83 protein-coding genes and 11 pseudogenes (1 of these 94 only partly in view) are annotated in these 91,826 nt (G+C 68.9%); 45 read left to right on the top strand and 49 right to left on the bottom strand.

The genetic code is table 11. From position 1 onward, the window contains the following. Nucleotides 1–147: 147 nt before the first annotated feature. The 3 genes from ACH4G3_RS18550 to ACH4G3_RS18540 all read right to left on the bottom strand — a co-directional run bounded on the left by ACH4G3_RS18550 (nt 148) and on the right by ACH4G3_RS18540 (nt 2,693). A complete protein-coding gene (locus ACH4G3_RS18550; protein WP_397625466.1) occupies nt 148–1,038 on the bottom strand; it encodes an MBL fold metallo-hydrolase in 891 nt (296 codons plus the stop codon). 201 nt (nt 1,039–1,239) lie between these two features. Next, the gene (locus tag ACH4G3_RS18545; RefSeq protein ID WP_397625465.1) at nt 1,240–2,028 is read right to left on the bottom strand and encodes an SDR family oxidoreductase; all 789 of its coding nucleotides are present in this window, start codon (nt 2,026–2,028) and stop codon (nt 1,240–1,242) included. An 89-nt stretch (nt 2,029–2,117) separates the two neighbouring features. Next, the gene (locus ACH4G3_RS18540; RefSeq protein WP_397625464.1) at nt 2,118–2,693 is read right to left on the bottom strand and encodes a TetR/AcrR family transcriptional regulator; all 576 of its coding nucleotides are present in this window, start codon (nt 2,691–2,693) and stop codon (nt 2,118–2,120) included. Nucleotides 2,694–2,742: 49 nt separating this feature from the next. Between ACH4G3_RS18540 and ACH4G3_RS18535 the strand changes: the two are divergent. The 6 genes and pseudogenes from ACH4G3_RS18535 to ACH4G3_RS18510 all read left to right on the top strand — a co-directional run. Beyond that, a pseudogene (locus ACH4G3_RS18535) lies at nt 2,743–2,829 on the top strand (IS5/IS1182 family transposase); the annotation flags it as partial. 434 nt (nt 2,830–3,263) lie between these two features. Continuing rightward, nucleotides 3,264–3,989 (top strand): GntR family transcriptional regulator, encoded by a 726-nt coding sequence (locus ACH4G3_RS18530; protein WP_397625463.1) that lies wholly within the window; start codon nt 3,264–3,266, stop codon nt 3,987–3,989. 122 nt (nt 3,990–4,111) lie between these two features. Beyond that, nucleotides 4,112–5,182, top strand: coding sequence for an Ldh family oxidoreductase (locus tag ACH4G3_RS18525; protein WP_397625462.1), 1,071 nt, complete (start codon nt 4,112–4,114; stop codon nt 5,180–5,182). Next, nucleotides 5,179–5,481, top strand: a complete 303-nt coding sequence (locus tag ACH4G3_RS18520) for a putative quinol monooxygenase (protein ID WP_141584090.1) — start codon at nt 5,179–5,181, stop codon at nt 5,479–5,481. Before ACH4G3_RS18525 ends, ACH4G3_RS18520 begins: the two co-directional genes overlap by 4 nt. A gap of 14 nt (nt 5,482–5,495) precedes the next feature. Continuing rightward, on the top strand, nt 5,496–5,930 hold the full coding sequence (locus tag ACH4G3_RS18515) for a cupin domain-containing protein (protein ID WP_397625461.1): 435 nt from the start codon (nt 5,496–5,498) through the stop codon (nt 5,928–5,930). Beyond that, nucleotides 5,927–7,312 (top strand): aldehyde dehydrogenase family protein, encoded by a 1,386-nt coding sequence (locus tag ACH4G3_RS18510; RefSeq protein ID WP_397625460.1) that lies wholly within the window; start codon nt 5,927–5,929, stop codon nt 7,310–7,312. The genes ACH4G3_RS18515 and ACH4G3_RS18510 overlap by 4 nt, the downstream gene beginning before the upstream one ends. A 265-nt stretch (nt 7,313–7,577) precedes the next feature. Here ACH4G3_RS18510 and ACH4G3_RS18505 read toward each other — a convergent pair whose 3' ends face one another. The 3 genes from ACH4G3_RS18505 to ACH4G3_RS18495 form a co-directional block, all read right to left on the bottom strand. Continuing rightward, complete coding sequence (locus ACH4G3_RS18505; RefSeq protein WP_397625459.1) at nt 7,578–8,084, bottom strand: DinB family protein; 507 nt, start codon at nt 8,082–8,084, stop codon at nt 7,578–7,580. 252 nt (nt 8,085–8,336) lie between these two features. Next, nucleotides 8,337–8,840, bottom strand: coding sequence for a hypothetical protein (locus ACH4G3_RS18500; RefSeq protein WP_397625458.1), 504 nt, complete (start codon nt 8,838–8,840; stop codon nt 8,337–8,339). 437 nt (nt 8,841–9,277) lie between these two features. After that, a complete protein-coding gene (locus tag ACH4G3_RS18495) occupies nt 9,278–9,667 on the bottom strand; it encodes a hypothetical protein (RefSeq protein ID WP_397625457.1) in 390 nt (129 codons plus the stop codon). 215 nt (nt 9,668–9,882) lie between these two features. On the opposite strand from ACH4G3_RS18495, the gene ACH4G3_RS18490 reads away from it, so the two are divergent. Both ACH4G3_RS18490 and ACH4G3_RS18485 read left to right on the top strand, forming a co-directional pair. Continuing rightward, the gene (locus ACH4G3_RS18490) at nt 9,883–10,020 is read left to right on the top strand and encodes a hypothetical protein (protein ID WP_397625456.1); all 138 of its coding nucleotides are present in this window, start codon (nt 9,883–9,885) and stop codon (nt 10,018–10,020) included. Further along, a complete protein-coding gene (locus tag ACH4G3_RS18485; protein ID WP_397625455.1) occupies nt 10,017–10,196 on the top strand; it encodes a hypothetical protein in 180 nt (59 codons plus the stop codon). The genes ACH4G3_RS18490 and ACH4G3_RS18485 overlap by 4 nt, the downstream gene beginning before the upstream one ends. 104 nt (nt 10,197–10,300) lie before the next feature. On the opposite strand, the gene ACH4G3_RS18480 is transcribed toward ACH4G3_RS18485, so the two are convergent. Next, complete coding sequence (locus ACH4G3_RS18480) at nt 10,301–10,858, bottom strand: TetR/AcrR family transcriptional regulator (RefSeq protein ID WP_397625454.1); 558 nt, start codon at nt 10,856–10,858, stop codon at nt 10,301–10,303. Nucleotides 10,859–10,946: 88 nt separating this feature from the next. On the opposite strand from ACH4G3_RS18480, the gene ACH4G3_RS18475 reads away from it, so the two are divergent. Then, nucleotides 10,947–12,104, top strand: a complete 1,158-nt coding sequence (locus ACH4G3_RS18475; protein ID WP_397625453.1) for an FAD-dependent monooxygenase — start codon at nt 10,947–10,949, stop codon at nt 12,102–12,104. Between the two features lie 149 nt (nt 12,105–12,253). After that, a complete protein-coding gene (locus ACH4G3_RS18470; RefSeq protein WP_397625452.1) occupies nt 12,254–12,493 on the top strand; it encodes a peptidase inhibitor family I36 protein in 240 nt (79 codons plus the stop codon). 177 nt (nt 12,494–12,670) lie between these two features. On the opposite strand, the pseudogene ACH4G3_RS18465 reads toward ACH4G3_RS18470, so the two are convergent. The 8 genes and pseudogenes from ACH4G3_RS18465 to ACH4G3_RS18430 all read right to left on the bottom strand — a co-directional run. Beyond that, nucleotides 12,671–13,525: pseudogene (locus ACH4G3_RS18465) on the bottom strand (DUF4118 domain-containing protein); the annotation flags it as partial. 22 nt (nt 13,526–13,547) lie between these two features. Next, the gene (locus ACH4G3_RS18460) at nt 13,548–14,231 is read right to left on the bottom strand and encodes a response regulator (RefSeq protein WP_397625451.1); all 684 of its coding nucleotides are present in this window, start codon (nt 14,229–14,231) and stop codon (nt 13,548–13,550) included. 96 nt (nt 14,232–14,327) lie between these two features. Beyond that, a complete protein-coding gene (locus tag ACH4G3_RS18455; RefSeq protein ID WP_397625450.1) occupies nt 14,328–14,960 on the bottom strand; it encodes a potassium-transporting ATPase subunit C in 633 nt (210 codons plus the stop codon). A 25-nt stretch (nt 14,961–14,985) separates the two neighbouring features. Continuing rightward, nucleotides 14,986–17,121, bottom strand: coding sequence for a potassium-transporting ATPase subunit KdpB (gene kdpB, locus ACH4G3_RS18450; RefSeq protein ID WP_397625449.1), 2,136 nt, complete (start codon nt 17,119–17,121; stop codon nt 14,986–14,988). Continuing rightward, nucleotides 17,118–18,782, bottom strand: coding sequence for a potassium-transporting ATPase subunit KdpA (kdpA, locus tag ACH4G3_RS18445; RefSeq protein ID WP_397625448.1), 1,665 nt, complete (start codon nt 18,780–18,782; stop codon nt 17,118–17,120). Before kdpA ends, kdpB begins: the two co-directional genes overlap by 4 nt. Before the next feature lie 6 nt (nt 18,783–18,788). After that, nucleotides 18,789–18,878, bottom strand: a complete 90-nt coding sequence (gene kdpF, locus ACH4G3_RS18440) for a K(+)-transporting ATPase subunit F (RefSeq protein ID WP_037672136.1) — start codon at nt 18,876–18,878, stop codon at nt 18,789–18,791. Between the two features lie 283 nt (nt 18,879–19,161). After that, nucleotides 19,162–19,585 (bottom strand): annotated as a pseudogene (locus ACH4G3_RS18435) (amino acid permease); the annotation flags it as partial. Between the two features lie 499 nt (nt 19,586–20,084). Continuing rightward, complete coding sequence (locus ACH4G3_RS18430; protein ID WP_397625522.1) at nt 20,085–22,043, bottom strand: APC family permease; 1,959 nt, start codon at nt 22,041–22,043, stop codon at nt 20,085–20,087. A 372-nt stretch (nt 22,044–22,415) separates the two neighbouring features. Between ACH4G3_RS18430 and ACH4G3_RS18425 the strand changes: the two genes are divergently transcribed. The 5 genes from ACH4G3_RS18425 to ACH4G3_RS18405 all read left to right on the top strand — a co-directional run bounded on the left by ACH4G3_RS18425 (nt 22,416) and on the right by ACH4G3_RS18405 (nt 26,986). Beyond that, nucleotides 22,416–22,898, top strand: coding sequence for a hypothetical protein (locus tag ACH4G3_RS18425; protein WP_397625447.1), 483 nt, complete (start codon nt 22,416–22,418; stop codon nt 22,896–22,898). A 264-nt stretch (nt 22,899–23,162) separates the two neighbouring features. Beyond that, nucleotides 23,163–24,068, top strand: coding sequence for an NADP-dependent oxidoreductase (locus ACH4G3_RS18420; RefSeq protein WP_397625446.1), 906 nt, complete (start codon nt 23,163–23,165; stop codon nt 24,066–24,068). Between the two features lie 73 nt (nt 24,069–24,141). Next, a complete protein-coding gene (locus ACH4G3_RS18415; RefSeq protein ID WP_397625445.1) occupies nt 24,142–25,203 on the top strand; it encodes an alkene reductase in 1,062 nt (353 codons plus the stop codon). An 11-nt stretch (nt 25,204–25,214) separates the two neighbouring features. After that, nucleotides 25,215–25,694 carry a MarR family winged helix-turn-helix transcriptional regulator gene (locus tag ACH4G3_RS18410; RefSeq protein WP_397625444.1) on the top strand — a complete coding sequence of 160 codons (480 nt, stop codon included), beginning with the start codon at nt 25,215–25,217 and terminating at the stop codon, nt 25,692–25,694. A gap of 383 nt (nt 25,695–26,077) precedes the next feature. After that, nucleotides 26,078–26,986: an SDR family oxidoreductase gene (locus tag ACH4G3_RS18405; protein ID WP_397625443.1), complete on the top strand. Its 909-nt coding sequence runs from the start codon at nt 26,078–26,080 to the stop codon at nt 26,984–26,986. Between the two features lie 99 nt (nt 26,987–27,085). On the opposite strand, the gene ACH4G3_RS18400 is transcribed toward ACH4G3_RS18405, so the two are convergent. Next, nucleotides 27,086–27,454: a hypothetical protein gene (locus ACH4G3_RS18400; RefSeq protein WP_397625521.1), complete on the bottom strand. Its 369-nt coding sequence runs from the start codon at nt 27,452–27,454 to the stop codon at nt 27,086–27,088. 340 nt (nt 27,455–27,794) lie between these two features. Between ACH4G3_RS18400 and ACH4G3_RS18395 the strand changes: the two are divergent. Continuing rightward, nucleotides 27,795–28,431: pseudogene (locus ACH4G3_RS18395) on the top strand (IS701 family transposase). 23 nt (nt 28,432–28,454) lie between these two features. Further along, nucleotides 28,455–28,925, top strand: coding sequence for a hypothetical protein (locus tag ACH4G3_RS18390; RefSeq protein WP_397625442.1), 471 nt, complete (start codon nt 28,455–28,457; stop codon nt 28,923–28,925). Nucleotides 28,926–29,142: 217 nt separating this feature from the next. Here ACH4G3_RS18390 and ACH4G3_RS18385 read toward each other — a convergent pair whose 3' ends face one another. Continuing rightward, a complete protein-coding gene (locus tag ACH4G3_RS18385) occupies nt 29,143–29,433 on the bottom strand; it encodes a peptidoglycan-binding protein (RefSeq protein WP_397625441.1) in 291 nt (96 codons plus the stop codon). Between the two features lie 407 nt (nt 29,434–29,840). Next, nucleotides 29,841–30,721: pseudogene (locus ACH4G3_RS18380) on the bottom strand (IS5 family transposase). A 708-nt stretch (nt 30,722–31,429) separates the two neighbouring features. Here ACH4G3_RS18380 and ACH4G3_RS18375 point away from each other — a divergent pair. The 4 genes from ACH4G3_RS18375 (at nt 31,430) to ACH4G3_RS18360 (ending at nt 34,477) form a co-directional block, all read left to right on the top strand. After that, the gene (locus tag ACH4G3_RS18375; protein ID WP_397625520.1) at nt 31,430–32,782 is read left to right on the top strand and encodes a S8 family serine peptidase; all 1,353 of its coding nucleotides are present in this window, start codon (nt 31,430–31,432) and stop codon (nt 32,780–32,782) included. Nucleotides 32,783–32,878: 96 nt separating this feature from the next. Next, nucleotides 32,879–33,115 carry a hypothetical protein gene (locus ACH4G3_RS18370; protein ID WP_397625440.1) on the top strand — a complete coding sequence of 79 codons (237 nt, stop codon included), beginning with the start codon at nt 32,879–32,881 and terminating at the stop codon, nt 33,113–33,115. 316 nt (nt 33,116–33,431) lie between these two features. Beyond that, nucleotides 33,432–34,289, top strand: coding sequence for a hypothetical protein (locus ACH4G3_RS18365; protein ID WP_397625439.1), 858 nt, complete (start codon nt 33,432–33,434; stop codon nt 34,287–34,289). Continuing rightward, nucleotides 34,268–34,477 carry a hypothetical protein gene (locus ACH4G3_RS18360; protein ID WP_359204435.1) on the top strand — a complete coding sequence of 70 codons (210 nt, stop codon included), beginning with the start codon at nt 34,268–34,270 and terminating at the stop codon, nt 34,475–34,477. The genes ACH4G3_RS18365 and ACH4G3_RS18360 overlap by 22 nt, the downstream gene beginning before the upstream one ends. 1,235 nt (nt 34,478–35,712) lie before the next feature. Here ACH4G3_RS18360 and ACH4G3_RS18355 read toward each other — a convergent pair. From ACH4G3_RS18355 to ACH4G3_RS18335, 5 genes are all read right to left on the bottom strand, one after another. Further along, complete coding sequence (locus tag ACH4G3_RS18355) at nt 35,713–35,940, bottom strand: DUF5131 family protein (protein WP_397625519.1); 228 nt, start codon at nt 35,938–35,940, stop codon at nt 35,713–35,715. 57 nt (nt 35,941–35,997) lie between these two features. Continuing rightward, nucleotides 35,998–36,705 carry a response regulator transcription factor gene (locus ACH4G3_RS18350; RefSeq protein WP_397625438.1) on the bottom strand — a complete coding sequence of 236 codons (708 nt, stop codon included), beginning with the start codon at nt 36,703–36,705 and terminating at the stop codon, nt 35,998–36,000. A 21-nt stretch (nt 36,706–36,726) separates the two neighbouring features. After that, on the bottom strand, nt 36,727–38,796 hold the full coding sequence (locus tag ACH4G3_RS18345; RefSeq protein ID WP_397625437.1) for a sensor histidine kinase: 2,070 nt from the start codon (nt 38,794–38,796) through the stop codon (nt 36,727–36,729). A 166-nt stretch (nt 38,797–38,962) separates the two neighbouring features. Beyond that, nucleotides 38,963–39,679 carry a hypothetical protein gene (locus tag ACH4G3_RS18340; RefSeq protein WP_397625436.1) on the bottom strand — a complete coding sequence of 239 codons (717 nt, stop codon included), beginning with the start codon at nt 39,677–39,679 and terminating at the stop codon, nt 38,963–38,965. Nucleotides 39,680–40,937: 1,258 nt separating this feature from the next. Next, entirely contained in the window at nt 40,938–42,167 is a 1,230-nt protein-coding gene (locus tag ACH4G3_RS18335; protein ID WP_397625435.1) for a flavin-containing monooxygenase, read from the bottom strand. 202 nt (nt 42,168–42,369) lie between these two features. Here ACH4G3_RS18335 and ACH4G3_RS18330 point away from each other — a divergent pair, with 202 nt between their 5' ends. Together ACH4G3_RS18330 and ACH4G3_RS18325 are read left to right on the top strand one after the other, a co-directional pair. After that, complete coding sequence (locus tag ACH4G3_RS18330; RefSeq protein WP_397625434.1) at nt 42,370–42,999, top strand: ABC transporter ATP-binding protein; 630 nt, start codon at nt 42,370–42,372, stop codon at nt 42,997–42,999. Continuing rightward, a complete protein-coding gene (locus tag ACH4G3_RS18325) occupies nt 42,996–43,787 on the top strand; it encodes a hypothetical protein (RefSeq protein ID WP_397625433.1) in 792 nt (263 codons plus the stop codon). The genes ACH4G3_RS18330 and ACH4G3_RS18325 overlap by 4 nt, the downstream gene beginning before the upstream one ends. A 239-nt stretch (nt 43,788–44,026) precedes the next feature. Here the strand turns inward: ACH4G3_RS18325 and ACH4G3_RS18320 are convergent, their stop codons facing one another. Both ACH4G3_RS18320 and ACH4G3_RS18315 read right to left on the bottom strand, forming a co-directional pair. Then, a complete protein-coding gene (locus tag ACH4G3_RS18320) occupies nt 44,027–44,635 on the bottom strand; it encodes an alpha/beta hydrolase (protein ID WP_397625432.1) in 609 nt (202 codons plus the stop codon). 519 nt (nt 44,636–45,154) lie between these two features. Then, nucleotides 45,155–47,203 carry an alpha-L-fucosidase gene (locus ACH4G3_RS18315; RefSeq protein WP_397625431.1) on the bottom strand — a complete coding sequence of 683 codons (2,049 nt, stop codon included), beginning with the start codon at nt 47,201–47,203 and terminating at the stop codon, nt 45,155–45,157. A gap of 290 nt (nt 47,204–47,493) precedes the next feature. Here ACH4G3_RS18315 and ACH4G3_RS18310 point away from each other — a divergent pair. After that, nucleotides 47,494–47,775, top strand: a pseudogene (locus ACH4G3_RS18310) (helix-turn-helix domain-containing protein); the annotation flags it as partial. 104 nt (nt 47,776–47,879) lie between these two features. Here ACH4G3_RS18310 and ACH4G3_RS18305 read toward each other — a convergent pair. From ACH4G3_RS18305 to ACH4G3_RS18280, 6 genes are all read right to left on the bottom strand, one after another. Continuing rightward, on the bottom strand, nt 47,880–48,878 hold the full coding sequence (locus tag ACH4G3_RS18305; RefSeq protein ID WP_397625430.1) for a YdcF family protein: 999 nt from the start codon (nt 48,876–48,878) through the stop codon (nt 47,880–47,882). Nucleotides 48,879–49,298: 420 nt separating this feature from the next. Then, on the bottom strand, nt 49,299–50,207 hold the full coding sequence (locus tag ACH4G3_RS18300; protein WP_397625429.1) for a bacteriocin fulvocin C-related protein: 909 nt from the start codon (nt 50,205–50,207) through the stop codon (nt 49,299–49,301). A gap of 765 nt (nt 50,208–50,972) precedes the next feature. Next, nucleotides 50,973–51,527, bottom strand: a complete 555-nt coding sequence (locus ACH4G3_RS18295) for a hypothetical protein (protein ID WP_397625428.1) — start codon at nt 51,525–51,527, stop codon at nt 50,973–50,975. Nucleotides 51,528–51,991: 464 nt separating this feature from the next. After that, the gene (locus ACH4G3_RS18290) at nt 51,992–52,837 is read right to left on the bottom strand and encodes an oxidoreductase (protein ID WP_397625427.1); all 846 of its coding nucleotides are present in this window, start codon (nt 52,835–52,837) and stop codon (nt 51,992–51,994) included. 63 nt (nt 52,838–52,900) lie between these two features. Continuing rightward, nucleotides 52,901–54,247, bottom strand: coding sequence for an aldehyde dehydrogenase family protein (locus tag ACH4G3_RS18285; RefSeq protein ID WP_397625426.1), 1,347 nt, complete (start codon nt 54,245–54,247; stop codon nt 52,901–52,903). A 155-nt stretch (nt 54,248–54,402) separates the two neighbouring features. Next, nucleotides 54,403–55,443 (bottom strand): NAD(P)-dependent alcohol dehydrogenase, encoded by a 1,041-nt coding sequence (locus ACH4G3_RS18280; protein WP_397625425.1) that lies wholly within the window; start codon nt 55,441–55,443, stop codon nt 54,403–54,405. Between the two features lie 171 nt (nt 55,444–55,614). Between ACH4G3_RS18280 and ACH4G3_RS18275 the strand changes: the two genes are divergently transcribed. Continuing rightward, complete coding sequence (locus tag ACH4G3_RS18275) at nt 55,615–56,538, top strand: helix-turn-helix domain-containing protein (RefSeq protein WP_397625424.1); 924 nt, start codon at nt 55,615–55,617, stop codon at nt 56,536–56,538. Nucleotides 56,539–56,552: 14 nt separating this feature from the next. On the opposite strand, the gene ACH4G3_RS18270 is transcribed toward ACH4G3_RS18275, so the two are convergent. Beyond that, on the bottom strand, nt 56,553–56,813 hold the full coding sequence (locus tag ACH4G3_RS18270) for a hypothetical protein (protein ID WP_397625423.1): 261 nt from the start codon (nt 56,811–56,813) through the stop codon (nt 56,553–56,555). Nucleotides 56,814–57,097: 284 nt separating this feature from the next. On the opposite strand from ACH4G3_RS18270, the gene ACH4G3_RS18265 reads away from it, so the two are divergent. After that, the gene (locus ACH4G3_RS18265) at nt 57,098–57,931 is read left to right on the top strand and encodes an LLM class flavin-dependent oxidoreductase (protein WP_397625422.1); all 834 of its coding nucleotides are present in this window, start codon (nt 57,098–57,100) and stop codon (nt 57,929–57,931) included. Nucleotides 57,932–57,997: 66 nt separating this feature from the next. Here the strand turns inward: ACH4G3_RS18265 and ACH4G3_RS18260 are convergent, their stop codons facing one another. Together ACH4G3_RS18260 and ACH4G3_RS18255 are read right to left on the bottom strand one after the other, a co-directional pair. Next, nucleotides 57,998–58,654, bottom strand: coding sequence for a maleylpyruvate isomerase family mycothiol-dependent enzyme (locus tag ACH4G3_RS18260; protein ID WP_397625421.1), 657 nt, complete (start codon nt 58,652–58,654; stop codon nt 57,998–58,000). A 462-nt stretch (nt 58,655–59,116) separates the two neighbouring features. Beyond that, nucleotides 59,117–61,138 carry a cell wall-binding repeat-containing protein gene (locus ACH4G3_RS18255; RefSeq protein ID WP_397625420.1) on the bottom strand — a complete coding sequence of 674 codons (2,022 nt, stop codon included), beginning with the start codon at nt 61,136–61,138 and terminating at the stop codon, nt 59,117–59,119. 653 nt (nt 61,139–61,791) lie between these two features. Here ACH4G3_RS18255 and ACH4G3_RS18250 point away from each other — a divergent pair. Next, nucleotides 61,792–61,995 (top strand): helix-hairpin-helix domain-containing protein, encoded by a 204-nt coding sequence (locus ACH4G3_RS18250; RefSeq protein WP_397625419.1) that lies wholly within the window; start codon nt 61,792–61,794, stop codon nt 61,993–61,995. Nucleotides 61,996–62,597: 602 nt separating this feature from the next. Next, nucleotides 62,598–63,344 (top strand): phosphotransferase family protein, encoded by a 747-nt coding sequence (locus tag ACH4G3_RS18245; protein WP_397625418.1) that lies wholly within the window; start codon nt 62,598–62,600, stop codon nt 63,342–63,344. Nucleotides 63,345–63,427: 83 nt separating this feature from the next. Here the strand turns inward: ACH4G3_RS18245 and ACH4G3_RS18240 are convergent. From ACH4G3_RS18240 to ACH4G3_RS18225, 4 genes and pseudogenes are all read right to left on the bottom strand, one after another. Further along, a pseudogene (locus ACH4G3_RS18240) lies at nt 63,428–64,249 on the bottom strand (IS5 family transposase). A gap of 576 nt (nt 64,250–64,825) precedes the next feature. After that, nucleotides 64,826–65,581, bottom strand: a complete 756-nt coding sequence (locus ACH4G3_RS18235; RefSeq protein WP_397625518.1) for a class I SAM-dependent methyltransferase — start codon at nt 65,579–65,581, stop codon at nt 64,826–64,828. 48 nt (nt 65,582–65,629) lie between these two features. Beyond that, nucleotides 65,630–66,028 carry a hypothetical protein gene (locus ACH4G3_RS18230; RefSeq protein WP_397625417.1) on the bottom strand — a complete coding sequence of 133 codons (399 nt, stop codon included), beginning with the start codon at nt 66,026–66,028 and terminating at the stop codon, nt 65,630–65,632. Further along, the gene (locus tag ACH4G3_RS18225) at nt 66,025–66,867 is read right to left on the bottom strand and encodes an alpha/beta hydrolase (RefSeq protein WP_397625517.1); all 843 of its coding nucleotides are present in this window, start codon (nt 66,865–66,867) and stop codon (nt 66,025–66,027) included. The genes ACH4G3_RS18230 and ACH4G3_RS18225 overlap by 4 nt, the downstream gene beginning before the upstream one ends. 338 nt (nt 66,868–67,205) lie before the next feature. Here ACH4G3_RS18225 and ACH4G3_RS18220 point away from each other — a divergent pair, with 338 nt between their 5' ends. The 4 genes from ACH4G3_RS18220 to ACH4G3_RS18205 all read left to right on the top strand — a co-directional run bounded on the left by ACH4G3_RS18220 (nt 67,206) and on the right by ACH4G3_RS18205 (nt 72,117). After that, on the top strand, nt 67,206–68,456 hold the full coding sequence (locus tag ACH4G3_RS18220; RefSeq protein WP_397625416.1) for an MFS transporter: 1,251 nt from the start codon (nt 67,206–67,208) through the stop codon (nt 68,454–68,456). An 807-nt stretch (nt 68,457–69,263) separates the two neighbouring features. Beyond that, nucleotides 69,264–70,079: a DoxX family protein gene (locus ACH4G3_RS18215; RefSeq protein ID WP_397625415.1), complete on the top strand. Its 816-nt coding sequence runs from the start codon at nt 69,264–69,266 to the stop codon at nt 70,077–70,079. 32 nt (nt 70,080–70,111) lie between these two features. After that, nucleotides 70,112–71,083: a pirin family protein gene (locus ACH4G3_RS18210; protein ID WP_397625414.1), complete on the top strand. Its 972-nt coding sequence runs from the start codon at nt 70,112–70,114 to the stop codon at nt 71,081–71,083. 137 nt (nt 71,084–71,220) lie between these two features. Further along, entirely contained in the window at nt 71,221–72,117 is an 897-nt protein-coding gene (locus tag ACH4G3_RS18205) for an LLM class flavin-dependent oxidoreductase (protein ID WP_397625413.1), read from the top strand. A 216-nt stretch (nt 72,118–72,333) separates the two neighbouring features. Here the strand turns inward: ACH4G3_RS18205 and ACH4G3_RS18200 are convergent, their stop codons facing one another. From ACH4G3_RS18200 to ACH4G3_RS18185, 4 genes and pseudogenes are all read right to left on the bottom strand, one after another. Then, nucleotides 72,334–72,801 (bottom strand): hypothetical protein, encoded by a 468-nt coding sequence (locus tag ACH4G3_RS18200; protein ID WP_397625525.1) that lies wholly within the window; start codon nt 72,799–72,801, stop codon nt 72,334–72,336. Between the two features lie 82 nt (nt 72,802–72,883). Next, a pseudogene (locus tag ACH4G3_RS18195) lies at nt 72,884–73,129 on the bottom strand (DUF4158 domain-containing protein); the annotation flags it as partial. A gap of 159 nt (nt 73,130–73,288) precedes the next feature. After that, a complete protein-coding gene (locus ACH4G3_RS18190) occupies nt 73,289–74,239 on the bottom strand; it encodes an NmrA/HSCARG family protein (RefSeq protein ID WP_397625412.1) in 951 nt (316 codons plus the stop codon). Nucleotides 74,240–74,594: 355 nt separating this feature from the next. Then, entirely contained in the window at nt 74,595–75,062 is a 468-nt protein-coding gene (locus tag ACH4G3_RS18185) for a MarR family winged helix-turn-helix transcriptional regulator (RefSeq protein ID WP_397625411.1), read from the bottom strand. Nucleotides 75,063–75,170: 108 nt separating this feature from the next. Between ACH4G3_RS18185 and ACH4G3_RS18180 the strand changes: the two genes are divergently transcribed. The 5 genes and pseudogenes from ACH4G3_RS18180 to ACH4G3_RS18160 form a co-directional block, all read left to right on the top strand. Next, entirely contained in the window at nt 75,171–75,839 is a 669-nt protein-coding gene (locus ACH4G3_RS18180; protein WP_397625410.1) for a hydrolase, read from the top strand. Nucleotides 75,840–76,032: 193 nt separating this feature from the next. Next, a complete protein-coding gene (locus tag ACH4G3_RS18175; RefSeq protein WP_397625409.1) occupies nt 76,033–76,923 on the top strand; it encodes an HAD family hydrolase in 891 nt (296 codons plus the stop codon). Nucleotides 76,924–77,058: 135 nt separating this feature from the next. Beyond that, nucleotides 77,059–77,910: a class I SAM-dependent methyltransferase gene (locus ACH4G3_RS18170; RefSeq protein ID WP_397625408.1), complete on the top strand. Its 852-nt coding sequence runs from the start codon at nt 77,059–77,061 to the stop codon at nt 77,908–77,910. 436 nt (nt 77,911–78,346) lie between these two features. Beyond that, nucleotides 78,347–79,054, top strand: coding sequence for a PDZ domain-containing protein (locus ACH4G3_RS18165; protein WP_397625407.1), 708 nt, complete (start codon nt 78,347–78,349; stop codon nt 79,052–79,054). Nucleotides 79,055–79,493: 439 nt separating this feature from the next. Next, nucleotides 79,494–79,688 (top strand): annotated as a pseudogene (locus ACH4G3_RS18160) (IS630 family transposase); the annotation flags it as partial. Between the two features lie 73 nt (nt 79,689–79,761). Here the strand turns inward: ACH4G3_RS18160 and ACH4G3_RS18155 are convergent. Next, a complete protein-coding gene (locus ACH4G3_RS18155) occupies nt 79,762–80,571 on the bottom strand; it encodes a methyltransferase domain-containing protein (RefSeq protein WP_397625406.1) in 810 nt (269 codons plus the stop codon). Nucleotides 80,572–80,940: 369 nt separating this feature from the next. Beyond that, a complete protein-coding gene (locus ACH4G3_RS18150) occupies nt 80,941–81,843 on the bottom strand; it encodes a hypothetical protein (protein ID WP_397625405.1) in 903 nt (300 codons plus the stop codon). A 235-nt stretch (nt 81,844–82,078) separates the two neighbouring features. On the opposite strand from ACH4G3_RS18150, the gene ACH4G3_RS18145 reads away from it, so the two are divergent. From ACH4G3_RS18145 to ACH4G3_RS18135, 3 genes and pseudogenes are all read left to right on the top strand, one after another. Next, the gene (locus tag ACH4G3_RS18145; RefSeq protein WP_397625516.1) at nt 82,079–82,327 is read left to right on the top strand and encodes a DUF6207 family protein; all 249 of its coding nucleotides are present in this window, start codon (nt 82,079–82,081) and stop codon (nt 82,325–82,327) included. Between the two features lie 153 nt (nt 82,328–82,480). Beyond that, nucleotides 82,481–82,627: pseudogene (locus ACH4G3_RS18140) on the top strand (IS5/IS1182 family transposase); the annotation flags it as partial. 253 nt (nt 82,628–82,880) lie between these two features. After that, nucleotides 82,881–83,003, top strand: coding sequence for a hypothetical protein (locus ACH4G3_RS18135; RefSeq protein ID WP_397625404.1), 123 nt, complete (start codon nt 82,881–82,883; stop codon nt 83,001–83,003). A gap of 3 nt (nt 83,004–83,006) precedes the next feature. On the opposite strand, the gene ACH4G3_RS18130 is transcribed toward ACH4G3_RS18135, so the two are convergent. Further along, entirely contained in the window at nt 83,007–83,960 is a 954-nt protein-coding gene (locus tag ACH4G3_RS18130) for a transcriptional regulator (protein WP_397625524.1), read from the bottom strand. 690 nt (nt 83,961–84,650) lie between these two features. Continuing rightward, a pseudogene (locus ACH4G3_RS18125) lies at nt 84,651–84,806 on the bottom strand (helix-turn-helix domain-containing protein); the annotation flags it as partial. A gap of 268 nt (nt 84,807–85,074) precedes the next feature. Between ACH4G3_RS18125 and ACH4G3_RS18120 the strand changes: the two are divergent. From ACH4G3_RS18120 to ACH4G3_RS18105, 4 genes are all read left to right on the top strand, one after another. Then, nucleotides 85,075–85,614 carry a DUF4232 domain-containing protein gene (locus ACH4G3_RS18120; protein WP_397625403.1) on the top strand — a complete coding sequence of 180 codons (540 nt, stop codon included), beginning with the start codon at nt 85,075–85,077 and terminating at the stop codon, nt 85,612–85,614. A gap of 167 nt (nt 85,615–85,781) precedes the next feature. Further along, nucleotides 85,782–86,309 (top strand): sigma factor-like helix-turn-helix DNA-binding protein, encoded by a 528-nt coding sequence (locus ACH4G3_RS18115; protein ID WP_397625402.1) that lies wholly within the window; start codon nt 85,782–85,784, stop codon nt 86,307–86,309. 55 nt (nt 86,310–86,364) lie between these two features. Continuing rightward, nucleotides 86,365–86,679, top strand: a complete 315-nt coding sequence (locus tag ACH4G3_RS18110; protein ID WP_397625401.1) for a WhiB family transcriptional regulator — start codon at nt 86,365–86,367, stop codon at nt 86,677–86,679. A gap of 232 nt (nt 86,680–86,911) precedes the next feature. Then, complete coding sequence (locus ACH4G3_RS18105; RefSeq protein ID WP_397625400.1) at nt 86,912–89,164, top strand: FG-GAP repeat domain-containing protein; 2,253 nt, start codon at nt 86,912–86,914, stop codon at nt 89,162–89,164. Nucleotides 89,165–89,460: 296 nt separating this feature from the next. Here the strand turns inward: ACH4G3_RS18105 and ACH4G3_RS18100 are convergent, their stop codons facing one another. After that, nucleotides 89,461–89,670, bottom strand: coding sequence for a DUF2180 family protein (locus ACH4G3_RS18100; RefSeq protein WP_243382159.1), 210 nt, complete (start codon nt 89,668–89,670; stop codon nt 89,461–89,463). A gap of 719 nt (nt 89,671–90,389) precedes the next feature. Beyond that, entirely contained in the window at nt 90,390–90,719 is a 330-nt protein-coding gene (locus tag ACH4G3_RS18095) for a putative quinol monooxygenase (RefSeq protein ID WP_397625399.1), read from the bottom strand. Between the two features lie 272 nt (nt 90,720–90,991). Here ACH4G3_RS18095 and ACH4G3_RS18090 point away from each other — a divergent pair, with 272 nt between their 5' ends. Continuing rightward, nucleotides 90,992–91,420, top strand: coding sequence for an ester cyclase (locus ACH4G3_RS18090; RefSeq protein ID WP_397625398.1), 429 nt, complete (start codon nt 90,992–90,994; stop codon nt 91,418–91,420). 109 nt (nt 91,421–91,529) lie between these two features. Here ACH4G3_RS18090 and ACH4G3_RS18085 read toward each other — a convergent pair whose 3' ends face one another. Next, nucleotides 91,530–91,826, bottom strand: partial view of a VOC family protein gene (locus ACH4G3_RS18085; protein WP_397625397.1) — the 3' portion only. It continues 147 nt past the right edge of the window; only the last 297 of its 444 coding nucleotides appear in the window; its start codon lies beyond the right edge, outside the window; the stop codon is at nt 91,530–91,532.

Below are 91,826 nucleotides of genomic sequence, written 5' to 3'. Positions count from 1 at the left end.
CCGGGGGGGTACCCCCGGGGCCACTCCACCCCCCCCCCCACCCCCCGGCTCCACGCCCCCGCGGGCCCGCCCCACCCTTAAGCCTTATGTCGGGGGGGGGGCCGCCGCCGGGGCGGCCCCGACCCCTGGACATGCTGCAGACTGCGGCTACGAAGCCGAGCCGTTTCGCTGCGTCGCCGCGTGCGCCGAGACCAGCAGGCTCCAGTCGTTGGCGTGGTGCGGGTACTTCGCCTTCATCATGCCGAAGAGCTCACCGGTGTCCTTGGCGACCTCGGATGCGGCGCCGAAGTCGTGGATGAACGACCGGGTCTGACTGATCATGGCCGCGACGGCATGGTCGTCGCCGTCGGGACGACGGTGCCCGGCCACGACCATGCGCGGCGCGAGGTCCTCGATGACCTGGAGCGTGTCGAGCCAGTCCTTCCACTCGTCAGGGGTCGAGAGCGCGAGCATGGGGAAGACCTCGTTGTAGATCGCGTCCCCCGCAACGACGACGTCGATCGCCGGGACGTGGACGATGCTCGTGGGGTGGATGTCGGCCTGCTTGACCGGGATGACGTTGACCGGAGAGCCGTCGACATACAGGGTCGTGCCTTCCAGCGCTTCGGGCATCGGCCCGTGCGGCACCGCCTTGTCACCGAACATCAGGTTCCACTGCGCCTTCTGGGCATCCCAAGTGGTGCGCATCGACTCCAGGATGTGCGGCAGCGTGACCGCCTTCGCGCCGGGGAAACGCTCGAGGAGCGGGCCGATGCCGAGGTAGTGGTCGGCGTGGTCGTGGGTGAGGTAGATGGTGGTGAGGCGCTTGCCGGTCCGCTCGATGAGGTCACCCAGTTCCTGTACCTCTGCCTTGAGGTGCAGGGCGTCGATCAGGACGATCTCGGTGGGGCCGCTGATCAGTGTCGCGGTCGTCGGCGAGAACGTGCCGGGCGGGACCTCGGCGCTCTCCTGGGCGGGGATCGCCGGCCAGTGGCCGACGAATACGGTCGCCCTCAGGGGTACGTCATGCGAGGCGGACGAGTGCGGTGTGGAGTCCACGGTGAAACCTCCGGTTGCGGAGTGATTGATGGGAGGGGGAGGGAGGCCGCGCTGCGCCGGAACCTGCGGGTCAAAGGCTCGTGTGGATTACGGCGGTGGCGCCCCGGCGTCCTTGTGGGCTGTACGTCTGTCGGTCGGGCAGGCCCTTCGAAGAACTCGACAGGAGCCGCGCGGCCGCCCAACTCGCCGCCGGCAGTGCTGTCAGGCGGCCTTGAGGGTGCCGCCGTCGATGACGTGGTCGGCGCCATGGATGTTGGCGGCGCGGTCGGACAGCAAGAAGGCGACCAGGTCCGCCACCTCCGGAGGTTCGGTGAGGCGCCCCGAGGCGATGCCAGCCTGCCCGGGCAGACCTGCGAGCAGGTCGCCGTGGCCGACCCCGTATACGGCGGCGACCTTGCCGCCGTAACCGTCCGGGTCGGTCCACAGCCGAGTGGCTACGGTGCCCGGGGAGACGGTGTTCACGCGGACACCGCGCGGCGCCAGCTCCTCGCTGAGCCGCTTGCCGAACTGGGTCAGTGCCGCCTTGGCCTCCGCGTAGCCGACCGGTGTGCCGGTGTGCACGCGGGCGTTGATCGACGAGATGTTCACGATCGCGCCCTTGCGTTCCAGGATGCTCGGCAACGCCGCCTTGGTGGTCCACACCGCACTGAACAGGTTGAGATCGAATATCCGCTGCCACTGCTCGTCGTCGACATCGAGGACTCCGCCGACAGCCAGCCCGTCCGGGTCGCCCGCGCCGACGTTGTTGACGAGGAAGTCGATCCCGCCGACCGCGGCGCGCGCCTGATCGGCGATCGACGTCGCCCCCTCGCGGGTGCTGAGGTCGACGGACACGGCCGCGGCGGCGACCTTCTCCAACTCGGAGGTGATGGTTCGGGCGGCACCCACCACCCGGACGCCCTCCGCGGCCAGGGCCTGAACGATCGCGAGGCCGATGCCGCGACTCGCGCCGGTGACCAGAGCGGTCTTTCCGCTGATGCCGAGGTCCATGATCTCCCTTTCCTGGAGAACTGCAGATTCTTGAACTGAGGGTCAAAAATTAGGGCGCGAAAAGGGGCAGTCGCCCGAAGTGCCATGCTTCAGAGGCCCGCGAGGGCCGTGTCGATGATCCGATACAGCGCCGGCCGGTCGAACGTCTTGGCCATGACCCGCAGCCCGGCGAGGGTGTTCTGGAGGAACAGGGCCTGTGCTCTGGCGTCGACGTCCCGGCCGACGTCACCGTCCCGCTGCCCTTGCTCGATGCGGGCGGCGAGGGCCTCGATCACGCCCTCCTCCATGCGGTGCACCACGCGCGCGGCCTCCGGGTCGCGTCCGCCGAGCTCCCCGATCGTGTTCTGGGCCAGACACCCGCGCCGGACCGGCCCGTCCAGGTCCGCGTCCACCAGCAGCGCGAAGTAGGCACGGATGCGCTCTTTGGCCGTACCCGGCCGCGACAGGAACTCCTCGGCCCGCTCGGACTGCATCCGGCCGTAGAGGTCCAACGCCTTGCCGAACAGCTGACGCTTGGAACCGAAGGAGTGGTACAGACTGCCCTTGGCCACTCCGGTCGCCTCCGCGAGGTCGGCCGGGGAGGTGTCGGTGTAGCCCTTGGTCCAGAACGTCTCCATCGCCTGCGCGATGACCACATCCGGTTCGAAGCTCTTCGGTCTGCCCATGCCGCTACCGTAGCCAGTATTTGACCTAAGGGTCAAATACTCGGCCGCGGGCCTGCGACGGAGATCAGCGGTGGTGCTGGCTGCGATCGTATTCTTGGCCACGTCGGGCTGCACGTGGCAGCAGTTGCCGTCCGGCACCTGATCACCGAGCGGACCGGTATACCCCTGTGCGTCGGGACCGCAGGGGCACTCAGCACCGCATCGCCCCCAAGGGCATCAGTCCTCGGCCCGTCTTGGCCGCCACCGCTGGACCAACGAACGCACGCCATCGCAGCACGACTGCCAGCCACTACCTACACTGCCAGCCCCAGATGAGATGACGTCTTAGGAGTGGGATCAATCCTTGCCCGGCAGTACCCGAGGCTGCCGCGTGGTGCTGTCCCGCCTGATCAACGAGGCATCGACTGGCCCGCTGCCAGAGGGCATCGGTGGCGGAGAGCCGTCATCTTGCCGGTCGCGCAGCGAGGGCGGGGCGGCGCCCCGGGTCTCCCGGTGGAGCTCGCGGGTGGACGCGTCGCCAGTCATAGTCTGTATACAGAAGCGTGTGCGTAAGGATGGACAGGGAGTCTGATGGCCCGGGTGACTGGCAAGAGCGAGGCGGTCTACGAGCGGCTGAAGGGTGACATCGAGTCGCTGCGGTTGCGGCCGGGGGCCAAGCTGAGTGAGGTCCAGCTGGGCGAGGAGCTGGGGGCTTCACGGACGCCGGTCCGGGAGGCGATCCGGCGGCTGGCCCGGGAAGGGCTGGTCGACTTCGTGCCGGGGGAGGTGGCCCGGGTGGCCGCCATCTCCCTGGGCGGTGTGCGCGCCCTGTTCGAGTTCCGGGTGCTGCTGGAGCCCCGGGCGGCCGCCTCGGTCGCCACGGCGGGCTCGGCCGACGAGCGGGTGCTGGCGCCGTTCCGTGAACTGCTGGAGCGGCTGGAGGTGTTCGACGAGTCCTTCCGCGCGCTGGATTCCGCCGCGCAGGCGGGCTCGTACCAGGAGTTCTACGACATCACCGAGGCGTTCGACCAGGCGGTCATCGCGGCCTGCCGCAATCCCTACCTCGCCCGCACGATCCGCGACCTGCGCAGTCAGACCGTACGCCTGCGTCACCTCTCGCACAGCGGCCCGCGTCGCATGCTGACCTCGCTGGAGGAGCACCGCGCGATGCTGAAGGCGGTCACGCACGGGGACGCCCAGGCGGCGGAGGCGGCCTGCCGGCACCACCTCGTGCAGACCCTGCAGGCGCTCATCGACAGTCTGACCAGCCAGGATCTGGCACTCGGTACCGACGTGTCGCTGGACGTCGCAGGCTGAGACACCCCTACCCGTCCGACGAAGGCGCCTGGGCCCCAGCGCCTTCCAGCCTGTGGTTTCTCCCAGAGGGGTGCTGTATACAGGAGTGGATACAGCACGTCTCGATGCGAGAGGGCCGCCTCATGCCGCATACCGTCGGCGCCGCCGACCTGCTGGGTTTCGCCGCCGCCACTGCCGAGGCATGCGGCGTTCCGCCTGCGGACGCCCGTCTGCTCGCGGATACGCTGGTGACCGCGGAGCTGTGGGGACACGCGTCCCACGGCATGCTGCGCCTGCCCTGGTACCTCGACCGCCTCGCGAGCGGGGCCACCACGGCCGTCGCGGACCCGGAAGTCGTCAGCGACAACGGCGCCGTCGTCGTGATCGACGGCCGTGACGGTCTCGGTCAGGTGCTCACCGACCGCGCGGTGGCCCTGGGCGTGGAGCGTGCCCGTCGGCACGGCATCAGTGCGGTCGCCGTCCGCAACTCCGGTCACTTCGGGACCGCGGCGTACTTCACGCGCAGGGCCGCCGAGCAGGGCTGCGTGGCGCTGCTGGCGACCAACGCCAGCCCGGCCATGGCCCCTTGGGGCGGCAAGGAGAAGCGAGTCGGCACCAATCCGTGGTCGATCGCCGCCCCTGCCGGGCGTTGCGGCACGGTCGTGATGGATATCGCGAACACGGCCGTGGCGCGCGGCAAGATCTACCACGCCAAGGAGCGCGGTGAGCCGATTCCTGAGGGATGGGCGGCCGACGCCGCGGGCGTGCCGACGACCGATCCGCGGCGTGCGATCGAGGGCCTGATCCTGCCGATGGCCGGCCACAAGGGTTACGCCATCTCGTTCATGTTCGACGTGCTGGCGGGCGTGCTGACCGGCAGCGCCTTCGGCTCGGCGGTTGTCGGCCCCTACCGGTCCACCGGCCGCAGCGGCGTCGGCCATCTGCTGATGTGCGTCGACATTCGGTCGATGGCCGACCCAGCCGAGTTCGAGCAGCGGATGGAAGCCCTGATCGAGGAGACCAAGTCCACCCCGACCGCGCCCGGCACCGACGAGATCTTCGTCCCCGGTGAGCCGGAGATCCGCACCGCCGAGCGGCTGCGCACCGAGGGAATCGCGCTCGTCGACGACACCTGGGCCGCCCTCGCACGGATCGCCGACGCCACCGCCGTACCCCTGCCCCGTTCCCTCACTCCCCAGGAGCTGCCCGCATGATCGCCCTGACCGTGTCCCTCCAGGTCGTGCCAGGCTGTCGTGAGGACTTCCTCAAGGCCATCGAGGAGAACGCCGAGCGTTCCTTCACCGACGAGCCCGGCTGCCGCTACTTCGACGTCGTCTGCGACCTGGCCGACGACCACCACTTCGTCTTCCACGAGATCTACGACGACGAGGCCGCCGTAGAGGCCCACCGCGCAGCACCTCACTTCAAGGTCTGGCGCGAGGCCGCGGCGAAGTACGTCGTGCCCGGCAGCCAGGTCAACACGCTCTCCCGCCGCCTGTTCCACCACTCCTGAACGGAGCCGACTTCATGTGCACCAAGCCCGCTGAGCCGAACCTGCTCATCCACCCCGACAAGGTCGAACGCTTCGACCGCGGCGGCGGTGTGGCCACCCTCCCCTACGTCGGCAAGTGGAACTCGGAGAAGGCCGTCATCACGACCGGCCAGACCGTCTTCCAGCCCGGCACCGGCCTGCCCCTGCACAGCCACAACGTCGAGGAGTCCGTGCTGGTCCTCGAAGGCGAGGCGACCGCGGAGATCGACGGCGAGTTCTTCGACCTGGAGCCGGGCCAGGCCACCTGGGTGCCGGCCGGGACACCGCACCGCTTCTTCAACCGCGGCGAGGGTGTCATGCGGATCTACTGGGTCTACGGCGGCCGGGACGTCACCCGCACCATCACCGCCACCGGCGAGACCTTCGAGCATCTCTCGGAGCACGACAAGGGAGGGGCACCCACCGCATGAGCGGCATCCTGCAGACCGTCGACCCGTCGACCGGTGAGCCGACCGCCACGTACGAAGGCTGGGACGCGGACCGTATCGAGACCGCTGTGGCACGGGCCCACGCCGCCAGCCGTGCCTGGGCCCTGGTGCCGGTCGCCGAGCGGGCCGCGCGCGCCGAGCGCCTTGCTCAGACCCTGCGCGAACACAGGGACCCTCTCGCTTCCCTGGCCGTCGCCGAGATGGGAAAGCCGGTCGGCGAGGCCGAGGGCGAGGTCGAGAAGTCGGCCGTCACAGCCGAGTACTACGCCCGGCAGGGCCCCGGCATCCTCGCCGACGAGCGCGTCGAGATCGACGGGGCGCAGGCCTGGGTGGCCTACGAGCCCGCCGGACTCGTCCTGGCCGTGATGCCGTGGAACTTCCCCGTCTGGCAGGTCATGCGCTTCGCCATACCCTCCCTGGTGGCCGGCAACGGCATCCTGCTCAAGCACGCCTCCAACGTCACCGGCAGCGCGCTCGCCCTCCAGGACCTCTTCGTGGCAGCCGGTTTCCCCGAGCACCTGGTGACCACGCTGGTGGTCGCCGACACCGATGTGCCCGAGGTGACCGCGCGGCTCATCGAGGACGACCGCGTCGCGGCCGTCACCCTCACCGGAAGCAACCGGGCCGGCGCGGCCGTCGCTTCGGCGGCCGGGCGCGCGGCGAAGAAATCGGTACTGGAACTGGGCGGTTCGGACGCCTTCGTGGTCCTGGACGACGCCGACATCGAAGCGGCCGCGGCGGCCGCGGTGAAGGCGCGCTTCACCAACTCCGGGCAGAGCTGCGTATGCGCCAAGCGGTTCATCGTCGCCGCCTGTGTGGCGGATGCGTTCACCGCCGCGTTCGTGGCCGGTGTCGAAGCCCTGCGCGTCGGCGACCCGCGCGAACGTCAGACGCAGGTCGGCCCGCTCGCCCGCGACGACCTGCGGGCCGCGATCCAGCGGCAGGTCGAGGAATCCGTCGCTGCCGGAGCCCGCCTCCTGACCGGCGGGAAGCCCGTGCCCGGCGACGGCTTCTTCTACCAGCCCACCGTCCTGGGCGACACCGGCCCGGGGATGCCCGCCTTCGACGAGGAGACCTTCGGCCCGCTCGCCGCCATCGCCGTCGCCCGGGACGACGAGGACGCCGTACGGCTCGCGAACGCCACGCCGTACGGGCTCGGCCTGAGCATCTGGACGGCCGACCCGAGCCGTGGCGTCGCCCTCGCCCGCCGTATCACCAGCGGAGCGGCCTTCGTCAACGCGATCGTCGCCTCCGACCCCCGCCTGCCCTTCGGCGGCACCAAGCGCAGCGGCCACGGCCGCGAACTGGCCGCCGCCGGCATCCGCGAGTTCACCAACACCCGCACCTACTGGGTCACGGCCTGACCGGGTCACGGCCTGCCGGCGGCCCTGCTGTTCTTCGGCATCACGCGCGCAATATCGACCGCAACACCTAGCGCAACCCGGGACCTTGGCCGCTGGAGTCTCCTCGTCGGGGAGGCTCCAGCGATGGCCGACCGGCATCCCGTTGAGGTCGTCCCAAGTCACTGATCCGCGCGGTACGGCAGCGACTTCAGCACTGCGGCCTCGACTGAGGGTGGACGCCTTCCCTTGGCCCTGCTGATCACTCCGGGCCAACGGCCGCTACCTGCTAGTCGCCGGTCGTGCCGTCGAGCATCTCGCGCAGGATGTCCAGGTGGCCGTTGTGGCGGGCCGTCTCCTCGGTGAGGTGAAGGAGGATCCAGCGCAGGTCGACATGGAGACCGTCGCGGATGGCTCGCTGGGCCTGCTCGTCCAGGCCGTTCCCGGCGACCAGTTCGCGGTAGTGGGCGCTCTGTTCGGCGTATTCGTCGAGCAGCTGCGTGAGCGGGAAGTCGACGGCGATACGCATCTCACGGTCGGGGTCCTCCTCGGTCCAGGGGCCCCGGTCTTCCTCGCCGAGGAAGACCACCTGGAACCAGTAGTACTCGACCCATCGAAGGTGGTTGATCACTCCGCTCATGGTCATCAGCGGTGAGCCCGGCAGGAGCGCCTTGCGAGCGTTCTCCGCAGAGACGCCATCGCATTTGGCGCGGGCAGTGTCACGTGCGTAGTCGAGAAACGTGGTGAGCTGGGTACGCTCGTCCCACGCGGGCGGCGTGTCGTCGATTCTTGTCATCGCGTGAAGCGTCCCCGATCACCGCGGCCAATGTCGAGGCATTTTGACGCCGGGCCCAACCTGCTCCACCCAGCTCCTTTCCGACGGGTCGCGAGAGCGATTCGGCGCCGGTGGGCAGCGCGGCCTGATCCGCCGGACAGCACATCTAGCCTCTGAGCGATTCGACGAGCTGCCAGAGAGTGAGCCACAGCCCCAGCGCGAGGAGGCCCGTCAGCATGGGGGTCACGACGACCCCGATGACCACGTACAGGATCACTGGTTGAGGGCGTACAGAGCGTTGGGGTGGCGTGGGTCGTAACGCACTTCGATCCTGCGTGGGTCGCGACTGATGATCTTCCCGCTGCCGACGTAGATGCGTTCTCGGCCCTCCGCATCGGTGAACCGCCAGATCTCCTTATGGGCGCTGTTCCGGCCCGCGAAGGCCGCGGCGACCGTGATACCACGGCGCCGGGTGGACCAGTGGTCACGCGTGATGCCGACGGCTATCTGCAGATAGCGGACCGCGGCGAGCAGCAGCGGCACCCCGAAGATCGGCATGACCCACTGGCCGGGCTCTCCGGTCGCCGCGACGCAGACCACGAGGGCGGCCCAGAGGACCACCATGCACACGGCCGCCGTGACCGCTCGCGAGTGCCGTGTCAGGAACAGACGCCATGCCGGAGCCTCGGACGTCACCTCGCTCACCAGCTCCATGCCGTCGCGAGGGGCTCGTCTCTCGGGCAGCACCGAAGTCACGGCCCAGACGAAGGCTGTCACGGCGGCCGGTGAAGCCCGGGTCACCACGAAGACGGTGGGATCGAAGCCGGCGCTGGTCAGCTCGATCTCGAGCGTATCGCCTCTGGCCCCCGCCGCCCATACCTCCTGGATCGCCCGAACCGGAATGCGCCGGTGGGTGCCGTTCTGCTCCAGCAGGAGCGACTAGCCTTCGAAGTGGGCCGTGATGCCACGGCCTCGCAGGATCAGGGGGGAGGTCCCGCCGGTATGACCGCGCCTGGGGCCACAAGGTTGCCCTCGGAACAGCCGATGGTTTCGCTACGGTCATCCGCGACGGGTCGGAAGGGGGAAGGGGCCTTCGGGGCACGCGCGAGCCATCCTCTTCCCTGCGGCGGCCTTGGCGAGGCTAGGTTCTGCCCGGCCGCTCCTGATCCGCCGGACAGGCCGCCCCTGGCGTCAATCACTCGCCGATGAGGCAGTCAGTTGAAAGAGTCGGTCATGCAGTCCAGCCTGCAGTCGGCGGCCTCATAACGCTGGCGGAGGGCGGCGGCGGCCTCTTCGCGCTCCACGATGAGCCCGTAGTGCCGGCACGCCACCGTGGTCACGTCTCCGACCGTGACGATGGCCGGTTCGCCGTGTGCGGCCCGGCGGCGCGCTTCGGCAATGGCCATATCCGCGGAACGCAGCAGGTTTCTGGAACGGTCCCGGATCACGGCTGCCTGGGCCCGTTTCGCCGAGAGGGGGCGCAGGACACGTCCTCGCCAGATGAAGCCGGCGGCGACAAGTACGAGACCGAGCGCTACGAACAGGAGTCCGCCGGGGTCACGAGGCATCTCTCCAGTCTTCACCACTGGCGTGGTGATCGTCATGCCGTGCGGGGGCAGATTCTCGGAGCGACTTGGTGTCAGTTGAGTCTGTCCGACTCCCGACAGCTCCCATGCCGCGGGCGAGGGGGCTCGTGCGAGGGCTTCTACGGACCGATCTCGATGTGCTCCACGTCGGTGAACTCAACGCAGCGGCTGTCTTCACTGGTGCTGTGATTGGGAAGGTTTACCGGGGTGCCGATTCTGCTGAGCATCGAACCGTGCAGATCACCACGATCGATCCACAGCAACGGTCCTACGGCCAGGGCGCTTTGGTCACCGATGCCACGCGGCCGCTGTTCATCAGCGGCCAGATTCCGGAGGACAACGATTGTCCGTGCTGGAAGGAGCGGACATGACTGTACGTAATTTGGCGAAGGTCACCGTGTTCCTGTCCGACCGGCGCTATCGGGAGGCCAACGCACAGGTCCGTCACGAAGTCCTGGGGGACCATGGCCCCGCCCTGACGGTCATCATCACCGGCATCTACGACGAGGCTCGGTTGCTGGAGATCGAAGCAGTCGCGGCGGCCTGAACCTCGGGTTCCCGTGCGCCGGAGAAGCACCAGGTCGATCTGTACGCGGCGATCCGCCGTGCTGTCCGGGTCGTTCGGGCCCGCCCGGTGCCGGCAGGTGTGGGCTATCGGAGCGCCGCCGCCACCAGCCCGCGGATCTCCTGGTCCGACACGGTTCCGCCCCCCACCAGGCGGTCGAAAACCAATCCGTCCACACAGGTCAGCAGCGTGACAGTACGGTCCTCAGCGTCTGCGACGCCTTGCGCGGCCAGGAAGTCGCGCGCGGCTTGTCGTGCTGCGTTCTGGCGCGGCACGAGGATCTCCCGCAGCTCGGGGTGGTGCACACTCTCGATGGCGCACGCGTAGCGCGCGAGGGAGCGTCGTCGTCCCTCCCCCGTGAGCCGTTGCTCGACGAAGGCGGCGATTCCGGCCACCAGTTCCTCGGCAGTACGAGGCACCGGCGCCTGTTCCCCGATCGCCTGGAGTTCTGCCTGGTCAAGGGCGACCAGACGCCGGACCAGTGCAGTGAGCAGTGCCTGGCGGGTGCGGTAGTAGGCGGAGGTGGTGCCGGGTGGCAGGTCTGCTGCCCGGTCCACTGCGCGATGGGTCAGTCCCCGGATTCCGGCCTCGGCGAGTACGCCGATGGCCGCATCGGCGAGGACGGTGCGTCGATCTGTGGGCATCCCCCTTTTCTACACCTGTAGAGGAGCGGGGTACTCTCCTTCTACATCCGTAGAAGGATGGCGGCGGGGCGGACGCGGGAGGGCCGGTATGGGTGGCAGCGCGGTGGTGGTGGGCGGAGGCATCGGCGGGCTGGCCGCCGCGATCGGTCTGCGCCTGATCGGCTGGGAGGTGACGGTGGTCGAACGCGCCCCTGTTCTGGCTGACGTGGGTGCGGGCATCTCCCTGCACGCCAACGGCATCCGTGCTCTGGACGTCCTCGGCGTCGGCAAGGCGGTGCGCGCGGCGGCGCGGCCGCAGTACACCGGAGGCACCCGTGTCCCTGGTGGCGGCTGGCTGGCACGGATGGACGGGACCGCTCTTGAGCGCGCGCTGGGCACGCCGATCGTCGGTATCCCCCGGGCGGTGCTGCACCACCTGCTGCGCGCGGGGCTGCCGTCCGAGTGCCTGATGGTCGGGGCCGAGGTGACGTCCGTCGACCGCTCCGATCCCCACAAGGTCCGGCTCCTGCTTCGAGACGCCGCCCTCGAGGCGGATCTGGTCGTGGCCGCCGACGGAGTGGGCAGCCGGCTGCGCGCCCAGCTGTTCCCTCAGCACCCCGGCCCGGCCTACAGCGGGTCGACCGTGTTGCGCGCCATCACCGAGCGACCGGTCGAGTTGGACACCGACTTCGAGCTGACCTGGGGCAAGGGCGCCGAGTTCGGCCACATCGCGTTCGCCGACGGCCGGGCCGAGTGGCATGCAGTGCTCAACTCGCCGCCCGGGGTGCGGCACGCGGACGCCCTCGCCGTGATGCGCCGCGGCTTCGGCGAATGGCACGATCCGATCCCCGCGCTGCTGGACGCGACCGGCCCCGACGCCGTCCTGCACCACGACATCCACGAACTGGTGACGCCCTTGCCCGCCTTCACCGCAGGCCGCGTCGCGCTGCTCGGTGACGCGGCCCACGCCATGACCCCGAACCTGGGCCAGGGCGCCTGCCAGGCACTGGAGGACGCCGCCGTGCTGGCCGCCGCACTCGCCACCGAGCCCACCGTCGAATCAGCGCTGGCCCGTTACGACACCGAGCGCCGCCCGCGCAGCCAGTCCGTCGCACGCGCCGCCCGCCAGGCCGGCCGGATGGGCCAACGACTGACGCACCCCCTGGCCGTCGCCCTGCGCAACACCGCTCTCCGGCTGGCCCCCTCCCGCGCGACCGTCCACACCATCCTGCGGCACGCCGACTGGACACCGCCGGGCCTGGGCTGACGACACCGGACCCGCTCCAGGGCCGGTCAAGGGCGCTCTTCGAGCGTCGCTTCGCGCCGGCCTGCATTGCCGCTTTTCGACCCGCGCACGGACGCCGCAGCGATGAGGGTTCGCCTCCAGCTCGCCTGACTCCATCAGTTCCAGCAACGATGCCTGCCGCGGCGGTCGCCGCCCTGGCCCTCGCCCCCATGGCCGTTCCCGCCTCCGCTTCCAGCACTCCCGGCGCGGCGAAGGCAGCCATCGACTGCCCCTCCGGCTACGTGTGCATCTACCCAGAGATCAACTACGGCGGCCAGCCCTGGGTACGGCGTGCCGTGGACGGCAGCGTGAAGGACCTCCCCTCCGCGATCGGTGATCGCGGCAGCTCCATCCGCACCGCCCCCGTCTAGGAGAAGCGCAACCACAGCGGCCGGCACGTGTGCATCACCGTACATCCCGAGCTGGTGGCCGAGTTCAAGTCGGCGTCGACGTCGCCCGCGACGCCAGCGGCCGATGGCGCCACCCCGCACCGACCTCTCCCCCACCGACGCCACCGATACGGCGACCCCGACGAAGTCGGCGATGGTGACGATGTTCTTCGGGTCGGCGATCGTCAGGGTGTGGAGGGGCGGCGTGAAGTACCAGTTGAGCAGCAGGGAGCCCACCAACGTGGAGGCCAGCGCCGGGAAGAGCCCGCCGAGCAGGGCCGCCGCCACCGTCAGTGTCAGCAAGAGCAGCATGTCGTTGGCGAGGCCGATGTCCGGGGCGGCAGTGGTGAGGAGCCTGGTGAGGAGTGCGGGGCCCAGCACGCCGACGAGCCAGCCCCAGATGACCCGGGAGCGTCCCAGGCGTGCGCCGCGTGGCAGGGGCAGTCCGCGTCCCTTGCCTGACTCGTCGTGGGTGATGAGGTGGACGTCGAGGTCGGGGCCGGAGTCCCGGGGCACCGTCGCTCCGACGCCGGGTCCGAACGCGTACTGCCATCCCTTGCGCCGGGAGACACCGAGGACGATCTGGGTGGCGTTCGCCCCGCGTGCGAAGTCCAGCAGGGCCGCCGGTATGTCCTCCCCGACGACCTTCGGGGAGGCGGTGCTGGATGTTGACGGTCGATATCACGTCGATGCCGGCCGCCAGTAGTTCCTCGACGTCCTGCCAGCGCTTGGTGTTGCGGGAGCCGGGGACGTTCGTGTGGGCCAGTTCGTCCACCAGGGCGACGGCGGGGGCGCGCCGCAGGACGGCGTCCACGTCCATCTCCGTGAAGGTGCCGCTCCGGTAGTCGATCTCCTTGCGCCGGATCTGTTCCAGGCCGGGCAGCATCACCTCGGTGCGTGGCCGGTGGTGGTGTTCCACGAATGCGACCACGCAGTCGGTGCCCCGCTCGATGCGACGGTGTGCCTCGGAGAGCATGGCGTGGGGCCGACGCCGGGTGCGGCGCCGAGGTAGATCCGGAGCTTGCCGCGTGCCGTGTCATCCCTCGAAGCGGTAGCCCATGCCGGCCTCGGTGATCAGATAGCGGGGGTGGGAGGGGTCCGTCTCCAGTTTGCGGCGCAGCTGGGCCATGTACACCCGCAGGTAGTTGGTCTTGCTGCGCTGCGAGACACCCCAGATCTCCTGGAGGAGGTGCTTCTGCGTGATCAGCCGGCCCGGACTGGTTACCAGGATCTCCAGCAGGTGCCACTCGGTGGGGGTGAGCCGTACGTCGTGCCCGTCCCTGACGACCTTCTTGGCGATCAGGTCGATGCTGAAGTCCGTCGTCTCGATGAGCATCGTCCCGGGCGCGTGGGGGGTGTCGTCGGTGCGGCGGACCGCGGCGCGCAGCCGGGCCATCAACTCGTCGATGCTGAACGGCTTGGTGATGTAGTCGTCGGCGCCGGTGTCGAGCGCGGCCACCTTCTCGTCCGACGCGTGCCGGGCGGACAGGACCAGGATCGGGACCCGGCTCCAGCCCCGCAGCGCCTTGATGACGTCGACGCCGTCCATGTCGGGCAGCCCGAGGTCGAGCAGTACGGCGTCGGGCTGACGCGCGGCGGCCAGACGGAGGGCCGTGGCGCCGTCGGGGGCGGCGTCCACACCGTAGTGACGTGCCTGCAAGTTGATGACGAGGGCCCGTACGAGCTGCGGGTCGTCCTCCACCACGAGCACCCGGGTCATGGGTGTACGCCTCTCCTGTTGTACGGACTTCACGGTGGCGGCAGCCGACGGAGGAGGAAGGTCCTCGTCTCCGTCGGCTCCCGCTCCTTCAGCTCGTCAGCCGTTGGCCACGAGGTCCTTGAGCGCGATGTTGAGTTCGAGCACGTTGACCCGGGGCTCGCCGATGAAGCCGAGGGTGCGGCCCTCGGTGTGGTCGTCGACGAGCTTTCGGACCTGGGCGACGGTCAGGCCGTTGCGTTCGGCGACGCGGTGGACCTGGAGGTCGGCGTAGGCCGGGGAGATGTCCGGGTCGAGGCCGGAGCCGGAGGACGTCACGGCGTCGGCCGGGACCTGGGACGGCTTGACCTTGTGGTCGGCGGTGGAGTTGTCCTCGACCACCTTCGCCCTGGCCTCCTCCACCGACTTGACGAGCTTGTCGTTGTCGGCGGACAGGTTCGTGGCGCCCGAGAGGATCAGCTTGTACTGGGTGTTGATCGAATTCTCGCCGAGCCCGTTCGCCGGGCGCGGCTGGAAGTAGTCCAGGCTGTAGCCCTGTTGCCCGATCAGGGACGAGCCGACGACCTTGCCGTCCGCCCGGATCTCGGAGCCGTTCGCCTTGCCGGGGAACAGCCCCTGGGCGATGCCGGTGACGACCAGCGGGTAGATGACGCCGGTGACCAGGGTCAGTACGAGGAGGGCACGCAGGCCGGCCCCCAGCAACCGGGCGGTGTTCACAACGGAGTTGTTCATGGTCTTTCACCACGCTTTCGAGGAGTCACAGCCCGGGGATCAGAGAGATGAGCAGGTCGATGAGCTTGATGCCGATGAACGGGGCGATCAGGCCGCCCAGACCGTAGACGGTGAGGTTCCGTCGCAGCAGGCGGTCCGCGCTGACCGGCCGGTACCGCACGCCCTTCAGGGACAGTGGCACCAGCGCGATGATGATCAGCGCGTTGAAGATCACGGCCGACAGGATCGCGGAGTCCGGCGAGGACAGGCCCATGATGTTGAGCTTGTTCAGGCCCGGGTAGACGGCCGCGAACAGCGCCGGGATGATCGCGAAGTACTTGGCGACGTCGTTGGCTATGGAGAATGTCGTCAACGCTCCTCGGGTGATGAGGAGTTGCTTGCCGATCTCGACGATCTCGATGAGCTTGGTCGGGTTCGAGTCGAGGTCGACCATGTTGCCGGCCTCCTTCGCGGCCGACGTGCCCGTGTTCATCGCCACGCCGACGTCGGCCTGCGCGAGAGCCGGGGCGTCGTTGGTGCCGTCGCCGGTCATCGCGACGAGCTTGCCGCCAGCCTGCTCGCGCTTGATGAGGGCCATCTTGTCCTCGGGGGTGGCCTCGGCGAGGAAGTCGTCGACGCCTGCCTCCTCGGCGATCGCCTTCGCGGTCAGCGGGTTGTCGCCCGTGATCATGACGGTCTTGATGCCCATGCGGCGCAGCTCCTCGAAGCGCTCGCGCATGCCGTCCTTGACGACGTCCTTGAGGTGGATGACGCCCAGGACGCGGGCGCCCCGCTCGTCGTCCACCGCGACCAGCAGCGGGGTCCCGCCCGCCTCGGAGATGCTCTGGGCGATCCGGTCGGCGTCTTCCGTGACCGTGCCGCCTTGCTCCTCGACCCAGGCGATGACCGAGGCCGTGGCGCCCTTTCGGATCTTGCGGATCTTGCCGTCGTCGACGTCGACGCCCGACATCCGGGTCTGGGCGGTGAACTCGATCCACTCGGCGCTGACGACCTCGCCCTGGTGGCGCTCGCGCAGCCCGTACTTCTCCTTTGCCAGGACGACGATGGAACGGCCCTCGGGCGTCTCGTCGGCCAGTGACGAAAGCTGGGCCGCATCCGCGACATCCGCCTCCGCCGTGCCGCCCACCGGGACGAACTCGGCGGCCTGCCGGTTGCCGAGGGTGATGGTGCCGGTCTTGTCGAGGAGCAGGGTGGAGACGTCGCCGGCGGCCTCGACCGCCCGGCCCGACATGGCCAGCACGTTGCGCTGCACCAGCCGATCCATGCCGGCGATGCCGATCGCGGACAGCAGTGCCCCGATAGTGGTCGGTATCAGACAGACCAGCAGAGCGATCAGCACGACCATCGTCAGGTGGGTGCCCGCGTAGTCGGCGAATGGCGGCAGCGTGGCCACCGCGAGCAGGAAGACAATGGTGAGCGACGCCAGCAGGATGTTCAGTGCGATCTCGTTGGGCGTCTTCTGCCGTGCGGCGCCCTCGACGAGGTTGATCATCCGGTCGATGAAGGTCTCGCCCGGCTTCGTCGTGATCTTGATGACGATCCGGTCGGACAGCACGTTCGTACCGCCGGTGACGGCCGAGCGGTCGCCGCCCGACTCACGGATGACCGGGGCCGATTCACCCGTGATCGCCGACTCGTCGACCGATGCGACGCCCTCGACGACGTCCCCGTCGCCCGGGATGATGTCGTCGGCCTCGCACACCACCAGGTCGCCGACGCGCAGCTCAGTACCCGGCACCCGCTCTTCGGTGTCCCCCACGAGACGGCGGGCGACGGTGTCGGTCTTGGCTTTGCGCAGGGTGTCGGCCTGCGCCTTGCCGCGGCCCTCGGCGACCGCCTCCGCCAGGTTGGCGAAGACCACGGTCAGCCACAGCCAGACGCTGATCGTCCAGCCGAACCAGTCGCCCGGGTCCTTGAAGGAGAAGACGGTGGTCAGCACGGACCCGATCCACACCACGAACATCACGGGCGACTTGACCATCACTCGCGGGTCGAGCTTGCGGAAGGCGTCCGGCAGCGACTTCACCAGCTGACTTGGGTCGAACAGGCCGGCGCCGACCCGGTCCTCCTTGTGCCCGGTGGGTACATCGCTGTGCGGCATCCGGGTGGGAGCGGTGGCGGTGGACATGGAGTCCTCTTGCTTCTCTGTACGGGTGGTCATGACGCCAGCCCCTCGGCGAGCGGGCCCAGCGCAAGGGCGGGGAAGTACGTGAGACCGGTGATGATCAGGATCGCGCCCACCAGCAGGCTGGTGAACAGCGGCTTCTCGGTGCGCAGGGTGCCCGCGGTCACGGGCACAGGCTTCTGCCCGGCGAGGGAGCCGGCCAGCGCCAGCACGAACACCATCGGCAGGAAGCGGCCCAGCAGCATCGCGACTCCGGTCATGGTGTTGAACCAGTCCGTGTTCGCGTTCAGTCCGGCGAAGGCCGAGCCGTTGTTGTTCGACGCGGACGTGAAGGCGTAGAGCACCTCGGAGAAGCCGTGCGCGCCGGAATTCAGCATCGAGTGCGGCGGGGTCGGCAGGGCCATGGAGACGGCGGTGAGGACGAGCACCAGCGCCGGCGTGATGAGGATGTAGCAGGCGGCGAGCTTGATCTCGCGGGTGCCGATCTTCTTGCCGAGGTACTCGGGTGTGCGGCCGACCATCAGGCCGGCGATGAACACCGCGATGACCGCCATGATCAGCATGCCGTACAGACCGGAGCCCACACCGCCGGGCGCGATCTCGCCCAGCATCATGCCGAGCATGGTGATGCCGCCGCCGAGGCCGGTGAAGGAGGAGTGGAAGGAGTCCACCGCGCCGGTGGAGGTAAGCGTGGTCGACACCGCGAAGATCGAGGACGCGCCGACGCCGAAGCGGACCTCCTTGCCCTCGTACGCCCCGCCCGCGGCCTGGAGCGCCGGGCCGTGGTGGGCGAACTCGGTCCACATCATCAGGGCCACGAAGCCCAGCCAGATGGTGAACATCGTGGCGAGGATCGCGTATCCCTGCCTGACCGAGCCGACCATGACCCCGAAGGTGCGGGTCAGCGCGAACGGGATCACCAGGATCAGGAAGATCTCGAAGAGGTTGGTGAAGGGCGTCGGGTTCTCGAAGGGGTGGGCGGAGTTGGCGTTGAAGTATCCGCCGCCGTTCGTGCCCACCTCCTTGATGGCCTCCTGCGAGGCGACCGCCCCGCCGTTCCACTGCTGCGAGCCCCCCATGAACTGTCCGACCTCGTGGATGCCGGAGAAGTTCTGGATCACGCCGCACGCCACCAGCACGATCGCGGCGACAGCCGCCGCCGGCACCAGGATCCGCAGGGTGCCGCGCACCAGGTCGGACCAGAAGTTGCCGAGCTCACCGGTGCGCGAGCGTGCGAAGCCACGCACCAGCGCCACAGCGACCGCCATGCCGACGGCCGCGGAGACGAAATTCTGCACGGCGAGACCAGCGGTCTGCACGACGTGGCCCATGGACTGCTCGCCGTAGTACGACTGCCAGTTGGTGTTGGTCACGAACGACACAGCCGTGTTGAACGACTGCGCCGGGTCGACCGAGGAGAACCCCAGCGAGCCGGGCAGGACGCCCTGGAGCCGCATCAGCAGATAGAGGAAGAGGACGCCGACTGCCGAGAAGGCGAGCACGCCGCGCAGGTACGCAGGCCAGGTCATTTCGGTGTCCGGGTTGGCACCGATGCCCTTGTAGACCCACTTCTCGACGCGCCAGTGCTTGTCGGAGGAGTAGACCCCGGCCATGTAGTTGCCAAGGGGGATGTAGGCGAGAGCCAGCGCGGCTATGAGCGCGAGCAGCTGGAGCACGCCGGCAAGTACGGGACCCATCGAGGCTCAGAACCTCTCCGGGAAGATCAGGGCGAGGACGAGATAGCCCAGCAGGGAGACGGCCACGACCAGGCCGACGACGTTCTCGGCGGTCACAGCTTCGTCACCCCCTTGGCGACGAGAGCCACCAGCGCGAACGCCGCTAGCACGGTGACGACGAAGGCCAGATCGGCCATCGCGGACTCCTGGAGTGAGGTTCGGTGAAACGGACGATCAGAGCAAAGCGCCTCTGCGGCCGGATCGGACCCGCCGTTGACGCCTCTCTTACGGCAGGACCCACGGTCTTGACGGAACTCTGACGCCGCCTGGCTCACAGGAGCCGGAAGCGGAGCCGGCAGATCACCGCGTCCGTCTCCCGCCGTACGGCGTGGGCGACGACGTAGAGAGCCGGGCAAGCGGAGGTCAGCGCCGCCACTCCGGCCGTGACCGCCACGGCGACGTTCAGGACGTGGTCCAGGACCAGCGAGGCCGCGGCACCAGACTCGTCCTCGCACCCAGGTGGGTCGTCGCGACCGCGTATGAGCCGCCGTCGTCCGGGAAGGCCGCGATCATCTGCCGGTACGACGCCACGAGCACCGCCGGCAGAGCGGCGATGGCCAGCGTCACCGGCAGCGTGAAGCCCAGGCCGTGGGCGCCCGCCGCGGCCAGGACGAGGACGATCGGCTCGGGCCCGTAGGCCACCGACGCCATTGCGTCCAGCGACAGCGCGGCGAGCCCGGAAGGTGGTCAGCCAGGCGTTCACCGGTATCAGGGGGCTCCTCGCCGGCGGGGACGGCATTCGGCTCGGTCGTCAGGACGGACAGGGATGCGAGCTCCTTCTTCCTCGGCCGCGCGCGAGGGCTGACGTGTGCGCGGTCGCATCGCATCCAGGTTCGGTCCGTTTCCCGCCATGTCCGAGGGGCCCTTGCAGCATCTTCGCTCCCAACCGGCCGCCTCTGACGCCCTCTTGACGGGTGGGTGACCTGGACGACTGCCGAGTGCCGCCGCCTCGGCGACGCGCTCCGCGGTCAAGGGGCAAGGAACCGTGGCGTATTCGCTCCTGGGAGCGTCACCGCGTCGATCGCGTCCCCGGCCGGGGCGGGCGGGGACGGTTCCGGCGAGGTCCGTGCCACCAGGCAGTCGACGACTGACCTGCCTGGTCCAACGTGGATGAGGGACCTGGCGGTTCCCAGGGCGGCCGTGAGCGGGAACAGGCCGTACTGGATGCGCCGGAGACCGCGGGCCGGGTCGTCGGAGTGCGACATCGCGTCTGTTCCCTTGTGGCCGACGGTCCGCCGCGTTTCCCAGGCGGAGGTGACAGGCTCAGCCGCCGACGTGGATACCGGGGCGGCGGTCGGGGTCGGGTTCGTTGCTGCGGATGATCTCGCGAGTGACCGGGGCGGTGTCACCGCGGCCGAGGAGGAAGTAGCGGATCATGTGTACCAGGGGGCTGCCTTCGGCCCAGGCGAAGTAGCAGTGCGGCCGCACGCCGGTGGCGTCGCGCAGGGCGAGAAGGATGGCGGCGATGGCGTTGGGGGCGGCCGGCGCCTCGGCGCGCAGGATGCGGTAGCCGTCGACTTCGACGCCGTGGACGGTGAGGGTTTCGCTGAAGTCGGACGGGTCGACCACGTCGATCTCCAGGAAGAGCACGTCAGCGGGGCCCGGTACCGGATTGGTGCCGCGTTGTTCGCGTTCCTTCGCGCTGTACTCGGCGAGGTCGCCGGCCTGGCGGCGGTTGGCGATGATGTTGATGGACTCGTCGTGGGCGAGGGTGTCGGCGATGAACCGGCGGGCGGCCTCGTCGAAGATGATGCGGTCCGCGCGCAGTTCGGTGGTGCGCGAGACGCGGGAGACCAGCGACACGATGATGATGCCCATGATGAAGAAGCCGGAGATGGCGATGCCGTCGGGCTTGTCGACGATGTTGGCCACGAGGGCGTAGAGCAGGACGGCGGTGAGCAGCGCGAAGCCGACGGTACTCGCGCGCCGGCGCTTGCGTGCGACGGAGACGGTCACGGCGAAGGCGCCGGAGACCATCATGGCCAGGATCCCGGTGGCGTAGGCACCGGCCTGGGCGTCGACGTCAGCGTCGAAGGCAATGGTGATCAGGATGCACAGGGCGGTGTAGACGATGACGACGGGACGCACCGCGCGTCCCCACTCGGGGGCCATGCCGTAGTCGGGCAGGTAGCGGGGAACGATATTGATCAACCCTGCCATGGCGGAAGCACCGGCGAACCACAGGATGAGGATGGTGCTGATGTCGTAGGCGGTGCCGAACGCCTCACTGACATGCTCGTGGGCGAGCCAGGCCAGCGCCCGGCCGTTGGCGGCACCGCCGGGCTCGAACTCCTTCTCCGGGATGAGGACCGTGGTCACGAAGCTGGCGGCCAGCAGGTAGACGCTCATGATCACAGCGGCCGTCGTCAGAAGGCGGCGGGCGTTGCGGATCCTGGCGCGCAGCCGCTGCTCGGCGTCGGCACCCTCGGCGGCCACAAGCGGCATCATGCTCACACCGGTCTCAAAGCCCGACAGGCCCAGCACCAGCAGCGGGAAGGCCAGCAGCGCCGGCCCGACGAGGTCGCCGAAGCCGCCTCCGCCGTCGACGAGCGCGTCGGTCCAGGCCGACAGCGCGCCGTCCGTCGTGAAGACATGGACCAGGCCGACGGCGATGACGACCGCGTTGAGAGCCAGGAAGACGGCGACCAGCGGGATGGCAACACTGACCGCCTCACTGAACCCGAGCAGGAAAACACCTCCCAGGATCAGCAGCAGGCTTACGGTCAGGGCGACCTCGTGGCCGTGGAGGACGGCAGGGAAGAAGGGGTTCTCCACCACGTGGACGGAGGCGTCCGCCGTGGACAGCGTGATGGTGATGATCCACGAGGTGGCCACGAACCCGAGCAGGACCAGAACGAACAGCTTGCCCCACCAGAACGGCAGCAGATCCTCCAGCATGGCGACCGATCCGGCGCCGTGCGGGCTCTCCTTGGCCACCTTCCGGTACATCGGCAGCATCCCCAGCAACGTCAACGCCACGATCAGCAGCGTCGCCAGAGGAGACACGGCCCCGGCGGCCAGCGCGGCGATCGCCGGCACGTAGGCCAGACTGGAGAAGTAGTCGACCCCGGTCAGGCACATCACCTTCCACCAGGCATGCGGCTCGGCATGGCTCTCCCCGGCCGCCGGCCCGACCGGCTGGACCCGGTGACGCAGCAGCCACCGCGCCGCCTTGCCCGTCGGCGGTGTCCGCAGAGCTGGACTGTCCACCGACTCCGGCATTATCGGCCGGTTGCCACCACTCATGTCCCCCATGCCCCTTCCTTGTCTGACCACCGAATCGGTCGCAGCAGCCACCGCACTGACGGCACCGCAACGATCACCGAGTATGCGGCCTCCCGACCCCGCCACCCAGTGCCGGGGCACGTATGAGCCAGCCGACGGCCGAACTGTACGTGCGGACAGCGGTGCTGACCGAATTTCCATGGGACGGGAAGGCACCCATTTGGCGGAGCGGGGGCCTTGTTCGATGTACGGGCCGGTCGGTGGTCAGGAGCATCATGCGACCCGTGATCCGGTGAGCACCGGGGGACGAGCGGCCCTGGGTGTTGCGCCAGACATTGCGGCAGATGTTGCGCGGCCCCTCACAGTGTCTTGGCGTCTGCCACCGGGAAGATCAGCCCAGCCCGGCGCCTGGCCTTCACCCGGTTCGTCCGTCGGGTCCTGCTCCGCTTCCGCACTCTCGGGCTCACCGCGCCGGGACAGATCCTGCAAGGCTTGCCAGCAGACTTTGCGATCCTGCCGCAGGACATGCCGGACGAGTCGGAGGACACCGAGGCCGGGCGGGACCTGCCTGACGAGGTGATGCGCGAATTGTGCGCCCACCTCGACGAGTTGGAGGCTCAGAGCAACACCGAGGTCCGCGTGGCGACGGAGCTGCTGATCGACACCGGTCGTCGCCCTGACGAGATCAACACCCTTCCGATCTGGCGGGAGTCCGGAGTCGGCGCCCCCGCCGATTGTGAGGAACTCCCGCGGACGATCTCGCGCCTGGAACAGCAAACAGTCGATCTGCCGCGTCTTTGGAGGAGCGCGAGGCCGAACTGGAGGCTGCCCGGGCGGCCGACCGCGAGCTGATCCGGGCCTTGGACCAGAAGGGAGCCGCGTACCGCAAGGTCTGGCCGGCCCGGTCGTCCAGCTTGCGGTCGAGTAGCCCTTGGCCGCGCAAGGCGCGCTCTGGCGGGGCGCCCCCGCTTCGACCGCCGTCGCGAGGCGACCGGCGCGGCCGCGACCGATCTTGCGCGGCCCGAGCCGCAGCAAATACTTGGCTAGCCACGTTTTTGCTGTACGGTGTTTATGTGTCCAGCCACCTAAATGGGTGGCGACACGAGAGGAGTCGTCATGAAAGCCATCCTGTTCGACCGTTTCGGAGGCACGGAAGTGCTGCACGAGGCGGACATCGAGATCCCGCAGCCTGGCCCCGGCCAGGTCCGCGTCCGCGTCAAGGCGGCCGGGCTGAACGCGCTGGACGGCAAGATCCGCTCCGGGGCACTGGAGGCCGTGTTCCCCACGCCGCTCCCCTCCGTCCCCGGTCACGAGCTCGCCGGCGTGGTGGACGCCCTGGGCGAGGGCGTGCGGGACGTGCAGGTGGGTGACGAGGTGCTGGGCTGGTCGGACACCGGCTCGTACGCGGAGTACGCGCTGGCCACCACCGTGGCCCCCAAGCCCGCCGGCCTCGACTGGCAGCACGCGGCCGCGCTGCCGGTGGCGGGCGAGACTGCCGAGCGGGTCCTGAACCTGCTCGGCGTCGCCGCCGGGGAGACCGTGCTGATGCACGGCGCGGCCGGAGCGGTCGGAACCCTGGCGGTCCAGCTCGCCACCGCCCGCGGAGCGCGGGTCATCGGCACCGCCGGCCCCGCCAACCAGGACTACCTCACCGCGCTCGGCGCCACCGCGACCCTCTACGGCGAGGGCCTGGTCGAGCGGGTCCGCGCGCTCGCCCCCGACGGCGTGGACGCGGTGTTCGACCTGGCCGGGAAGGGAGCCCTCGAGGACTCCATCACCCTGCGCGGCGGCACCGAGCGCATCGTCACCATCGCCGACTTCCGCGCGCACCAGCTCGGCATCACCTTCGCCAACGGCCCCCAGGAACGCTCGGCCACCCGCCTGGCCGCCCTGGCCCAGAACGCCGCGACCGGCAAGGTCGTCACCACCGTCACCGCCTACCCGCTCGACCAGGCCGCCACGGCCCAGCAGGTCAGCGACGCCGGGCATGTCCGGGGCAAGCTCGTCCTCACCCTCGACTGATCACGCCCGCCTTTCCCGCCACCAGCCCCCTATCCGGTCATCACCTGCTCGTCACCGCACCGAAGGACTCTTCATGCTGCACTCCCTCTGGACACCGACCACCGTCGGTGCCATCCCCCTCCCGCACCGCCTGGTCATGGCCCCCATGACCCGTGACCGTTCCACCCCGCAAGGCGTACCGACCGAGCTGAACGCCGAGTACTACGCCCAGCGGGCCTCGCACGCGCTGATCATCACCGAGGGAACCCAGCCCTCCGCCGACGGCCAGGGCTACCTCCTCACTCCCGGCATCCACAACGACGAGCAGATCGCCGGGTGGCGCAAGGTCACCGACGCCGTGCACGCGGCCGACGGACGGATCGTCATCCAGCTGATGCACACCGGACGCATCGCCCACCCCGACAACACCCCCCACGGGCGCCCGCCGGTCGCCCCCTCGGCTATCCGGCCGCAGGGCACGATGTTCACCGCGTCCGGGCCCCAGGAGATGCCGACCCCCCGTGCTCTGTCGACGCAGGAGGTCGCGGCGACCGTCGACGACTTCCGCCGCGCCGCAGCGGCCGCCGTCGCAGCCGGCGCCGACGGCGTGGAGATCCACGGCGCAAACGGCTACCTGGTGCACCAGTTCCTGTCCGACAACACCAACCAGCGCACCGACCGCTACGGCGGCTCCCTCGACAACCGCATCCGCTTCGCCGTCGAGGTCGCCGCTGCCGTGGCCGACGAGATCGGCGCCGACCGCACCGGCCTGCGCATCTCCCCCGGCAACCCCTACAACGACATCACCGAGTCCGACACCGCCGAGCTGTACCCGGCGCTCCTGCGCGCCCTGAGCCCCCTCGGCCTCGCCTACCTCCACATCCTCCACGCGGGCGACGACGCGCTGCTCGGCACCCTGCGCGCGCTGTGGCCGACCACGCTGATCCTCAACCGGGCCGGCACCGATATGCCCACCCGTGCCAAGGACGTCGACAACGGCACGGCCGACCTCGTCTCCGTCGGCGCCCTCGCGCTCGCCAACCCGGACCTGGTCGAGCGGCTACGCTCTGACGCGCCGCTGAACACCCCCGACCCGGCGACCTTCTACGGCGGCGGAGTGGCCGGCTACACGGACTACCCCACCCACACCGTCTGAGGAACCGAACCATGCCCGCCCCCACACCCCGCATCCCCACCACGGCCAGCGAGGGGCCGATGAGCTACGCGATCTTCCAGCTCGCCCGCGCTCACCGCGCCCGCGCCGCCGCCATGCTCCGCGAGATGGACCTGCATCCCGGCCAGGAACTGCTGCTCATGCAACTCCTGGACCGGGACGGCCAGACCCAGTCCGAACTGCTCGACAGCGTCGGCCTGGACCACTCCACCGTCTCCAAGTCCCTGCGCCGCATGCAGGACGCCGGCCTGCTCGTCCGCGAGCCGGCCGCACACGACCGGCGGGTCATGGTCGTCCACCTCACCGACAAGGGCCGTGCCATGCGCGAGCCCCTGGCAGCCATGTGGCGGGCCCTGGAGGAGACCTCCGCACGGAACCTGTCGGCGCAGCAGGCAGAGTCCTTCGTCCGCACCGCCTACGCCATCGCCGACGCGATCAACAGCCGCGCTCTTCCGCCGGCAGAGTCCGAGTAATTCACCTCGGCGTGCACCCCGGTTCCCGCCTGGAGTGCGAATCGTTTCCGGCGTTCCTGCGAAGTGGACAGAGCCAGGGAGAGCGGGGATGAGCGGGGCCTCAGCGTCAGGGGCGAGCGCGAGCCGTCCCGGTGCAGGCAGCAACACCTCTCCCACGGGGATGTCGAACCCTTCCCGTCGTCGGCCGGTCGCACATCGAGGACGGCCGCATCACCCGCGTCCGGGTCACCGTCGACCTCCACAAGCTCCTGCAGGCCGGCGGTGGACCGCGCCGCGGATCCGCCCATCACAGGCCCCGCCCCTCGAGCAACCCGGGCCGACGGCGCCCACGTCGGCGGCCACCCAATCCCCCCACTCCTGACCTGATGGAAAGTGAGACCCCCATGACCACCGCCCTCCCCGTCCTCGTCGTCGGCGCGACCGGCTCCCTCGGTGGCAAGGTCGTCGACGAACTGCTGGGGCGCGGCAAGAACGTCCGCGCCCTGGTCCGGCCGGCCACCGACGCGAGCAGGCTCGAAAACCGGGGCGTCGAGATCGCCCGCGGCGACATGCTCGACCTCGACTCGCTCGTCGCCGCCATGAACGGCGCCGACGCCGTCATCACCACCGCCGCCGGCTACACCCGCGGCGGCAAGAACGCGCACGACATCGACACCGTCGGCAACGCCAACCTCGCCGAAGCCGCCAACCGCACCGGCATCCGGCGGTTCGTCCTGACCAGCATCCTCACCAGCGACCAGACACCCCAGGTCCCGCACTTCTGGCACAAGAAGCTCGCCGAGGACAAGCTCGAACAACTCGGCGTCCCCTTCGTCGCACTGCGCCCGGGGGCGTTCCTCGACCAGGTCGCGAGCATGGCGGGCGACCCGGTCGACAAGGGCCGCATGATGTGGATCGGCAAGACCACCGTCCCCCTGACCTTCGTCCACACCTCCGATCTCGCGGCCTACCTGGCAGCTGCCGTCGACGCCGAGGCCAAAAACGGTGAGCGCATCGACATCGGCTGGGACCGCCCGGTCAGCATGCGCGAGATGGCCGACCTGATGGGCAACCGAGCCGGAAAGAAGATCAAGGTGTGGGCCGTACCTTCCGCCGTCGCCCACGCCGCAGGAGCCGTCGCTGGCCGCTTCATGCCCCTGGTCAAGGACATGGCCGCGATGTTCGGCTGGTTCGACACCGGCCGCTACGTCGCCGACCCCCGCCGCCAGGAGCAGCTGTTCGGCCCCGTCCCCACGGCCGAGGACGCCCTCGCCCGGTACACCGACGAGCTGGGCACGGCGCAGCACCGGTGACGGCCCGGCATCCCGGTCCCGCCGCAGTGCGTGGCGCCGGCCATGGAGAAGTGGGGCCGGGGCGTGCGGTACATCAACACGCGCTCCTGACGAGCACCTTCAGCAGCCCGTGCGAATGCCCCGAAAGCCCGGACCGAGCCCGCGACGCCTGAGCGGCCTGCGCGCCGGGCCGCGCGCAACGGGCACCGACGCCGCGCCGTCTCGCCCGGGCGGCGGGTCGTTCACAGCGATGGCCAGGCGCCGGCGCGCCTCGGCGGTAGCGGCTATCACCGCGGCGAGGGCCTGCGCGAGTTCCTCGTCGGCGCCGCCAAGGGTCTCGGTGGGGGTGTCGATCGCGTCGAGGACGTCCTCAGCGGCCACCGGGCTCCAGCCGGTCGGGCCTGCGAGGTCCGCGAGATGGCACGCGCTCTCGACCGTCTGCTCGGCTGCCTTCTCCACCCCGGCCCCGGCCCGCGCAGACAACTCCATGACCACACAACGAGCGTTCCACTCGCAAGGGACCGGCGCGCAGTGTCACACGAGAAGATCGCCTCACCTGCCCCGGCGCCACATCTACCGCAACGCCTGCCGCCGCACCGACAGCGATTGCCCTCGATCGGGTGAACACGCCGGAGAGGGGGAAACCTCCGGGACCACCGGCGCATAGTGCCAGGCATGAAACCGATCAACGAAGCGCACCTGTCGGAGTCGGGCCTGTCGTTGTCCTTGTACGGAGGGGCTGGCTGAAGCCGCTTGCTGGGCTGCCGAGTTGGAATCGGTGTTTGCTCGGGTGGCGGGCAGGTTCGCTCGGGCAGATCTGCGGTGGCGGATGCGGGACCACGTCCGCGGTCTGCTGGGGCGAGCGACCACCAAGAACGGCTGGCAACTCGCGGAATGGGCGGGTCACCACACCCCTGACGGCTCCCAGCGGCTGTTGAACAGCAGCGTCTGGGACGCAGACGCTGTGCGTGACGATGTGCGTGATTACGTAGCTGAACGGCTTGGACCAGGTGGTGTGTTGATTCTCGACGACACCGGGTTATCAAGAAGGGCACCACCTCGGCCGCCAGTACACCGGCACTTCGGGCAAGATCGACAACTGTCAGATCGGAGTGTTCGCCGCCTACGCCACCAGCTTGGGCCGGGCTCTGGTGGACCGGGAGCTCTACCTGCCGAAAGCCTGGACGTCTGACTGTGACCGCTGCCGGGCGGTGGAAAACGCTGATGAACGAGGCTTCGGGACCAAGGGCGAACTGGCCCGGGACATCGTCCGCCGCTGCATGGCCGCCTGCCTGCCCGCCACGTGGGTCACCGCCCACGAGGCTTACGGACAGGACTGGAACTTCCGTCGCCTGCTCAAACAACGCGACGTCGGCTACGTGGTCGCGGTGCCCAAGTCCCAGCAGATCAGATCCCTGGCCGGGATCTGGCGCATCGACCAGCTCATCGAGGAAGCACCCCCTTGATGCCTGGCAGCGACTGTCCTGCGGTGAGGGGGGCCAAGGGGTCACGGGTCTACGACTGGGCCGCGGCCAAGCTGCCCACCAACCTGATCTTCGATCCGGATCCGCCGACCCATCACCGCTGGGTAATGGCCCGCCGCAGCCTCTCCGACCCCGGCGAAATCGCCTACTACCTCGCTTACGCACCCGTCGGCATAGAGCTTGCCGAACTGGTCCGTATCGCCGGCTCCCGCTGGGCGATCGAGGAGTGCTTCCAGGCCGCGAGGAACGAGTGCGATCTGGACGAGTACGAGGTCCGCCGCTACATCGGCTGGTACCGGCACATCACCCTGTCCATGCTCGCCCACGCCGTCCTGACCGCACTCGCAGCGCAGGCCGACGGCGAGGCAAAGGGGGCTGCAGAAACGGATCAGCCCCCGTCCCGCTCACCGCGGCAGAGATCCGGCGACTTCTGGACGCTCTCCTGCCCCGTCCGCGAGCCGACCGCGATCCCGTAATCCACGCACTGAATTGGTCGGCCTGAAGAAGACACCGCCAAGCCATCGCCCGCCGCTGCCACTACCGAAAACGCAGCTCAGGACACGAACCGCTGCTGGAGTACTAAATGAAGCGGATCTCGGCGGGCTATCGGCCGCCTGCCTTGGTCGGACCCAGAGTCGGAGCACGCCGTCGTGCTTCAAAGCCGTTCCGGGAGCTCAGCATGTTGAGTTACCGTCATTCCGAATAGGGCACCCTGAGCTTGGCCCAGGACTTTGCTCCCGGCCAGCCGTCCGCGTCCGCACCCTGGTACCCGAGCTTCCGCTGCCACCTGGCGTAGGAGTCACGGTGGTACGTCGTCCACCGACGTCCGCTGAGAGGGTGGGCCGAGGGTGGGCCGGCCGGACCAAATTCGGTGCATCCCTCTTCGGCCAGGCGCATCGCCATCATCCTGATGATCGGGCTACTCGGCTCGCTTTTGAACCACTCGGAACCCGGAAAGGGAACGTAGCCGTCTTCTGTACTCATGCTTGCATGTTAGGCGTATCCACCGTTGCCAGCATGTTCACACCTTTGCGACTAGGTAAGTTCATGCGATTGGCGGATGTCTGGTGATCGTTACCGGGGCATCCAACTCGGCCGACAAGCTGGGCTACTGGTACGGCGCAACTCCGGTTCCACAGATCGCACTTGCAGCACCTCCCGCGAAGATTCCCATGCCCTTCGAGAAGGCCTTCCGGTATTCCCCATCTCCGATGGCCTGCATCATTTCCACTCCGTCTTGGACGTCATTGACGCGGCCGTACCACTTGCCGACCTCGTCCAAGCTGAGCAAACCCGCTCGGGTCGGTTGGGTTGACGGGGTCCGCCACCGGCGTAGAGGCAGGTGCTCTTCAACTACCTGACCTTTCTCGGCCCCGCCGCCGCATCTGCTGCTACAAACGACTTGTCCGCCTCACCACGTACGACACGGTCTTAGTTGTCGGGTCGCGCCAGGTGATGGTGCTCTCGCCGGTGAGACGGCGGGCCATGAGATCGGTCATGGCGCGGTGGATCATTGCTTCGGAGCGGGCCGGGAGGGTTTCGTAGTCGCGGGCCAGGCGGCGGTGCAGCATCAGCCAGCCGTAGGTCCGCTCGACCGCCCACCGTTTCGGTATCGGGGTGAATCCCCTGGTCCCAGGGGTGCGGGCGGGGATTTCCATATCGATGCCGAGGGTGACGGCATGCTCGACGACACGCTTGCGGTAGCCGCCGTCGACCCACACTTTGCGGACGCCGGGATGGTCGGCTGCGACCTGGTCGAGCAGCTTGGTGCCAGCCACGAAGTCCTGCACGCCGGCCGCGGTGAAGCACCGCGATCAGGAGGCCGATCGCGTCGGTCACGATGCTTCGCTTCCTGCCTACGATCTTCTTGGCGTTGTCCGTGCCCTGACTCGCGGCGGGGACGCTGGTGGAGGTCTTGACGCTCTGTGCGTCGATCACGCACGCTGACGGCTCCGCGTTCCGGCCTTCCTGCTGTCTCACCAACTCCCGCAGCAGGCCGTTGAGCTGGGCAAAGATGCCGTCGGACTGCCACTTGGCGAAGTAGCCGTAGACCGTGTTCAGTTCGGAAATCATGGGGCAGGTAGCGCCACTGCACCCCGGTGCGGTCCAGGTACAGGATCGCGTTCATGATTTCGCGCAGATCATGCTCGGGCGGCCGACCGAAACCCAGGGCCCGGCCGCGACGCTCGTAGCACCATGCGGACCGTACCGGCTCGATCAACTCCCAGCGGGCATCGGACAGATCACTCGGATACGCACGACGGTCGGTCATGACCTGGACGTACCGCCGGTCGGGGGGCGTGCGCCCAGGCGTGTGTCCAGCCTCAATGAAGCCCGCAACGGATCCGGGCGTCCTGGAATGAGACAGGCGCAAGCCGATTCCTGCCCCAGTTGCCACACCCCCTGCCTCGGCACACACGACCAGCCTGGCGGCCCCACCCGCACCAATACCTCAGTGGGCGCAATAGCGAATACACCACCTCACACAAGATGAAAACGACCTCTCAGCCACGGCTACACCCCTCTCGCAGACACCCGCCGCGCCCACGCCAGCCAGCACCATGACATGCACCCTGCTGCACATCGACCGTGCCGCCTGCTCCAATCAGGACGGCGACAGCATCGCCGATTCAACTTTCCTATCGTCAATTCAACTTTCCCACTATTCAACATTCCTTGGGTACGTGAGGTGCCTACTATTCCATTTGAAGAGCTGTGAATGGACACCCGAGATGCCGGTGGGGCTGACCAGTGTTAGCGTGATTTATGTGCATATCCGTGTGCCACCTTCGGGGCAGATCGCCGACCTCAACGGGTTTGCCAGGGGAACAAGCAGGCGCGTCATGAACGCGATGTGGCCCCAAAAAGATCTGGGTCCCAGGGATATGCCGTTGGGCCGACAAATGGGTGCCGCCAGGAAGTGGCAACTCGGGAAAGCGCGGCCTTTCATCAGACGAGCGAAGAGAGGGTGTGTTGAGTGATGATGAACGTGCCGGACGAGTTTGGCGTCGGTGAGGTCGACGGCGCTCTGTCGGAGTACCTGCCGGGTGAGGCGGGCGAGCCGACGGGGCGTTACGTGCTGACCTTGGCCGATGACGTGGTGGGCGATGCGAACGCGATGAAGGCGACATGCCAGTCAGTGGCCGGGGTGTCGAACGTCGTGGAAAGTCGCGAGCTGTCCGAGGGCGCCGCTGAGATACATGAGCTTTCCGAGTCGGATGCCGTGCTGTATCCCACGCTCGGGATCGCGGTGGTGGCCGGTGCGGAGGACCGGTTGGAGGCGTTGAGCACGGCGGCGGCCGAGGACGAGCGGATCGAGGCAATGGAGCCGGAGCTGACGGTTCACACGCTGCAGCAGCCGGGGGTGCTCGCGACGGACTACCTCCGGGGGTATCGAGACGCGGCGAACGAGCTGTATGAGCAGGCCAGCAACGGCCACGCTGCCAGTGTCGCGGTGGAGGCCGTCGCGCCGTTGTTTGCCGACACGGCGGCGTCTACTTGGGGCCTGCAGGCCGTACGGGCCAACACGTCCCGGTTCAGCGGGCGGGGGGTGCCAGTCGCGATTCTGGACACCGGATTCACGCTGCGCCACCCCGACTTTGCCGGCCGCCGCATCACGAGCAGATCGTTCATCTCCAACCAGACACCGGAAGACGGTCACGGTCACGGCACACACTGCACCGGCACCACGTCCGGGCCGCAGCGCCCGCCGGGGGGCACCCGCCGCTACGGCATCGCCTACAACGACAACATTTTCATCGGCAAGGTTCTGAGCAACCAGGGCACCGGAACCGATGCGCAGGTCCTGGCCGGCATGGAATGGGCCGTGAGCAACCGCTGCCGGGTCATTTCCATGTCCCTCGGATCCAACGTGCCCACTGTGTCGGCGGCCTATGAGGCGGCCGGTCGGCGGGCGCTGGCGAACAACTGCTTGATCATTGCCGCCGCCGGCAACAACGCCGACCGCAACAACGGCAGATTTGGGTTCGTCGGCAGGCCGGCGAATAGCCCGTCCATCATGGCTGTCGGCGCGGTAGACTCCCAACTGCGCATCGCGAACTTCTCGGCGCGTAGCAACCCGGTCGCCGGCGGCCAAGTCGACATCGTCGGACCCGGCGTGAATGTGTACTCCTCGTGGAAGATGCCCGACCGGTACCGGATCATCTCCGGCACCAGCATGGCCACCCCCCACGTGGCGGGCTGCGCCGCGTTGTGGGCGCAAGCCACCGGCGCGGGCGGAGCCTCCCTGTATGCACTGCTCATCCGGTCCGCGCGGCGGCTTCCCATCCCCTCCGTGGACGTGGGCGCGGGCCTGGTGCAGGCCCCCCAGTAGTCACGCCCCTCGGTTGGCCGGCGGCCCCGCCGGCCAACCGGCACAGGCCCTGCGGCCGCGTGAATATCCGACCGCTGACGTCAGGAGCCAAGCGGCATGGACCAGGACATCACGGTCACCATCGAGGACGCTCATCAGGAACGTACCGAGGCGGTTGCAGACCAACTGCGGGCCGCCGGAATGCAGGTCCGGCAGGTCCTCCCCACAATTGGCGTCATCACTGGGACGGTGCCAGAAAGCCAACGAGACGCAATCGTCAATGTGCCTGGTGTTGCTCATGTAGAGGCACAAGAGGTATTCCATATACCACCCCCGGACGCTGGCACTCAATAGAGCGGGTTATGAGAAACCCAACACCGTCAGACCGTGCGCGCGTCACCCATTGTCCTGGAAATACATTCGCCGCAAACCCTCTGCCACTATCTCCAGCAATTGCCGCTCGGTGGCGCCTTATTCCTCAGTCATAACAGGACGCGGCAACCTGGCGCGACAATGCCGCCATCAAAGGAACGCAGGCATGAATGCTAATTCCGCCAGAGCCTTGAACGCCAGGCGGAGGAGTCAGCCACCGGGCGGATATCGGGTCCGCTATTTTTTCCTGCGGCGGCTTGAGCGGGCCAGGATCTGGTCGGCCCAGTCCACTAACTGTATGGCCTTCATACTGCTGATCGAAGGCACCTACAAGATCGTCGCGGCGAGTCCCGACGGGGACTCCGTCCGCTTCTACCCCCACCACCCAGACGAGTGGGACCTGCTGCGCGGGCGACGGGTGCGGCGCAACCGCAGCGGCGGCGCCCAGCTTCGACTCGACGGCATCGACACCCTGGAGACCCACTATCGCCCGCCCCGCGGCCCCGAACTCCACCAGCCCGCCCCGTTCGCCGACAAGGCGGGCGACGAGCTGCTGTCCTGGCTCGGCATCGACGACGTGCAGCGCAACGCCAGCGGCGTCGTCACCCACAGCAGCCCCGAGTCAAGGCGCACCGTTGACGACCGCCACGACGAAGAGGTGGGTCAGCGTGAGCCAATCGTTCAGCATCGCCACAGCGACCGTGGCGATCGCGAGGGCAGGTGCCGCCTCGCACCGCAGCAGCACCAGACGCCGGTCCCACCCGTCCACCCATACGCCGGCGGGCAGCGACAGGATCACGGTGTCCGCGAAACCGATGTCACCCACCAGTCCGGGCTCGTCCGGGAGCTGCGGCCGGCGCACCTTCCACCCGGCCTCATGGAACTCCCGCGGGTTGTCCTCGAACCAACCGTTGCGCGTCGTGCTCGCCGTCAGGAGATGGTGAGCCTGGGAGGGCCTCCCGCGTTCCGCAGCGCACACACGCCGCCGTCCCGCTCGAAGACGATGGCCTTCACCACGTCGGTCGGCCCGGTTCACCGCCGAGCTTTCACATCACTGTTCTCCCCCGTCGAGGCTAACGTCTCGTGCGCGCCATACTTGCTCGACGTGCTGTTCTTCCGAGGGGGAAACCGACCGTGTCCAGCGATGCCACTGTGACCGCCCTTGTCCTCGTGGGGGTGTGCAACCTGTTCCTGGCCCTCAACACCTGGTCCCGCCGGGGTATGTGGGATTCGGACCGAGACCTGATGCCGAAGTGGGTTGCATTGATGAACGGCCGGGCGGCGCTGAACTACCAACTGGCGGCCGCTGTGTTCGTCTTCGGACTCGCGATCGTCTTCGCGTAGAACCGATCCGAGTTGGGCAACGGCCGTGCCTTACGTTTCGTCCAGCGGACGGCGCCATCCGGCTGCCGTGCACGCGGGGCTTGGCCGCTGCAGGTGCTCGGTCGCCGTCTGGTTCCAGCGCCCAGCTCGGCGCGGTAGCGGGGCAGGGCGAGCGCGATCCCGGCCCGAGACGGCGGGAGGTCCGGGCAGCAGTACATCGCCGTCCGCCCGTTGCTGCGGATGACCGCGCGCTGCACTCGCTTCCACAGGCCCGGCGGCGGCCGGTTGCGCGGCTGCCCGTAGCAGTCATCCCGGGTCTGCACCAGGAGCCTGAACGACAGTCGCGCCAACGACCGGCCGCTCAGGTACCAGGTGCGGGCGGTGGCGCCGTCCTGGGCGATCCGCTGGAAGACGAGGTACCGGCCGACAGGCAGGCGTGTGCAGTCGAAGGGCGTTCAGCCGCATCAGGTGCTCCTCGGGGTGTTGCGGCGCAGCCGGAGGCGGCGCAGCTCGGCGTCCTGGGTCTTTTCCTCCACGCCTCCCCCGGTGGCCGGGCCGCAGCCTCGTCCCGCTCGGCGGCCGCCAGCCACCGCCACACCGCACGCTCCCGCACCCCGAGCACGTCCGCCGCCGACCTCACCTGCCCAGTGGTGAGCTTCCCCTCCCGCCGCAGGGCCAGCAGACAGCGCACCGCCACACGGCGCAACGCCCGAACCGACACATCCGGCAAAGCCCCACTCGAATCACCACCCACCCCTTCCGAGGTCGGGTCCTGCTCTCCCTGATCCGCGCCCCCGAGCACACCAACACCCATCAGCCAGCGGTCAGAACTCACGGAACTGCAACAGCGTCACCCTTCATGCAATAACGCCCCGGGGACATCGACACCCCACACAAATCTCGCCAGCAAGCTCGCGACTGATTCTTGCGGGTGACCGCTGAAGGGGTGGCCATGGCGTGCTCGAACTGACGGGGTGATCTCGTGGTTGACACCAAGTGGCCAGGCCGAAGGGCCTGTGACAGTCACAGTGTCGGCAACTGTCACCCATCAACTGTCCCAAAAACGAGAGATCGCATCGTACGCGTCGTGCGCGGCCTGGCGGGCGGCCAGGGGGCTGTCGGCGATGCCGACGAAGACGTGGATGCGCCTCACCGAAGGTACCCGGGATGTTGCCTGCCGGGCCAGTGACATTGCCTACTGGAGGCCGGGGCGGCGCCGAGCACTACGGGTGTTCAGGCGAGGGAACCAGGCGCTCTCACAAGCAGGGTGGGGACAGTTGCTGAAACGCGTAGCAAAGGAAGGAGAAGATCGTCCTGGGGACCAGTCCCTGCCTGGTGACGGTGCTGGTGGCAGTGTCCCTGATCTGTGCCATCCACTGCTCGTCCAGCGGCCGGTACCCAGAACCGGACTCGCCTCCAGCGATGACCCAGTCGATCCCGGCCAGCTCCGGCCCGTCCAGCGGCCCGAGCGGTGACTCGCAGATGGTCCTGGGGCCTTCTGCTGCTGCCGGTCGACGACTGCAACGTGCCGGTGCAACGCACTACTGGGTTTCAGGCCTGTGATTCTCCCCGAGGCCGGCCTGGCGGGCGCGGACGATGGCCTCCGCGCGGCTGGAGGCCTGTAATTTGGTCAGGATGTTGGAGAGGTGATTGCGTACTGTCTTCGGGCTGAGGACCAGGCGCCGTGAGATCGCCAGGTTGTCCAGGCCCCGGGCCACGAGGTCCAGGACCTCGTGCTCACGCGCGGTCAGTTCGGGCAGTGCCACCGCCGGGTTCGCGGAGCGCGTGCCCGTCAGGTGGGCCACCGCCCGTGAGGCCACCGCGGGGCCGAGGATCACCTCGCCGTTGGCGACGGCGCGTACGGCCCGTTCGATCTCGGCGGGAGAGGCGCCCTTGAGCAGATAGCCCCGGGCCCCGGCCCGCATCGCCGCGAACACCGAGTCGTCGTCGTCCAGCATCGTCACCACCAGGACCGCCGCGTCCGGCCGAACGCGCAGGACCTCGCGCGTGGCCTCCACACCTGAGGGCGTCCGGTCGCCCAAGTGCAGGTCCATGACGACGACATCGGGCCGCTGGGCCTGGGTCGCCGCCACGGCCGACGCCAATGAGTCGGCCTCCGCCTCCACCCTCAGCCCGGGAAGTGAACCGAGCAGCGCGCTCATGCCCATGCGGAAGAGCGGATGGTCGTCCACGACGATGATCCGGACCGTTGCCGCCTCGGTCGAGTCCCGCTCAGCGTTCTCACTCATGTCGCCCTGTCCCCCTCCAGCTCATCCCCGTTCCCCCGCAGCCGGGAGGCAGGTCGCAAACGGCACGCGCAGCACGAGCCGGGTGCCGTGACTGCCCTCCCCCGGTCCCCAGTCGATCCGACCACCCAGAGCCTCGGCCCGTTCCCGGAGGGACTGGGTGCCGACACCGGGCCGGGCTCCGGGGGTGATTCCGTGGCCGTCGTCCTCCACGCTCACCGTCAGCACGTCATCGGCGTCCGGGCCGCCCCTCACCGTGACCGTGCAGGTACGGGCCCCGGAGTGCCGTACGACGTTGCGCAGCGCCTCCGCGACGACCGCGTAGACGGTGCCGGCCACCTCGCGTGGCACGGGACCGCCGTCCGCGCGGCCGGTGTCGCTGTCCGCGTGGACGACGACGGTCAGCCCGTCCGCCTCATGACGCATCACCAGTTCCCGCAGCGCCGGTACGAGGCCGAGCTCGGCGAGGACCGGCGGGACCAGGCCGCGGGCGAGGACGCGGACCTCCTCGACGCGGGCGTCGACCTCGGTGCGCAGCCGGGCCAGCAGCGGGTCGGCCGGTGAACCGGCCGGGAGCTGGTTGCGGGCGGCCGCCAGACCGAGTCCGATGCCGGCGAGGGCGGGCCCCAACTGGTCGTGCAGTTCCCGGCGCAGGGCCCGGCGCTCGTCGTCGCGGGCTGCTGCCAGCTTGCCCCGCGACTCGCGCAACTCCCGTGTGATGGCGGCCAGATGAACCGCAGTCGCGACCACGGGCGCCACCTCGTCGAGCGCCGTTCGGGCCCTCCGGTCGAGCCGTTCGCCGGGACGCGCCGTCACCAGCAGGGTGCCGGCCGCCCGTCGCCGGACGACCAGTGGCACCGCCAGCTGTTCCAGGCCCTCCGGGTCGCCCACGGTGACCTGCGGTGTGCCGTCCTCGTCGAGGACGTGCACCGAGCCGAGGTTGAAGGATGCGGCGATGTTCTCCGCCATGCCGGTGAGCGCCTCCTGAGGGCCCGGCGCGCTGCCCAGGTGGCGGCCGACCCGGCTGAGGGCGCCGGCCGCCGCCTCTCCGTGCACGAGCCGGTCGACGCGCCGCTGCAGCCAGGCGCGTGCCGGCTGGATCCCTGCCGCGGGCGCGGCCGTTGCCAGCACCCTGCCGAGCCCCCCGTCGCTCGGCAGGAGCAGACCCAGCACGGCCACCGTCAGGAAGTACCCGGCGACGAGCAGGCCGGTCAGCAGCCACCACACCAGGGCCCGGCTGACCACGAGGTCGATGCCCCACAGCCGCTGACGGAGGACCACGATCAGGACGGCCGCCGGGAAGAAGGCCTGGGAGGCCAGATGGGTCAGCGGCGTGAACAGCCGCAGCGCGGCGGTGCCCTCGTCCGCGAACAGCACCAGCGGCAGGAAGGTCAACGCCACCAGCGCCGTACCGATCGCCAGCCAGCCCAGGCCCCGTCCCGCCGGATCCCGCAGTCGGCGCCGTACCGCGTGTCCGGCGGCGACGAGCCCGAGCGCCACCACGCAGCCGAGCAGGGTCCGTTGCACGGGCACGACGAGGTCCGCCCACCCACTGTCGCGCACCGCCAGGGGCGCGATCGGCTCGCCCTCGGGCCAGGGCCACGGATCGGCCAGCCGTACGGCCACCAGCCCGGCGACCAGCACGACGCCCGCTCCGATGGCCGTCCGGACGGCGGGCGACGGGGCGTGTTCCGACACGAGATACGGCACGATCAGCACGAGCGCGAGCGTCCCCGGCACCCAGGCCGTGCCCTGCAGCACCGACCACGACGGCACCGACGCGCCGGGACCGGCGTCACGCGCCCACAGTGCCAGCACCTGGGCCGTGACCGCCGCGACGCCCCCGCCGACAGCGGTGAGCGCGACCAGCCAGGCCACCGGATGCGCGCGCCGGCTCAGCACGACGGCCGCGACCAGGCCGTACACCACCGCGTCCGAGGTGTCCACGACGAAGAACCACTGCGTCGCGTCCCACTCGGCGTCCGCCACTCCCATCAGGACCAGCGCCGTCAGCGCGAGCCCCCAGGACACCGCGAGCACGCTGACGGCGGGGAAGCGATGGCCCCCGCCGTCCGGGCCCTGCCGGGCCGTCATGCCTGTTCCCCCACGGGCCAAGGCTCCCAGCAGCGGCCGCGGTTGTCACCGCGCCGCCGCCGTCACCGCACTCGTACTGCGCCCGACGCAGAAGGAGCGCAGCGCACGTAGGACGTACGCGCGCTGCGCTCCCCTGTCTACGGTCGGTGCCCGATCAGCCTGGTGGTCACTCGATCGCGCGGCCCCGGCCGAAGGCGAACCCCGCGCCGAGGATGAGCAGGTACGGCACGCCCACGAACAGCGCCATGTACTGGAACGGCGTCAGCTGGGTGACCAGCAGCAGGAATCCGAAGATCAGGCTGACGACGCCGATCCAGCGGCTCACCGCGCCCTGCCGGAACGCCGCGACGACGAGCGCGGCGGCGGTGAGCAGCAGCCCCGACCACACCCACCCGTACGTGTTGATGTCGACGAAATCGCCGATGATCGTGTCAGGGTCAGTCTTGTCCGACATCCGCAGGTTGTGGAACAGCTCCGTACCCATTCCGGAGCCCACCAGGCTCATCACACCGACCAGCAGCATCCCCAGGTACGCCGTCGCTGGGACCAGGCTGCCCGCCGGGCACTGCCGGTCGAGCCGGCGGCGCAGTCCCGCGCCGAAGATCACCGCGGCGAGTGCTGTCGCGGTGAACGTCACCTGGAGGACGAAGACCCACCACATGGCGGAGCCGTCGAGCCGGTCGACCATGCGGGCGTTGTCGATGATGTCGGAGTCCTCGAAGGGGTACAGCGGCGTGGAGGCGACGAAGGCGACGAGGCCGCCGAGCGCCGTGACAATTCCTCCCCAGGCCCACCCGCGGCGTTCCGCGAGGGCGTGCGGGGGCTTCGGGACGGACCCCTGGCCGGTGTCAGCCGTGGACGGGTGTGAGAGCGAAGCAGACATGACGTTTCCCCCATGAATGGTGCCGCCCGGGCGCTGTCCGGCCGGGGCGTGTCTGACGTGCCCGACCACCGTGACGCGCCCGGTGTCCCGCGCGCATGGGGCCGGTGTCCCGTTCCGTCGGGCGGGACAGGCACCCACGCGAACTCGACCTGGGTGGCGGCGAACCTCCGGTTGTCGCTGCCGACGAGCTTGCCGCTCGCGTCGAAGAACAGTGGGTCGATGTGGGCACCGGCCCGTGACGATCTCGGAAGGGGAGCCGGTCACCTTCTGGTGCAGGCGGTCGCCCAGGTGCTCCCAGAGCAGAGCGAGTACCAACCCGACCCGGACGAAGCCCTGCCACTGCTGGTCGGAGCCCGTGAGCACCGCCTTGTCGGACTTGCAGGCCATGGAGCGGCCATCGATGGCCCGCAGGACGCGGTCCACGGCGGATAACGGCGCGGCCGGCCTCGTTGTGCAGGCATCTGATGCGGTCGGCCCACTGCCAGTTGACCACCATCACCACCAGGGTGATTACCGCGGCCGCCACCATGAGGCGTCCGTGAGTTGGGACCAGTGGTGGTCGCCTCGAGTCGAGGCGCGTAACGCTGGGCGGACTGGGTGCCCGTCCGTGCCGAGTCCGATCAGGACCATGGAGACAGGCAACGCCGTCTGCTGTTCGCCGGTGCCGGCGTCCCTGACGTCGAAGAGACGGGCTGCATGGTGCAGTGCCAGGGCCAGGGTGGGGCGGGCGGGCGTCGCCGGGGGTCCCGGGCCGGCGGTGAAGCGGAAGCGGGCGCGGATGTCGATGACGAGGCCGGTGGTGGTGTCGGCCTGACGGCGGGCGCTCGCGGATGCGTTCCTTCTCTGCGAAACCCTTCACCACGCTGCTCCCCTCGCTTGGAAAGCCACGAGCCTGCTACGGGCGAGCACCAGCTGACTTCTGTAGGACTGGGTCCCGGGCGGCAGGCGCTGCAGTCACCGGCCTGCTCACCACGGAACGGCGGGGGCATCCGCGGACGGGCTGGCCGTCCAGCGATGGAGACGGCTGCAACCCCTGCGGGCAGCTGCTCCTGGAGGAGGCCGTCGTCGCCTCGGAGCAGAGCGCCAGGCTCAGACCGAGCCCCTCGACATACTGGGTGGCCATCCAGGGGCGGTCGGCACCGGGGGCGGCATCCGGGAAGGCGGCCATCCGGACGCCGCAGTGCGGGGCAGCGTTTCGCGGCACGCTCGGTTGCCGACATCGCCCCGCCTCCCGGCCGAAGGCCGGGAGGCGGGGGCGTCAGCTCGGTGGGTGTCCTTCGGGGCGTGTGTCGGTCGCGCGGTCGCCGACGCGAGGGGCGGGGAGGAGGGCCTGCGCCTCCTCGCGGCGGAACGCGTGGGCGATGGCGCGTGCGTCGAGGCCCGCCTGGCGGAGGACGCCTGTCAGGGGATTGGTGTACCCGGCGAAGTACAGGCGTGCGGCTCCCGGCAGGGTCCTCGCCCCTACGGTGAGGGGCTGCCCGGCCTCGTCGAGTACGCCCAGGGACCCGACCAGGTCATGCAGACCGGGCCGGTAGCCGGTGGCGGCGATGACCGTGTCGGGGCGCAGTCTGGCACCGTCGGCCAGCAGCACGTCGGGACCCTCGAAGGCCTGAACCGCCGCGACCGGCTCGACCTGTCCGGACCTGACGGCGTCCACGAAGCCGTGGTCCAGCACCGGGTTGACCCCATCGCTGAGATTGCGTGTGTACAGGCCCGAGCGCGGTCGTGGCAGTCCCCACGAGGTCAGGTCGGGCACCGCGAGGCGTTGCGTGAGCATCGAGGTGCTGTCGCGCCACGCCAGCGGGAGGGCCTCCGTCAGCCGGCCGACGGCATGCCACCGGGCGCTGGAGCGGGGCAGGATGTTGGGCGGGGTACGGACCGCGATCCGTACCCGTCCGGCTCCGGCCCCGGCCAGGACGGCGGCGATCTCGGTACCGCTGTTACCGGCGCCGACCACCAGGACGTCCCGCCCGCGGTAGGGGGCCGGAGAACGGTAGTGGGCCGAGTGCAGCAGCGTGCCGGTGAAGGTCGAACGCCCGGGCCAGTCGGGGATGTTCGGGGTGTGGCAGCGGCCGGTGGCCACCACGACCGCACCGGTGGCCACCGTATCGTCGGGGATGTGGACGAGCCACTGCACTCCCGAGCGGTCTTCGGCCGGCTCGACGCGTTGCGCCGGGGTGGTCAGCCGGACGTCGAGCCGGTGGTGGGCGACGTAGCGCTCCAGGTATCGCACGTAATCGTCCCGGCTCACCCACGGGCCCGCCTGGCGCGGTACCGACAGGCCGGGAAGCTTCGAAGCGCCGGGAGGGGTGTGCAGGCGCAGATGGTCATAGCGCTGCGCCCAGCTCGCTCCCACGCGGTCCGACCGTTCCAGGACCACGGCCGGTACTCCGGAGCGGCGCAGCAGCGCGGCTGCCGCCAGGCCGTGGGGGCCGGCTCCGATCACGATCACGGGAGTGGCGACGTCTCGCATTGGTGTCGGGGGCATCGCCTCCTACAACGGCGGACCTCGGCTCACGTCACGGCCGGCGCGGGGGAGGCAGAACATGTGGAGTGGCGATGCGGCTGTTCAACAGGACGGCCGGAGGCCGCCGTTACGGCTGTGACACGGACTCGTTGGACACAGGCCGGGCAGTAGCGCGCCGGCTCGCTACACCTGTCCGATCCATCGAGGGGCCCATGTGCAGGCAGTGACGACGACGCGCCACCGGCCGCCGCTGCGGATCCGCGGAGTCTGCAAGGGGTACGGCGGCAGGCAGGTTCTGCGCGGCGTGGACCTCGATGTACCCGCCGGGACGCTGGTCGGAGTCGTCGGCGAGAACGGCGCGGGCAAGAGCACGCTGCTGCGGATCGCCGTGGGACAACTCGCGCCTGACAGCGGAACGGTGACGCGGACCGGGGCGGTGGGCTACTGCCCACAACGGACGGTACTGAACGGTGCGTTCACCGTCGGACAGCATCTGCGGTTGTTCCAGATGGCCTACCGGCTGCCGACGCTGGAGCGCGCCGGCGAGCTGAAGGAAGTGCTGGCGCTGACCGGCTGCCGACGACAGCCGGTAGGTGAGCTGAGTGGTGGAACGCAGCAGAAGCTGAACCTGCTGCTCGCCCTCATGCACGATCCGCAGGTGCTGGTCCTGGACGAGCCCTATCAGGGTTTCGACTGGGACACCCACCAGCGGTTCTGGACGCTGGCCGCCGATCTGCGTGACCGGGGCCGCTCGATCATCGTGGTTTCGCACCTGCTGCACGACCTGCACCACTTCGACGTGATCGCTCAACTGCGCCAGGGCCGTCTGCACTTGCAGGAGGCCGACCGTTGAGGCTGTCCTGGACGGCATTCACCGAGTTGCTGCGCTGCACTCTCAGGGGCCACCTGCGCAACCGGCTGGCCCTGGTTCTGGCGGTCGCGTTCATCCCCATCTGGATCGCCGTGGCACGCCTGTGCACCTCGGACCGAGTGGTGCGCATCTGGCTGGACGCCATCAGCGCCCCCGTCTCCGCCCGTGCCAGCCAGGTGGGCCAGGTGGCCAGCGCGCTGGGCGCCGTCACCATGGTCGCCGGGTTCATCACTTTCACGGAGACCTTCCTGTCCGGGCAGTTGGACCGCCGACTGCTGCTGGCCGGCTACCCCCGGCTGCCGATGCTGCTCGCCAAACTCGCTGCCGTCGCCCTCACCGCCGTCCTGCTGGCCTCCTACACCACGATCGTGCTGTCGATCTCGCTGCCCGTACACCATGTGGGCCCTCTGGCGCTGGGCCTCGCAGGTGCCGGACTCGTCTACGGCAGCATCGGCCTTCTGCTCGGCTCCCTGGTCCGGGGCGAGTTGGAGGGCTTCTTCCTCATCATCATGCTCAGCCTGGTCGACACCGGCTTGCAGAATCCCGTCTTCAACACACTCATGGATGTGGCAGGGGTGTCGGCTCTTCCTCTGTACGGCGTGAACCAGCTGGCACTGAGCTCAGCCCTCAGCGCCGACGTACCCTGGTCCCACGGCCTGCTCTCCCTCACCTGGTCCGCGGCGACCGGCGCCCTGGCGCTGCTGGTCCTCCACACCCACCGTCCCTCCCGCAACCCGTGGCGCCGCAGGATGTCAGCATCACAGCCCTGAACCTCCGAGTGCGGACCATGTGCGGCTGGTCGACCTGGTTCCGCAGCCACCGGCAGGGGCCAGACACAGGTCCTCGTCGGCATTCCCTTGCTTCGGTGTTCCGCTGCTTCCCGCGCAGGGGGCTCCGGGTTGTGGCCGGAGCCCCATCGCCCACGTCGAAAGGGGGACGATGTCCCGCACCGGGAGCCATTGCCGGAGCATCGGAACCTGGCGGGTGTGACCGGCGCCGTACTGGTCGGTCACTGCGGCGGTGCCGTCAAGGGATCGAGTGAGCCAATGAAGCGGTCCAGCCGAGACACGACTTGCCGCAGGACCTCGACCGACCCTGCGGCGTCGTCCGCAAGCTCCAGGCCATGGTCCGCCGAGGGCACTTCCAGGACATCGTGTCGCAGGGACGCAGCAATTCGTGAATCCCATAGCTTGTCGGCGCTTCCGCCGATGAGGAGGGTCGGCTCCATGGCTCGCCGGAGAGCCGCGGCCACGTGGTCGATGGTCAGGACCGGGGTGAGCCAGGCTGCCGGGATGTTCCTGTCAGCTGCGATGCCGCAGGCGAGGGAGCCCAGGGACTTGCCGACGACGAGCCGACAAGCCCCCGCCTCGGCTTCGATGGCCTCCGTGACCTGCCGCTCCACCCATGCGATCCGGTCGTCCACCGTGAAGTGCGCGAACCCATCGGGGATCTGCCACCACAGCTCCTGGACCGTCCAGCCGTGCTGGAGCAGGACACTCCGGGCGAAATGCAGTAGCGGCCTGGCGGGCGAGTAACCGACACCTGGAACGACAACTGCGACACGATCTCGGGCTCCGTCAAAACGGGTGGGCATGGCGAAGGGGACGGGATCAGACATGGCCGCAGACTACTAGTCAGCTGATCACGTTCTCCGACACGCGACCACCCACGACGTGCTGGCCTGCTGGTTCGGCGTGGACTGCTCCACCATCACCCGCGCCATCGGCGACGTGCGGCCCCTGCTCGCAGAGCGAGGCTGCACCGTCAGCCCCGGAGTGCGGCTGCGGACCCTGGCCGAGGTCGTCGACCACCTCGGCGCCAGCGGCATGGGATCATCGACGGCACCGAGATCCGGGTCCGGCGGCCAGCCGCCGGACGCATGGACGGGGACACGTTCATCTCCGGCCAGAGCAAGCAGAACGCCGTCAGGTCCATGGTGGTCACGGACGGCGACGGGGTGCTGTTCTGCAGCAACTCGTCAGGGGCCCGAAGGAGTCGTGATGACTGCCTCCGGGTCCGGCAACGGAGTCCCACGACAACAGGCGATCTCGGCGGACTACCTGTCGCCGGGAGCTCCGTGCCCCTCGCTTCCCCTCAACGCACGGCCTCGCGACCACGCTGACTGCCCGACCTCGGGTCACACCTCGAAAGACCACAGCAGGTTGGTGCTCTGCTGCCACGTCCACTGCTTGGTCACGGCCCCGGGGGTGGCCATGCCACCACCGTCGAGGACCAGTCCCGTGACGCGGTTGGCGATCGAGTACTGGCCCAAGCCGCGGTGGGTGATCCGCCACTGCTGGGTGGTACTACCGTCCCAGGCCTTCTGCCGGGCCGGGTCACCGTTGCGGGTAGAGCCCCAGCCGTCGGCGACCATGCCGTTGGCCCGGTTGACGAGTCTGTAGTAGCCGTTGCCGAGTTCGATTGCCTGCCACTGGAGATTGGCGTGGTCTATCGACTCCCACTGCTTCAAGTTCGAGCCACTGGCGACTTTGCCGCCGCTGTCCAGTGCCAGATGATTCGTGACGTTGGTCAGGCGGAAGTACCTGGCCGGGTCGAACATCACCTTCAGTGAGGCGATGACGTCATTGTTGCCAGTCACCCGGAGGTCGGGGGTGTTCGAGGTGAACGTCCAGGCGGTGCCGGTGAAGTTGTCGCCGGAGTAGCCCGTCACCTGGAAACCGTCGGGGACCAGGACGGAGGAGGCCGCGGCGGGCCCCAGACCGGCGGCGGACAGTTGGGAGGAGGTGTAGCTCCCCAGCGGCAGGACGGCGTGGGCACCTTGATAGCCGACGTTCTGGAACACCGTTGCGGAAACCCTCACGGGCATGCCCTGGACCTCGACGCAGACCACGGAGTCGTCAGCGTTCGGTGCGGTGGCCGGCACAGTGACGTTGATCTTGTCGGTGACGGTGTACGGGAGTGAGACCGAGGGGTTGTTCATCAGATAGACGCGACTGATCGTGTTGTCGATCGCCGGGATCTGGAGCTGGCCGTTCGTGGGCCAGGTGAAGACGTGGGCGAAGAGCTTGCCGTTCTTCTTGGTGACCCTCCCCCACGCGGGTTCCGTGGCGAACGGGCTGCCGCTGGTGCCGTGAACGCTGTCGCTGTACGTCGACATCCAGGAGGCCAGCCCGTTGAGGATCGTCCGGGATCCGGCGGTGACCGAGCCATCGCCCTTGGGGCCGATGTTCAGCAGGAGGTTGCCGTCCCGGGAGACCACCGTGACGAGCTCTTGGACGATGTCCTTGACGGATCTGTACGAGTTCTCGGCCCACTCGGCGTACCCCCAGGCGCCGTTCATGGTGGCGCACCGCTCCCAGGGCCGGCCCATCGGCTTGCCGGGTATCCCGAACTCCGCGACCGCGTAGTCGCCGAGACCGTGGTCCCGCTTGACCCGTTCGTTGACGATGAGGTCGGGCTTGCGGGCGATCAACCAGTTGTAGAGATCGACGCCGTCCGATGTCAGCCACCAGTCCTCCAGGGTGGGACTGGAAGGTTCGGCGAACCAGTCGCCGTCGAACCACAACAGCGCCGGGTCGTAGCGATCCAGGAGTTCCTGAAGCTGCGCCTTCATGTCGGCGATGTAGGCCGTGCGGGCGGCCTGCGAGGACATCGTGGTGAGACCGCTCTCGTGGCGGTCGGTCTGTGAGGGGTGGTTCCAGTCGAGTATCGAGTAGTACAGGCAGAACTTGATCCCGCGGCTCTCGCACTCGGTCTTGAGTTGCATCAGCGGGTCGCTCTGGATGCCGCCGAAGTCGTGCAGGTTGTACTGCTTGGTGCCGGTGGTGTCGGTGAACCCCGCGACGTTGGAGTCCCACATCGCATAGCCCTCGTGGTGCTTGGCCGTGATCACCAGGTACTTCATGCCGGCGTTCTCGGCCAATTCAGCGATGGCGGCGGCGTTGAACCCGGTCGGGTTGAAGTTCTTGGTGACCTGGGTCTGGTAGTTCGCCTTGTCCCACTGCTCACTGTCGAACGCCCACTCCCCATGGCCGAGGTACGAGTAGGACCCGAAGTGGATGAACATCCCCAACCTGGCCTGGTACCACCAGTCCATCTTGGAGGGGACGGTGTACGCCTCGGCGGTGACGGGCCACAGGACCTGCGGCAAACCGAAGGCGGCGATGCCTCCGGCCAGGGCGGCGGCCTTCATCAGAGAGCGCCTGCTGAGGGGGGCTGAGGACATGGTTCGGCTCCATGTGTCAGGGGGAGAGGAGGCAGGGCCTTACGAGCGGAACGTGGAGACATCGGATGGATTTATATGAGCAAGATGGCAGCCGCGTCTAGAGGCGGGACGAGAATCCCCTAAAGAAGGGGGCACCGGGTATCGAATGGCTGGAATACAGGGGAGACGACTACGCCGACGAGCTGCGCTAAACATCGGATCTCTTCCGAGAGATGCCGTCTAGACCACGAGCTTGAGCCCTCCAGGTACCGTCGGCTGCCGGCTGTGTCGATGCGAGAACAGTCTGGGGTGTGGAGAGTGGTCGGGGGGCGAGGGGCCCGCGACTCGGTGGCGGGCCCGGCCGGCCGTCGTGCCTTCCGCTGGCCGAGCGAGTGCCGCCGCTGGCCGTGTACTACCGCACGAACCTCGCGATGCGGCAGTTGGCACCGCTCTTCGGATGCTCACGTGCGACCGTCTGCCGCGTCATCCAGCGTCTGCGACCCTTGCTTGCGCTGGAGCCGGCGGCCAGGCCGGTGCCGGGCGTGGACCGGTTATGGATCGTCGACGGCACCCTGGTCCCGGTCCGTGACCGCGGGTGTCGGCATCGATGATGACCCTGCACATTCGCCGAGAACCAATCAACCGCGCCATGTACGGCGCCTTTGTTGGACCTCTTACGAGGTCTGCGGCCGGCGCTTCAGTGCTCGAAGACCGCCGTCGCCACCGGCACTGCCAGCAGTAGGCTGAGTCCGATCAGGGGGAGGCGGTCGAGCCACAGGATGGCGGCGAATTCGCGCAGTGTCGCGGCCAGCCAGTAGGCGGCGGAGGTCGGCGCGCCCACGACGTGGACGGGCACGCCGACGCGGCGGGCCAGCAGGGTCGTGCGGTAGACGTGGAAGCCGCTGGTGACCACCGTGGCACGGTGGCCGGCAGTGGTGCCGTCCACGAGGGCCGCGCTGAAGCGGAGGTTCTGCCCGGTGTTGACGGAGCGGTCTTCCCGAACGATCCGGTGGGCGGGCACTCCGCGTCCGCGCAGATAGTCGGCCATCGCGTCCGCCTCGGAGCGGACCTCGTCGTCGCCCTGGCCGCCCGAGACGACGAACACCACACCAGGGGTGTCCGGTGCGCGGGCGGCGTCGATCGCAAGGGCGCGCTCCAGCCTGCGGGTCAGCAGCGGGCCGGGCCGGTCGCCGTTGAGCCCGGCGCCCAGGACGACGACATGGGTGGTTCCCGGCAGGGGGGTGCTGCGGCCCCGGACGAACACGTAGCCGGCGAAGACGAGGAAGAGCAGAGTGAGGTATCCCGCGGCCGCGTTCACCGCGACCAGGAGGGCACCGAACGCCTCTCCGCCGACCGCGTGGAAGACCGCGTCGAGGCCGAGCACCGCCAGGAGCGCGCAGCCGACGGCCCCGGTCGCCAGCAGGGCTGCCTGCGGTCCGTAGCGCCGGACCAGGAGGACACCGTCGGCCAGCAGCAGCAGGCCCAGCGCGAGCGCCAGGAGCAGGGCGGCGACGGCGAGGACGGTGGCGACGGTCGGGTGGGCTGCCGCACTGCGACCGGCCACGCCGAGTCCGGCAGAGGTCACCGCGAGGCAGAACAGGACGGCGGTGGAGAACCGGTGCGGTGCCAGGAGGGCGTTGACGACACCGCCCGCGGCGAACACGACCGCGGCGAGGTACTCCGGGTACTCCGGCATGTGTCGCACCGCTCCGCTCTTCGCCCGCCGGGCCGCTGCCCGTACCCGCCCGCCTCTCGCCGCCGCGGGTTCCCGGACCCGGTACGGACGGCTGCCGGCCATCCTCCCAGACCTGCTGTGGTGCGCCGAACGCGGGCGGGCGGTGGTGCGTTTGGCGGGAGACCGGCATGTCCTGCCGGTGGTGCTGCCCGCCGGCCGCGCACCCTCATGTTCGACCGCCCTCACCCGGACGAGCATCCGAGAACGCGATAGGGCGTCGACCTCGGCAGAGCGGCTTCTTCCACTGCCGCCAAGTCGTCAGCCTCGGCAGGGCCCCGGGTGCCGCGACGTGCGCGGCACCCGGGCAACCAGATCATTGCCGCCGCTGGAACTCAGACAGCCGACGACAGTCCGTGGCCTACTCAGGTTTCCGCTACGTGGTCAGGCACACAGGCCGTTGCAGTCGTACGCCCAGAACGTCCCGCAATCCGAGGGAACTATGGTGCAGCCCCCGCGTCGGCAAGAGCCGCTGCAGTAGTCGCTCTCCGTCGCGCACGAGCAGTAGGCCAGTGGTCCGAGCCCGGCGTCCGCAGGTCCGAGCCGGGCGAGCAGGTCGGCAGCTCCCTCGCGGCCGAACTCACGCTTCGCCACGTCCTCCAGGCGCCGTACTTTCTGGGAGACGTCCTCCTCGGACAGAAGCACCTTGGGTGCCAGTTCGCGAGCCTGGTCGATGACCTGCGTCTGAGGGGCCGACAGGTCGGGATGTGCCGCGCGGTAGTGCTCGAGGTGGTCCAGCCAGAGCTGCGTACGGTCCTGCGGTGACAGCGCACGCAGAATCGCCTTGCGGTACGGCTCCGAGTGTTTGGCTATCTCCGTATAGGTGCGTGGCAGGTTGCCCTTGTTGGCCTCGACCCATGCCCGCGCCTGGGTCTGGCCCGATTGTGCGAAGGCAGGCGTCTTGCCCGTCACCGTCAGGGCGGCCGCCGCAGCGATCCCGCCGCACAGTTGCAAGAACCGCTTGCGACCGATCGACATGCTGTCGGATTGCGACGAGCCGTGCTTGGCCTCGTAGCGCAAACGGCCCAGAGCGCGTAGGACCCGGACTGTCGCGCCTGGCCCGAGGCGCCTTACCAGCGGAACCGTCATGGCGGGTCCCGTCCACGCGCGGACGGCAGGTCCGTCGACGCGGAGTAATGTCGGGGTCCACTCAGGGTCGAGGCCCATACTCTGGTGCCGCCACCCCTGCACGTCGGGGTCGGTCAGCGGAAGCACCTTCAGCTTGCCGTCGCTCGCCTCGGCCACGGCCGAGGAGATCGCCGTGCACGTGCCGCAGGTGGCATCGAACGCCATAACCCACTGCTTCTGATCCTTTGCAGATGTCACTGATGTTCCGCCTTTCGGATGCTCGGACTACTCCGGTCGATGAATGACGAGAGCATGCCAACCAGGCGACAGGGGCCTCCGTGCTGAACTCCGTCACCAGCAGTCCCATCCCCGCAGCCGGTTCCCTCGCGGCTTCGAACGTGGCATGGGGAAACGTACGCAGTCCAGCAGCACGTCGGCCATATGTGCCGCCACGGGCCTCCTCGCAGGCAACGAAGTCTCAAGATCGAGAAGCGTCGGGGGACCAGAAACACGCACACGCCGCGCTGCACTGGCGGCGCCGGTCGAACTGATCGGTCATCGTGGTGAGCGGCTCCGACCGGACGCCGGCCCGGAAGGTGACGTCTCGGCGCCGGTGGACGGCGTTCTCCGCTGGGCGGGAGTCCGTACCGGACGCAGACGGCGCGGACCCCCTCCGCGTCAGAACGGAGCGCAACCGGCAACGTGTGCCACGCTGTCCTGCTGATCGTGAGACTCTCCACGCCCCGGCGCCGGGCTGAACAGCGCGGCCTGCGCCTGTGACAGGTCTGGCTCGTCCTGCCCCTGGCCTTCATCACCGCGATCGCCATCGCCATCGGCGTGTTCTTCACCAGGGTGGGACCTGCTCGGCGCCCGGAACCCAAGCCCGAGCGCCGCATCGACTCCAAGACGCTCTTCGACCTGGTGAAGCTCTCCTTCGGTGTCGTGGCGGGAGCCGGCGCTCTAGTTGCCCTGATCGAGACGTGGTGCCTGTCACGAGCCGCCAGATCCCTCATTTCCTGCCCTTTGCCCGGCAGCGAATGCCGCCGCTGCGACTGTCCATAGCGCCATACCCCACAGGGAGAGCGCAGAAATGAGCCCCACCACGAGGCGAACGCTCTCGTCCGGGCCGTTCGTGAGCCAGACGGTCGTCCCTGCCGCCCCGGAAACGATCAGCAGGGCCGCCGGTATTCGCAGTCGGGGCTGCTCGAACACCGCCGCCAACGGCAGGAAGTGGAGCCCAACGACAACCGCGATCAGCGGGGGAATGAGCACCGGCACGCCGACGTGACGGCAGACTGCGACGATAGCGATGATCAGCAGCCACTGGAGCCCATTGATCTGGTTGAACCGCCGACGTCGGCCACCGGGGAATGGCCCCCCTGCCGACGAGGGAAGGAAACGGCGCGCGGTGAGCATCAGCCCCGCCATGACGGCACAGCCAACTATGACCAGGACCTGCCGCATTAACCCGTCGAATGCGCTCAAGCCCAGCAGCCACCAGCCGAGCCCGAACAACGCGTAGAACCCCACCCCTGACCTGAACATGATCGAGACCCTAGGCGGAAGAGCAGCCCGCCGCTCCAAGGATTCTCAACTTGGCGCGGGCCTCGTTGGCCGAGCGCGTCTACTCACAAACGGATGGCTGGGCGCTGATCGCCCTGCTGCTGGTGGTCGGGGTGGAAGGCATCACCGCATGACGTGGTTCTTGCCTGAGCCGATGCTGACAGTGGCCATGGAGAGCTCTGCTTTGCCCGCTGGGCGGGCCGCGGAGCCGAAGTTGTGGATGGGGTTTCGTTCTGAACCGTTGTCCGCTGCGGGCGTGGTGCAGGGCCCTCCGGTGTGAAGGGCCCTGCACCAGTGGTGGCTTCGGTTCTACCAGCCGCACCCCGACGCGGTCGCGAACGCGTCCTCCAAGCTTTCGATGTTGCCCTGCGAGGCGCTGCGGAGGTCACCGTGTCCGGGATCGCCCGCGCCGCGAGCGCCGCCCGTCGCGGCCTCAAGTTCTTCTTTCAGCTGCTGGTTCTCCAAGGTGGTCCGGTCGTCCGCTGGATGTGGCAGGCGGCGAGTGTCGTCGTCGGGCACACAGGTCCGGGCCAGGGCGAACAGCGCGCCGAAGGCGATGATGTCCGCGGTGCCGTCCTCGATGTGGGCGAGTGCACTGGGGCCGGTGGGCTCGCGGTGGTAAAGGGGTTGAGGATGAACGCCGTCGGCCGGTCCTCGCGCAGCCGGGTGGTCAGGTCGCGGTCCGGGCTCTCCACCAGGTGCAGGTAGGCGAGGTCCAGCCGGGCGAGAGCGGCGATCAGGGTGGTGTGGGTCTCCAGCACGTCCGCCGGGTCGGTCGAGGCGATGTCGTTGTAGGGGTTGCCGAGGAAGCGTCGGCGTAGTCGGCGATCGTGTGGGTGATGTCGTCCTGGTCCAGTTCTTTGGGCGTGACGTAGCCCTGGGGGCCGGCCCTGGTAGGTGAACACCTGGCCCGCCGCCGCGACGGGAGAGGGGGCGACGGGAATGAGTCCGTCGGGCAGCAGGCTGGGGTGGCTGATCCGGCCGGTGTGCATCAGCTGTGCGAAGATCGTGCCGCCCCGGGCGTGGACGGCGTCGGTCACCTTCCGCCAGGCGTCGACCTGCTGGGCGGAGTGCAGGCCGGGGTGTTGGTGTAGCCCTGGCCGCCGACCGACGGCTGTATTCACTCGGGTGATGATCAGGCCGGCGTTCGGCCGCTGGGCGTAATAGGTGGCCATCAGCTCTGTCGCCGTGGCTGCGGAAGCGTCGGCGCGGCGGCGGGTCATCGGCGCCATCGAGATGCGGTTGGCCAGCGTCTTGCCGCTCAGGTCGATCGAGTCGAACACGGTGGTCATGGACTGTTTCTGCGTTGCCGATCACCAGTCGGACAGGACAGCCTGCTTCGCAAGAGGGCGGGCCTAGTTGAGCGGGACGTCCGCGACGGCCTTGAGGTGGCTGAACGTCTCGAGGGAATACCGGCCGTGGTACCGGCCCATGCCGCTTTCGCCGACGCCACCGAAAGGCAGGCCGGGCATGAGCAGTTGCATCACCGGCTGGCCCCAGGCGACGCCACCGGAGGAAGTCTCGTTCAGGAGGCGCGACTTGGTGGTCTCGGACGTGGTGAAGGCGTAGAGCGCGAGTGGCTTGTCGCGTTCGTTGATGAAGGCAATGGCGGCATCGAGGTCTTCGACTTCGACGACGGCGAGGATCGGACCGAAGATCTCCTCCTGCATGACCGGCGATGCGGGGTCGACATCGGTGAGCACGGTCGGTGCGATGAACAGGTCGTCGCGGTCGTGCTGGCCTCCCACCGCCGCCCGGCCGGAGTCCAGCAGACGCGTGAGCCGGTCGAAGTGCCGCTCGTTGATGATCCGGCCGAAGCCGGCCGCGGTCTGCGGGGTGGAGCCGAACTGGGCGTCGACCGCCGCGCGGAGGGCGGGGACCAGTGCGGCGGCGGTGGCAGGGTCAGCCAGAACGTAGTCGGGGGCTATGCACTGCTGCCCCGCGTTGCCGAACTTGGCGCCGACCAGCCGCTTGGCGGTCTCGTCCACGTCGGCGTCGGGCGCCACGAAGACCGGCGACTTGCCTCCGAGTTCGAGCGTGACGGGGGTGAGGTTCTTGGCGGCCGCGGCCATGACGATCCGGCCGACGGTGCCATTGCCGGTGTAGAAGATCTGGTCGAAGCGTTGTGCCAGGAGGGCCGTGGTCTCATCGGCGCCCCCTTCGACGACGGTGAGCACGTCGGCGTCGAAGTACTGGCGCAGGAGGCGTGAAGCCACCGCCGATGTGTGCACCGAGATCTCGCTCGGTTTGGCCACCACGGTGTTGCCGGCGGCCAGTGCGCCGATGATGGGGTCGATGAGAAGGTGCAGTGGGAAATTCCAGGGAGCGATCACCAGGACGACTCCGAGCGGGTCGTACGTGGTGTATGCCGTTGTCGTGGGACCGAAGTGGGCGGGAACCTCCACCGGGCGAGGCTGAAGCCAGCTCTCGAGATTTGCCAGCGTCTCGTCGATGTCGGCGACGGTGAAGTCGATCTCCTGCGTCTTCGCCTCGGTGGCGTTCTTCCTCAGATCCGCCCAGAGCGCTTCGAGCAGCTCCTGCTCGTTTTCGACCAGCAGTGCCCGCAGCCGCTGCAGCTGGCTGACGCGCCAGTCCAGTCCGCGGGTGACGCCGGTGTTGAACGTCGCACGAAGGCGGCCGACCACCTCCGCGGCCGTTTCGCTCTGGCGGGTCCTGGACTCGTTGGCTGTTGTTGCGGTCATGGGGGTGTACTCCGTTCTTGATGCACGCCATGCCGTCAAGGAGTTGGTGGCATGCCGTGGTACGGGTGATGTGGTGGGTGGCGGATGACGGCTTGTGCTTCAACGGCCCCTGGAATCCGCCTCATCCGCCGGGGCCCTCACTCGCTCGACCGGTCTCAGATGGTCGCCGTGTCGATCACGAACCGGTAGCGCACATCGCCGGCGGTGACCCGCTCGTATGCCTCGTTGATCTCGGATGCGGTGATCCGCTCGATCTCCGCGCCGATGCCGTGCTCGGCGCAGAAGTCCAGCATCTCCTGCGTCTCAGGAATGCCGCCGATCATCGACCCGGCGAGGATCTTGTTGCCGCCGATGAGGGAGAACGGGTGGAAGGCGACGGGCTCCTCCGGGACGCCCACGTTCACCAGGACGCCACCCGTCTTCAGCAGGCTGAGGTACGCGCCGAAGTCCAGCGGCGCCGACACCGTGGAGACGATCAGGTCGAAGGAGCCGGCGAGCTGCTCGAACGTCTTCGGGTCACTGGTCGCGTAGTAGTGGTCGGCGCCCAGCTTCAGGCCGTCGTCCTTCTTGCGCAGCGACTGGGAGAGGATCGTGACCTCCGCGCCGAGCGCGTGCGCGATCTTGACGCCCACGTGGCCGAGACCGCCCAGACCGACCACAGCGACCTTCTTGCCAGGGCCCGCGCCCCACTGCTTGAGCGGCGCGTACGTGGTGATGCCCGCGCACAGCAACGGCGCGGCGACGTCCAGGGACAGCCCGTCGGGGATACGGACGACGAAGTTCTCGTCGACGACGACGTGCGTGGCGTAGCCGCCGTAGGTGATCTCTCCGTCACGACCGATGGCGGCGTATGTCTGGATGGCCCCCTGTACACAGTGCTGTTCCTGGCCGGCCTTGCAGTTGTCGCACTCGCGGCAGGAGTCGACCATGCAACCGACGCCCACGCGGTCGCCGACTTTGTACTTGGTCACGCCGGGGCCGACTTCGGAGACGACGCCCGCGATCTCGTGGCCCGGGACCATCGGGAAGATCGCCTCACCCCAGCCCTCGCGGACCTGGTGGATGTCCGAGTGGCAGATGCCCGCGAACTTGATGTCGATCAGCACGTCGAATTCGCGGACCGCACGACGCTCGATGGTGGTGCGCTCCAAGGGAGCCTTGGCGGCGGAGGCAGCGTACGCAGCAACAGTGGTCATACCGATGGTTCTCCTGGCTGAGGTTCCCTGCCCGGCCGCCTTCCGACCGGGCACGGTGGCCAGCGTCCCGAACGGGCCGGCATCCACCCAGGCCACGGCTCTGTGTATGCCCGCGATGCCTACCACTGGCTGGGTCAGGCTGGTGTGCGTCCGACCGGGGATACTCGAGGCATGGACGAACACCCCGAACCGGTGTACGAGCCCGCCGCCGGCGCTCTGGACCCGCGTGCCGAGCTCAGCGAGTTCCTGCGCACCCGGCGGGCCCGGCTGAAGCCGGAGGACGTGGGGCTGCGGAGCTTCGGACGGTACCGGCGGGTGCCGGGGCTGCGCCGCGAGGAGCTGGCGCAGCTGGCCGGGGTGTCCGTGGCGTACTACACGCGGCTGGAACAGGGCAACGGGCGGCACGTGTCGGCGGAGGTCCTCGACGCCATCGCCCGCGCGCTCAGGCTGAGCGACGCCGAGCACGCCCACCTCACGCACCTGGCGAAGCCGAAGCAGCAGAAGAAGAAGCCGGCCGTCCGCGGCCAGCAGGTGCGGGGCTCCCTGCGGACGCTGCTGGACGCCATGGACGGCGTCCCGGCGATACTCGTGGGGCGGCGCTCGGACATCCTCGCCTGGAACCGGATGGCCGCGGCGGTCTTCGGCGACTGGGCCGAGCTGCCCACGCAGGAGCAGAACTGGGCACGGCTGGTGTTCCTGAGGCCCGAGTACCGCGACCTGTTCGTGGACTGGGAGCACAAAGCGAACGATGTCGTCTCTCAGCTGCGCATGGACGCCGGCTCCCATCCGGAAGACCCCCGGCTGTCCGCTCTGGTGGGCGAACTCTCCGTGAAGAGTGAGGAGTTCCGGCGGCTGTGGGCCACCCACGACGTGAAGGAGAGGTGCCACGACGTCCAGCGCCTGCACCACCCGCTCGTCGGCGAACTCGATCTCCGCACCGAGTCGTTCCACCTGGCCGACGACCACGAACAGATGCTGGTGACGTACCACGCCGAGCCCGACTCCCCGTCCGCGGAGGCACTACGACTGCTGGCCAGCTGGGGCACCGACGCGACAAGGGCGGGAGCCGGGATGCCGCCGGCACGCACGACTTGATGAACTTCCCTTGATCATCGGTAGTTGGCTGCACGCGACGCCCAGCGTCCTTCCGCACGCCAGACGCCTCCGGGGGCGGTGTCGGATTCAGGACGGCGCGGATGGCGCGAGCACGTGCTGCGGTCGGGCAGGCGAATGACGGCGGCGCCACTGCGCAGGGCGTCGTTTTCGATGGCCAGCCGGCGGATGGCCTCCTCGTACAGGGCAAGGGTGCGGCGCAGGTCGCTGTTCTCCTTCCGTAGCCGACTCAGGTTGGCTTCCGTACGTACAACCAAGCCATCTCGCCGACCACGGACTCCCCTGGGCGGCGCGGGGTACTGCCGCCTCCGTACTGGTGAGCTCGCGTAATCGACCGTCGCGTAACCCCCGTTGAGTGCGGGCCCGTGGTCACCGTGGGTGGCGCCGGTCGAGTCCGGCCGAGGCTCTGCCCGCATCTCTTGCTGTTCCGTGCTGATCGGTGACCCAATTCACCCGCCGCGAAATGGGGTCGCCAGACTGAACGGAGTGGATCGCCACCTGATCCGCCCTCGTCCCAGCAGCCGGCCCTGGAGAAGTCCCCGTGCACGAGAACTTGCGCTTCGGTGTCTACCTGCCGCCGTTCGGTCCGTTCGGCGACCCCAACGTCCTTGTGGAACTGGCGGTGCGAGCGGAAGCCGCCGGGTGGGACGGTGTGTTCCTGTGGGATCACGTGGTCACCGACGCGATGCCGATCGCCGATCCCTGGACCACGTTGGCCGCGATCGCGCACGCAACCGAGAACCTGCTGCTCGGTCCGACGATCACGCCGCTGGCCCGGCGCCGGCCCTGGATGGTCGCCCGGCACGCGTCCACCGTCAGCAGGCTCTCCCATGGACGGCTCGTCGTCGGTACCGGAGTGGGCGTCGACGAGTCCGGTGATTTCAGCAGCTTCGGGGAACCCACAGGTCTGGCGACCCGCTCGGCGATGCTCACCGAGGGACTGACGTTGATGCGGGCGATGTGGGCCGGTAAGGCCATCCAGCACAGCGGCCCGCATTTTCAGGTGAACCTGGCAGCCACGGAACCCGAGCCGCACCGCATCCCGGTCTGGATGGCCAGCTCCACCAACAACCCGCGGGTGATCAGCCGGGCCGCGGGCTGCGACGGAATCTTTCCCAACCCGGACGACCACGAGCTGACCGCCGAAGAAGTCGCCGACATCCGTCAGGGGCTGCTCCGTGCCGGCCTGTCTGAGGACCGGGCGTTCGACATCGCCGTGCGCGGGAACGCGAGTCCCGCGTGGCAGGAAGACAAGAACGTGGACCTCGGGGGACTCGCCGAGTCCGGCATGACCTGGTGGCTGGAGTCACTGATCCACTTCGATCCGCTTGAACTGTCGATGGCGGTCGTCGACGCCGGTCCTCCTCGCGCGTAAGCGGAGCTGGTGATCTGCATAATCGGGCGGACATCAAATGTTCCCCAGCTTCGTTGAATTTGTTCTTCAGCCTGAGCGCAGTCGGGCACGCAGGACTGCCGCACCGTCCCCCTCAAGGTCCTCGCAGGCCGCTGCACGGCCTGCCATCCCCATCACCAGCGAGAGGGTCGGCCCCCGGAGCAGATCCCCCGAGCCGGTGGTGAACGGTCCGTCTGTGGCCTCGACCCGCAAGCCCGCGATTGCAGTGTTGCTGGCGACGGTGAAATCACGGCCGGCGAAGAACCGGGCCACGGCGGTCGTGGTGGCCACCGGGGGTGTCCGCACAAGACCCAATGGCCGGCGGATGTCCTCACTGTGGACGACTACTTCGCCCAGCCAGGCCGCGGTATGTCCGGTCGGCCCCGCTGGCCCGGCGACAACTTCGCGAAATCGCCGCAAGGTCTCTTCAGGTGTAGCACCACGGTGCTTCGCGAGCCGTCGGGCGTTGTGCAGATCGGGATCGAACCGCGCGGCCAGCATGCTCAGCAGCCAGCGCCACATCCTCGTGCTGGCACCTGCCGTCAGGTGGGCTACGACCTCCTCCACGGTCCAGCGTTCACACAGTGACGCTTTCGCCCACTGGGCCTCGCTTAGCTCGGCGAGGTCTTGAGCGAGCGCCAACCGCTCGACGTGGATCGCCCGTTCCAGGGCTCTCCGAGTTTCCAGAACGTGCGGTTCAGCCATAGGGCAGCCTCCAGAGATCGGGTGTCCTCCATCAGACTCCTGTCGCCCCCGAAATTCATCGACTGCGGGACGTAAGAACTGTCTCGTCAACGCGGGTCGGCCACAGAGAACCGGCCGGGCGAACGAGGCACGACATGGTTGCGTATCGTGCCTGCCTCGCTCACCGCGACTGATCTCAGCTACTGCGTGGCATCGTGACGGCGTAGTTCGCGGCGTCGTTCTTCTGCGCCTTGGTGCGAGCCAGTCGGTAGGACTCGGTTCCGGTCTCGATAATGTTGGTGTTGAACGTGAGGCGATCCACTTCGGTGCGACGGCCCGAGCCAGCTCTGCCGCGAGATCCGGGTTCTCCCGGGCCACTTGCGCAGTCGGCCACCCAGTCGGCCCGGGTGCGCTGGCAGCATCGTCCTAGCGGCCGCGGCGAAGGCCCCGACCGGCTGACCGGGGCCCTGAAGTCCGCGAGGGCTACTTCGTGGCCGCCACCCGCAGTGGCGCGAGATCCGGGCTCGGCGCGGACCCGGTGCCGCCGGACAGCGGCTGCGCGGTCGTGGTGTGCGGCGCCACGCCCTTGTAGTACGGCGTGTAGACGTAGTGGGTGCCCACGCCGATCGCCGCACCGATCTTGGGGATGACAGACGCGTCGACCGATCCCGAGCCGCCGAAGACAGCCACGTGGTACATGCTCGACGACATTCGCATCAGGTACCGCTTGGTGTCGTACGACAGCGAGGTGACGTCGGTCCACAGCAGCGGGCCGTGGGTTGTCATCGCCGAGGAGGCGGAGACACCGCCCCGCCAGCTCCCCACGGAGGCCACGGCGGCGTTCGACGGCAGCGACCACCACATGTCGGCGAGCCGCATGGCGTTCGACTGCGGCGTGGAGCCGGCGACCCGGTAGTAGCTGTACGAGCCGGGCCAGTTCGGCATTTTCCCGGCCTTGTACGCCTTGGTCAGCGCCGACTCGGCGTCGACCCCAACCGTGATGATCTTCGTCGTGCCGGGACTGTACTTGTTGAGGTACCCGTAGACCGACGCGGTCATGGTCGCACCGTCGGTCAGCAGGACGGTCGCGGTACCGGCGGAGCCCATGGAACCGGCGGCGGAACTCGCCGCGAGGGCGTTGTGGTGGTCGGTGCCGGTGGCGAGGAAGACGTACTTCGGCGTGCTGGTGATGGCCTTGGCCACGGCCACCGAGGTGGAATAGCGCGAGACGTCGGACAGCCGCTTGGCCACATACCCGAGCGAGGTCACCTTGGACGCCACCGCGCTGCTGAGGATCTTGGTGCCGCCGACCAGGTATACCGTCCTGCCCTTGGGCAGCATGCGCTTGAGCTCCGTCTGCACCGAGGAGTCCAGGGCCGTCCCGGAGGTCATCAGCACCGGCCCCCGCTTCTTGCCGGCCAGCGCTGTCGCGGTGGTGGCGTAGGCCGCGTCGGACTTGCTGATGAGGACGGCCGCGTTCGCGTTCGGCAGGCCGGTCGCGCCGGCGCCGACCGTGTTCCAGGTCCACTTGGACGACGCGATGTTGGTGTCGTAGGTGTCGGAGCCGTAGACACGGGAGATCGCGTTGTCCCTGAGCGGCTGCCAGGCGACGTCGGTGCCGGTGCCCTGGGGCACCTGCGTCTGGGTGCCCGTGCCGAGGTCGTGGATCCGCAGCTGGGGTCCGCTGGGGACGTCGGGGTCGCCGGAGACGAAAACGTCGTACGCGATCCGATTACCCTGCGGCGACCAGGCGGGCCGGTTGTGGTCCACGGCGTCCGTGGTGAGCTGGGTGAGCCCGGTGCCGTCGGTGTTGACCTTGAAGAGCTGCCTGTGCCCGTCGACCGACCGTGTGAACGCCACCGACCGGCCGTCCGGGGAGATGCTCGGGTCCTTCGCGTTGTCGGCCAGCTTGGTGAACGCCCCGGAGCGGCCGTTGTAGACCCAGACGGCAGGGGCGCCCGCCGTCCCGCAGCTCGTGCCCGTGCGTACGAAGGCCAGCATGCCGTTCACCGCGCCGCTGGGCTCGGAGTCGCAGCCGTCGACATCGGTGCTGAACAGGGCCTTCGGTGTGCGGGTGCCGTCGGCCGCGGTCAGCCGCAGCCGGCCGCCGGCCGTGAAGACGATGTCGCCGCCGCCGTACCAGAAGGTCGGATCGGCAGGATGCCAGTCACTGCCCGACGGCATGGCGATGTCGACGCCGGTGTCCTCGGAGTCGGCCCATGCCGTGCGGATGTGGTCGTCGTAGTGGTTCACGAAGGCGACCTGGCTGCCGTCGGCGGACCAGGCGCCCTGGTCTCCGGTCGGGTGGAACTGTGACCACGATGACCCGTCGGGACGGACGAACGCCATCTGACCGCCGACGTCCGTGTAGAGCAGCTTCCCGTCGGTGGCCGGCCAGTTGCCGGGGACGGCGGCGGCCGGCCCGGGAAGCGCGGCCAAGAGGCCCGCCGCGAGCGCGGCGGCAGTGGTGAGCGCCGCGGATCTGCTGCGCGTACGCAGGTTCAATGTGCCCCCATAGTGAATGGATGGCTGCCGATCCCCTCCCCCAAGGCGAATGGACGGCTTCACGTTCGTCCGCACGACAGCGGCGAAACAGTAGCCGCAGGTCGCGACCGCTGTGAAGACAGGGGCTCCCGGCTTTGCCGGCCGGTGATCAAGCGGCCGGAACCTGCGGTCGGCCGGCGATGCGTGTCGCCACCTCGCTCATCGGCTTCGGCTGACGTACGACGGCGCCCTTTCGAATGAGGCGAGCCCACCAGTACAACACCGAAGGCATGAGTCTCACGGGCAGCCTGCTACTTGCCTCATGTGTCCTTGCTGCAGCCCCAACACCGGGGTCTGCTTCCGCAGGTGGCGCATCCCGGCCATGGTCCCCCCCGGAGTGCACGACCGCCTCGACGACCGCGACCAGCAGGTCGGGCGGCCGGACCCCGGGCGAGCGGTCGACTTGGCGGATGGAGTACGCCGCAGGTCAGCGCTCTGATAGAGCCTCGCGTCTCGCGCCTTCCGACTCTGTTGCGCCCGCGAGGCGATGTCGGAGTGATCCGGCACGGGGCTGGCTGCCATGACACCCCCAGGAGCCGGCCCGCGGTCTCGAGTTGCCGATGCCATTGCCCGTCTCAGAAGCAGGGGCGACGGCCACATGTCACGATCGCCTCATGGAACCTACCGAAGCAGACAGCGGGCCTCCTCGTGGCATGGGAGCGCCGGCGACTCGCCCTCTCGCAGCCGCGGGATACACCGAACTCAGCCAGCTCGCCGACGTGTCCGAGGAGGAACTGAAGGCCCTGCACGGCGTGGGCCCGAAGGCTTTGCGTGTGCTCCGCGAGGCCCTGCGGGAGCGCGGCCTCAGCCTGAGCTGACGTGAACGCCTCCCAACGCGCCGCGTTGAGCGCGTCAGTCGGCGGGTCCCGTCAGGAGAAGCGCCCCGTTACAGCTTGGGCCTGGTCCGGGAACGGGTGCGGCCACCTCCGATACGAGTCCCATGCCGCGCGGACTGCCGAGCTGGAGGAGCTGCGGTCGTTGAACGGGGCGTGGCTGACGGCACGCCACGAGTGGCAGTCGGCCGTCGCAGTCTGGGACCGGCTGCATGCCGCTCGCGATGTAGCTGACCTGCGCGACCGAACCGTGCAGGCGAGGCAGACATCCTGCCCGGCATCACCGTCCACGGCATGGACATCGGACGATGGCTGGCGCCAGGCAGAGACAGCACGCCGGCACGAATACCTCGGGCAAACCGATGCGGGTGAAGACCAAGCTCGCCTACGTCCAAGCCACCGTGGAACAGACCCAGGGCCACTCGAATCAGCCCGCTTAGGACCCCTAACAAGGGTGGTGGGCTTTGACCTGGTGAGAGGTCGGTGTCGTGCACGAAGCCGCGAGGCAAGCGGGACGCGGTCAGCCGCGTGATCGCACGTGAGAAACCCTGCGACGTCGGCGATCAGCCCCGGGATACTGGTCGCCCATGGATGAGGTCGAAGTCGTCGTCGCCCATTCCGAGCGCGCGACCCTGCGCGTCGGCGATGTGTTTCTGAAGGTGGACGCCGATCAGGCGCGCATCGACGTCGAGGTCGAGGCGATGTCCCTCGCGCCAGTCCCAACCCCGGAGGTCCTGTGGCGCAAGCCGCCCGTGCTCGCGATCGCCGCACTCCCGGGCACGACGCTCGGACGCCTCGGCGGGCCGTCGACCGGGTCGCCGACGGCATGGGCCGCAGCGGGCGCCGCCATCCGGAAGCTGCACGATGGGCCACTGCCGCCCCGGCCCGGCCGGGCCGGCCGGAGCATCATCGCGCTGGTGGCGGAACTCGACGACGAGTGCGAGTGGCTCGTGACGAACGGCGTCCTGCCCGCGGACCTGGTCACCCGCAACCGCCAGGTCGCCAAGGCCGCGCTCCGGCCGTGGACTCCGGCGTTCACTCACGGCGACCTGCAGATCGCACACGTCTTCGTCGACGGCGACAAGGTCACGGGCATCATCGACTGGTCCGAGGCGGGCCAGGGTGATGCCTTGTACGACCTCGCCACCTTCACGCTCGGACACGAGGAGCACCTTGACGACGTCATCGCCGGCTACGGCACTGACATCGACCTCGACGTGATCCACGCGTGGTGGTCGTTGCGAAGCCTGCTGGCGGTTCGCTGGCTGATCGAGCACGGCTTCGACCCGTTCGCGCCGGGCTGCGAGGTCGACGTGCTGAGATCCCTCATGTGAGGCTGCGCGGGCCCCGGTACTGCTTCGAATGCGTTCTGACGCACCGAGAAGGCCATCCGCTGGGCAATCGCCTGCCCATACCCTCAACGAAGTGCGGTGCGCAGACGTCGCCAGCAGATGACGGCGCAGCCGAGGGTGACGAACGCGTGGTGGATGTCGTCGCGAATCTCCCAGCGGATGGGCAGGCGGCGCAACCAGTGCAGCAGCGCGATCGCTCCTTCCTCGACCCAGCGGTACACGCCCAGGCCGGAGCGGTGCCCGGTCCCACGCCGGGCGAGGAGCGGGGTGATCTGGAACTGACGGACCTTGTCCCGGTAGACCTCGTGGTCGTAGCCGCGGTCGGCATACAGGTGCTTCGGGCAGCGCAGTGGCTGACCGCGCTTGCCACGGATCGGCGGGACGGCCTGGATCAGCGGATCAGTTGGGTGACGTGGTTGCGGTTGCCGCCGGTGGTGATCGCGGCGAGCGGGATGGCGTGCGTGTCGACGATCAGGTCGTGCTTGCTACCGGACTTGCCTCGGTCCACTGGGGACGGTCCAGTGGCGGGCCCGCCCTTCACGCGCGGATGTGGCCGGAGTCGACCGCGGCGCTAGAGATGTCCAGCATGTCGGCGGCCCGCAGCGCGCAGAGCAGCAGCTCGTGCAGCCGCTGCCAGACCCCGGCCTCGTTCCAGTCCCGCAGGCGTCGGCCAGCAGGTCATCCCCGAGCCCGAGCCGAAGCCCAGCTCCTGGGGCAGAAACTCCCAGCGGATCCCGGTGTACAGAACGAGAGATCCCGCACAGCACCTTGCGACTATCCAGACGCTCACGACCCGGACGCCGCGGATTGCGCGGGACGACCGGCAGCAGCGGCTCGATGCGCGCCCACAACTCGGCGTCGATCTCCCACGGCCTGACGGCAGCCATCCTCGTCTCGGTGGTGAGGTCACGCACGTGACGGATGAGCAGTGTCTTGAGGAAGGGGAGGACGCCGAGGTCGGGGTTGTGACGCTCGACGATGTAGTCGGCGACGCAGCTGGTGAAGTCGCCAGTGGACGAGCGCGGCGGTTCGATCGCCCGGCGGTTCATCCGGAGTGAAGCGGCGCTGGGCTAGGAACGTGTCTCAGCAATCGGCGATCAGCCGGTCGGTCCTGATCGGCGGGATGAAGTCGTTCGCCGCTCGGTGCGGGGCTGTCGGTGTCGGAGTGTCGGTCTCGGGTTTGGGAATCGGCGCCGGAGGTTGCCGGTTGTGGGCGGTCAGGCGAGCGCCACGGCCAGTCCGGCGGCTCCGATGTGGCGGAAGATCTTGCGGAGGTTGCGGCAGGCGGACAGCAGGCGCCACTCGCCGCGGGCGCCGTCCTCGCCGCGCAGGAGGAGTTGGCGGCCGTTGTGGCAGTCTGCAATATTCCTTGGAGTCCCCTCATTCGATCAGGTAGTCGGCCGCACAACAAAAGCGTCCTGCGAGCGACCGCACGGTCCTGCCAGGGACTGAGAGCCCGGTGTCTATACCTTGCTCGCGACCACCATGTAGTTCTCGGCCTCAAGATCGAACGTGCTCACTTCCGTCCGGAGTCCGACCCGGTGCAGCTCGACTTCGAGTTCCTCGTACCGGTAGGGCCAGCAGGACAGCAGTTCCGAGCGGACAAGAACCAGTCCAGTCGCATCAACTTGGGCGATCGCAATCTCGATGTGGTGCTCATCCTCCCAATGCGGCGCAATCTCCCAGCGGTAGACCACGACGGCATCGCGACCGTTTCGTCGGACGAGTCGGTCCCTGATGTCCAGCCGGGAACCTCTGGCCCTCACGAGTTCCCAAGTGCGGGATGTGAGCACCAAGCGCCCGCCAGGGCGCAGAAGCCGTGACATCGACTCCAGAGCAGCACCCCTGCCTGTCGCGCCCGCGGCATGGTGAAGCGAGTTGCCAACGCAGAACACCATGTCGAACGTGTCGTCCTCGAAATGATCGGTCAACTCTTCCCAGTTCGCCCGCACGGCCCGGACGGAGGCCCCGAACTCCTCAGACAGCTCTGCAGTCCGGCGAACCATCGCTTCGCTGGCGTCAGTTGCGACAACCTGTATGCCACGACCAGCGAGGCCAACCGCCAACTGTCCGGTTCCGCACGAACAGTCGAGGACGTGAGCGTTCGACGGCAGGAGACTGAGGACGTCATCGAACGACGCAGCGAACTCGGCGGGAGGCAACTTTGCATCCGAGATGAGCCATTCGTACACCTCGGCAAGCACGTCGTATTCCGTCACAACCACTACCTCCGTCACACAGCAGATTCACGGCGGGACGTCAGTCCATCAGAGGAGCAAGCCGGGCACCAATGGTTTTCGCAACGAAAACCCGTCCGCCCACGCCGCGGATAGCGCGAGCTGATCCGCTCGGTCATTCGCCGTGTTCGGCGCTTCGGAACTATCAATTCGTCCGAATTTGATGCGCAGCGTGTCCAGTACGCGGATGAGGATGTCCGTCTTGCCGGTGTTGTTGAAGACCTCGCCGGCGGCTTGGCCCTCGAAGTGGCTGTTCAGTCCGATGAGAAGAAGATTCCGGATCTCCTCCTCTCCCATCTTGGCGCTCGTGCCCGGAGCCCGCTCCAGCGCGTTTCGCTGGTTTCGCAGCACTTCGAGGGCGGCAATTGAAGCGAAAGCCAAGGGTTTCACTGGACCGGCGTCAAGTTGGATGACGCGGGTATCGATCAATCCTCGTTGGGCCGCCAAAGCCAGCGCAGCGCGTCAGGCAGCAGGACGCCGCCGTGGTTGGGGCTGTGGCCGCCGTCTCCCAGGACAAGGCGGAAGTCGTAGCCCGCTTCGGCGAGAGCGGCTGCCACGCGCAGGTTTTCGGCGAGCCAGTTCCACTGCGGCTCATTCCAGTGCAGGTCGCGGTGACCGCCTTGCATGAAGATGCGCAGCGGCTTGCGGGGGACACGGGAGATGAGGTCTGGGTAGGGATTGCCGTCCGGCATCTGCGCGAAGCTGGACAGGTATCCGATGACGCGGCGGAACTTGTCCGGACGCAGCCACGCTGCGGTAAAGGCGCAGTTGCCGCCGCTGCTCCCGCCGCAGATGCCCCACCTTTCGGGCGACTGGGCGAGGGTATAGCGCTCCGCAACCTGCGGGATGATCTCGGTAAGGAGGAAGGTGACGTACTTGTCGTCGAAGGCGTCGTACTCGTTGTTGCGGTTCTTCGGATTCTCCGCATCGGGGAAGACGCCAGGATCGACGAAAACGCCGATGGTGACGGGTATGTCGCCGCGGTGAATGAGGTTGTCCAGGACGATCGCGCCGCGTACCTCACCTGTGGGGTCCAGGTACCACCATCCGTCCTGGAACACCATCAAGGATGCCGGTTCCGCTGGGTCGTACTGTGCAGGCACGTGCACCCAGAACTTCCGGAAGGTTCCCGGGTAGACCTCGCTGTCCCTCCACTCGAGTTCGACCGTCTCCCCAGCGGGCACACCCGGCTGTAGAGCGGAATCGGGTCCGTGGATGTAGCGCACGTCGGACTGGTCGATCGGAAGCGGCTGGTAGGGCATCTCCATGGTCACGGGCAGCAACCGTAGGGCGATCACCACCCTTGGTCGCAAGGGGTTTACGTTCAGATGCTCCACCTCGCAGCTTCAGTGCGAGGTTGGAAAAGGCTCAATGATTGGTTCGGAGAACAGCGAGGCCTTGTTGTCGGTGCGGCTGGAAGCGCGTGGGTTCGGTATGTCGGTGGGGACGGTCCGCGATGGTGACTTCTGACCGGAGGCGGTCTGAAGGCTGGAGGTGTGGAGACCGAGGCCATCAGCGGTTGCGCGGCGTGCCGCACCGCCTGGGCCCGGTGTCAGTCCCATAAATCCGTTGACGGGCACGCCGCCCAGCTCCGACGATCAGGCGCATGCCTGCCGCCGCCCTGGCCCCTCTGCGCTACCGCCCGTTCCGTCACCTTTTCATCGGAACGACGGCCAACCTGCTCGGCAGCGGAGTGGGGCCGATCGCCCTGGCCTTCGCCGTGCTGGACGCCACCGGCTCGGTCGGCTCGCTCGGTTTGGTGTTCGGCGCCCACTCCCTCACCAGCATCCTCTTCCTGCTGTACGGCGGGGTGTTGGCGGACCGGCTGCCGCGCGGCCCGCTGCTGGTCGGCAGCAGCGTGGTCTGCGCCGTGAGCCAGGCGGTGATCGCCGCCCTGGTCCTCACCCACAACGCCGCCATCCCCCTGCTCATGGTGCTCGCCGCGGTCAACGGGGCGTCAGGTTCCTGCTACCAGCCCGCCGCCCAAGCCTTGCTGCCCCAGACCGTGCCGGCCGAGTCCCGCCGCGCCGCCCTTGCACTCTCCCGCATCGCGGGCAGCAGTGCGGTGGTCGCGGGTGCCTCGCTCGGCGGCATACTGGTCGCCGCGATCGGCCCGGGCTGGGGCCTGGCCGTCGACGCGCTCAGCTTCGCGCTCGCCGCCACGTCCTTCGCCATGGTCCGCGTACAAGCCGCGCCGCCCGCGCCCAGCCCCGGTCTGGTTCATGAACTGCGCGTCGGCTGGCGGGAGTTCACCTCCCGCAGCTGGGTGTGGGTGATCGTGGTGGCCTTCTGCTTCCTCAACGCCGGCCTCACCGCCTCGTTCACCGTCCTCGGCCCGGCCGTCGCCGACTCCACCGAGATCGGCCGCAGCGGCTGGGGCCTGGCCCTTGCCGCGGGCTCGCTCGGCGCGGTCGCCGGCGGCGTACTGTCGCTGAGATGGCGGCCCCGGCGCGCGATCCTGGTCGGCTGCGCGCTGATGGGCCTGACGGCCACGATCCCGCTGCTGCTCGCGCTCGCCCCCTACACCTGGCTGCTGGTCGTGGCCAACTTCGTGGCAGGCGTGGGCGGCGAACAGGCCGGCGTCGCCTGGTACTCGACCCTCAACGAGCAGATCCCAGAAGACCGCCTTGCCCGCGTCTACGCCTACGACGACCTCGGCTCCTACCTCGCCCTCCCGCTCGCCCAGTTCGCCGCCGGACCGGCCGTACTCCTCCTCGGCCTCCAGGCCACCCTCTACGCGGCCGCCGCGCTCATCCTCCTCGCCACCCTCGCCATGGTCGCCACCCCCTCCATCCGCGCCCTGGTCCCGAAGACCGCAGAACCGCTGCCCGCCTCCGGCAATCCGGTGCCTCGCTGAGCTCGATCCACAGCCGCACTTCCTCCGACATGTGTTCGCGCCGTTCGCCGGTCTCGGTGCGTACGGCCCGGAGAGGCATGGGCGGCCTCGTGCTGCATATCGGTGGTCTGCATGGGATCCTCCCGTGTCAGCCGGGCTGTCGGGCTCCCCGCAGTTGCCGGTCCGGCGCCTGATCGCGAGCCCGCCGCCCACCAGGAAAGCCGGGTGGTGTCCGGCGCCGTCGCCGCCGGGCCACGGCATCATGGCAAGCAGTAGCGGTGCGGCCGAGGCAGAGATGACCAGCAAGAGGGAAACTTGGCGGTCCTGCGAGGGGGTGGCCGTTGTACCTCCTCGACCAGATCGCCTCCACGCTGGACCTTGAACGCGTCGAGGACAAGCAGAAGATCAGAAGCAGAAGCAGAAGCAGGAACAGGTGGCCGCCCTGGCCTACCGCATCATCGACACCGGAGCTGACGGGGCGATCATCGTGAGCCCCTCGGGCTCCAAGAGGGCGCCGTCAAGGTCGCGGAGGCTGAGAACATCCTCGGCCGGCTCGGCAGCATTGCCTCGCCGGAGCGCTCGCCGTCCGAATCCCGGCAGGTCGAACACCGGCTTCTGACAGGTCAAGAAGCGGGGCCGTAGGCCACTGAACGCCGAAGGGGAGACGCCGTCTTGCGACGGCGCTCGGCGTCGGCCGCTTCGACCTCATCCACACCACCGGCGTGCAGCCGATCAGCGCCCGGCTGCGTGCCGTCGGGCTGTACGGCACACAGGTCCTCCCGATGGTCCGCGACCTCCTCGCCGGTCGGCACCCCGAACGGAACGGACATGACCAGCACAGGTATCGGAACCGTCGGCATCCTGGGCGCGGGAAAGGTCGGCACCGTGCTCGAACGGCCGGCCCGTGCGGCCGGCTACCGCGTGCTCATCGCTGGTTCGGGCGGCCCCGTCGAGATCGCCCTCACCGTCGAAGTCCTCATCCCCGGCGCGGTACCGGTCACAGCGGCTCATGCGGCGGCGAAGATGCTTCGCCGGCAGCACGGCCCGGCCGGCTCCTCCAGCGAAACCCCGCTGATGCTCCCGGGCAGCGGACGGGGCCCGGAACCTCGCCGCTCCGGAGCACAGGTGCCCGCCGGTCGCAACACTGCTCTACCCACCCACCTGATTGACATGTCATCTACCTTCCTTTTAGATGAGATGACGCATCAACCAATCCGTGTGGGACCGTCTCTGCGGGACCGCACCGCCCGAACGCAAGAGGTACCTGTGAACGTCACTCTTTGGGCTGTCGCGGCCCTGCTCGCTCTGGTGTTCCTAGGGGCCGGCGCTGCCAAGCTCGCCCAACACAAGGAGAAGCTCGTCGCATCCCCCTCCATGGGCTGGGCCGAGGACTTCTCCCCGGCGATGATCAAGACGATCGGCCTCCTGGAAGTTCTCGCCGCACTCGGGCTGATTCTGCCCGCGGCGGTGGACATCGCTCCGGACCTCGTTCCGCTGGCCGCCTCCGGCCTGGCACTGACCATGTTCGGCGCCGCCATCACGCACAGTCGGCGCGGAGAGCTCCAATCGGTCGTCGTGAACGTGGTCCTGTTCGCCCTGACCGTCTTCGTGGCCTGGGGCCGCTTCGGTCCGCACGCCTTCTGACAGCAACAGACAGAGAAAAAGGGGAAGCACACATGCCCGCGATCACCGTGGACAACGTCCTGGTCCTGCCGCGCCTGCCGGAGCTCAACCCGGCCGACACCGCCTTCCGGCCCGTCCGCAGCCTGACGACCGCCCAGCAGGGCTTCGAGGGCGAGGGCTTCCCGGTCCGCCGCGCCTTCGCCGGAGTACCGCCGACCGAGCTCGACCCGTTCATCCACATGGACCACATCGGCGAGGTCGAGCAGGCCCCCGGCGAGCCCATGGGCACCCCCTGGCATCCACACCGCGGCTTCGAGACCGTCACCTACCTCATCGACGGCGCTGTGGAACACCAGGACTCCAACGGAGGCGGCGGCCTCATCACCGACGGCGACACCCAGTGGATGACCGCGGGCTCCGGAATCCTGCACATCGAGCAGCCTCCGGAGTGGCTGGTCCAAAGCGGTGGAGTGGCCCACGGTGTGCAGCTGTGGGTCAACCTGCCCCGCGCCAAGAAGATGAGCCCCCCTCGCTACCAGGACATCCGCGGCAAGCACACCGGGCTGGTCACCACTCCGGACGGCGGTGCGCTCATCCGCGTGATCGCCGGGGACATCGCCGGACACACCGGCCCCGGCGTCACCCACACCCCGATCACCGTCGCGCACCTCACGATCGAGCCCGGCGCCCAGGTCGACCTGCCGTGGGACCCGACTTACAGCGCACTGGTCTATGCGCTGGCAGGACACGGCACGGTGGGTGTCGAATCCCGCCCCATCCAGGAGGGCCGACTCGCCGTCCTCGGCTCGGGTGACGCGCTGCGCGTGACCGCCGACGCCGCACAGGAGTCCCGCTCCGCCAAGCTGGAGCTCTTCGTCCTGGGCGGCCTCCCGATCCGCGAACCCGTCTTCCAGTACGGCCCGTTCGTAATGAACACGCGCGAAGAGGTACAGCAGGCCTTCGAGGACTACCAGGCGGGGCGTTTGGGCGTCATCCCCGCCGAGCGCCTCCCCCACACGCCCTGAACCTTCGCGGGGGAAAGCCCGACCAAGCACAGGCCAGATGCGCGCGGCATCCCAAGTCCTCCACGTCGACGGGGACGCCCGGTCGCCATCTCCAGCTTCATAGCCAGTCCACGGCCAGTCTGAGGGAGCGCTGAGATATGTCCAAGCAGCCGCATGAATTGCTCTTCGGAAGTTTCATCACGCCGAGTGCCAATCGGGTCGATCAGGTCGTGGCGCTCACCCGGCTCTCGGAACAGGCGGGGCTCGACATCGCCACGTTCCAGGACCACCCCTACCAACCGCGGTTGCTCGATTCCTGGACGCTGATCTCCTACCTCGCCGCTGCGACGAGCCGTATCAAGCTGGCGCCCAACGTGATGAACCTGCCGCTGCGCCAGCCGGTAGTGATCGCCCGCAGTACCGCAACGCTGGACCTGCTGAGCGGTGGACGGGTCGAACTGGCGCTGGGGGCGGGCGGATTCTGGGATGCCATCGAAGCGGTCGGCGGCCGGCGGCTGACACCCGGCGAGTCCGTCGACGCCCTCGAAGAGGCCATCACGATCATCCGTGAGATCTGGGACGCCGGGACGCGCGGCGCCGTGCGCAGGGACGGAAACCACTACCACGTCGCGGGCGCCAAGCGGGGCCCCGCGCCCGCCCACGACATCGGCATCTGGGTCGGCGCGTACCGACCGCGGATCCTGCGGCTGGTCGGCCGGGTCGCCGACGGATGGCTGCCCAGCCTGCCCTACATCGAGGGTGGGCTCGCCGGACTCGCCCAAGCCAGCCGCCACATCGACGAGGGCGCCGAGGCGGCGGGCCGGGATCCCTCATCCGTGCGCCGACTCCTCAACATCGGCGCCCCTACCGCTGCCGGCAACCCCGGGGTCCTCGGCAGATCACTCACCCAGTGGGCCGAACAACTCGCCGAGATCACCCTCGACCACGGCGTCACCGGCTACATCCTGGGCGGCGACGACCCCACCGCGATCCAGCAGTTCGGCGAAGAAGTCGCACCCCAAGTACGGGAACTGGTCAGAAAGGCCACAACCTGACCAACCCGTCCCGACGTCGGCGCGCCTTGAGCAGCGTCGTGGGGAAAACGGGAGATGTCGGGGGGTGCACTACCTCTCCTCGATCCTCACCTTGGCCTCCCGGATGCGGCGGGCCGGGGTCGACTGCCGAAGTGAGCAACCACGCGTTCGCCGACCACGGCCTGAAGCGCATGGAACAGCTGCGCAGAGCGCCCGACGTTTCCAAGAACCCGTTCCTCATGAGCGCTTCGACAGCTCCACCAGCGCGTCCTTGATCTCCGCCTGGTGAGAGGAGCACAGCGCGGCAAGCAGAGTGATCCGCACGTCCTCACTCGTGTCGCGGAAGTCCGAGGGGTACATCTTGATCGCCCGCGCGCGCCACACGGCCAGCAGCTTCTCCGAGCAGTCCGCGAACAGCCCGTCGGGCAGACCGAGTTTGCGTACGTCGTTCAGCTTGGTGATCTCCGTCAGCAGCGAGTCCAGCCCGACGGCGACCGGGTCTCGCTTGAGCGCGGCCAGCAGGGCGGTGCCGTCCTCGTTGTCCTCCCCGACCAGAGCCAGCAGCCGGGCCGTGCCCGCAGCGCCCAGTCGTTCGATGGTTCGGATGCAGAACGTCTTCTCCCACCGGCCTCGCGTGGCGACCAGGGCCTTCTCGATCCGGGTCCGGTCCGGAGGCTCGATCTTCCTCTCCCGGCACTCCACCATCAGGGCCTCGCGCTGCCGGTCCTCGACCAGTTCGCACCTCTGCGGCCAGCCACCCCGTCAGCTCTTCCTCGTCCGCGAGGGGCGACGGCCGGAACCCCAGCGCCTCGCGGATCTGCTTCCGGTGTCGCTTCGCGCCCGCCAGATCGTACTTCGCAAGCTCGGCCGCCGACACCTTGACCAGACCGGCGACGTAGTCGACGGCAGACTGCGGGAGCTCCTCGATGAACTCCGGGAACCGGCCTTCGATCTCGAAGAACTTGAGCATCAGGCAGAAGCCGAGCCGGGTCGTTCCGGACTTGTTGGCCACCAGGTCCCAGTCGCCATCCACCAGCGTCCAGCACGCCACAACGCCTTCCGGCGACCACTCCTGTCGCACACCATCGCCCTGCCGTCGAACTGTCGGTTCAACCGATCAGCCAACGACAGGGCCCAGACGGAGGCGGCCTCTGCCGTCGGGCTGCCCAGCGACGGCAGAGGCCGCGTCCAATCAGTTCAACTCGAACTTCGAGGCGTTCTCGGCCAGCCAGTCGTCGAAGCTCTTCAGCTTCGGGTTCAGCTCCTTCAGCCGGTTCAGATCACGGGCACCGGTGAACTCCCGGTCGAAGTCGCCGTAGTACTGGAACATGTTCCCGAGCTCTTCGGCCGCAGGAATCTCCAGGGTGCGGAAGAAGTCGTAGGGCACGGACTGGAAGCGCACTGGCTCGCGCAGCGCCGCCGCCAGCTTTTCCGCGTACTGCGCACCGGTCAGATGGTCGCCGGCCAGGCTGACGGTCTGGCCGATGAAGGGCGTGCCGCCCTTGAGAATAGCGAAGGCCGTCCGGCCGATGTCCGCCACGTCCACTCCGGCCAGGAGCTTGCCGTCCTCCAGCGGCATGGTCAGGGTCAGTACGCCGTCCTCACCGCGCTGGGGGCCGAGGCCCTGCAGGAAGCCCTGGAAGTAGAAGGTCGTGTTGAGGAAGGTGGTGGGCACCCCGGCCTGCCTGAACAGCTCGTTGGCCTCGCCCTTGACGTCGAAGTGCGGCACGTTGTACTTCTCCTGCAGAACGGGCATACGGCCGTCCTCCAGCGGGAGCAGCTCGCGCGTGTCCTCCAGTGTCGACCAGACGACGTGTCGCAGTCCCGCGGCCGCGGCGGCGCGGACCAGGACCTCGATCTCCTCCCTCTCCTTCGCTGCCGAACCGTGCGCCCAGAAGTTGGTGACGAGGAAGGCGCCGTAGGCACCCTCGAGCGCCTGGTGCACCGTCGGCTCGTCGTGGAAGTCCGCCCGCACGACCTCGGCCCCGAGCGCCGCGAGCTCCCTGGCCGCGGGCGAGTCGGGATTCCGGGTGAGCGCGCGGACCGTGAATTCCGACTCCGGGTCGGCCAGGATCGCCCGTGCGGCACCGCCGCCCTGCGCACCCGTTGCTCCAGCGACCGCGATGATCTTCTTGTTGCTCATGGCAGCTGTCCTTTTCGGAAGAGACTTATCGTTGACGCATCAACCAAGCTATCGCGAATCGGTTGACGCATCAACTCCCCGGGCATACGACAGATGGACCACGATCCCCTGCAGCACAGGCTCTGCGGTCACGGTGAGCATGGTCCGCAGCCTGGGCATCTTCACGATCCACCGCACTGCCATCCAGGTCCACCTGTGCAGCTTGCACCAGCCCCAAGTGCCCCGCTGCCGGTGCGGGAAAAGACCGGGCCGTTGCCGTACAGGCCGCACGCCGTCGACCTGAACCACCCGATGGTGCACCACCACTCCGCAGGCCAGCGTTCGCATGCGGACAGCCGGCCGAGGCGTTACAACATCACGGAGGATCCGCCTCCAGCCGACCCAGGATGCGTTCACAAAGAACGGTGAGCACGTTGAGCTCTTCGGGACCGAGGGAGTCGATGACCAGCCGACGCACGGTGGCGACATGCTGGGGGGCGGCCGCCTCGATGGCCGTGCGGCCCGCGGGGGTGACGACCACGTGGACGCCGCGCCCATCCCTGGGGCAGTTCTCCCGGGTCACCAGACCGCGTTCGGCCATACGGCGGAGGTGATGGGACATGCGACTCCGCTCCCAGTCCACCGCCCGGGCCAGCTCCTGAAAGTGCCGCCGGCCGTCGAGTCCGTCGGTGAGGGCCACAAGGACGACGTAGTCCGCGATGGACAGGCTCCCGCAGTCCTGCAATGCGCGTGCCAATGCCCCGGGGAGCTTCTGATGTACGCCGACGAAGGCGCGCCAGGCGCGCTGTTCGGACGGGGTGAGCCAGGGTGTCTTCTCCTCCATACGAATACACTGTAGACGATGGTTGACACATCATCCTTCGGCAGTGATAGTTGATGCGTCATATACATGGCCAACAACCCGCGTGTTGCACATATCGGAGGCAATCCTGTGAACGAGTTCCCGAAGACCGGCCTCGACGCCCTGCTGACCCCCGAGAACAGCGTCCTGCTGCTGATCGACCACCAGCCGTACCAGTTCGCCAACGTCAACAGCCACGAGCCGACGATGGTCGTCAACAACGTCGTCGGCCTGGCCAAGGCCGCCAAGGGCTACGGCGTCCCCACGATCCTGACCACGGTCGTGGAGGAGCGCGGCGGCCTCCTGATCCCGCAGATCCAGGAAGTCTTCCCGGACCAGAAGCCAATCAACAGAACGTTCATCAACACGTGGGAGGACCAGCGTGTGGTGGACGCCGTGAAGGCCACCGGTCGCAAGAAGCTGATCATCGCCGGCCTGTGGACGGAGATCTGCGTCGCCATGCCCGCCCTCCAGGCAGCCGGCGAGGGCTTCGACGTCTACGCCGTCACCGACGTCTCCGGCGGCGTCTCCGCCGAGTCCCACGACATGGCCGTGCGGCGCATGGTTCAGGCCGGGATCACCCCGATCACGTGGCAGGTCGCCATCGCCGAGTGGCAGCGCTACTGGGCCCGGACGAATCTCATTGCGCCCGAGGACCAACTGGCCGTTTTGGCCCACGGCGGCGCCACCGGGGTGGTGACCGCCTGGGAGATGCAGCTTCTCAACACCCCTGTCCCGGACGTCACCGCCGGAGCGTAAGTACGAACCATCACGGGGCGGCGCCTGCGACGGTGCTGCCCCGTGCTCGACCGCTGCGGAGACTTTCGTGCACCCGTCCCGTATACGGCTTCCTCGATGGCGCGGTGCCAGGGGCCATCGATCGGCGTGAGTCACCCATACCCCAGGCACCGAACCACACCTGTTCAGTCCGTCGAGCCAGAAGGGTGCCGCCATGGCAACCTCGACCGCCGTGCCCCTCGTAGTTCCTCCGAAACTGATCGCGACGGACCTTGACGGCACGCTGCTGCGCAGCGACGGAACACTGTCGGACCGCACCCGGGCCGCCCTGACGGCGGCCGAGCGGGCCGGGATCCGCGTGGTGTTGGTCACGGGCCGACCGCCGCGCCGCGTACCGGAGTTGCTGGCCACCATCGGACCGCATTTCGTCATCGCAGCCAACGGTGCGGCCGTATACGCCCCTGACGGAACCCTGGCGCACATGTCCCCGATCCGGCCCCTGGCGGCCAGCCGGCTTGTCACCCGCGTGCGCAGGGCGCTGCCCGGCGCCGCCTTCGCCGTCGAATACGACAACGGCTTCGGCCACGAACCGGCCTATCCGACCTGGTCGTTCGGGGAGGAGGCCGCCGAACCGGTCGACACCGCGGGGGAATACCTCACCCGTATACCGGGCACACCGGTGCTGAAGATCCTGGCCCACCACCCGACTCTGCCCCTCGACGACTTCTACGAGGGGGCTCGGCGCGCCGCGGGCAGCAATGCCGAAACCACCTATTCCACCGGACTGTCGCTGGTGGAGTTCAGCGCGCCCCGCGTCACCAAGGCCACCACCCTGCTCGCGTGGAGCGGCCGGCTCGGCGTCGGCAGCGACGAGATCGCCGCCTTCGGCGACATGCCCAACGACCTGCCCATGCTCACCGCGGTGGGTCACTCGTACGCCATGGCCAACGGCCATCCGGACGTCCTGCGAGCAGCACGCCATCGCGCCCCCGCCAACGACGAGGACGGCGTCGCCCAGGTACTGGAACGGTTCGTCGACGCACTCGTACGCCTACCGGACCGGCACATGCCGGTGTCGACCGTCAGGGAGTTCCGCCGGCCGTGACGAGGGCCTGGGCGGCTCAAGATTGACACGGTGCCGGGCTATGACTTCCTCGCTCGGCTGCTCCATCCCCATCTCCCCTTACCTCATTTTGTGCTCTCATCAGGCCCCTTGGAATCGATCATCTAGGCTGCCGCGGTGACTGGTGAGCAGGAGCGGGTGCAGCCGTCGGGAGTGTGGGCCACGGCGGTTAGGGTGGCCAGAGTGCGGGCGCTGGAGACAGAGCGGGAGAACGCGCTGTTCCGCGACCCCCTGGCACGGGCCTTCGCCGCCGCCGGCGGCCTGTGGCCCTCCTCGCCGCCGCTGCCCGATGACGAGGCCGCGCAACGCCGACGGCTGGCCGTGTCGTTCTCCATCGTCATCAGGACGAAGTTCCTCGACGACCTCTTGCAGCAGGCCTCCGCGTCCGGGGTCCGGCAGATCGTGCTGCTCGGCGCCGGCATGGACAGCCGGGCCTTCCGGATGGACTGGCCCGAGGGCACCCGGCTGTTCGAGGTCGACACCGCCGCCCCGCTGGACTTCAAGGCTTCGGTGCTGCGCCAGGAGCGGGCCATCGCACGCTGCGAGCGGATCACCGTGGCAGTGGATCTGCGTGAGGACTGGCCAGCCGCGCTGGCCGCCGCAGGGCACGACCCGGCCGCGCCGACCGCCTGGATCGCCGAAGGACTACTGATCTATCTGCCCGAGGAGGCGGTGGAGCTGCTGATGGCCCGGATCAGCACGCGGTCGGCGGCAGGCAGTCGGATGGGGCTGACATTGGGCTCGCGCGGCGTGATCGAGCGCTTCGGCGCGGACGCCGCGCCGGGATCGGCGGCGTCCATGTGGATCTCGGAGATGCCCGACGACCCGGTGGGCTGGCTGGCCGGGCACGGCTGGGAGGCCGACAGCCACACCCTGCGCGAGCGCGCTGCCGCCTACGGCCGCCCGATCAGCGCCCCGCCGCGGCCCGACGAGGGGCCCGGCGGACTGATCTCGGCGGTCCGCCGGTAGGGCGCCTCCCCGTTCCCTATGCCTGGTCAACCACTCGCTTCACGACGTTTCCGCAGCTCAGCACAGGTGCACGATCGGGCGTTGTGCCCATCCTCTGTGCTGGAGAGGCGACTTGACCGGCAGAGTTGAACGGGTTGACCGGCAGAGCTGAACGGGACGACTCCCCGTCGCCAACAGGCCCGGTGGCGGCGAAAGGCTCGGCAGGGCTTCAGCCCGTGCCGCCTGACCGGCAGCTCCCCCGGATGGGTGAGCGCACTCCGTCCATGACCTGCGTTCACGCCTGCCTCGGTCGGAGTGTGCGCCCCAACGCCTCCATGGCGCTCCCTCGTTGGGATGGTCTGCGGAACGGGGCCTGTGAGGGGCGGCGTGTGCGGCGGGATTGTGGGTGTGGAGTCGCCGCTGCCCTGGTGCAGCACAGACGGAAGGGGAACCTCTCGTGATCCGTACGACCGCACGTTGGTGGGCCAGCCTTCTGGTGGCGCTGGCCGCAGTGTTTGCTAACGCACTGCCGGCGGTGGCCGCGCTGCCGCCGCAGCAGAACGTTCCCACCCTGGAGGCAGGCGGCCCGGCCCAGTCCGTGGTCTACCCGCCCGACCACGAGGTCTACTCACCCGGCTACGTCTACGTCCAGGCACCCCCGCACACCCGCATCGTCGGCCTGGACCTGGCCTGCTCCGGCGACCACTCCTGTTCCACCAGCATCGCTCCCGACGGCCAGTCCGCCCAGGGCCACTTCACCGGCGAGAACACCCACTTCGACGCCCCTCACACCATCGACCTGGTAGCCGACAGCGACGCCCCCTACGAAGGCGGCACCTTCACCGGCAGCTACTCCTTCAAGGGCGACACCCAGCCCCTGACGGTGAAGATCGCCCCCGGAACCCCCGGAGACCTCGCCGCCCGCCTGCGCAACACCACACCCATCGGCGACGGCGTCCGCGTGGTGAGCGTCGACCCCGACAGCTCCACGTCCCGCACCCTGCTCCCGGGCGACCGCATCGTCGCCTTCGCCGGACAGGACACCCCCACCGCCAACGACCTCGACCGCGCCCTGCGCAATCGCCGCGCCGGCGGCACCTTCCCCGTCGCAGTCATCCGCGACGGCAACCGCATCACCATCCCCGTCACTCTCGACCCCGCCTGACGGCGACGGATGCAGCCCGAAGGGGACCGATAGCACGCGCGCAACGGAGGGGGCCCGGCCGGTGGCCAGGCCCCCTTTCCATCCAGATCCTGCGGTTCTCATCCACCTTGTCAGGGCGCAAGTTGTCGAAGTTGCGGGCCTCGTCGTTGCCGGCGTCTACGCTGACGCCGAACACGCCGCCCTGAACGACGTGGCCGCCGCTGGCCTTGACCGGCTTCTCCGAACCCCGCTGAACCAGCACACTTCGATCAACTTCCCGCGATGTCTCCCTCCGCTGCCCTCCCGAGTGCACAAGGAACAGGCAAGCGATCGGGCCCCACTGGGGGCTTCGCAACTGACGTGCGACACCGGTTGTCGACAATTTTGGGCAGCACCTGATGATCACAGATCAGAAAATGTCGATGAGAACTGACACCGGTCAGGTGGCCTCCTGGTCGGCGCCGGCTGCTACTCCTTCGGCGACGACACCCTGTGGGGCGTCAACCGCCGCAAGAAGAGTGCCGTCGGCACGCTGGCCGCGCTGAAATCGACCCGTGACGCCCGGCCCGACGACGCCCCGATCTACGTGAGCCTGGACAACCTGTCCGCCCACAAGGGCACCGCCATCCGCCGCTGGGCCAAGAAGAACCAGGTCCTGCATCCGCCGGGCGGACGCCCCCTCGCCACCGCGGCCTGATGGGCGGCATGCCGCCCTCACCTGCTGGCTATCAGTCTGACAAAGGCAGCGTGCCCGCAGTGACGAAGAACGTGACGGCGTAGGTAAAGCGACCTGCGCGCACGGCATCATCGAACTGGGCCACGAACCGGTCCGCGTCCACGGGGTCGAGGTAGCCCCGGGCTGCGGCTGTGTGCGCCCATGTGCGCAGGCCCAGTACGTTGTCGGCCGCCGACGGGTCGCGCACGACCAGAGTCCGGGCTTCCATCGTGATGTCGTGGATGCCGCGGGCCGCGAGCAATCCGGCGTGCCGGTGGGCCAGCGAGCCGTTGCGCAGGCTCACGTCGGCCCTGAAGCGCAGCACCCGGCGGGCGAGCTCCTGGTCGTCAATGTCGAGTACCTGGGTGTCGTAGTCCGGGTCTGCCAAGGCGACCCGGCCGCCGGGACGGACCACTCGCAGCAACTCGTCCAGCACCCGGGCCGGTTCAACGACGTGCTGCAGGACCCGGTCAGCCCAGGCGCCGTCGAACTGCCCCGCTGCGAACGGCAGCCGGTGCCCGTCCGCGACAGCGGCGCGTGGCAGTCCTCGGTCCCGGGCCTGCGCGATCATCGTCAAGGAGCTGTCGATCGCGACGACCTCGGCCCCACTGCGCGAGCGCAGGGCCACGGCGGCGTCCCCGGTACCCGCTCCGACCTCAAGGAACAGCCCGCCGGGCTCGGCATGCAGGAACTCTTGCAACCGCTGCTTGTAAGCGGCGTAAAACGGCTCCGCACTCAGCCGGTCCAGGACCTGAACCCACTCAGCGGGCCGGGGCTGCGTGTCCACCGACGTGAAACCGTGAGCAACACCGTGATCGTCCATGAGAGCACGCTAGACGTGCCAACCAAGCCGGTGAACCTTCCCAGACAAAGCACCAGCAAGCCCGGCTGGCCTACGTGCACCTCGTTGATCGGGTCCTCGTAAGGGACCACGCCCAGCTGGCAGAGAGGGTTCCGCTGGTCCGGCGTCTACGTCTTCACCCGACCCCGAGCGGCGATCCATCAGGGACTGTCGCGGCCCCAGTCCCAGCGGCCGGGTCGCCGGGGCACTGGTCGTACTACGAAGCGAGACGAGAATGGGGTCTTCTCTCTGTCAGCCCGGCATGCGTGCCTCGGCTGCGGAGATGACCTCCTGGCGCTGCCGGTGGCGTTGTTCGTACTCCCGCACTCGACGGGCCTCGTCGTAGCCGGCCTATGGCTCGTCTTCGCGTAGCCGCTCGATGGCGTCCAGGACGCCCTTGCGTTGACCGTGGGCGCGTTCGTAGCCCTCGATCACCGTCAGGTCCGCCTGGGACAGCGTCCGCAGCCGCTGCCTGATCTGCTCGGTGCTGAGCTGGCTGAACCCGTGAATCGGCAGGTCTTCCTCGCTCTTGACCGATCCCAGGACCTCCTCGGCCGTGGGAGCGGGGGCAGGCATCTCCTGGGCGGCGCCCTCAGTTGCGCCTTTGGCGCGTCGGCCACCGCGCTGGACGGCCTCACGTGTGCGGTCGACAGCGGTCCGCACCGTCTGGGCGGTAGCCTCGGCAAGGCCCTCTTCCCGGTTCTCGCCCGAGTCGTTGGCGGACGCGACAAGGATGCGGGCCTGCTCGGCGAGGCGGTCCTGCAGAGCCTGCAGCAGTTCCTCGTCCTGGCGGCGCAGCGAGCCGAACAGTTCGGCGGTGGCCAAATCGTCCACTTGCTCGGCGACGACCTCCCCGGCCCGGCAGGCCGCCAGCGCCCGGGCCGCGACCGCGTACTCGTCCTCGGTGTTCCTGAGCACCTGCCGCCCGCCGGCCGGGCCGCCACCGGGCAGCACACCCCTGACGGCTCTCGACCCGACCGTCACCGGCAGCATCGCCGTGCGCACCGCGCCGCGCGAAACCCACCGCGTCACGTCGGCTGCCATGCCGAGCACCCCTTTGGGCTGCACGTGGCGCATCTGGTTCTGGAGGCGCTGCACACTGCCCTTGACCTGCTCGGCCTGGTGCTCGAGCATCCGCCGGTGCGCTCCCGGCGGCGTGACCGCCGCATCCACTTGGAACCGGTCGATGACCGCGGCATGCGCCTGGCGCGCGTCTTCCAGCGCCGGGACGAGCTCTTGCGCCATCACTGCCATAACGAGCTCCCTGACTGAAGGCTTGGGGCGGCGGTCCGCCGCACGAGAAGCGGCTGCCCCACAGTCCAGCTCCAGGGGGAGGGCGGCCAGCACCATCCTGCGGAATCCGCGACAAGATCGCCCGGCGGGCCGGAGCCGGTCCAGTGCCACAAATCACCAGGCCGCCGCAGTACCGCCTATACCGACGGGGTCTGTACGCCTTGGGCCGTCCGGGTGAAGCCCGGCGCAGCCGGGCCTGGCCGTCGTGGAGGTCGCAGCCTTTGACGACCGGACCGCGTTCGCCACCCGAGAGATGCCCGCCGGACGGTGGGCGACCCGGCAGCGGACCACACTACGCAGGAAGGCCGCATCGCCCTCGGTCTGCAGTACGGGCACTCTCTCGCCAGGAACAGCTCCGGGCGGAGCCGAGTGCGGCCGGTTCGCCCAGTCGATGAACGACTTGATGACCCCGAGGTGGCGCTTGGGGCCTCCTCGGTCGGGCTGACCTGCCAGGGCAGGGGCGAGCCCGTCGCGGCTGGCGGGCTCACCCCTGCCGAGAAGGCGAAACTGGCGCGGCTACCGTTCGTCGCCCACGGCTTCATGGAGTCCGAGTTTGTCGAGGTCGTGCCGCTGTGAGCCGGCGCCTCGCCTCCGCCGTCCCGGGCCGCGATGCCCCGGCCGACCTGCCGAACGACGGCAAGGCCTGGAAGAGGAACACAACGCGTCCCACCGCAAGGTCCTCCGCCCCCGCATCGAGCACACCTTCGCGCGCATGAAGACGGGGAAGACCCTCCGCGACTGCCGCGGTTCACCCGCACCCTCTCCGGCATACCGCGGGACGGGCCGTAGGGGTCCTCGCGCAGGACCGCGGAGCGCAGCGCGGCCAGCACCGACTCCCCCGACGGATGCCCGGGCGTGACGGCAACGCCGGTGATCGCGTTGGTGGCACAGTCGGTGAACCAGGTGATCCACGGCGGTCCCCGGCCGTAGCGCGGATCGGCAACGAACGACACCGGGCCTTCGGTGCCGCATCCGCGCCTCGGAGAGGAACCACCGTCATGAACCGTCGTTCCCGGGCCGTGGAGCCCTCCGGCGGCGGGGCGCGCGAGCACGCCAGTGGGCCGGCCGGACTTCCCAAGTCCGGCCGGCCCACGGATTTTGGCGCCGACGTGCCCGGTTGACGGCTACGGCTGGGGCTGCTGCTTCTCCCACTCGGTACTGCCGGGCAGGTAGCCGTAGAGCGGACGGCCCGTCATGGAAGTCGTGCGGAAGGGTTTTCCGCCGTCCTTGATCTCTATCGTTCCCTGGCGGCCGCCGCTGCTCCACTCCAGCACCAGGTACCACTTCACATCGCGGGTGTTGGTGTGGGCGGTGATGTACAGCACCTCCGGGTCGGACTGGCTGACGCTGTAGGGGAAGCCGCGCTGGCCTCCCTTCGGCCGCACGGTGGGCCGTGGCGAATCGAGGTCCAGCCCGAACTCCCTGGGTTCGATCCCTCCGCCGCAGCCCACCCCCATCTCGAACGCGTTCCAGTCCAAGGGCGCGCCCGAGCCGACCACGCGGACATGCAGCGACGTGATGACGACGGCCTTGTCCCCGGTGCCCTGGACGGTCAGCGACACACGATGCCTGCCCGAGGGGACGGCGCCGGCGTCGCTCGCCCATTTGGCGGCGTCCTGCAGCGTCGACGGTGGCAGGGGGACCTGGGAGGGTGGCCGGTCGACCAGGTAGTGCGTCCCGCAGTAGCCCTCCCAGTCGTGGGCTCGCGCGCTCACCGTCAGCGGCACGGAGTCATCGTCCGGGGCGGCCTCCGGTGCGCGGTCCGGGGCCGCGGCGGCACCGCCGCCCTTCGGCGCCGCCGCCGACGCCGACGTCGACGGCTTCGCGCTCGGCGACTTCGAGGCGGACGACCGGCTCGGCCGCGCGGAGGGGGACGTGGACGGGGACGCCGCCTCGTGCGGTTCCCAGGAATCGGTGGCCGGGGTCGTGGCCCGCGGTCGGCCGCCCGGGGACGCGCCGGCGTCGATGGTCTCCAGGACCGCCGTCGTCAGGGCGACCACGGCGAGGGTGCTCGCGGCGACCATGACCCGCCGCTTCCGGAAGAAGGAGCGGCGCGGTACCGAATACCGCGCGGGCACCCCCTCCTCCGCCGGCGAGTCCGCCCCGGATCCGGTCAGGTCCCCGGTTCCCGATACGGGCCCGGGCACGTCCGCCGGCCCCGGCTCCGACGCATCGGCGGCCCCGGACTCCGGCAGTGCTCCGGCCCCGGACTCCGGCACGGTTCCGGACCCGGACCCGGATTCAGCTCCTGACCCGAGCCTCGACTCCACGCCTGCCCTGGACCCCGGCACGGCTACCGCCCCGGAGCTCGGCTCCACGGCCGCTCCGAACTCCGGCACGCTTCCAGCCCCGGCCCCCAGCTCCACAGCCGCCCCGGACACCGGCAGGGCTCCAGCCCCCGCCCCCGGAGCAACTCCCGCCCCGGGCACCGGCACGGCTCCATCCTCGGCCCCCGGCACCACAGCCGCCCCGGCCCCGGGCCGGGCAACCGACTCCGAGTCGGCCCCAGTTCCTGTTCCTGATCCCGCTCTCGCTCTCGCTCCCGATGCCTCCTCCGGCTCGGAGCCGGGTTCCGCCGCGCGGTCCCGGCCCGCGGCCGCCGGAGTCCCTTCCGCCCTGTCCGACGCCCTGTCCGCCCTGTTCGCCTTGTCCGCCCCCGCTCGCCGGGAGCGCTCCCGTGCCGCGTCGGCCATGACCCACCGACGGTGCAGCTCGACCACTTCCTCCGGGGTCGCCTTGCACACCCGCGCGAAGCGCGAGAGCGACGCGTAGTCGGCAGGCACCCCCTCCCCCTTGCAGTAGCGGTGCAGCGTCGACGTGCTCATGTGCGCCCGCTTGGCCAGAGCTTCGTAGCTGAGCCCCGAACGCTGCTTCAACTCGCGTAGAAGCGCCGCGAAATCAGCTGTCTCCTCAGCCGCCCCCACCGGTCCTCCATCTCATTCGACATCCCACGCATGGGACATTCCCCCTGTTCAGAGCCAGTGCCGCCATCCCAGCGTTCCAAAAGGTCGGTTTGGAATGGCGGCTGGGACGGAGCGTGGCACAGGCTTGGGTCATCCAAGCACGCCGCCCGGCTCAAGGGCGGTGATGTGGATCGCAACTTCCCTTTTCGGCCGTGAATCTGACTGGCCGACAACCATCAACCGGAATATCTCACTCCGGAAGTCGATCTCAGAAGAAAGCAGTTCAACCATGCGTATCGCACGTCGCTCCACCACCCGCGTGGCCGCCGCATCTCTGGTCGCCGCCGCCCTCGCACTCGTCGGTGTCCAGGCCACCGCCCACACCGCCTCGGCCGCCACGCCGACGAAGGCTGCCTGCACCACGGAGAACACGAAGCTGACCGTCGAGGACGTCCGCCGGCCCATCAACCACCTGCTGCTCACGGCCACGAACACCGGGACCAAGCCCTGCAACCTCTACTACGCGCCTTACCTGGGCGCCGGCGCCGGCGCCCAGGCTCCCATCCAGTGGCTGGAGTCCAGCAAGCCCCAGGCCGTCGTGACGCTGGCTCCCGGAGAGTCCGGGTACGCCGGCATCGGGACCTTCTCCCCCGACGGCCACAGCGGCCACACCGCCAAGACCCTGGGCGTGTCCTTCGCCAACAGGGAGGCGAACGGCGCGGTCGGCAACGCCGCGACGCTGAACCTGCCCAACGGCGGCACGTACTTCAACAGCTCCGCCTACGTCACCTACTGGCAGAGCGACGTGTACGACGCGCTGTTCGGCTGAGCCGTCCGGCGTCCCACGGCACCGCGCGTGGCCGCGGTGCCGTGGGACGCGGAGCACGAAAAGGCGCGCACCGCGCGCACGGAGTGACCGCACGGGCGTGCACCCGTACCCGTGCTGCTGCCTGTCTTTTGCCTACGGGGGATCCGCGTGAAGAAGTGTGAGGCGCCATGATGCTGGTCGCAGAGGCCCGGTCGGCCGGAACGCCGGCCATGGGCGGCGGGGTCCTGGCGGCCCGGGAGCGGAGCGGCGCGGACGCCGAGACGTTCATCCGGGCGGTGTACGCACAGCACGGCACGGTGCTGCTGCGGTACGCGGCCCGGCGGCTGCGGGGCGACTGGCACCGGGCCGAGAACATCCTGCAGGAGGCCGTCGTCCGGCCGCAGCTCGACAGCTCGCGCCACGCCGGGGCGCTGGGCACCGCGCCGGAGACGATGCGGCCGTGGCTTTTCGCGGTCGTACGGGACCTGCTGATCGACGACCACCGCGCGCAGGCGCTGCGCCCGGTGACTCCGGAGGCGCTGGAAGACCTCACCGGGCAGCAGCGCGAGATCCTCAGGCACATGTACTTCGACGGCAGCAGCGTGGCCGAGGTCTCGGTTCTTCTCGGCGTCCCGTGGGAGAGGGTGAAGTCACGCACGTACTATGCGATGCGCGCGCTGCACAGAGCCCTGGCCGCTCGCGGTGTCCACGGCTGACGCCCACATGGTCCGTACGAGCATGGGGAACCGACGCAACCTGCCGATGCCTCCGATGACGGGGACCGAGCCGTGCACGACGAACTACGGGTTCTTCCCCGACACGTACGCGTCGCACAACCCCGAGGTCGCCGCTGCCGAGGCGATGTGCCGCAGCTGCCCGCTGGTGCGCGCGTGCTTCATCTGGGCACTGGCCAATCCGTCCCTGACAGCCGACGGGATCTGGGGCGCCACCACCCCCGCGCAGCGCAGGGAGCTGCGCAGACGGATGCTGCACCGGCTGGGGGCCAAGGCGATGGTGCCAACGCTCCGGGCCGAGTACGCCAGAGCCGTCGCCAGCGTCCCGCATCCTCCCGGCATCCGCCGGTGAACACTCCGGTGCGAGAAATGGCCACTCGCATGCGGCATCTCAGCGCGTTGCCCGAGGAGTACGCCCGGCCGAGGTCTCGGAGATGCACCGCCGGCCGGATCGGCACCTGCCGGGCACGGTGAGGGAATTCCCCCACACGGAGCGATCTTGGTTGATATACGCTGCGCCTGACTTGTTCGAACAGTTCGACGAATCTCTGCAACCGATTCGTCCTGCCCGGGGGGGCATTCCCATGACTTCGCAGTCCCGCGCGGTGCTCGGCATCGCGCTCACTCCCGTCTTCGCTCTGGCGGCCGTCGACCCGGCCGCCGCGCACACCACCGCCACGGCGGCCACTGGCACCGTCACGGCCACCGCCGCCACGGACGCCGACACCACCGCGACGGACGCCGACACCACCGCGACGGACGCCGACACCACCGCGACGGACGCCAGCACCACCGCCACGGCCGCCAGCACCGCTGCGGCCGCCGTCGAGACGCGTTCGCCGGGCCCGTGGGGCACCCGCGCCCTCCACGCCCCAGCCCCCAACCCAGGTGACGCCGCGGGCGGGCTGACCGCCCTGGTGTCGGCCGGGGACGGCGCCCTCGTCTCCCTCACCAGCGACGGGCGTTCCACCCGGATCCGGCCCGCCGACAGCACCCGCTGGCTCACCCCGCAGACCTGGCCGGACGCCGGGGGATACAGCACCGAGTTGGTCTCGCTCGGCGACGGCTCGGTACGCCTGGCCTGGCGGGCCGAGCGCGCCGACGACCACGGCAACCACTGGCTGAAGGTCGCCACCCTCACGCCCGGCGCGACCGCCTTCTCCGAGCCCGAATACGTCGCCGCGGTCCCCGAGAAGGGCTACCACCACCTGGCGGCGGCCCCCGACGGCCGGTTGGTCGCCGTGTGGTCGGTCTCCGGTGTCGTGAGGGCGGCCGAGAAGACCGGCCCGCAGGCCTCGTGGACCGCTCCGGCCGACCTCAACGAGCAGCCGCCGTCCGGCAGCCGCGACATCGCCAACATGGACCTCGCGGTCGCCAAGAACGGCACCGCCCTGCTGGTGTGGCAGTGGCAGGCGAGCAAGGCCGTCGTCGCCCTGGAGAAGGCCCCCGGCGCGTCTTCCTGGACCTCGGTCCAGGGCTTCCCGGTCCCGGACAAGGACCTCGCGCGCCCGAAGGTGTTCGCTGATCCGCAGGGCGGCTTCGACGTCTTCTACGACGACCTCGCGCACCTCATGTACTCCCGCCGGCCCGCCGGCGCCACGCAGTGGAGCACCCCTCAGTCGGCCGACAGCCATGGCAGCACGTACAGGATGACGGCGCCCGTCTACCTGCCCAACGGCGACCTCTTCGTGGCCGGCGGGCCCACCACCCCCTGGTACGCGGTGCGTTCGGCGACAACCGGCCGCTGGCTGCCGTACTCGCAGCGCTTCTCCACCCACCAGAAGGTGCGTCATGTCGCCGCGGCCGCCACCTCGGGCGGCACGGTCACGGTGACCTGGCGGGAGGGCTACTCGTACGAGGAGTACACGATGGCCGCCCTCTTCAAGGGCGGCACCTGGTCCACCCCGCGGCGGCTGAGCGCGAAGAGCGCCCAGTTCACCGGGGCGCCGCAGGTGGCCGCCGACGCGCTCGGCCGGCCCGTCGTGCTGTGGGACGAGTACCTGCGCAGCGAGACGAACAGCACGGTCCTGGACGGCGTGTACCAGGCCACCACCACCGGCCGCGCGCTGCCCAAGTGGCGTGACTACACGGACGACGGCAAGGCCGATCTGTTCGGCCGGGGCAGCGCCGGGCTGAAGGTGTACGCGGGTGACGCGACGAAGCTGACTGCGGGGCAGCGCGCGAGCGGCTGGCCGACGGGCACCCTCGTGCTGCCCTTCGGCGACCTCGACGGCGACCGCTGCAACGACGTGTTCGTCCGCTCCCCCAAGGGCGAGGCCCGCGTCCACCCGACGATCTGCGGCGGCGGGCTGCCCGACCAGCAGTCGCTCGCCGTGAAGGTCTCCTCTGATTGGAGCGCGTACAACGCGGTCCTCTCGCCCGGCGACGTGACGGGCGACGGCAGGGCCGACCTGCTGACCCGGTCCGCCTCCACCGGGAAGCTGTACGTCTACGCGAACAACGGCTCGGGCGGCTTCAACGCCAGAGCGCTCGCCGGGTCCGCCTTCGGCGGCTACAAGAGGCTGATCGCCGCGGGAGACCTGGGCGGCGACGGCAAGAACGACCTGCTGGCCATCGACGCGTCGAACGAGCTGTGGCGGCTCAACGGCACCGGCGCCGGCACCTTCAACACGCGGTCGCTGGTCTTCAAAGACTGGGGCACCGCCTACAAGGACGTGGTCGGCGGACTCGACCTGTCCGGCGACGGCCGGGCCGATCTGGTCTCACTCGACAAGGACGGCCGAGCCTGGCTGAACCGGGGCAACGGCAAGGGCGGTTTCGAGAACCGGTCCCAGGTCGGCAAGACCACCAACTGGTCGGACATCCGCATCTCCTGACGGCACGGATCCGGGCGCGGTCCGGGACCGAGGAGGCCGCCGGGGTCAGCCCGGCGGCCGTCGGCCCACGCACGGAACGTCCCCGCCAGCCACAGGGACGTCGACGTCCAGTTCCTATGACGTCTTGTCGTCAGTGGTCGGGCCTCCAGCATGGCGCCCTGAGCCGTGACCACGGCTGAGGCCCGGACGCCGCGCCGGTGAACCGGGACGGCGTCCGGGCAGGCCAAGAGCGCGTGCTCGGACAGACAGCGCGCATTCGGCGGCCGGGGGCGGGTGTGATAAGCGCACCATGCGGGTCAGTGCGCGGTCTCGGCCATGTCGCAGGTGTGGCACACCACTCTGCGCGCCGGGATACGGCTGTACGAAGCACCCATGCCGATCGGGCGGGTGACCTGTGCCTGACGTACGCGGGCGTGGTTCTCGCAGGTGGCCAAGCCACAGCGCGAGCACACACCGATACCAGTGGTGTCGCTGCGTGCCTCCTGGAGGCAGTCGTAGCACCTCATGTCCAACTCCGATTTCAGTAGGGGCTGGGCGTGGCGGCCAACACGAGCAAACCCACTCAGGCCACTCACACCTACTCAAGGAGCTTGAAACTAAGGCCAGGATTAGACTTTGTCAAACCTAGGATTCGATCGATCGTGCGGAGCAGCTGCGCCCTGCATCCTGATCTTGATGACGTCGGAGGCAGCGTTGCAGGAGTGGCGGCCGCGCCATCCGCTCCTCCCCGCGTCCTGATCGTGCCGGACGGAACCGGACCCGCCGGTGTCGAAAACCGGATCCGCGCCCTGGGCGCGGAGGCGGGCAGTCGCGCAGTCCCGCTTCTGCACGACCTCTCCGTCCTCGTGGCGCTGCTCGCGGCACTGCCGGCCGATCAGCTCCAGGGACACCCGAGGGACCGATCGGCCATACCTGCTGCTCCAGTCCCCCGCCGGCTGCCGGACTGCGCCGGTCTCCCGGAGCTCCGCGCTGGGTTGGCGACGCCAGTCCCACCTGGGTGATGGTCCACCAGCGTAAGGAACTCGCTCGCGTGCGGTTCACCGATCGCATGCGCGGGTGGGTCCGGCGATGAGGTCAGTACGTCGATGGGGTGGTGCGCTGCCACACGGTCGCAGTCCCTCAAAGACCGTGCCGCCGTGTCAGATCGGCGCACACGACCAACGCGTGCGGTAGTCGGGAGCGGCCGGTGCGAACAGCGGCCTGCGCTGCCCGCTGGTTTGCCCGATTACCGGGTCAGTCCAGCTTTCGCAAGGACTTCATCGAGAGTCAGCGTCGAGGCCAGGTCGTGGATCCAGGCTTCAGGCGGTGCTGCGAAGACGTCGCCCAAAGCGGCCATGAGCGCCTCGAATTGATTCTGGAAGTGCCTGTACACGGCGTCAAGGTCGGCCCACTGCTCGATGATCACGAAGGTATTCGGCGCTTCGAGATCCTCGGCGATCTGATATCCCTCGCAGCCCTCCTCGGCACGGGTCTGAGCCGCGTTGCCGCGAATCACCTCGAGCCAGTGCTCACGCTGCTCCGGCTTGATCGATGCTCTGACAACTTGGAGAACCATGCACTGCTCCTTACCTCGCCCGGCGCCGCGTCTTCCGGGGTCGCTCAGTTTGGTGCCCTGCTCCAGTAGACCGCCCCGGGCAACCGACCACCTGTCGTTGTACGCCGCTCGTGTCAGGCACTCGGGCATCCCGCGGCGGGTTGCCCACCAAGGTCCGCCTCGCCTGCGACGGCCGGTGCCTGCCGCGTCCGCGCCAGAGCCCGCTTCGAACACGGTCGCCTCGTCGAACGCCCCGAGCCCGCCGCGGCAGTACGGAATGCCAGACTTTGCCAATGATCAACGCCAAGGACACCGTTCACCAGTTCCTTCTGCAGGTGCGCTCGGGGTTGCACCCTGACCGCGCCAGTCACTTCATGGCCGACCGGGTCCGTGCCCACCAGGTCGTCTCGGAGGCGCCGGTGGTCGTAGAGCGGACACCGCAGCAGTACACCGAGCACGTTGAAGAGATGCTCGACGCATACGGCGCTTTCACCCTGACCGTCGACGAGCTCATCGCCGAAGGAGATCGGGTCTACGCACGCTGGACCCAGAGCGGACGACACGTCGGACCCGTAGACCATCATCCACCGACCGGTGCGGAGGTCACGGCGATAACCAGCGCGGTCTATCGCGTCGAGGACGGATTGATTGTTGAGTACTGGATCCAGATCGACCGGCAGGGGATAACCGCTCAGCTACAACAAGCCGCTGCCGAGCACTGACCCGCAGGAATTGACAACTGCTCGACCATGTCCGAGGGAGCATTCGAGCGGTCGAGTCCGCGACCTGAGTGTGAAGGCGCTACTCCCGCCGCCAGCCCTGTCCGCCATGTCAGTCCCGCAGTTGCTCGGCCAGTCCGACGATGATTCCCTCCGGGCCGCGGACGTAGCAGAGCAGGTAACTGTCCTCGAACCGGGCGATCTCGCCTACGAGTTCGGCGCCATGAGAGTGCAGGCGGGCAACGGTGTCCTCAATATCGTCGACGGCGAACATGACGCGGTGCGTGCCCACAATGTTGTGCGGCCGGTTGCGCGGCCCGGCGCTGATCACCGCGGGGCTGCGGTACTTCGCCAGCTCGAGCCGGCTCTGACCGTCCGGGGTCCGGAGCATCGCGATGTCACAGCGGAC

The sequence above is a fragment of the Streptomyces afghaniensis genome, from assembly GCF_044327915.1.
GTDB lineage: Bacteria > Actinomycetota > Actinomycetes > Streptomycetales > Streptomycetaceae > Streptomyces > Streptomyces afghaniensis.
Note: the sequence above shows the minus strand (reverse complement) of the source record. Positions and strands in the feature narration are given on the sequence as shown.

Bases quoted from the DNA above. Each gene is read 5' to 3' on its own strand.
- ACH4G3_RS18365 (WP_397625439.1), top strand. From the start codon at position 33,432: ATGGCCTTCATACTGCTGATCGAAGGCACCTACAAGATCGTCGCGGCG.
- kdpB (WP_397625449.1), bottom strand. From the start codon at position 17,121: ATGACCACCCGTACAGAGAAGCAAGAGGACTCCATGTCCACCGCCACC.
- ACH4G3_RS18105 (WP_397625400.1), top strand. From the start codon at position 86,912: ATGACTTCGCAGTCCCGCGCGGTGCTCGGCATCGCGCTCACTCCCGTC.
- ACH4G3_RS18480 (WP_397625454.1), bottom strand. From the start codon at position 10,858: ATGCCCACAGATCGACGCACCGTCCTCGCCGATGCGGCCATCGGCGTA.
- ACH4G3_RS18470 (WP_397625452.1), top strand. From the start codon at position 12,254: ATGCCTGCCGCGGCGGTCGCCGCCCTGGCCCTCGCCCCCATGGCCGTT.
- ACH4G3_RS18275 (WP_397625424.1), top strand. From the start codon at position 55,615: ATGGACGAACACCCCGAACCGGTGTACGAGCCCGCCGCCGGCGCTCTG.
- ACH4G3_RS18520 (WP_141584090.1), top strand. From the start codon at position 5,179: ATGATCGCCCTGACCGTGTCCCTCCAGGTCGTGCCAGGCTGTCGTGAG.
- ACH4G3_RS18225 (WP_397625517.1), bottom strand. From the start codon at position 66,867: ATGGAGATGCCCTACCAGCCGCTTCCGATCGACCAGTCCGACGTGCGC.
- ACH4G3_RS18405 (WP_397625443.1), top strand. From the start codon at position 26,078: ATGACCACCGCCCTCCCCGTCCTCGTCGTCGGCGCGACCGGCTCCCTC.
- ACH4G3_RS18175 (WP_397625409.1), top strand. From the start codon at position 76,033: ATGGCAACCTCGACCGCCGTGCCCCTCGTAGTTCCTCCGAAACTGATC.
- ACH4G3_RS18280 (WP_397625425.1), bottom strand. From the start codon at position 55,443: ATGACCACTGTTGCTGCGTACGCTGCCTCCGCCGCCAAGGCTCCCTTG.
- ACH4G3_RS18505 (WP_397625459.1), bottom strand. From the start codon at position 8,084: ATGACAAGAATCGACGACACGCCGCCCGCGTGGGACGAGCGTACCCAG.
- ACH4G3_RS18370 (WP_397625440.1), top strand. From the start codon at position 32,879: ATGGACCAGGACATCACGGTCACCATCGAGGACGCTCATCAGGAACGT.
- kdpA (WP_397625448.1), bottom strand. From the start codon at position 18,782: ATGGGTCCCGTACTTGCCGGCGTGCTCCAGCTGCTCGCGCTCATAGCC.
- ACH4G3_RS18090 (WP_397625398.1), top strand. From the start codon at position 90,992: ATGATCAACGCCAAGGACACCGTTCACCAGTTCCTTCTGCAGGTGCGC.
- ACH4G3_RS18410 (WP_397625444.1), top strand. From the start codon at position 25,215: ATGCCCGCCCCCACACCCCGCATCCCCACCACGGCCAGCGAGGGGCCG.
- ACH4G3_RS18095 (WP_397625399.1), bottom strand. From the start codon at position 90,719: ATGGTTCTCCAAGTTGTCAGAGCATCGATCAAGCCGGAGCAGCGTGAG.
- ACH4G3_RS18100 (WP_243382159.1), bottom strand. From the start codon at position 89,670: ATGAGGTGCTACGACTGCCTCCAGGAGGCACGCAGCGACACCACTGGT.
- ACH4G3_RS18495 (WP_397625457.1), bottom strand. From the start codon at position 9,667: ATGACGATCACCACGCCAGTGGTGAAGACTGGAGAGATGCCTCGTGAC.
- ACH4G3_RS18525 (WP_397625462.1), top strand. From the start codon at position 4,112: ATGCCGCATACCGTCGGCGCCGCCGACCTGCTGGGTTTCGCCGCCGCC.
- ACH4G3_RS18315 (WP_397625431.1), bottom strand. From the start codon at position 47,203: ATGTCCTCAGCCCCCCTCAGCAGGCGCTCTCTGATGAAGGCCGCCGCC.
- ACH4G3_RS18475 (WP_397625453.1), top strand. From the start codon at position 10,947: ATGGGTGGCAGCGCGGTGGTGGTGGGCGGAGGCATCGGCGGGCTGGCC.
- ACH4G3_RS18485 (WP_397625455.1), top strand. From the start codon at position 10,017: ATGACTGTACGTAATTTGGCGAAGGTCACCGTGTTCCTGTCCGACCGG.
- ACH4G3_RS18335 (WP_397625435.1), bottom strand. From the start codon at position 42,167: ATGCCCCCGACACCAATGCGAGACGTCGCCACTCCCGTGATCGTGATC.
- ACH4G3_RS18155 (WP_397625406.1), bottom strand. From the start codon at position 80,571: ATGGACGATCACGGTGTTGCTCACGGTTTCACGTCGGTGGACACGCAG.
- ACH4G3_RS18185 (WP_397625411.1), bottom strand. From the start codon at position 75,062: ATGGAGGAGAAGACACCCTGGCTCACCCCGTCCGAACAGCGCGCCTGG.
- ACH4G3_RS18305 (WP_397625430.1), bottom strand. From the start codon at position 48,878: ATGCCGGAGTACCCGGAGTACCTCGCCGCGGTCGTGTTCGCCGCGGGC.
- ACH4G3_RS18340 (WP_397625436.1), bottom strand. From the start codon at position 39,679: ATGTCTGCTTCGCTCTCACACCCGTCCACGGCTGACACCGGCCAGGGG.
- ACH4G3_RS18295 (WP_397625428.1), bottom strand. From the start codon at position 51,527: ATGTTCAGGTCAGGGGTGGGGTTCTACGCGTTGTTCGGGCTCGGCTGG.
- ACH4G3_RS18135 (WP_397625404.1), top strand. From the start codon at position 82,881: ATGAACCGTCGTTCCCGGGCCGTGGAGCCCTCCGGCGGCGGGGCGCGC.
- ACH4G3_RS18545 (WP_397625465.1), bottom strand. From the start codon at position 2,028: ATGGACCTCGGCATCAGCGGAAAGACCGCTCTGGTCACCGGCGCGAGT.
- ACH4G3_RS18420 (WP_397625446.1), top strand. From the start codon at position 23,163: ATGAAAGCCATCCTGTTCGACCGTTTCGGAGGCACGGAAGTGCTGCAC.
- ACH4G3_RS18375 (WP_397625520.1), top strand. From the start codon at position 31,430: ATGATGAACGTGCCGGACGAGTTTGGCGTCGGTGAGGTCGACGGCGCT.
- ACH4G3_RS18115 (WP_397625402.1), top strand. From the start codon at position 85,782: ATGATGCTGGTCGCAGAGGCCCGGTCGGCCGGAACGCCGGCCATGGGC.
- ACH4G3_RS18215 (WP_397625415.1), top strand. From the start codon at position 69,264: ATGACCAGCACAGGTATCGGAACCGTCGGCATCCTGGGCGCGGGAAAG.
- ACH4G3_RS18205 (WP_397625413.1), top strand. From the start codon at position 71,221: ATGTCCAAGCAGCCGCATGAATTGCTCTTCGGAAGTTTCATCACGCCG.
- ACH4G3_RS18350 (WP_397625438.1), bottom strand. From the start codon at position 36,705: ATGAGTGAGAACGCTGAGCGGGACTCGACCGAGGCGGCAACGGTCCGG.
- ACH4G3_RS18415 (WP_397625445.1), top strand. From the start codon at position 24,142: ATGCTGCACTCCCTCTGGACACCGACCACCGTCGGTGCCATCCCCCTC.
- ACH4G3_RS18110 (WP_397625401.1), top strand. From the start codon at position 86,365: ATGACGGGGACCGAGCCGTGCACGACGAACTACGGGTTCTTCCCCGAC.
- ACH4G3_RS18200 (WP_397625525.1), bottom strand. From the start codon at position 72,801: ATGGTGGAGTGCCGGGAGAGGAAGATCGAGCCTCCGGACCGGACCCGG.
- ACH4G3_RS18210 (WP_397625414.1), top strand. From the start codon at position 70,112: ATGCCCGCGATCACCGTGGACAACGTCCTGGTCCTGCCGCGCCTGCCG.
- ACH4G3_RS18290 (WP_397625427.1), bottom strand. From the start codon at position 52,837: ATGACCACCGTGTTCGACTCGATCGACCTGAGCGGCAAGACGCTGGCC.
- ACH4G3_RS18510 (WP_397625460.1), top strand. From the start codon at position 5,927: ATGAGCGGCATCCTGCAGACCGTCGACCCGTCGACCGGTGAGCCGACC.
- ACH4G3_RS18540 (WP_397625464.1), bottom strand. From the start codon at position 2,693: ATGGGCAGACCGAAGAGCTTCGAACCGGATGTGGTCATCGCGCAGGCG.
- ACH4G3_RS18150 (WP_397625405.1), bottom strand. From the start codon at position 81,843: ATGGCAGTGATGGCGCAAGAGCTCGTCCCGGCGCTGGAAGACGCGCGC.
- ACH4G3_RS18250 (WP_397625419.1), top strand. From the start codon at position 61,792: ATGGAACCTACCGAAGCAGACAGCGGGCCTCCTCGTGGCATGGGAGCG.
- ACH4G3_RS18530 (WP_397625463.1), top strand. From the start codon at position 3,264: ATGGCCCGGGTGACTGGCAAGAGCGAGGCGGTCTACGAGCGGCTGAAG.
- ACH4G3_RS18515 (WP_397625461.1), top strand. From the start codon at position 5,496: ATGTGCACCAAGCCCGCTGAGCCGAACCTGCTCATCCACCCCGACAAG.
- ACH4G3_RS18460 (WP_397625451.1), bottom strand. From the start codon at position 14,231: ATGACCCGGGTGCTCGTGGTGGAGGACGACCCGCAGCTCGTACGGGCC.
- ACH4G3_RS18285 (WP_397625426.1), bottom strand. From the start codon at position 54,247: ATGACCGCAACAACAGCCAACGAGTCCAGGACCCGCCAGAGCGAAACG.
- ACH4G3_RS18260 (WP_397625421.1), bottom strand. From the start codon at position 58,654: ATGGCTGAACCGCACGTTCTGGAAACTCGGAGAGCCCTGGAACGGGCG.
- ACH4G3_RS18300 (WP_397625429.1), bottom strand. From the start codon at position 50,207: ATGGCGTTCGATGCCACCTGCGGCACGTGCACGGCGATCTCCTCGGCC.
- ACH4G3_RS18120 (WP_397625403.1), top strand. From the start codon at position 85,075: ATGCGTATCGCACGTCGCTCCACCACCCGCGTGGCCGCCGCATCTCTG.
- ACH4G3_RS18430 (WP_397625522.1), bottom strand. From the start codon at position 22,043: ATGCCGGAGTCGGTGGACAGTCCAGCTCTGCGGACACCGCCGACGGGC.
- ACH4G3_RS18400 (WP_397625521.1), bottom strand. From the start codon at position 27,454: ATGGAGTTGTCTGCGCGGGCCGGGGCCGGGGTGGAGAAGGCAGCCGAG.
- ACH4G3_RS18320 (WP_397625432.1), bottom strand. From the start codon at position 44,635: ATGTCTGATCCCGTCCCCTTCGCCATGCCCACCCGTTTTGACGGAGCC.
- ACH4G3_RS18455 (WP_397625450.1), bottom strand. From the start codon at position 14,960: ATGAACAACTCCGTTGTGAACACCGCCCGGTTGCTGGGGGCCGGCCTG.
- ACH4G3_RS18220 (WP_397625416.1), top strand. From the start codon at position 67,206: ATGCCTGCCGCCGCCCTGGCCCCTCTGCGCTACCGCCCGTTCCGTCAC.
- ACH4G3_RS18385 (WP_397625441.1), bottom strand. From the start codon at position 29,433: ATGAGTACAGAAGACGGCTACGTTCCCTTTCCGGGTTCCGAGTGGTTC.
- ACH4G3_RS18190 (WP_397625412.1), bottom strand. From the start codon at position 74,239: ATGAGCAACAAGAAGATCATCGCGGTCGCTGGAGCAACGGGTGCGCAG.
- ACH4G3_RS18245 (WP_397625418.1), top strand. From the start codon at position 62,598: ATGGATGAGGTCGAAGTCGTCGTCGCCCATTCCGAGCGCGCGACCCTG.
- ACH4G3_RS18345 (WP_397625437.1), bottom strand. From the start codon at position 38,796: ATGACGGCCCGGCAGGGCCCGGACGGCGGGGGCCATCGCTTCCCCGCC.